Raw genomic sequence first — 115,343 nt, forward strand, 5'->3', positions numbered from 1 at the left:
CTGATTACCGTGCGCGAAGACACCGAGCGTCACCTGTTCCTGCCGCAAATCGAGATCATTGCCCACGGCCTGTCGCACCACTACCCGTTCACCCACGAGTTCTTCCACTCCGGTGAATACAAGGCGATCATGTCCCTGGGGGAGAAGTTGGTTACCCTGATCGAGGACGGCGCCTATATCCAGCGCGGCGAAAAGACCCAGGCCATCAGCAGCTTTGATCAAGGTCTGGAGTGGTTGATGAAGGAATCCCGCAAGGGCTACAACGTCCAGCGCTATAAGGGGCTGGGTGAAATGAACCCCGAGCAGCTGTGGGATACCACCATGAACCCGGAAACCCGGCGTATGCTGCGGGTAACGGTGCAGGATGCCATTGCCGCCGATCAAATCTTTACCACCTTGATGGGCGACCATGTGGAGCCGCGCCGGGAGTTCATTGAATCCAATGCACTGGCCGTGGCGAACCTGGACGTCTAGGAATCAGCCACAATTCCTGGTGGGTGCCATAAAAAACGGCGGGTAGAGTCTCTACCCGCCGTTTTTTTAGAGCCATAGATATAGTTTAATCCGGACTCTCTGATAAGTCTGGCGTGGTCCACTCAACCCAAGGCGCTAAAGCGTCCTCTTCCGCGAGGGTGGAGCGGAAGACCCCGGTGTTTCCGGGCCGGTCGAGAAGAAAGCGATTTACAAACCCCTCCAGAAGGTCGCGTTGATGATCGGGGAGGGCGCAGTGGCGATGACCGCCGTTCTCCGAGTAGACAATATTGGCTTCGACGCCCAGGGCACGATAGATCTCCCTCGCCGCTGAGGTTCCTATATAGGCCGGGATGGGGCCCAACCAGTCGATGTCGTTGTCCAGCACCAGTAGGCCGCGCGGTGCCACCAACCCCATGAGCTGGTGGTGATCGAAGGGCAGACGGGTGACCTTGTTGTTCCCAAATTCACTGCCGAAACCGGCCCGAAACCAGGGCTGTTCACTGGCGGCATGACTCAGGGTCTGAACGTTAACACCTTCCTCCGCCATGGCCTGAGCCACTCGCCAGGCGACCGCACCACCGGCGCCGGATTCCTGGGGAATGGTCAGTGCGACCCGCTCATCCAGTGCTCCGGCCAATAAGGCGCCCTTGCCATTACGAGAGCAGCCGGTAACGGCCAAGCGGTTCGCCGCTATCAATCCCTCATCCGATTCCTGTAGCACGTCGATCAGTCGGCTCACGCCCCAGGCCCAGGCGGTCATTGAACTGGCACTGTGGTCCTTACCGTACAGGTCGTAAAACAGACCATTTCCTCGTGAATTCGCGCCACTCTGGGCGCCCAGCTCATTGTTATCTACACTGATAATTGCCACGCCTTTGTCGGACAATAACTTACTGTCCAGCGTAGCGGGCCCGAGGGTGATGATGGCCGGGTAGGGCGCCTGGCCAGCGTTGGGAAGCGTCACCGAGGCGTTGAATTCTATTGTTTTGCCTTGATGGTGGACAGTCACAGTAACGGACTTCGCGGAGACCCGACCACTGACCTGCTCCGGCTTGCCGGGCTTGATTCCCGATTCATACTGCTGTACCTGCTGCAGGGTTTCCTGGCGACGGCAGCGCCACTGGTCCCGCTCGGTAATGCGGTGTCCATCCAACCCCAGAAACGGATCGGGTAAGGTTTTGATGACCCCCAAGTTGGAGGCGTCGGGCAGTGTAGGTACAGGGCAGCCTTCGCCTGAGTTTTCGGTAGTGACAGGGCGACGCTCACTGGAGCTTTGCATCGTTCCACCGCCCGCACAGGCATTGAGAAGGCTGAACGAGAGTGTCAGGGTGGCGAGGCTGGAAACCATCGACTTTATTTTATGATTCATCAACACATCCTATTGTTATCATCAAAGGGTTTTAGGGAGTGAGTAAATTCGCTCCGCCTCTTGTTGTCAATATGAATATAAAGTTGTCCAAAAGGTGACTACGTCACGTCTTCACCCCGGGGGGTTTAGAGGTGGAGTATGAGCACAGGGTTGTTATAATCAGTACGACTATAACAGCCTGGTTCCTGACGTGTACCGGCGCCACCTTTAATTCAAAGAGAGTTTAATAACGATGAAATACCGGGTTGGAGCATTGATGATGGGGGCGGCGCTCAGTTGTGCCGCCGTTCAGGCCGAAGTCACCCTGCCACGCTTGATCAGCGATGGCATGGTGCTTCAACGAGACACGGAAATCCGGGTATGGGGCTGGGCCGATCCGGACGAGGCAGTGAGTGTTCACTTTCAGGGTTTCACGTGGCAAACCGTTACCGCCGACGACGGGCGCTGGCAGCTGACCTTGCCAGAAATGAAAGCCGGCGGCCCCTATGAGCTGGCGGTCAAAGGTGAGAACACCCTTACCCTGGAGAATGTTCTGGTGGGGGACGTGTGGCTCGCCTCCGGTCAGTCCAATATGGAGCTGACCATGGCCCGGACCAAACCGCTTTACGCCGAGGAAATGGCCGAAGCGAATTATCCCGAGATCCGCTTTTTTGAAGTCCCTGACCGCTATCAATTCAAACACCCCGAGCCGGATCTGGACGGCGGTGAATGGCTGTCGGTGACTCCCGAAACCCTGCCGGGTATTTCCGCGGTGGGGTATTTTTTCGCCAAGGACCTGCATCAGCAATACGACGTGCCGGTGGGTGTGATCAATGCCGCCCTGGGGGGATCACCGTCGGAAGCCTGGTTGAGTGAGTCCGCCCTGAAAGCCTTCCCGCACCACCTGGAAGAGGCCAAGCGCTGGCGGGATGATGACCTGATCGAGCAGGTCAGCTCCGCGGATAACGCTCGGGGTCAACAGTGGCGTGAGCGTCGGGACGAACTGGACCCCGGCTTCAAGAACGGCGAAGCCCTCTGGGCCAAGCCGGACGTTGATGACAGTGACTGGGAAACGGTGACGCTGCCCGGTTTCTGGGGGGAAGAGGGCAAGGCCAACGGTGTCTGGTGGCTGCGTAAAACCATTACCCTACCGGAGGACTGGGCCGGTGAAACGGCCTTTCTGGAAGTGGGCCGCCTGGTGGACGCCGATGTGACCTACCTGAATGGCGAGCGCGTCGGACAAACCGGCTACCAATACCCGCCGCGCTGGTACGAGGTGCCAGAAGGCCTGCTCAAGGCGGGTGAAAACGTATTGACCGTGCGCCTGACCAGTGAGAATGGTCGACCGGGTTTTGTGGAAGACAAGCCCTATGAGCTGCGCCGGGAGGATGAAGTCATCGACCTGACCGGTGAGTGGAAGGTCAAGCAGGGTGCGCAATTGGACAATCTGGATCCGCCCACCTTCATCCGCTGGAAACCCATGGGGTTGTACAACGGCATGATTGCACCGCTGACCGATTATGCCATCAAGGGTGTCATCTGGTATCAGGGCGAATCCAATGTCGGTCGCGAGGCGGAGTACAACGAATCCTTCCCGGCGGTGATCAACGAGTGGCGTCGCCAGTGGGCGCAGCCTGATCAGCCGTTCATCTTTGTGCAGTTGGCCAATTACCTGGAAACCCGGGAGGAGCCGGTGGACAGTGACTGGGCCCGCCTGCGCGAAGCGCAACTGAACACCTTGCGTGTCCCCCACACCGGTATGGCGGTGGCTATCGACGTCGGCGAGTGGAACGATATTCACCCGCTGGATAAGCAGACCGTGGGTGAACGGCTGGCCCTGGCTGCGCAGGCGGTGGCTTATGATGAAGACGTGGTGGCTTTTGGTCCGATCTACACCGGGATGGAAGTGGATGGACGCCACGTCCGCCTGAGCTTTGAGCATACCGGCTTGGGGCTGGCCTCCTGCAACGGTGAACCCTTGGCCGAATTTGCCATCGCCGGCGAAGACCGCGACTTTGTCTGGGCCGATGCACGTATCGAGGGTGATACCGTGGTGGTACAGAGCGCTGAGGTTCGCCGGCCGACGGCGGTACGCTATGCCTGGGCGGACAACCCGGATCAGGCCAACCTGTGCAATCGCGAGGGCCTGCCGGCGACTCCCTTCCGGACCGACGATTGGCCTAGGAAGTGATCACTCACTATCGGTAATCAGTCGACGGGGAGGGCGGTGCTGTTAATCGGACTTTTCAATACGAAGGACGAATGCACACCGCTCACCCCCTCGATCCGGGTCAGCTTCTGCAACAGAAACTGCTGATAGGCATCCATATCCCGCACAATCACCTTGAGCAGGTAGTCGGCAGACTGGCCGGTGATCAGGTGACATTCGAGCACTTCCGGATAAGTCGCAATCGTATCTTCAAAGGCGCTGAACCGGTCCGGGGTGTGCTTGTCCATGCTGATTTCAATAAACGCCATCAGGTTCAGCCCCAGCTTGCGGGCGTTCAACAGCGCCACATAGCCATCGATCAGTCCATCTTCCTCCATCTGTTTCACCCGGCGTAGGCAGGGGGAGGGTGAAAGGCTGATGGCTTCGGCCAGTTCCTGGTTGGTAATCCGCCCCCGATGCTGCAGGGTGTCGAGGATCATGCGGTCGTAACGATCGAGTTTAGTGGTCATGGGGATACAATATTCTGATTACGGTTAAATTGTTGGCATAAATTGCCAATACTGGCGTTATCTGAGTCATCTTAGCAATTTATTGGCGGCCTGTAAGCCATATACTATCCCCAATGCCTGATAACGGATGAGCGGCGGGCCACAAGCCCACCCCGGGGATGTCTCTCACTGCTACCCGCAGCGTTCTGCTCCCCACTGAACAGCCTACCCGGCTGAACGTCACCGCTCTCCTCGGGCAACCTTTTAAACCCATGTTTGTGCCTTAAACCGAAGTTTGCGCCAACGGAGCCGAGCCATGATTGCCCACCCCGCCAAAAAATACCGTCGTTTCGAGCCCATTCAGCTCCCGGACCGTCAGTGGCCCAACAAGGTCATTGATCAGGCGCCGATCTGGATGAGCACCGACCTGCGCGATGGCAATCAGGCCCTGATCGATCCGATGAATGTGGACACCAAGTTGCGCCTGTTCAAAGCCCTGGTGTCGATCGGCTTCAAAGAAATTGAAGTGGGCTTTCCTTCGGCCTCCGACACCGATTTCAACTTTGTACGTCGCCTGATCGAGGAAGATCACATTCCCGATGACGTCACTGTCGAGGTGCTCACCCAGGCGCGCCAGGATCTGATCGCCCGCACCGTGGAATCGCTCAAAGGCGCGCGCCGGGCCATCGTGCATATGTACAACCCCGTGGCGCCGGCGTTCCGCCGGATCGTCTACAAGACCGACAAGGCCGGCGTCAAAGAGATTGCCGAGCGCGGCACCCGCTGGGTGAAAGAGCTCACCGAAGCTCAACCGGGCACCGAATGGGTGTACCAGTATTCGCCGGAAGTGTTCTCCAGCACCGAAGTGGAGTTCGCCAAAGAGGTGTGCGATGCGGTCTCGGCGATCTGGCAGCCGACACCCGAACGCAAGATGATTTTCAACCTGCCGGCGACCGTGGAAATGTCCACGCCCAACACCTACGCCGACCAGATTGAGTGGATGCACCGCAATCTCAACAATCGCGAGAGCATCATTCTGAGTGTGCACCCGCACAACGATCGGGGTACCGCCGTGGCGGCGGCCGAGCTGGCGGTCATGGCCGGCGCCGATCGGGTGGAAGGTTGTCTGTTCGGCAACGGCGAACGCACCGGTAATGTGGACCTGGTGACCCTGGCCATGAACCTCTACTCCCAGGGCATTCACCCGGGCCTGGACTTCACCGACATTGATCAGATCCGCCAGTTGGCCGAAGAGTGCACCCAACTTCCGGTTCATCCGCGCCATCCCTATGCGGGTGAGTTGGTGTTCACCGCCTTTTCCGGCTCACACCAGGATGCGATCAAGAAGGGCTTTGCGGTGCAGGACCCAGAGGGCTATTGGGAAGTCCCTTATCTGCCCATTGACCCGGCCGACCTCAACCGCAGCTACGATGCCGTGGTGCGGGTGAACAGTCAGTCCGGCAAGGGCGGTGTCAGCTTCCTGCTTCAGCAGCAGGCAGGCTATGAATTGCCCCGTCGTCTGCAGATCGAGTTCAGCGGCGTGGTCCAGAAAGTCAGTGACACCTCGGGCAAAGAGGTGGCCAGTGGTGATATCTACAAGCTGTTTGATCAGGAGTACCTGCAGGTCAATGCGCCTTATGTGTACACCAGCAGTCGGGTCAGTGATGGCGAAGACGGCGTGGTGAACACCCTGATCCTGGGCAAGTTCCAGGGCCAGGAAGTGGAGTTGACCGGTACCGGCAATGGCCCGATTGATGCCGCCGCCAAGGCCCTGGGTGAGCACGCCGGTCAGACCATTACGGTGGTGGATTACCACGAGCACGGCCTGGGAGCCGGCTCCGATGTGGCGGCGGTATGCTATGTCGAAGTGAAAGTGGGTGATCACAAGCCGGTGTTTGGCGTCGGGCAGGACAAGAACATTGTCGCGGCCGCCATCAAAGCGTTGATCAATGGTGTGAACCGGGATCTGGGAATGAGCGCCTAAGATCGATCGGTGTTCTTCTTACACCACTAGCAACACCCGTAAAGCCAGGTCGAAATAACGGCCTGGCTTTTTTATGCCTTTGATGTTTATGAAATGCTGTTACATGCGCCAAAGTGCCTTAGTAGCCGTATTTTGTGACTTAACTCAAGTAAAGTCGTCTATTTTGCGTCGAACCCTTTACCCCATGTAACACCTGTGCCATTATTTGATTGCGCAACCATTGGGTTGCCATTCCAATACAAGAACCCTGTTCTAACAATAAACATTGAGGGAGTTTGAGAATGAAAGTATTCCACCTGAGCCCGCTCGCCCTGGCGCTCGCTGCTGCTGCCATGCCCGCTGCCCACGCCCAAGACGAAGGTGCTGGCGCTCTGGAAGAAGTGGTGGTCACCGGCTTCCGCCAGAGTCTGGAACGCGCGCTGGACATCAAACGCGATTCCGCCAACAACGTCGAAACCATTGTCGCTGAAGACATGGGTAAAATGCCCGACCTCAACCTGGCCGAGTCCCTGCAACGGGTCCCCGGTGTGGCCATCACCCGCGAGGGCGGTGAAGGTCGCAGCATCACCGTGCGCGGCCTGAGCCCGGATTTCACCCGCAGTACCCTGAACGGTATGGAAGTACCCGGCAGCGCCGGCGGCCTGGACTCCTCCGGCGGCGTCAACCGCGGCCGCTCCATGGACTTCAACATCTTCGCCTCGGAACTGTTCAACCGCATCGACATTCACAAGTCGCCCAAGGCGTCGGTGGAAGAGGGCGGTCTGGCCAGTACCGTGGAGCTGTTTACCGCCAAGCCATTTGATAACCCCGGCCTGAACGCCAGCGTCAGCGGCCAGTTCACCGTAGATAACGTCGCCGACGAAGCCGACCCGCGCTTCGCCGCGCTGGTGAGCAACACCTTTATGGACGACACCGTCGGGGTGCTGTTCTCGGTGGCTCACTCCACCCGCACCGTGCGTCAGGAAGGTTTCGGCACCGTGCGCTATACCTCGCCGTTTGCCAACGGCCAAAGCTGGGCGGACACCAGTGGTACCACCATCAACGGCACGCCCGACCCGGATACCAACCACCCCGAATACACTCAAGGTGACGATCCGCTCGACTACATGTGGACCCCGCGCCTGCCCCGGATGGACTACTTCGGCAACACCCAGGATCGCACCGGTGTGACCGCCGCCTTCCAGTTCCGCCCCAATGATCGCCTGGAATTGGGTCTGGACATCGTCGGTTCCGAGCTGTCGAACGACCGCGAGTCCTACAACTACTTCGCCCAGTTCCGGAACACCTTCGATGAAATCACACCCACCAGTGTGACCCTGGATGCCGCCGGTCGTCAGATCGTCGCCGGTACCTTCCAGAACGTGACCCCGCGTTCGGAAAGCCGCGGCCAGTTCTCGGAAACCACTTTCCTGCAGACCGTATTCTCCGGTAAGTACGACCTGAGCGATCGCACCGAACTGAGCTTCATGTTGGGTAACGCCAACTCCGAACACGATGAAGAACAGTACCGCTTCAACCTGACCGCCTCGGAAGGTCACGACTTCACTTTCGACTTCGGTGCGGATTCCGACATTGCGGAGATGAGCTACGGGTTCGATATTCTGGAGCCGTCGAACTACTTCTTCTCCGGCCCGACGCTGCGCAAAGACGTGGTGGACCGGGACAACACCACCTTCCGCCTGGATCTGGAAACCGAGCAGGGCGGCGCCGTGTTCAAAACCGGTTTTATCTACAACGACCGGGAAGTGGACTCTCTGCGCTACAACCCGACCGAAGGCACCATCGATGCACCGGATGAAGTGACCTCGGATCTGGCCACCTCACTGACCGGTATCGGTATTGATGACTTTGCCAGCGGCCTGGATGCCCCCGGCGGCTTCCCGCGCGACTTCCTGATCGCCCACTTCGACAACACCATTGAAGCCTACGGCGCGGGTCAATTCACCCCGGTACCGGTGGACGCCTCCTCCTGGAACGTACAGGAAGAGACCATGGGCCTGTACGGTGAAGTGGACTTTGAAACCAGCGTGTTTGACCGTCCCTTCCGGGTGAACACCGGCCTGCGTATCGCCCGGACCTTCATGACCTCCAGCGGTGCCACCGAAGACCCGGTCACCGGCGAGGCGATCCTGCTGTCCGAGGACAACGCCTACACCGACGTGCTGCCCTCGACCAACATCGTGTGGGAAATTGAAGAAGACCTGCTGTTGCGCGCCAACATCTCCCGCAACATCACCCGTCCGGGGCTGGGCAGCCTGTCGCCCACCGTGACCGGTGTGACCCCGATCAACGGCAACATCAGCCGGGGTAACCCGAACCTCGACCCGATGCGCGCCAGCGCCGTGGATCTGGGCCTGGAGTGGTACTTCGACAGCGAAGCGCTGCTGGCGGTGACCCTGTTCCACAAAGACATCGAAAGCTTCATCAGCGGTGACGAAGTGGAAGGACCGCTCACCCCGGAGCTGCGCCAGATCGTGTCCAACTACCCGGCCTACGACCCGGATTCTCCGCTGTTTGAGCCCAACGCGGTGGATATCAACGGCTCGGCCTGGTTTACCTCCCAGCCGGTCAACGGCGATGGCGCCCAGCTCGATGGGGTGGAGATCGCGTATCAGCAGCCGTTCACCTTCCTGCCGGCACCGTTCGACAACCTGGGTATGATTGCCAACTACACCTATGTGAGCTCCGAGGCGAACTTCGGTTCGGTGGTGAGCACGTTGCCGGGCCTGTCGGAAGAAAGCTACAACTTCACGCTGTACTACGAGACCGATCGCTACGGCATCCGTGGCTCCATCAACGGCCGGGATGACTACATCACCAGCCCGAATGGCAGCAACGGCAACGCCCAGGAAGCGACCACCGGTCCAACCCGTCTGGACATGTCGGCGTTCTACAACATCACCGATGACCTGAAGGTGACGTTGGAAGGCATCAACATGACCAACGAGACCGAGCGGTTGTACACCACCGGTCCGCTGGGCGACATGAACCTGGTGCGTGAGTACAACACCACTGGCCGAGAGGTTTACCTCGGCCTGCGTTACAGCTACTGACCCTCGACGGCTCGCGCCTGCGAGCCGGGCTGTAGCTGATGAGCGCCACCCTCTGGGGTGGCGCTTTTTTTTCGCCTATACTCCCGGTATCGGCACTGCGAACCTGGCCCCTGAATGATTACAAACCGTACTACGACAACCGTGGCAACGCTCGGGCTGCGGGCGCTTCTTTTGTGGCTTGTCCTGCTGCTGATCAGCACGGCGACCCACGCTCGGGAGCCTGTGATTGACATTGAGGGGCTGACCCAACAGTCTCTGGTGGATCAGGTCGAATTTCGGCCTGCGGCACCCGATGTGACCCTTGAGGAGGTTCGAGCCGACACGGGTTTCCGGCCGTTGCATCGGGCCGACATCAATCAGGGGATATCGGGCCAGGCCTACTGGTTACGCACCCGGTTGGTTAACACTCACAACAAACCGGTTTCCTGGATACTGGTCCACAAAACATCCTATCTAGATCACATCGAGCTTTATACCCGTGATGCTACCGCCTCAAAGTTTGAACGAGCGCACCTGTCCGACCGGGTCCCCTTCCATGAACGCCCGATTGATTACCGCACCCTGGCATTTCCAGGTCAAACAGGAGGCGATAGTTACACGGATATATATCTGAAGGTCTACTACGACAAGCCGGACTCGGTCAGTCTTCAGTTTACCCTGTATTCTCCGGAAGCATTCACTCAGGCGGTACAGTACGAAAACCTGTGGTTTGGTGCCTATTACGGCGCCCTGGCCGTGATGTTGTTTCTTGCGTTGATCATTGGAACTCTGCTGCGTCGCCCCAGCGTTTTCATCTATGCGGCATTGCTACTGGCCACCGGTTGGAAGTGGACGCTGTTGAACGGATTCGGCTATCAATACCTTTGGCCTGACAGTATTTATGGGCATAACGAAGGCTTCCATATCGCGTTCTTATTATTCGCACTTTGCGCGACCCAGTTCTCCAAGTCATTCCTGAATACCCGCGTTCATTTCCCGCTGGGCCATCGTCTGTTGCAGGTGATCCAGTTTGTGGCACTGGCGGGCATTGCTGTGCGCCTGATGGGCGCCTACGAGCCGGCGTTACACATCGCGTTTATCACCTTGGCAGTGATTGCATTCGTGCTGCCAGTCATCGGTGCTCACGCCTGGTATAGCGGCCTGCGGTACGCGCGCTGGTATTTTCTCGCCTGGCTGTTGTATTGCGTCAGCTTGCTCCTGACGCTGGCCAGTGCTTACCTGAGCATTGTTCCCAATGGCATGTACGCACTGACACTGTTGCAGGTCGGAAGCCTGCTTGAAGCGGTATTTCTGACCGTCGCATTAACAGAGCGCCTGCTGAACCTGGAAACCGAACGGCGCAATGCGTTGGCACTGGCCAATCAGGATCCGCTGACCGGTCTGGGTAACCGACGGTTGTTGCAGAGTGAGTACGAAGGTTTTATCGAAAATGGTTCCGCCCGCCGGAAACCCATGTACCTGATCATGATCGACCTGGATTATTTCAAGCAGATCAACGATCACTACGGCCACGATGCCGGAGACCAAGTACTGAGAGAAGTGGCACGGTTGCTCCGGGCACATTGCCGGGACACCGATGTCTGCATTCGGTACGGCGGTGAGGAGTTCGCTTTGTTGGTGCGAACCGAGGGAGTACAGTCGGCACGCGCTATTGCCGAGCGAATCCGCGAAGAGTTTGCCCGAACGCCGACGCTCTACGAAGGACACTCCATCGCACACACACTCAGTTGCGGTGTGACCCCGGTGCAACGTCACGGCCAGGCGCTGAGCGTCAATGAGATGATGAAACACGCCGATCAGGCGCTGTATGAAGGCAAAGCGGCAGGACGCAATTGCACGGTCATCTATCGTGACAGCCTGTCGAATCCCTCATTACAGACTATTCAATGAGACCCTGAGCCATGACTGACTATCTGCGGAAAACCCCTATGGAGGTTCTTAGTGAGTGATACCGATCTGCGCGACCACCTTGCGGTTGAGCGCACCCACCTGGCCAACGAGCGTACCCTGCTGTCCTACATACGCACGGCGCTGTCCGTCATCATCGGTGGTGGTGTGGTACTGCAGTTCCTACCGGAACAACCGGTTCTGAACGTGCTGGCCTGGATCGCCATTTTCGGCGGATTGGTCATGGCGGGAATTGGCGTCTACCGTTTTCTCAAGGTCCGCCGCGAGATTCCCAGGGTACAGTCCTGACGTTGCCGCTTATCCTCCATTTTTTGAAATATGCAGGACAGGCAGCTAGCCAATGTTCAATTTAGCGATGACCAGATTCATGCAGATCGACTCACTCAGAGGAAGCGCAATAACCCGCTACCAGTAATCACAAAGCAAGATGGTCGCGCATTCAGATCCTGGTCGAGTGTTGGGATTGGCGTTTTAACACATCAAAAATGATTAGGTTGCGTAGCCTAACAAAGGGCCAAATAGCGAAAAATGGCTGGCGCATAGAACCACAATCTATTAGGAAGGCGCTGTTAGTAATAGTTGGCTCTTTAGCCAAAAATCACCTCAGTTGGCCTTGAATTGTGCCACTCCCTGTGCAAAGATCTTTAGGTAATGCTCAAAAAAAGTCTGTAAAACCTACCACAATCAACCTTATAAACAGACGAGTTGAGCGCGATAAAAACCGATAAAGCAGTACAGGACAATCCGTACAGACACGTACACTAAAAATATCAATCGGATTCTAAAGCGGCATCAGTCCGTCTGAATCTCAGAAAAAGCTTCAACCTAAATAAATTAAAAAGTAGTAGTCGAGGGAGACAAAATGTTTCATAAACGTATGCTGTCACTGGCGGTTTCGCTGGTGGCTGGTGGTTCCCTGCCCCTTATTGCCCATGCTCAGGACGATCAGGCTGCCGAGCCCATGCTGGAAGAAATTCTTGTCCAGGGTGTTCGAGCTGCAGAGCTGAACGCTCGAGAAATTGAGCGTAATCGGGACATCTTCAGCTCCGTCATCTCTCAGGATGACGCAGGTAATTTTGCTGATCAGAACGTCGCTGAAGCGCTTCAGCGCCTTCCGGGTGTTACTATTCAGAAAAGTGACGGCCAGGGCGAATTTGTGAACGTCCGGGGTCTGGGTCCGAATTTCGTTGGCGTAAGCCTGAACAATTCTGAATTAGCCTCTTCAAGCACCGATAACCGTTCTGTCGCACTTAATTCGATTCCTGCTGACTTGATGGGGTCCATTGAAGTTTTCAAATCATTGACGCCGGATATGGACCTGAACTCGATTGGTGGCCGCGTCAACGTGAACTCAGTGACCGCGTTCTCCCGCGGTGAGGATAGCCTCAGATTAAGCCTTCAAGGGGCTATGCATGAGCAGCGTGGAGAATTTTCGCCGAAAGCGACTATCCAGGCGACTAAACTTCTCGCTGATGAAACGATTGGTATTGCGGTTTCCCTGTCTCACGAAGAGCGCGCTACCGAAGTTAATCAGATATTTCACGATACCAGCAACGACCTTCGATTCTTGCGCGTTTCTCGGCCACAGCTCGGTGATGACAGCAACAATCGTGAAAATAACGCCAGAAGCTCTCTGGAGTACCTGCAGGAAGGTGTAGTCGATCCTTATATCGATGAGCCGAGAATCCTGGCTCCCTGGGAGTTCGAGGTCCGTCAAGATGAGAGCGTACGCACTACTACGGCGGGTACCTTTAACGTGGAGTGGCGGCCAACCGACAATAGCGAGTACTTTGTTCGCTATGACCACTCAACCTTTACCGATGAAGAGCTGACCCTGCGGGAGTACTTCCGTTTTGGGCAGGGTGATGCACGGTACGTGTCCTATGTGAACCCTGAAAATAACAGCTTTGCCGTATCTGATACGGATTTGCAGCAGCACGTTTTCATCCAGGAGGCTGAAGATAAGACAACCACCTTCGCTCTGGGTGGCGAAAACAATATTGATCTGTGGACGGTGGACTACGAATACCATAATTCAGTGGGCGAGCAAACCAATCCGGATGACAGAAGGGTACAGTTCCGAATTCAGTCGCTCCCAATGTACGCGCGGTCCTTCCAGGACGATATCGAGGCTCAGGTACTTTCGCGCACACAGATTCGCGCCTTGGCTGAACAGTCCGGTGCTGTAATTCCAACCTCCGGTGTTCCCGGAACTGGTGGCTATGCAGGTTTCCCTGGTTATGAGCTTGGAGAGCGTCGACAGGAAGCCTTTGTTTACGACGGGATATATCTGGAGGACGGCTTCCGCGAAGACGACGTTGAGCAGTTCAAACTGAATATCCGTCGTGATTTTGAAGGCGGCTTTGTCAACTACTTCAAGGCTGGTGTTCTCGCCAAAGAGCGTACCCGGAGCCGGGATCGCGCTCGTTGGAGTGTAAACCCGAGTGACTACCCCTTTGCTTGTGAAGGTGACGAAGAATGTCTTACCTGGGCAAACACGGGTATTGGTCGCGGCGATTTCGAAACCTATACACCTAGAAATCCTCGCTTCGATCACGATTTCATAACAACGGCTGATGCCGAAAATCTTCTCGATATTACGCGCCAAATCCCCTTGAACTTGGACCCGAATAGAAGTGGCCAAGCGAGCAAGAGCGATAACTACGCAATCTATGAAGAGAGCAATGAAGCTTATCTGATGGGTGAATTCAACCTGACAGATAACATGTGGTTGATTGCTGGTGCACGGTATGTAGAAACCGAGTTTGGTTCTACAGGTTGGTTCACTTTGCGTCACGATCGCTTCCAGCAGGAAGACGGCGTCGTTCGGGATATCGTAATGCCCCTCGGAGACCCAACAACCGGCGGGTTTGTCGTCAATCAGTACGATGGTGTATATCCCGGTCTGCATTTGCGTTGGGAGCCAAGAGACGACCTGTTGGTGAGAAGCTCCCTTTGGACCAACTACAATCGTCCTGACTACGATGACGCCAGTGCAGACGCCGGATTTGACGGTCGGGTTTTCCTGAGCGCAGCGGACCCGATTGAAGGCCGCGATAACTGCAGTGATAACCTTCAGGACGATTTGGGTGCGCCTAACGATGGTTATGTCGAGTTCATTTCGCAGAACTTCACCCTTTGTGAAGGAAACGCCTTAGAACTGGGCAATACTGATCTGAAAGCCATGGAAGCCACTAACTTCGATGCGTCGGTCAGTTGGTATGGTCCCAACGGTCACTTCGCCGAACTCGCCGTTTTCTATAAGCAAATCGATGACTTTATTGTTGAAGTAAGGGGTATTGATGTTGCGAGAAACGATCTTCCAGGTTCAGTTAAAGTGGCTTTGGATCGCATCGATTCGTCGGATGGAGGTGATCCGTCCATTACCGAGAACGTGTTCCGCATCGACCAGGACCATGTCTTCCAGGATGTAAATACCACGCTCAACGGGGATACGTCGTCAGTGTATGGTGCAGAAATCAGTTACTCCCGTTACTTTGATAACAATTTCTTTGTTAACGGCAACATGACATTGCTTAGCAGTACCGCAGACGCAGGGGAGACGGTCCGTGCAGACGATATCAGACTGCCGAATCAGGCTGACCTGACCGCAAACCTGACCTTGGGTTGGGAAAATGAGATGTTTTCTGCGCGTTTGATTCAAAATTATCGTAGTGAAGTTCTCAAGCAGATTGGTTCCTGCTCTGCCGCAGACATCCAGACTGACCGGGAGTGGGCGGCGCTGAATGATGCCAGTAACCCCGATGCGCTCGAAGGTGCCACGGGTTCAGGCGTTGTTTACCCGGAAAATTGTCGGCGCTGGGCAGATGTGTTCCACGATGAAATCTTTGGCCTAGATTTCAAGGCCACTTACAACCTGAACGAAGACATTAAGTTCTACTTCGATGTCCTGAATGTGACAGAGGATGTAGATGTCTTCTATTTCCGTGGTAACGATTACTCCAACGGACCGGTGATGTATGAATCGGAAGGTTTGGGTCGCACCTTTCAGGTGGGGGCTACCATACGCTTCTGGTAAAAGAACTCATGGTTGATTGCTCTGCTATTGCGTAGAGCAATTAACTGGGGTGTAGAGAGATATCATTAGATAAAAACGTAGGAGATCAACCGATATGAAACTTAAATTATTAGCAGCATTAATGCTGGGTAGCACCCTGGTCGCTTGCGGTGGTAGTAGCGGCGGTGGTGGTGGCGGGGGCGGTAATGACGACCCCGATGACATCCCACAAGATGATCCACCCGAGGAAGGCACTCAGATTGAAATTCAAGCTGAAACCTTGCCTCTGGTAGAGAACTTCGAAGCGACCAGTACGCTTGACTTCTTCAGTGACTCCTACAAAGCACTGAATACTCCAGCATCCAACACTATCGTGGATGAGGATGGCAATGAATCCACGCTGACCGATCCACATCCTTCATTCTATTACCCGACCTGCTGCTTGTGGGCTGAAGACCCCGACACCGGGGAAGTGTCCATCGGCGAAGTTGATCCTGAGTCTACCAGTTGGATGGCGGGTAACGGCTATCTCGCATTGATTGACAGTGCTCGCATGAGCATCGGTCAGATTCTGTCCGATTTGACGGACGAAAACGCCAACGACAGAAAGAGCGATACCAGTGATGGTGCCGAAGGTGCTACCGCTGAGCTGGGCAGCTGGGGTGAGCTGGATCTGAGCGAACCCTACCGCGTTTCTTTCTGCTTGAACGACAACGGCCCCTGGGGCTCTGGTTTCAGTAATCTGGAGCTTTACGTCGACAACAACAGTGGTGGTCGCCAAGCTGACTCACTCTGGAGCACTGCTTCGTTACTGTTGCGAGAAGAAATCGGTACTTTCCAGGCCGGTAATCGCGTAGTCGTTGATGTTCCTGGTGATGCCTACATGATGGATAATGAAGGCAACCGTGTCGGAGATACCATTGCTGTTATCCCGGCACTGGATGGCGATAGCATGCCTGTGGGTACTCCCACTTCTTACTTGCAGCTGCGGGTGAGCAGCGGCGGTTACGCGGTGATCAGTAACCTGGTGGTAGAGCATCAGGCGGGTGATGCCGTGGAATACGCCACCTGTGAAGTCAACGAAGAGTATGTGCAGCCTCCGCAGTTCGAAGGTGTTGCATTCGAAGGTCTGCCGCTGAGCGTTAACCTCGACATGACATTCGAAGAGTTCTTCGGCGAGGAAAACGAAATCTTCCTGGCTTTCCCGGATGATTTGACCAAGCCGTTCTACAACCCGCGCGCTGGTTCTTCCCGCATGTATGTTGCGAATAACGCGATTACCTGGGGCGATGGTCGGTTCTATGTTGGTCATGATGAAGGCACCGGTCTGGAGGCCGTCGGCGGAATCGACTTGAGCCAGCCATATACCGTCAGCTTCACCGTCAACAAGGCGAACGATGCTGGTGGCAATTTCATGATCTACGTGAACAACACTGAGTCTGGCACCGGTAGTGCAGAAGATGGTTGGAATTCAGTGCATGAAGACGCTACTACCATCTACTCCGCTACGCTGGACACCCTCACAGATGGTCAGGAAGTAGTCATTGAGTCCGATGTGGGCACTGCTACTTCTTTCTTCCAGTTCCGCTGTGATTCAGGCTGTGGTCAGCCTGAGGGGCCGGATTCTGAGCTGGGCATCACGCTGAGCGATATTGTAATCCAGTATCAGGACTCTAATGGTGGAGACGCAGGGCTGATCAATGAAGCTTTTGAGGGCATTACATCAGAAGACTTCTACAGCACTGAATATCGCCATGTGTCCACTGACGCTAGTACCTCTTTCTATTATGAGACCGGTGGTACAACTGCTGTGATGGATGGTGTTCTGAGCTTTGATTCTTCTCGGATCACTGCGGGTGACCGGACTCGGGCCGCCACTACGTCCGAAACCACTGAACCCCAAGGTGATATGGATCTGAGTCAGCCGTTCCGCATTCAGTTTGATGTGGTTGCGGTAAACACCGTTCCAGTGGAAGAAGATGCAACTGCGAACTTCTTTGTATATCTGGATAACAATACGACCAGCTCAAGTAACTCTCTGCATGACTTCGATTCTCGCATCGTTAATGTAGATTCTCGTACCTATGAAGCTGGGCAAACCTACGTCTACGAGATTACTGAAAATCTCGGTACGACAGAGTCGTTCCTGCAGTTCCGCTGCGAGTCCGGCTGCGCCATCGACATCGATAACTTGATTGTTGAGCCGATGTAAGAAGGGCGACCCAAGAAAAAGGATTTTCTTGATACCCTAAACAAAAGAAGCCCCGCGTTTGCGGGGCTTCTTTTGTTTGGACAGCCGTTTAAGGTCAGCCTTTGATCGACCGCAACAAATCCCGCGTCAGAATAATCCCTTCCGCTTCCGAGTGCTTATCGCCCTCGTACTCAACGCCCACCCAGCCGCTGTAACCCACGGCCATGACGATATCCATCATCCGGTGAAAGTCGATGCTGGTTTCATTGCCCTGAGCATCAAAGGCATAGCTCTTCGCGCTCACCGCTTTGGCATAGGGCATAAGCTCGCGCACGCCCTGATACTTGTCGTAGCTTTCGCCGGTGTCGCGATTGATGGTGAAGTTGCCGAAGTCGGGCAGGGTGCCCACCCGGGGGTGGTTGGCGGTTTCCATCACCTGGCTCAGCCAACGGGCGTTGGAGGACAGACCACCGTGGTTTTCCACCAGTACGTTCAGGCCCAGGGGTTCGCAGTACTCCGCCAGCTTGACCAGGCCGTCGGCCGCGCGCTCGCGCTGTTCGTCGTAACTGCCCTGGCTCTGGGCGTTTACCCGGATGGAGTGGCAGCCCAGGGCGTGGGCGGCGTCGGCCCATTTTTTGTGGTTGTCCACGGTCTGCTTCCGATCGGCTTCGGTGGGGGCACCCAGGGCGCCTTCGCCGTCGATCATGATCAGCAGGCTGCGCACGCCCTCATTATCCGCCCGCTGACGCAGGTCCTGGACCAGAGCGTCGGAGAGGTTGTCCTTGTAGAACTGATTGACGTACTCGACGCCGCCAATCCCGAATTCCTGCCGGGTGATGGCCGCGAAGTCCATGGGGTTGGCGTCTCCGCTGAAGAAGCGGCGGTGCAGGGACCACTGCGCCAGGGAAATATCGAAGGTATTGCGCTTGCCGATCAGGCTGCCACATCCGGGCAGGGTGGAGGCCGCTGCAACGGCGGCACCGAGGGCGGCGGCGCCTTTCAGGAATTGGCGGCGGCCTGGCTGTATCCGGTCCATAAGTCCTCACTTTATTGTCGATTTTGAATGGTTGGGTCAGTCTAGCGAGCATTTTTTGACCGTGCAACCGGTTTCATTTGTTGCACAGGTGGGTAATAATGGCTCGCCAGTGGGGGCAGTGTACCCCGAAATTGATCAATAACGATAAGGTGTGGTTATGGCGACAACCAAGGTCAGCGCGACCATTCTGGGAGCGGGCAAGCAATCGCATACCTACGATGCCATCGTCATCGGCTCCGGTATTTCCGGGGGCTGGGCGGCCAAGGAACTGTGTGAGCAGGGCCTGCAGACGCTGGTATTGGAGCGGGGCGGGCACATCGAGCACATTGAAGATTACCCCACCGCCCACAAAGAGGCCTGGGATCTGCCCCTGTTCGGGGAGATGTCCGCGGAGTTCAGAGCCGCCAACCCGGTGTTGTCGCGCTGCTACGCGGTCAATCAGGCGACCGCCCATCACTTTGTCAAAGACGCCGAGCACCCCTACCTGCAGAGCAAACCCTTTGACTGGATTCGCGGTTATCAGGTCGGTGGCAAGTCGCTGATGTGGGCGCGCTGGGTGCAGCGCTGGAGCGATTTCGACTTTGAGAGCAACGCCCGCAACAGCGTCGGTGTGGACTGGCCCATCCGCTATCAGGACCTTGCCCCCTGGTACAGCCACGTGGAAAAGTTTGCCGGTATCAGTGGCAACCGCGACGGCCTGCCGCAGATTCCGGATGGTGAATTCCTGCCACCGATGGAAATGAATGCGGTGGAGAAACACTTCAAGCAGTCCATCGAAAGTCAGTTCCCCAATCGTCATCTGGTGATGTCTCGCACCGCGAACCTGTCGCAACATCACAATGGACGCGGGCCCTGCATGTACCGGGCCCGTTGCGCCCGGGGCTGCCCGTTTACCGGGTATTTCAGCAGCAACGGGGTAACCCTGCCGGCCGCTGCGGCCACCGGCAACCTGACCATGCGCCCACACTCGGTGGTGCACTCCATCATCTACGACGAGCAGAAACAGCGTGCCACCGGTGTCCGGGTAATCGACGCCGAAACCAAGGCGGTGACCGAGTACTTCGCACGCATCATTTTCGTCAACGCCAGTACGCTGAACACCACCCTGATTCTGAAGAATTCCACCTCCGAGCGCTTCCCCAACGGTCTGGGTAACGACAGTGGGGTGCTCGGGCACTACCTGATGGATCACAACTACCGCGCCCGGGCGAGTGCCGAAGTGGAGGGACTGGAAGACCGTTACTATTACGGCCGTCGTCCCACCGGCACTTATCTGCCCCGGTTCCGGAATATTTTTGATGATAAGCAGGATCAGTACATCGGCGGTTTCTCATACTCCGTGGGCGCCTACCGGGCGCAGGGTAATGTCCAGGAGGGTGACGCTCCCTTCGGCGCCGAGTTCAAACACAAGATGAGTGAAGTGGGCCCCTGGCGGATCAATATGACCGGCATGGGGGAGTTTCTGCCGCGCTTTGACAACAAAGTGACCCTGAGCAAGGACCAGACCGATGCCTGGGGCATGCCACTGCTGAATATGGACTGCGATTATTCGGACAACGAGCACCATATGACCCGGGACATTCGCGACAGCGCCGCCGAAATGCTGGAAAAAGCCGGCTACAAAAACATCCAGACCGTTGACAGTGAGCAGGCCCCGGGGCTCGCCATTCATGAAATGGGCACCGCCCGCATGGGGCGTGACCCCAAAACCTCCATGCTCAATGGTCACAACCAGCTGCATGCGGTGCCCAACGTGTTTGTGACCGACGGCGCCTGCATGACCTCGTCCGCCTGCCAGAATCCGTCCCTGACCTATATGGCATTGACGGCCCGGGCCGCGCATTACGCGGTGGATCAACTCAATAAACGCAATCTGTAAGGGGGCGAGATGAATCGCAGACAGGCATTACACACGATGATGGGTGCGCTGGGTCTGGTATCGGCCACCCAGGTGTTCGGTGCGTCCGCCTTTTTAAGCGGCGCATTGCCTACGGCCGTTCAACCCGTGCTGGCCGAACCGGAGGTGGCACTGCTCAGTGACGTTGGTGAGACCATTCTGCCCAGCACCGAGGATTCACCCGGTGCCAAAGCCGCCGGTATCGGCGCTTTTATGCAGGCGATGGTCAGCGGTTACTACACGCCGGCGGAACAACAGGTTTTTCTGCGAGGATTGGCCGATCTGCAGCAGCGCAGCCAGGCTCAGTTCAACACCGATGTTCGGTCACTGACACCGGGTCAACGAGAGCAATTGTTATTGGCGCTGGAGCAGGACAGCGACGCCGATTATTACCGGATGATCAAGCAGTTGACCCTCTGGGGCTACTTCGCCTCGGAGGTGGGTGCCAAGCAGGCATTGCGCTTTGCACCCATTCCCGGCCGTCATGAGGGAGATGTAAAAATTGATCCTGGCACCAAGGCCTGGGCCAACTTACTCCCCTGAGGGTTCGTCCGCCCGGGAATGCCCCAACAACCAGCGGTACAGGTCTTCGCTGCGGTACACCCGGGTCCAGGCATCGTGGCCCATGTCCTCGTGGTTGGTAAAGCGCACCGCGGGGTGTCCGAGCTTTTCCAGCTCGTTCAGCCCGGGGTAAAAATGCTCAATGGTGACGACCGGATCACGTCCGGCAGCGAACGCCCATAGGGGGAGCTGGTGTTCCGCGATGGGTGCCATCAGGTCCGGATGGCCCCAGCCCACCACCGGGCTGATGGCCGCAAAGCGCTCCGGGTGCTGGCTGGCCATATACCAGGTACCGAAGCCACCGTAGCTCAGGCCACTGAGATAGACCCGTTGTTGATCCACCCGGTAGTTGGCCTCGATCCGATCGAGCATCATGATCAGGTCGTCTTCAATGCGATCCCAGCCGTTGGGCAGGGTGGGGGGAATGTCGTCCATGGAGGCGGGTGCAGGCACGCCATTCATGGGCTCGGGCGTCGGGAAATCCGCCGGGCGGGGTGGAACCCCATCGGCCAATCGTTGGGGTATTTGAGACGGGTCCCGGTTGCGCAGGTAATCCGCGTGCTCATCCATTCCGAACATGGGGAGCTGGGGCACGATCATGATGAACGGCAGGTCCCGCTTCTGGATCCAGGCTTCGTACAGCGGCCCATGGGCCAGTACATAGTCCAGCTCGTCCCGGCCATTGCCTCGCTCACCGTTGCCGTGCAGAAACAAAAGCACCGGCCAGTCCTTCCCGGTTTGAGTTTCATAGCCTCTGGGCAAATACACGAAAAACTGCCGCTCGCTGCCATCCAGAGCGCTGGTAAAACTCAGGCGTTCCAATTGCGGTTCGGAACCTTCGGATTGGCCGTGGGGTTGGAGGCTGCAGGCCGTCAGCAGCCAAACACAGAAAGACAGAGTTATGAGTCGCATGGTATGACCTCGTTTATGGTTATAACTACCGGCTAACCATAGCAGAATAATCTGATAAATGGCCCGGGAAGTCGCCCAAAGGAGTAGGTTGCTTGCTACAATTGGCGCAATATTCAACAAAAACGGCGCCGCCATGTCTCCCAGTCGCTCCTTGCATTTCTTGCTGGTGGCCATTGCCATTACCTTGCTGGCTGTGGCCGCACACCCGCTGATTCCCGAGCGGCAGCACTCACTGGTGCCCCACGCCGACAGTACCATCATTCTCGCACCCTACGGTGACGCCATGCAGGGCGGGCCGAGCCATTCGGAGTGGGTCGGGCCGGAGAAGGATTACCACTGGCGCTGTCGGGTTGAGCCCGAGGGCGATTACGTGTTCTGCGGCATCAACCTCTTGTTGTCCGAAGACAATCTGCACGGGTTGGATCTGACCGACTTTGAGGCCTTCGAGCTACAGCTGGAAACCCCGGGTCATAACCAGGACGTGCAGTTCTTTATGCGCCATTACGATGAGCGTTACTCCAACCCGGACGATAACAACAGTGCCCAATTCAACAAGTTCGACATCAAGGCCGGAGAGTTGGGGGGAACCCTGAGAATCGGTTTTGATGAGCTGTCTCTGGCAGATTGGTGGAGCAGTGCTCGAGACCTGCCGCGGGATCTGCGACGTCCCGCGTTTCACAACGTGATCGCCGTGGGTATAGGCTACGCCCAGCACCTTGAGCCCGGGAACTACGATGTGATCATCAAGGAAGCGAGTTTTGTCGGTGAGTGGATCTCGGCCGCCACCTGGTACCTGAGCATTCTGCTGATCTGGCTGGTGGGGCTGGGTGCCTGGGGCATCCATCGGTTGGTTCTGCTGTCCCGGATTACCCGGCGCCACCGTCGGCAACTGGATATCCTCTCCAATCGCAATGCGCAGTTGAAAGAGGAAACCGACCGCTACAAGCAACTGTCCACCCGCGACCCGCTTACCGGGGCCTACAATCGTTACGGTTTTGAACAGCGTCTGTCCCAGATGATTCACCAGAACGAATTCCAGCCCATCTCATTGATCCTGCTGGATGTGGACCATTTCAAAACCTTCAACGATACCTACGGTCATGATGCCGGGGACAAGGTTCTGCGCCAGTTGGTGAACCTGTTGGATCAGTACACCCGCAAGCAGGATGTGCTCTGTCGCTGGGGCGGTGAGGAATTTCTGCTCCTGTGCCCCAACACAGATGCCAAAAGTGCGGTGGTTCTGGCGGAAAAGATCCGGCAACTGGTTTCCGAGGCCCGGATTGAAATGGACGAGCAGGTACGTTTGACCGCCAGTTTCGGAGTCTGTCAGATCCGTGCCGGTGAGCCCTATATCGATGCCTTTGTCCGAACCGATCGGGCGCTGTATCAGGCCAAGGACCAGGGGCGTAACCGGGTGATGTTGTGCCCGGAAGCTATGGTGGCTGATACTCGCTGAACCCAACACAGATGTAAACGGTTGCACACAAAATACATAGCCTTTTCCGGGTGCCAGAATTCAGTGTCTGACAGTCCGGCATGCTCCATGAGAATCGGTTACATCCATTGAAATGGCACAACCCACGCGCTTGACGTCCCCCGCTCCGCGTTTCATATTGATCCTATCAGCCCGTATTTCAACAAACGTAAAGCCACTGTAAACCCGCGTTGTTTTGGTGGTATGCTCAAAAAATAGGCGATTGGTGAGAAGGTCGCCGGATAAGTATTTTCAATAATTATTAAACGCAGTAACCGAAGTGAGAGTAATCAACCATGACTATCAACAAGCTTGCCCTTGTTGCGGCCATCAGTGCGCTGCTGTCCGCCTGTGGGGGCTCCGACTCCGACAATCCTCCGTCCTCAAGCTCATCTTCCAGTTCGAGCAGCAGCACCAGCTCATCCTCCTCGTCCAGTGGACCCAACGAATACGACGGTGACTGGGCCTCCTGCGAGCGCCTGAACACACCTCAGGGCTTCGCCACTCTGGGTGACGGAGTAACTGGCGGCGCCGATGTGGGTGCGGGTAACCATGAAGTTGGCGTGGTCACCGGCGCTCAGTTGCAGAATGTTCTGACTGACGAACAGTACGCCGATCTGCCGCTGACGATTTATATTGACGATCTGATCACTTGGGACAATTCCAACGGCGGCATTAAAGTACGCCGTGAGGATGTGACCATTGTCGGTCGCACCGAAAGTGCCGGCTTTGAAGGCGTAGGCCTGGAGCTGAGCCACGGGGCCAGCAACATCATCATCCGCAACCTGGAAATGCGCTACGTTCCGCAAACCAATGGTTCCGGTGACCTGATCAGCATGGATGGTCGCGATGGTGCGGTAACCAATGTCTGGATCGATCACAATGAGCTGTATAACAGCCTTGAAGCGCCGGAAGAGGCGGGTTGTGGTCTGGACGAAAACTGCAACAAGGATTATTACGACGAGTTGGTCAGCGGCCGCGGTGCGGTACAGAACGTGACCATCTCCTATAACTACATGCACGATAGCTGGAAGACCTCGCTCTGGGGCTCGTCAGATGGCCCCGAGGAAGATGCCGGTCGAACCATCACCTTCCACCACAACTACTGGCACAACGTGAACTCGCGCTTACCGCTGTTTCGCTATGGTGAAGGGCATGTGTTCAACAACTACTATCACAACGTGACCGGGTCAGGCATCAACTCCCGTATGGGCGCCGAGATGCGAATTGACGGAAATGTGTTTGAGAATGTGAAAGATCCGATTGTTTCGATTGATAGTTCGGAGGTCGGATTCTGGGATGTTGAGGACAACATTTTTGAAAACATAGACGCCGACGGAAGCTGTCCGAGTACCGGCAGTGAATGTCGGGGTGCTCAAGACGAGTCCACAACGTCCTATATCCCGGGCTACGCGTACGACATCATGCCGGCTTCGCAGGTAAGGGAGTACGTAGTCCCAATATCGAAAGTTGAGGATGAAGCGATGGCTAATGTAGGGGTAGGTGTAATTGACGAGTGTCTTGACCTGCCGGAGCCTGATGGTGGTAATGACGCCCCAGCGTTCAATACCGACCCCCAAGATCCTCCGGGCGCCTGGAGCGTATTTGATGGTGAGCTGGCTCCGGATGCCGATGGTTCCATCGCGCTGGAAGCGGGCGGCAACGCCAGCTTTGAGCTGGGGGGCGATACCGACATGGATTACTTCACCGTCAACGGTGATGGAACCATCGATATCGACACCACCAGTGATGTCAATCTGCGCCATCACGCCACGCTGCGCGGCGTTTTGCCGGAAGGGTATCCCAAGTACTTGACCGTCGTAGCCCGAGTGCAGGGTTATAATGAGGAGAGCCGGCTGCTCGAAATCGAAACCGCCTTTGCCGATGAAGGCGAAGCGGGCAGTCGTTTGAAAACCCTGCTTCGAAATCAGGAAGGCGCGGTGGGTATCCAGTTGGAAGATGCCGATCCGGTCAACGACAATTCGCCGGACTATTACGATCAGTTGGATATGACGGCGTACCACACTTACCAGATCAGCGTGACCATGAACAGTGCAACCCACGGTAACGTGCGTATCTTCGTGGATGGTAACGACGAGCCGGTTATCAGCCTGTTGGATGTTCAGATGCGGGCGGCCAGCAGTGCCGGCGACAACTTTGTGCGCATTGGCGATGGCGGTGGTCATCCCTACAAGAGCAAGATTGATTGGCTGGTTTGGACCACCGAATCTGATTACTTGCCCAGTGACCTGAAAGGCGCTCTGCCTGAAGGGTTGGGAGACATTACCGGCTACGCAGCCGACTAACGTTTACTGAACCCGTTTCGGGCCTGCCTTGCCCGAGACCACAACAGGAACCCCGCTGTACGAGTGTCTGGCACTGCGAAAGTGGGGTTTTTTTATGGCAACAATAAAATAAAAGTGAGAGAACCATGAAAACAACCCATCCATTACTTTATCTGCTGTTGGCACTGACGTTATCCGCCTGCGGCGGCTCGGACAACGACGAAGGCGGCAGCAATCCATCGAGTAGCTTGGCATCGTCGAGTAGCGAGGACAACAATAGCAGTAGTAGCGAGAGCAGCATGCAGAGCTCCAGCACCCTGAGTTCTTCCAGCTCGTCCAATGCCAGCTCTGATGACCTGCCCGATGCCGAACGGCTGTCCTGTGATCAGGCCAATCAGGTCCAGGGTTTCGCTGCGCTTGGTGACGGCACCACGGGCGGTGCCGGAGGCGGTGAAGTGACGGTGAGCACCGGCGCCGAGTTGGCGTCGGCGCTGGACAACAAGGGCAGTCAACCGTTGATCATCTATGTGGACGGCACCATCACGTCGGAGAATTCGCCGGACGATAAATTCAGCATCAAGGATATGAATGATGTGTCGATTATTGGCGTGGGCAGCAATGCGCTGTTTGATGGTATTGGTATCAAAATCTGGCGGGCGAACAATATTATTGTGCGCAATCTGACCATGCGCTACGTCAGTATCGGTGACAAAGACCACATCAGCCTGGAAGGGCCGGCCAGTCATGTCTGGATAGACCACAATACCTTTTACAATGACTTGAATACGAACAAGGATTTTTACGACGAGCTGGTCAGTGGCAAAAAGAACGTGGACAACGTGACGATTTCCTACAACATTCTACGGGACAGCTGGAAAACCTCGCTGTGGGGCAGCAGCGACTCGGACAGTGCGCACCGGAGGGTAACCTTCCATGGTAACCATTGGCTCAATGCCAATTCTCGGTTACCTCTGTTCCGGTTTGGTGAAGGCCATATTTTCAACAATCATTATGAAGGCGTGATCAGTACCGGCATCAATTCGCGAATGGGTGCGACCATCAAGATCGACGGCAATCTATTTGAGGACTCGAAGAACCCGATCGGCTCCTGGTTCAGCGACGAGATAGGTTATTGGGATCTGGGTGAAAACCAATTTGTGAATGTCGAGTGGGTTGCCGCGACGGATGGTGATGTAACGGCCGGGCCGGATCCGGAGTCCACCGTCAGTTATGAGCCGCCTTACGATTACACCCTGGTCCCACTGGAAACGGTGGCGGATCATGTGGCGGTCAACGCCGGTGCCGGAGTCATCGCCGACTGTCTATAAATTTCACTGTGCGTTCAAGGCTGGGCGGGCCGAGTCCCGCTCAACTCATCGCCGCCAGAACATCGGGCTGAACAGCACCAGCAGAGTGAAGACTTCCAGGCGCCCCAGGAGCATGGCAAAAGTCAGAATCCATTTAGCCGGGTCGCTGATGCTGCCAAAGTTGCTGGCAACGGCACCCATACCGGGCCCAAGGTTGGTAATACAGGCGCCCACGGCGGAGAACGAGGTTTCGAGGTCGAGCCCGGTCATCAGTAGCAATAAAAACATCACGATGTACATGACCACGTACATCACGAAAAATCCCCATACCGCTTCAATCACGCGATCGGGAACGCTGATTTTACCCACCTTGATGGGCATGACGGCATTGGGGTGAATCAATCGGTTGATTTCGCGCACCCCCTGCTTGTACAGGAGCAGTACCCGTATCATTTTCATGCCGCCACCGGTTGAGCTGGCACAACCGCCGAGGAAGGCAAGCAGGAACAGCATATAGGGAAGAAAAGATGGCCAGCCGGTGAAATCAGCAGCAAAGCCGGCGGTACTGAGCGTTGAGGCCAGGTTATAAAAACCCAGAACAAAGCTATCCTTGAAGTTCATGGTCTGACTGAAGTAAAGAAAGCCAACCGTGACCGCCGTGCCGGCTATGATCCAGCCGAAGTAAAAACGGAACTCCGCATCGGCCAGGTAATGGCGCAGACTTTTTTCCCGCCATGCCACGAAATGGAGCGCAAAGTTGGCGCCCGCGATCAGCATGAATACAGAACAGATCAATAGAATGGCTGGGCTATCGAAGTGACGCAGACTGGCGTCGTAGCTTGAGAACCCACCGTTGGCCACGGTGGAAAAACTGTGCCCTAGCGATTCAAACCAGGTCATGCCCGCGAGCTTATACGCAAAGAAGCAGGTAATGGTAAAGCCCACGTAAATCAGAAACAGCGCCTTGGCGGTTTCGGTAATACGGGGTGTCAGCTTGTTGTCCTTGACCGGACCGGGCGCCTCGGCCCGATACAGTTGCATCCCGCCAATGCCCAACAGTGGCAGAATTGCCACCGCGATCACAATAATCCCGATGCCGCCCAGCCACTGAAGCTGGTGGCGGTAATACAGAATGGAGGGGGGCAGGGCGTCCAGTCCACTGATGACCGTTGCCCCGGTGGTGGTCAGCCCTGACAGGGATTCAAAAATGGCGTCGGTAACGGACAGATCCAGCCCCATGGAGAAATACAGGGGGATGGCCCCGAAGGAACCCAGCACAAACCAGAACAGCGCGGTAATCAGAAACCCGTCCCGGGTTCTCAGGTCCTGATGCCGGCCGCGCACCGGCAACCAGGTCGCCGCGCCGGCGCCAAAGGTGATGACAAAGCCGATCAGGAAGGTCAGATAATTCTGATCGTGGAACCAGAGCGAGACGCTGATGGGCACCAACAACGTCAGGCTGAACAGCATCAGCAGTACGCCCAGAACCCGTGCGATGGTGGCAAATTGCATGGTCGTCCCGACGCTAGAAGAAAGTAAAACCGACCTGGAAGAGCTTTTCCAGGTCGCGAATATGCTGCTTGTGCAGCAGGAACACAATTACATGATCGCCCGGCTCCACCACCAGGTGGTCGTGGGCGATCAATACTTCACTGGTTTCATCGTCTTTCTCCCGCACGATGGCCCCGATGTTGGCCCCTTCGGGCAGGTCGATGTCTTCCAGTGCCCGCCCCACCACTTTGGACGACTGACTGTCGCCGTGAGCGATCAGCTCAATGGCTTCCGCCGCGCCACGGCGCAGGGAGTGCACGTTGACCATGTCGCCCCGGCGCACGTGGGTGAGCAGGCTGCCGATGGTGGTGGTCTGGGGCGAGATGGCGATATCGATCTCCCCGCCCTGGACCAGGTCCACGTAGGCGGGGTTATTGATCAGCGCCATGACCTTGCGGGCACCGAGGCGTTTGGCCAGCATGGAGGACATGATGTTGGCTTCATCGTCATTGGTCAGGGCGAGAAACACATCGGTGTCTTCAATGTTTTCATCGAGCAGCAGGTCCTGATCCGAGGCATTGCCCTGCAGCACGATGCTGCGCTCGAGCTGTTCGGAGAGCTGGCGGCAGCGCCGCTCATTGTGCTCCACCACCCGAACGCTATAGCGGCCCTCGAGTTTTTTGGCCAGCCGCAAACCGATGTTGCCACCGCCGGCGATCATCACCCGCTTGTAGGCGGTTTCCAGCCGGCGCAGTTCACTCATCACCGCGCGAATGTCATTTTTTCCGGCAATAAAAAAGACTTCGTCATCCGCCTCGATGACGGTGGAGCCGTGGGGCACAATCGCGCGATTGCGTCGATAGATGGCCGCCACCCGGGTGTCCACATTGGGCATGTGCTGACGCAGAAAGCGCAGCTCCTGGCCGACCAGGGGCCCGCCGTGATACGCCTTGACCGCCACCAACTGGGCCTTGCCGTTGGCAAAGTCGAGCACCTGCAGGGCGCCGGGCTGTTCGATCAGGCGGAAGATGTAATCCGAGACCAGTTGCTCCGGGCTGATCAGCACATCGATGGGGATGGCGGTGTCGGTAAAGAGTTTGTCGTAGGTCAGGTAGGCGTTGGAGCGCACCCGGGCAATTTTGGTGGGCGTGCGGAACAGACTGTGAGCCACCTGGCAGGCGACCATATTGATTTCATCATTACTGGTGACCGCCACCAGCAGGTCGGCATCTTCGATACCCGCCTGCACCAGCACGTCCGGGTGAGAGCCTTCACCGGTCACCACGCCGATATCGATCCGGTCGCGCAATTCGCGCAAGCGCACGTCGTTGGTGTCGATCACCGTGATGTCGTTGGCTTCGCTGGCGAGGTGTTCTGCCAGGCTGCCGCCGACCTGTCCGGCGCCGAGAATAATGATTTTCATAGGCTAGCTTGAGTCCCCTGGCGTCGCGCGTCGTGATTCGGCGCGATCACGCGTTCAGGCAGTGTGACCGAAAGCCGTATTCTGCCTTAAACGCTGTGGTTTTTCTCCCCGATCTTGCGCAGTCGGGCGTAATAGAAACCGTCGTGGCCATTGTCCTGTGGTAAAAGCTGGCGACCGCAGGGTTGTGCGAGCCCCCAGTCCACCTCGAACGTATCGCACCGGGCGTCCGGATGTTGCTGTACAAACGCCTCCACGACCTGGGTGTTTTCCTCCGGCAGAATCGAACAGGTGGCATAGACCAGCACGCCGCCGGGCTTCAGGGTGGACCATAGCGCGCTCAGCAGGCGTCCCTGCAAAGCACTCAGTCGGTCGATGTCGGCGGCCGAGCGCAGCACTTTAATATCCGGCTGACGCCGGATGATGCCGGTGGCCGAGCAGGGGGCATCGAGCAGAATGCGGTCGAAGGCGGTGCCGTCCCACCATTGGTCCGGTTGGCCGGCATCGCCGCAGCGCAGGGTGGCCTGCTTGCGGAGGCGGTCGAGATTCTCCTGCACCCGGTTCAACCGGCGCGCGTCGCTGTCCAGGGCGACGACCTCGGCCAGGCCCGGTTCGGTTTCGAGGATGTGTCCGGTTTTTCCGCCGGGGGCGCTGCAGGCGTCCAGCACCCGCTGTCCGGGTGCCAGTTCCAGCAGTTCGGCACTGAGCTGGGCCGCTTCGTCCTGGACGCTGACGCCACCGTCCTCAAAACCGGGTAAGGCCGTTACCTGACAGGGCGTTTGGAGGGTAATCCCGACCGGGCTGAAAGGGGTGAGGCTGGCCTCGATGTCCTGTTCGCGCAGCTGCGACAGGTATTCCTCCCGGGCAGCGTAGGCCGGATTCACCCGAAGGGTCAGGGGCGGGTGACCGTTATTGGCCGCGACCACAGCCTCCGCCTGCTCGGGCCAATGATGGCGCAGGCGTTTCAGCAGCCAGTTGGGATGGGCAGTGATAAAGCGGTCATCGTCCGCGAGTGCACCATCCAGTGCTTCTCGCTCGCGCTGAAAACGCCGCAGGACGCCATTGACCAGGCCTTTGGCCCAGGGCTTTTTCAGCTCGCGGGTGCTCTCCACGGTGGCACCGATCGCCGCATGATCGGGGATGCGGGTGTACAACTGTTGGTAGAGCCCGAGCAGCAGCAGCGCCTGAACGTCCCCGTCTTTGGGTTTGAGCGGCTTGTCCAGCAATTGACCCAGGTAGGCGTTCAGGCGCGGATACCAGCGGCAGGTCCCGTAGGTGAGTTCCTGCAGCAGCGGGGCGTCGCGCTCCGGTACCCGGCTCTGGTAATCCGGCAACAGGCTCGCCAGGGAGCCCTGCTGGCGCAACAGGTCGGCCAGTAACTTGGCGGCCGCCGTGCGCACCTTCATACGCCGGGCTCCGGTCGGGCAAGTACTTCGCCGGGGGTAAACAGATCGGCCCGGCCGCGCAGCAGTTCGGCCACCGGCAGGGCTTTTTTCCCGGGTAATTGCAGGCGGGTCAGCTGCAGTTGGCCTTCCCCGCAGGCCACGCCGATACCGGCTTCGCCTACAGACAACACGGTACCGGGGGCTTCCGGGCCGTCGTGGGCGAGTGCCCTGGCTTCCCAGACCCGAAAGCTGTCGGTCGACTCGGCGCGGCGGGTATGGCAGATCGGGAAGGGGTTGAAGGCGCGCACCTGTCGGGCCAGCTCGGTGGCCGGGCGTGCCCAGTCCAGCGCCGCTTCGGCCTTGGTGATTTTGGGGGCGTAGGTGCTTTGGGCGTCATCCTGTGCTTCGGGCTGGGCACAGCCCTGGGCCAACTGTTCCAGAGCCGTCATCAGGGCGGGGCCGCCGAGCTCGGCCAGCCGGTCGTGCAGCGTGCCGGCGGTGTCATCGGGACCGATGGGGCAGTGGGCTTTGACCAACATGTCGCCGGTATCCAGGCCCACATCCATCTGCATGATGGTGACGCCGGATTCGGCATCGCCGGCCTCAATAGCGCGCTGAATGGGCGCCGCGCCCCGCCAGCGGGGCAACAGCGAGGCGTGCACATTGATACAACCCAGGCGCGGTGTGTCGAGCACGGCTTTCGGCAGTAGCAGGCCGTAGGCCACTACCACCATGATGTCCGCGTTGAGGGCGGCCAGCTCGGCCTGGGCCGGCTCGGATTTCAGGGTTTCCGGCTGGAATACCGGTAAGCGGTGTTCCAGGGCCAGGGCTTTGACCGGGCTGGCCTGCAACTTCTTGCCTCGTCCGGCGGGTCGGTCGGGCTGTGTGTAAACACCCACTAACTGGTGTGGCCCTGCCAGTAGTGTGCGCAGGTGATGAGCGGCAAAATCGGGAGTGCCTGCGAAGACAATCCGCAGGCCGCCGAGGGAATCAGAGTCGGACATGAGGCTCGATGAGGTTGGGGCGGACCGCAATCAGGCCCGCAGACGGTGTTGTTTTTCCAGCTTCTTGCGAATGCGCTGACGCTTGACCGGGGAGATGTAGTCCACGAACAGCTTGCCGTTCAGGTGGTCCAGCTCGTGCTGAATGCACACCGCCAGCAGGCCATCCGGCTCCAGCTCAAACGGCTTGCCATCACGATCGAGCGCGTTGACACGCACTTTTTCCGGGCGCTCCACGGTCTCGTAAAAGCCGGGAATGGACAGACAGCCCTCGTCATAGGGGCGCAGGGTCTCTTCATCCAACACCGTGACTTCCGGGTTGATGAACACCATCGGCTGGCTCTGATCTTCGCTCACATCGATGACCACGACCCGCTCGTGTACGTTCACCTGAGAAGCGGCCAAACCCACGCCGGGCGCGGCATACATGGTCTCGAACATGTCGTCCACCAACTGGCGGATGCGGTCGTCCACCTCGGCGACCGGCTTGGCCACGGTGCGCAGACGAGGATCGGGAAATTCCAGAATCTCGAGTTTCGCCATAATCTTTGTGACAAACCTCTAGTAAAAGAAGAAAAAGCGTTGCTAACATGATGATCGCACAGCGTTTACTTGCTATGCTTCGGGTAGCGCGCGGGTGTTGCGCCGCCAATAATGACGACAGCCGCTACGCGTGTTGTCAGCTCTGTGTCAGGATTATAACCGGTATGGGCCTTTTTACCCTAATTCAATAGGTACCAATACGCCTCGAGGGTCCCCAGGGGATCATTGAAGCGGGCTGAAGGGTTCCAATGCACTCCCGGGCCTAACAATACAGGATCGGTTTCTATGAAAAAGTTGATGCTGGGGCTCCTGCTGGTCCCGCTGTTCGCCATGTTGAGTTGGGCGGACGAGGCCGCGTTCCGGAGTGACCATCCGGACGAATACATTGTCCAGAAGGGCGATACGCTCTGGGATATTTCCAACCGATTCCTCCAGACCCCCTGGTTATGGCCGGAAATATGGCACGTAAACCAGCAGATTCGGAACCCTCACCTGATCTACCCGGGCGATGTCATCTCTCTGGTGTACATCGATGGCGAGCCCCGATTGACCGTGGATCGCCCCGTGAAGCTGGCTCCTGGTGAGACCAAGCTCAGTCCGAGTGTCCGGGTGCTGCCCCGCGACGAGGCAATCAGCACCATCCCGCTCGACCGGATTAACAGCTTCCTCTCGCGCAGCCGGATTGTCTCGGAAGAGGAGCTTGAGGCGGCGCCCTACATGGTGGCCGGCCCCGAGAAGCGGATCATTGTGGGCGAGGGCGATTACGCCTACGCGCGTGGCGACTTCGAAACGGACATGACCAACTACGGGGTGTACCGCAAAGAGGAGCACTTCCGCGACCCGATCACTGGCGAATATCTGGGCACTCACGCGCAGAACATCGGCACGGTTCGCGTGGGGAATACCGACGAGGACATTACCCGTGTCCAGGTGCTGACCTCTCGGGAAGAAATCCGTATGGGAGATCGGTTGCTGCCCAGTGAAGAGCGCACAATCGAATCCAATTTCTATCCCAGTGCGCCCGATGATGAGATCAATGCCCTAATTCTTGCCGTTGAAGGTGGCCTTAGCCAGGTCGGCAAACTGGATGTGGTCATGGTGAACAAGGGCGATCGCGAAGGACTGCTGGTGGGTAACGTGCTGGCGGTGTACAAGCGCGGCGAAGTCACCCGCGACCCCGTGACCGGGGAGCGGATTACCCTGCCGGACGAGCGTGCCGGCCTGGTAATGATTTTCCGCACTTTTGAAAAGATGAGCCTGGCTCTGGTACTGGAAGCCGAGCGCCCGCTGGCCGTAAACGACAAACTGCTTAACCCCTGATTCAATCAGATCTGGGATTGTTAGACCGCGCGGCCCGCCTCCCGGGCCGCGCATCATGGATGACACGAGGACCTCATGGAAGAACACCATTTTTCCCACCTGTTATTGCAACGACTGCCCGGCGCCGGCGCCGCCAAGCGCGCCCGCCTGCTGGAGCACTTCGGCTCCGCCGGAGCGGTCATAGAAGCCTCCCCCGACGTGCTCAAAGGCTGGCTGGACCCGGAAGCCTGCGCGGCGCTGGGCGATTACCAGCGAAACCCCAGTGGTTGTGCCCTGGCCCGAAGTGCGCGAAAGGATCTGGATTGGCTTGCCGAGCATCCCGAAGTCCAGGTGCTCAGCCTGGAGGATGACGATTACCCACCGCTGCTTCGGGAAATTCGCCGGGCACCCCCGCTGCTGTTTGTCCGCGGTTCCGTGACCGCCCTGAGCATGCCGCAGATCGCCATGGTGGGGAGCCGGAATCCATCCACTGGTGGGCGCGATAATGCCCGCCAGTTCGCCGCCTTTCTGGCGGGGCGGGGCTTTGCCATCACCAGCGGCCTCGCCATGGGGGTTGATGGCTTCGCCCATGCCGGCGCCCTGGATGTGGAGGGCGTTACCATCGGTGTGGTCGGCACGGGAATTGATCGCGTCTACCCGGCCCGGCACCGTCAATTGGCGGATGATATTGTCGCCAACGGCGGGGCCATCGTGTCGGAATTTCCCCTTCGGGCCAGTCCCCAGCCCTCGAACTTTCCCCAGCGCAACCGGATCATCAGCGGCCTGAGTGGTGGCACCCTGGTGGTGGAAGCCGCCCTCAAAAGCGGCTCCCTGATCACCGCCCGTTACGCCCTGCAACAGAACCGGGAAGTCTTCGCCATCCCCGGCTCCATCCATAACCCCCTGGCCCGGGGCTGTCACCGCCTGATCCGCGAGGGCGCAACCCTGGTGGAAACCGCGCGGGATATTGTCGAGCAGCTTGGCGGTTACCTGGGGTATCAGAGCGATCTGTTCAGCGCCTCGTCGGAAGCATCTCTGGAGCTGACAGACAAAGAACAACGGGTGCTCGAAGCGCTGGGTCACGATCCTAGAGATCTTGATTCACTGGCGGACGACAGTGACTTGGAGGTGGGGGAGCTCTCGGCACTGCTGATTGGTTTGCAACTGAAGGGTGCAATCACCGAAACTGCGGCGGGCTTTGAGCGTACGGCCTTGGCGAATCTGTGCGATTAGGCGCCTTTTCAGTAAACTACGTCCTTTTATGTCCCCGTTGAGAGGATTCGCCCACGATGAGCACCACTTTTCCCTGGAGCACCAACCCCCGCATTCAGCGGGCGGCCAAGCGAATGCGCGCTGGTGGCGTGGTCGCCTATCCCACCGAGGCGGTCTGGGGCTTGGGTTGTGATCCCAACAATGCCGAAGCGGTGGCGCGGCTATTGGCGCTGAAAAGCCGCCCCTGGGAAAAGGGTCTGATTCTGGTTGCGGCCCGCATCGAACAGTTCGCGCCCTTGGTCGAGCGCCTGGATAGAGGAATGCAACAACAGTTGCGGGAGACCTGGCCGGGGCCCGTGACCTGGTTGGTGCCCACCGCCGGCCTGGTGCCCGAGTGGATCAGCGGACGTTTTGAATCGGTGGCGCTGCGGGTTACCGACCATCCGGTGGCCGCGGGCTTAAGCCTCGCCTTCGGCGGCCCGATCGTCTCCACCTCCGCCAACCCGGCCGGCAAACCCTCCGCCCGCACCGCTCTGGAGGTGCGCCGCTATTTCAAAGACCGGCTGGACGATGTCACCCCCGGGCGTGTCGGCAGACGTAAACAACCCTCCCAGATTCGCGATCTGTTGACCGGGGAAGTTCTCCGTTAATGGAACTTTGCTGTTTTCTGCCGTGCTAGACTGCGCGCTCAGTGCACACTAGATGGCGCTGGTGAAACAATGACCAGGACTGGTTTTATGGAGATCAATATGAAAAAAGTGATTTTGGCTTCGGCCTTGGTATGTGCAGCGGGCGTGGTGCAGGCGGATCAGCGTCCTCAGTGGAATCAGGTGTCAGTCGCCTATCAATCAGCGGACGTTGAGGGTGAAACTGTGACCGGCTTTGGTTTGGGTGGCTCTGCGCTGCTGTCGGAGAATATTTTTGTGGCGGGCGCGTTTTCCCGGCTCTCGGACGATGTTGAATTGTTCGGCGATACTTTGGAAATGGATCTTAATACGGTTTCCTTTGGGCTTGGCTTTCGTCATGGATTGTCAGTGAATACGGATCTGTTTGCTATCGTGAGCTATGAGGATATAGAAGTTGACGCTGCTTACATGGGAGAGTCCGGAAGTGCCAGCGACAACGGTTACGGATTGACAGGCGGCTTTCGCTCAATGCTGTCTGAGTCGTTTGAGATTAGCGGCTCACTGGGTTACGTCAATATTGACGATGAATCAGAAACCTCTGTTGCAGTCGGCGCTGATTACTTTTTTACCGACACGGTGTCGATCGGATTAGGCCACGCGATGGCAGACGATGTAGACACCACCAGCATCAGTCTTTCCGTCTATTTTTGATCGACTCACTCCGGGGCCGAGCGTCGACCCCGGAGTGGTATTTCTCTCTGTCTTAACGGCCATTCGTATTATCTTTTAACTCCAGCACCGCGCAGAACGCTTTCCGTTCTTTCACCCAGCTTGGCGCCTGCATACGTATTCAATCGATTGCAAAAGGTGTATTGTGGTATTTTCGGCCACTTTCCCCGAACTCGGCCCGCTCCCTCCGGGCGTCGCCGATCGATCGAATAACGTAAACGGAGCACCCCATGAAACGCCTTTATACCCTCCATCGCACCGCACTGCTGGCCACGGCACTGGGCAGCCTGCTGCTCAGCCAGGCCTGCCAGAAAACTGAACCGGCGCCTGAATTCCAGGCCGCCAGCCCGGCGACGCTGGAGGGCGACATGATTGCCTTTCGCTCCACACTGGATAACCGGGCTCGCATGCTGACCGTGCGTCAGCCCGATGACATCAAATTGGCGTACGACGTGGAAACCGGCAACCTGCACCAGGCCTGGCGGGGCACGGTGCACTTTACCGGCGCGGTCTTCGATACCCGACACGGCCCCCAGCCCGTCTCCGAGGGCGACCTCTACCTGACCCAGGATGCCCGGTGGCAGACCGAAGGGGCCAGCGTTCAGTATGGCGGTCATCGTTATTCCGGCGATCAGCTGGCACTGCGTTACGACGTTGAAGCGGATGGCTGGAAGGCGACGGTCTGGGAAAAGCCCAGCGCCCGGCTGGAGGAGCAGAGCCTGATCATCACCCGTGAGTTCGCGGTCAATGGTCTGCCCAAAGGGCTGGGCTTGACCCTGACCGGCCTGGCCGAGGCGGCGGACCAGTCATTGGTCGGCAGCGGTGAATGGCAGGGCAGTCAGACCCTGCGGCTGAAAAACGGCGTGACCCGGGTACAGCGCACCTTTACCGATCCGACTCGGGTCGAGCGACCGGATGAAGCGGGCGAAGGCGACCACCCCGGCCAGACCCTGGTTGAAGGCAGTGACTGCGCCGCCTGTCACAACCCGGAAATCAAGACGGTGGGCCCCTCCTACCAGTCAATTGCCGAGCGCTATGACAATACTCCGGACAACCGGGCCATGCTGGCTAAGAAGATCATTCTCGGGGGCGCCGGCAACTGGGGAGATGTGCCCATGAGCCCGCACCCGGACCTCAGCCAGGAAGACGCTGAGCAAATGGTCGACTACATCTTCTCGCTGCAGGAAGAAACGGAGGGAGAAACCCGCTGGAACCTCGATCAGCCGGCCACCGACACGCTGGAACTGGTGGCGGAAACCCCCAGCGATGCCAGTGGTGAGGGAGCACTGGTGTACCGTCACCGCTTCAGTGGCGATCAACCCAATATTGAAAGCCTGCGTGGCACGGCCCCGTCCGAAGTGGCCCGGGTGTCGCGCATTCACTTCCCGGACAAGGCCTCGTTCAAGCCTCTGGATTTGCGCTTCGCCCTGCAGGTAAAAACCCATCTGAAAGTGGACGAGACGCTGGAGACCGAGCTACGCCTGATCAGTGATGATGGCGCGGTGGTGTACCTGAACGAGGAGCTGTTGATCGACAGCTGGGGTTTCCATGGTCCCGAGCCGGAAGATGCCAGCGTTACCCTTGAGCCGGGGCTCCACGCACTGGAGGTGATTCACTTCCAGAGTCACGGCGGCGCGACCCTGTCGATGCAGTGGCGCAATCCCGAAACCGGCGAATTTGAAATCATCCCGGCGGAGATGTTGCAGATCCAGGCCGCTGATCGCCGGGACGTGGTGCCGGTGATTACCGATCCGGAACGGGTCAAAACCATTCCCGGAGACCAGACCAAAGTCGCCGGTGTACATCCGGCCTTCGATCGCTTCCAGGCCCGCCCGGACGAGTTTGAACCCATGGTCGGCGGCATTGATTTTCTGCCCGATGGCCGGATGGTCATCACCACCTGGGATCCGGAAGGCTCGGTGTATATCGTCAGCGATTACGACCAGGGGCCCGAACAGGCCAGCGTCAAGCGTATCGCCCGGGGCCTGGCCGAACCGCTCGGTGTGAAGGTCGTGGACGGTGATATCTACGTGCTGCAGAAACAGGAACTGACCCGCCTTGAAGATGTGAATGGCGATGAGATCATCGACGTTTATCACTCGGTATCCGCGGACTGGTCCGTGACCGACAATTTCCACGAGTTCGCCTTTGGCCTGGAATACCAGGACGGCCATTTCTACGGCACTCTGGCCACCGCGATTCTCTCTGGCGGTGCCAGTGCTGATCCCCAGGCGCCGGATCGTGGCAAGGCCATCAAAATCCGTAAAACTGACGGGCAGGTGGAGTTCGTTGCCCACGGCCTGCGCACGCCGAACGGCATTGGTTTTGGTGTGGACGGCGAGCTTTTCATCGCCGATAACCAGGGCGACTGGTTGCCCGCCAGCAAAATCGTCGAACTGACGCCGGGGGCCTGGTACGGCTCGCGCTCGGTGGACTTCGAAGGCACCGCCGACCTGACCGAAACCAAACCGGTGGTCTGGCTGCCCCAGGACGAAATCGGGAATTCCCCAAGTGAGCCGGCGCCGCTGAATGTCGGCCCTTACCAGAACCAGATGATCCACGGCGAAGTGACCCACGGCGGCATCAAGCGGGTGTATGCCGAGCGGGTGAACGGCCGTCTGCAGGGCGCCGTGTTCCGCTTTATCCAGGGGCTGGAAGCCGGCGTCAACCGCCTCGACTGGGCGCCGGATGGTTCACTGATCGTCGGTGGCGTCGGCAACCCGGGCAACTGGGCCGATGGTGAAAAACAGTGGTACGGACTGGAGCGTCTGGTCTACAACGGCGAGACCGCCTTTGAGATGCTCAGCGTCAGCGCCCGCTCCGACGGCTTTGTGATCGAGTTTACCGAGCCGGTGAAAGCGGGTCAGAACATCGGCCCCGAGGATTTTGAAATTCTTCAGTGGTATTACGAGCCCACCGCCGAGTATGGCGGTCCGAAAAAGAACGTCACCGAGTTGCCGGTGGAAGGTTTTGCCCTGTCGGAGGACCGCAAGCGGGTGAGCTTCAAGCTCGGCGGACTCAAGCCCGACCATGTGGTGTATTTCCGTATCGCCCGGCCCTTTGTCAGTGAGACCGACAACAGCCTGTGGACCACGGAAGCCTGGTACACCCTCAACGCCATTCCGGAAGACCAACCGGTGGCGCTTGAAGGTCGTCAGCCCCAGCACAATCAACTGACCGAGACCGAGCAGTCCGAAGGCTGGGAGCTGCTCTTTGACGGCAAAACCCTCAACGGCTTGCGCAACTACAACGCCGATACCCTGGGTGAGCGCTGGGTGGTGGACGATGGTGCCCTGCACATGCAGGCCAACGATGGTCGCCCCGGTGGGGATGTGGTGATCACCGACGAACCTCTGGCAAGCTTCGAGCTGTACCTGGAGTGGAAGCTGGCGCGCAACGGCAATAGCGGCATCATCTACAGCGTGGATGAGTCGCCGGCGCTGGAGGCGCCCTATATGAGTGGCCCGGAGTACCAACTGCTGGATAACATTGGCCACCCGGACAGTGAAATCTACACCCATCGGGCCGCCGATCTCTATGACCTGATTGCCGCCACGCCGGTCACCGTGAATCCGGCCGGCGAGTGGAACCGCACCCGTCTGGTGGTGGATAATGGGCGGATCGAGCACTGGCTCAATGGCTTTAAAGTCGTGGAAGCCGAGATGGGCACACCGGAGTGGGAGGCGATGATCGCCGAGAGCAAGTTTGCCGATTGGGAGGCCTTTGCGGCGACCCCGGAGGGGCATGTGGTTCTCCAGGATCACGATGACCCGGTGTGGTTCCGTAATATCAAGTTGCGGGAATTGCCGTAGGGTTTGGTAACGGCGGGTGCGGCCTTTGGCCTTACCCGCCCTACGCAACCTATATGGGGCGCGTTAATTGCGAAACACGCGTCACCGCAGGACACGCACGTCGTACCGTTTTGAGGTGGGTCTTAACCTCCGTTCGGCCACATACGACCCACGTTAGAGCGCGTGCAGCCGCTCGCGTAGGGCGGGTAAGCGCGCAGCGCGCACCCGCCGTCACCCAACCTGCCGATTCAGCCGCTACAACTCAATCCGCTTACCATCCTCCCGGGCGGATCTGAAAATTGCCTGGACAATGCGAATATCCCGCAAGCCTTCCTCACCGGGCACCATGACCGGCATGTCCTGCAAAATTGCCCGGGCATCATCGTCCATCTGTGCGGCTTGTTGATTGGCGATGGGTTTGTCCAGCTTTTTCCCATCACTGGTCGCCCCCTGCACCCCGTTGTAATTCGACATGGGCTGTAAATAGTAAGAACCCTCCGCGCAGGTCACCTCCAGCTTATTACCCGGCTTCACAAAACTGGTCATACACTCCGCCACCGCGCCGCCCGGAAACTCCAGCGTAAAGTGGGTGGTGGAATCCACTTCGGTGAAGGCTTCGGGGTGGGTAATTTCATGTCGACCGGACACCGTTACAGGCTCCTCACCGGCTGCATAGCGCGAGCCATTGAGCGGGTACACGCCCATATCGTACATGGCACCACCGCCCATATCAGCACGCATCCGCCAGTTGTCCGGCGAGCGATTTTCGCCACCGGAATAGGCTGCCATCGCCTCAATGCGCTCGATCGCCCCGTAGGGTTTGTCCTTGGCAAACTGCATCACCGTCTGGGTATTCGGCTCATGCTGCATCCGGTAGCCGATGCTCAGCTTCACCTTGTTTTTACGGCAGGCATCAATAATCTCCTGACACTCCGCCTCATCCATCGCCATCGGCTTCTCACACCACACATGCTTCCCCGCATTGGCGCCGATCACCGAAAACTTCTTATGCAGACTCGTGGGCGTCACCACGTAAATCACATCAATATCCGGGTTATCGGCGATGGTGTGCATGTTCTCGTAGTTGTACACATTGGCGTCCTTGATACCGTATTTTTCCTGCCACACCGGAATCTTCTCCGGGCTACCGGTGACAATCCCGCGCAACTCACAGTGTTGGGTCAGTTGCAGTGCCGGCGCGAGCTGGTTGGTGCTGTAGCCACCGAGACCGACCAGGGCGACGCCCAGCTTGCGGGAGGGATTGCCCAATAGGTGGGGGGACCAGCCGGACGAGAGCAGGGCGGTTGAGGCGCCGAGGCCTTGTAGGAAGCGGCGGCGGTTGAAGTTGGGGTGGGGCATTGTGGAAACCTCCGGGTTGGGTTACGGCGGGTGCGGCCTTTGGCCTTACCCGCCCTACGCAAAGTAACGCAGAATGTGGCACTGAGGGGCGCTGCGAGGTGAACCCTTTCAAGACCGTAGAGCGGGGGACCCGCGATCCGAGCCTACAGGGATGTATTTACGGCGTGTCTTGAAAGGGTTCACCTCGCAGCGACCCGGGCTTGAAGCAACAAAAATAGCTGGATACTAAAACGCTTTGTCTCAACGGGACGTCATAATCATTCTGACCATAACCCAGTTTAGATCACTCTGGCCATGAATTTCGCCTCTGTGGGTTCGGGCGCGTACAATACGCCCTCAATCGACAGCGCGAGACTCACCATGCCCACCGAAAACGCCCCCGACAAACAGGCCGTCAAAGACTACCTGCTCGGACTCCAGGACCGCATCTGCGCCGAACTGGAAACCGAAGACGGCGGTGCCCGGTTCATACAGGACGAATGGCAGCGCGAACAGGGCGGCGGTGGCCGCTCCCGGGTGCTGACCGAAGGCAACGCCATCGAAAAAGGCGGCGTCAACTTCTCCCACGTCTTCGGCGACCAGATGCCCGCCTCCGCCACCGCCCACCGGCCCGAACTGGCCGGGCGCTCCTTCGAAGCCATGGGTGTCTCCCTGGTCATCCACCCCAACAACCCTTACGCCCCCACCAGCCACGCCAACGTGCGCTTCTTTATCGCCGAAAAGCCCGGCGCCGAACCCGTCTGGTGGTTTGGGGGCGGCTACGACCTGACCCCCTACTACGGCAGCGACGACGACTGCCGTCACTGGCACCGCACCGCCAAAGACGCCCTGGACCCCCACGGCGACAATCTCTATCCGTTTTTCAAGAAATGGTGCGATGACTACTTTTTCCTGAAACATCGCGACGAACCCCGGGGCGTTGGCGGCCTGTTCTTCGACGACTTCAACGAACTGGGCTTCGAGCGCAGCTTCGCGGTGATGCGCGCCGTGGGCGACAGCTACCTGCCCGCCTACCGCCCGATCCTCGCCCGGCGCAAGGACACCGAATACGGCGAACGCGAGCGCAACTTCCAGCTTTACCGGCGAGGGCGTTATGTGGAATTCAATTTGGTGTATGATCGCGGCACTCTCTTTGGTCTGCAGACCGGGGGGCGCACGGAGTCGATACTGATGTCTCTGCCGCCCCTGGTGCGCTGGGATTACGACTGGCAGCCGGAGCCGGGCAGCGCCGAAGCGGCGCTCACAGAGCACTATCTGCAGGCCAGAGACTGGATCGAATAACAATAGCTGGAAGGTTGTATGACAGACGCTTACGCCGTATTCGGCGATCCCATCGCCCAGAGTAAGTCCCCCTATATCCACCGTCAGTTTGCCGAGCAGACCGGGGAAGATATCGCCTACACCAAACAACAGGTGGCCGAAAAAGACTTCGAGCAGGCCGCCGATGCGTTTTTCGCCAGTGGCGGCAAAGGCCTGAACATCACCGCCCCGGACAAACTGGCCGCCTATGGTTATGCGGCCCGCCTGACACCGCGTGCCCGCCGCGCCGGTGCGGTGAACACCCTGGTAAAGCGAGCGGACGGTACCCTGCTGGGCGACACCACCGATGGGATCGGCATGGTAAACGACATGCACAACCTCGGTTGGGAGATAGCTGGCAAGCGGGTGCTGATCCTGGGTGCCGGGGGGGCGGTGCGCGGCGTACTTCAACCGCTGATGGAGCAGGAGCCCGGCTCGCTGACCATCGCCAACCGCACCGTGCACAAGGCCGAGCAACTGGCCAAAGGGTTTGCCGACCTGGGCGTGATTGAACCGTTGGGGTACGAGGCCTTGAGCGGACGTCAGTTTGACCTGGTGATCAATGGCACCTCCGCCGGCTTCGGCGGCGAACTGCCGCCCCTGCCCGAGGAGCTGCTGGCCGAGGGTGCTGCCTGTTACGACATGATGTACGCCGCCGAACCGACACTGTTTCTGCAGTGGGCCGAAGCCCACGGCGCTGCCCGACTGACCGATGGCCTGGGCATGCTGGTGGGACAGGCGGCGGAGTCCTTCTATCTCTGGCGCCAGGTGCGCCCGGAAGTGGTCCCGGTGATTACCGCGCTGCGCCGGAGCCTGTCTGCCAAAAAAGGGGCGTAAGCCCTGTCGGCTTTGCTGTAAGATAAATAGCATTTATGGTCGGTAAGGCGCGTCGGCGCGTATACCCGGCTTTCCAACCACAGCGAGCAAGGTAATGAGCAGACTAGAGGGCGGCCGCAACCTGACCCATCAGGTGACCTACCAACTGGGCGCAGCCATTGTGCGCGGGGAGTACAGTGTCAATGATCCCCTGCCCACCGAGGCGGACTTGTGCGAGCAGTTTGATATCAGTCGCAGCGTAGTGCGTGAAGCGGTGAAAATGCTCACCGCCAAGGGGCTGATTTCTTCCCGGCCCCGCCAGGGCATTCGGGTGCAACCCAACCATCGCTGGAACATGTTTGATGAGGACGTTCTGGAGTGGACCCTGAGCAGCCGCCCCTCCCTGTCGCTGCTGCGCGAGTTCACTGAGCTGCGCATCGGCATCGAGCCCGAAGCGGCCATTCTCGCCGCCCGGAAGCAGAACCGGGAGCGGATTGCCGATATCGAAAAAGCGCTCTTGCGCATGGAAGCCGCCGAACGGGGCAACGATGACCCCCTGGAGGCGGACATTGCCTTCCACTCGGCTATTCTTTTGGCCAGCGAAAACCGCTTCTTCATTCAGCTGCGCAATTTCATTCAGACCGCGCTGCGCGTCAGTATCGCCTCCACCAATCAGATGAAAGGCGTTACCGTGGCCAGCGAAGCCGACCATCGGACGGTGTACGAGGCGATTGCGCGCGGTGATGTGGAGGGCGCGGGCAAGGCTGCTGTTGCCCTGTTGGAGGAAGCGCTCCACCTGATCGACGCCGCGATTGCGGCTCGCCGCACCGAAACCGCCTGATTTTCATGTCTGCAGGAACCCTCCCCCATGTCTGATTCCGACACGCCGGGCAAGCCCCGGCGCAGCACACAGAGCTACGGCAAACTGGATAAGGACGGTTTTATCCACCGCTCCTGGATGAAAAATCAGGGGCTGCCGGATCATGTGTTCGACGGTCGGCCGGTGATCGGCATCTGCAACACCTGGTCGGAGCTCACCCCCTGTAACAGTGGTCTGCGGGAGCTGGCCGAGTACGTCAAACGCGGCGTCTGGGAAGCCGGCGGGCTGCCCCTGGAGTTTCCCGCCATGAGCCTGGGGGAAACCCAGATGCGCCCGACCGCCATGCTGTTTCGCAATCTGCTGGCCATGGAAGTGGAAGAGTCCATTCGCGGCAACCCCATTGATGGCGTGGTGCTGCTCGGGGGCTGTGACAAAACCACCCCGGCCCAGATCATGGGCGCCGCCAGCGTCAATCTCCCGACCATGGTGGTGTCCTCCGGCCCCATGCTCAACGGCAAATTCCGCGGCCAGGACATTGGCTCGGGCACCGATGTCTGGAAGTACTCCGAGGCGGTACGCGCCGGGCAAATGAGCATTGATGACTTTATTGCCGCCGAGAGCGGCATGTCCCGCAGCCGGGGCGTATGCATGACCATGGGCACCGCCTCCACCGTGTCCAGCCTGACCGAGGCCATGGGGCTGAGCCTGCCCTTGAACGGTACGCTTCCCGCTGTGGATGCCCGCCGTCAGGCGCTGGCGCACCTCACCGGGCGGCGCATGGTCGAGCTGGTGAAGCAGGATGTCCGCCTCGCCGACATCCTGACCCGGGAAGCGCTGGAAAACGCGATTGTGGTCAATGCCGCCATTGGCGGGTCCACCAACGCGGTGGTGCACCTGCTGGCCATTGCCGGGCGGCTGGGGATCGAGCTGGCACTGGATGATTTCGACCGGCTCAGCCGGGACATTCCGCTGCTGGTGGACCTGATGCCCTCGGGGCGTTTCCTGATGGAAGATTTCCACTACGCCGGTGGCCTGCCTGCCGTTATGGCACGTATCAAGAACAGGTTGCACACCAATGCGGTGACCGTCTCGGGTACCGCATTGGGGGACCAGATTGCGGGCGCGCAATGTTACAATGACGACGTCATCCGGCCGCTGGACAACCCGGTGAACCCGGATTCCGGCATCTGGGTGCTCAAGGGAAACCTGTGTCCCAGGGGCGCCATCATCAAGCCCAACGCGGCGACGCCGGCGCTGTTGGAGCACATCGGACGGGCCGTGGTGTTCGAGAGCATCGAGGATTACAAGGCGCGCATCGATGATCCGGATCTGGACGTGGACGAACACTCGGTACTGGTCCTCAAGGGGTGTGGCCCCAAGGGCTACCCCGGTATGCCGGAAGTGGGCAATATGGCCCTGCCGAAAAAGCTGCTCGAAAAAGGCGTGCGGGACATGCTGCGTATCTCGGATGCCCGCATGAGCGGAACCGCGTTCGGCTCGGTGATTCTCCACGTTGCGCCCGAATCCAGTGCCGGCGGCCCCCTGGCGGTGGTGCGCAATGGCGATGAGATTGCATTCAGTGGCAAAAACCGTAGTCTATCGCTCAGGATCAGCGACGCCGAGCTGGCGCAACGGCTGGCCGAGTGGCAGGATAGCCGACCGGAGTCAGATTACACTCGCGGCTATGCCAAGTTATATATTGATACCGTGCTCCAGGCCGATCAGGGCGTCGATCTGGACTTTTTGAGGGGCGCCAGCGGCGACCAGGTGGACCGGGAATCGCATTAATGACTGAATACACCCGTTATGCCAGTCTTGCTCACCGCTCGGTATTCATTACCGGCGGGGCGACCGGAATCGGCGCTTGCCTGGTGGAGGCCTTTGCCGCCCAGGGCAGCAATGTCGCCTTCGTCGACCTCAATGAAGAGGCGGGCAACGAGCTGGCCGAGCGGGTGCGTGCCGAACACGACGCCCAAGTGGTATTCCGCCGCTGCGATGTCACCCGGATTGACGAGCTGCGCGCCGCGATTCGTGCCCTCGCGGACCAGTGTGGCGACTTCACCGTACTGGTGAACAACGTCGCCAATGATCAGCGCTACGACCCCCGTTATCTGTCTGAGCAGGCCTGGTACAACAGCCTGGCGGTCAACCTGCACCCGGCCTTTTTCGCCGCCCAGACGATCCAGCCCCTGATGGCCCGGCAGGGCGGCGGGGTGATCATCAACTTCAGCTCCATCAACGCCCTGTTCGGGCCGAGCAAGCTGCCCAGTTACAACACCGCCAAGGCGGCCCTGCTGGGGCTGACCAAGTCCCTGGCCCGGGATTTCGGCTCGGACAAGATCCGGGTGAATGCGATTGTGCCCGGCTGGGTGATCACCGAGCGCCAGCTCAACAAGTGGCTCACGCCGGAGGCGGAAGCCTGGTGGATGGATCAGGTGTGCCTGAAAGAGCGGATTCTGCCGGAAGATGTCGCCAACTTGACGCTGTTTCTCGCCTCGGACGACGCCCGGATGATCACCGGTCAGAAGTTCGTTATCGATGGTGGGCGGTTGTAGCTGAGTACGCGGCGGATGCGCCTTCGGCTTATCCGCCCTACGCGAGCTGCCGTGGTATCCGCCGTAAACACACCCAATTCCCACTTTTCCCCCTGAAATCCCTACATCGGCACTCGCAGTCGATGCGGATTATCCGCATAATAGCCGCTCGAAAAATTCCGGCGGAATCCGTGCATTCATCGGCAATACTCTTCGGCGTACCTCCCAATAGAACGCAGGGCGGCGAAGCGGGCGTAGGGGCGTCCACACCGCACCCGCCGGACAATAATCACATAATATGGAGTGCAACATGAGCTTGTCACCACTTGATATAACCACCTTTGCCGTTTACTGCGTGCTGCTGGTCGGCATTGCCTGGTGGGTTTCCCGGGAAAAAGCCGGCCACGAAAAAAACTCCACGGACTACTTTCTGGCGGGTAAATCCTTGCCTTGGTGGGCCATTGGCGCCTCGCTGATTGCGGCGAACATTTCCGCCGAGCAGATCATCGGTATGTCCGGCTCCGGCTTCGCCATTGGCCTGGGCATCGCCTCCTACGAGTGGATGGCAGCCGTCACCCTGCTGATCATCGGCAAGTACTTCCTGCCGATCTTCCTGGAGAAAGGCATCAGCACCATGCCCCAGTTTCTGGAGCAGCGCTATGACAGCCGGGTGCGCACGGTCATGGCGATTTTCTGGCTTGCCCTCTATACCTTTGTGAACCTGACCTCCATTCTGTGGTTGGGTGCTCTGGCGATCAATGCCATCACCGGGCTGGATCTGGTCTATGGCCTGAGCTTCCTGGCGGTGTTCTCCATCGGTTACTCCATCTACGGTGGCCTCAAGGCGGTCGCGCTGACCGACATCATCCAGGTGGTGCTGCTGATCATCGGTGGCCTGATGGTGTCCTTCCTGGCGCTGGACCAGATCGCCGAAAACGCCGGCGGTTCCGGTGCTTTCCAGGGCTTCTCCATCATGCTGGCGGAGATTCCCGAGAAGTTCGACATGATTCTGGACCCGAGCAATGAGCACTACATCAGCCTACCGGGCATTTCCGTGCTGGTCGGTGGCCTGTGGATCATGAACCTGTCTTACTGGGGCTTTAACCAGTACATCACCCAGCGCACCCTGGCCGCCAAGAGCCTGGCCGAAGCGCAGAAGGGCATCGCCTTTGCCGCCTACCTGAAAATTCTGATGCCACTGATTGTGGTGCTGCCCGGTATGGCCGCAGCCATGCTCAAGCCGGATCTGGCCCAGCCGGACCAGGCGTACCCGGAAATGATGAAGCTGGTACCGCAAGGCCTGCTCGGCATCACCTTCGCCGCCCTGGTGGCCGCGATTGCCTCGTCCCTGGGTTCCATGGTGAACAGTATTTCCACCATCTTCACGATGGACATCTACAGCAAGATGATCAACCAGAACGCCACCGAGCATAAAAAGGTCATTATTGGCCGCTCCGTCGCCTGCCTGGCGATGTTGATTGCCGTGATCATCGCCCGCCCGCTGCTGGGTAACTTCCCCCAGGCGTTCCAGTTTATTCAGGAATTCACCGGTTTCTTCACTCCGGGTATCGTCACGATCTTCCTGCTGGGCTTTTTCTGGAAGCGCGCAACCGCGACGTCAGCACTGGTCGCGGCCATTGCCTCGGTCGTGCTCTCCGCGCTGTTCTGGAAGTTCATGCCCGGCCTGCCGTTTATTGATCGGGTGGGTATCGTGTTTATCGCCTGTGTGGTGCTGGCCATCGTGATTACCCTGATCAGCGGTGCCAAAGAGCAGAGCAATGCCATTCACCTGGACAACATCGATTTCAGCACCCGTACCAGCTTCAATGTGTTGAGCATCGGTGTGGTTCTGATCCTGGTCGCGCTGTACAGCGTCTGGTGGTAAATCGTGCGACAGCCCGAGTGTATTAAAAGCCTGCCAGTCGGGAATGTTCTGGGAGAAGGGGTGCTCTGGCACCCCGACCAGCAGTCCCTCTGGTGGACCGATATCCTCGGTTGTCGTCTTTACCGCTATCACCCCGACTCGGATTCCCTGACCGAGTGGTCCACACCCGAACGGCTCACCGCCTTCGGGTTTGTGGCGTCTTCGCAAGCTACTTCACAAACTCCCCAGACCCTGATCGCCAGCTTTGACCAGGGCTTTGCTCTGTACACGCCAGAAACCGGCGACTGTCACTGGTTGGCCCACCCCGAAGCGCACAAACCGGGCAATCGGTTCAACGATGGCAAGGTTGATCGGCAGGGCCGTTTCTGGGCCGGCACCATGGTGGAAGCCGGGGACCCGCTGGCGGATGAGGATGGCGCCGCGCTCTACTGCTGGACGGCTGACGGCGATGTGCAGCCGCATTTACGGGGCCTGGGCATCAGCAATGGTTTGTGCTGGAGCCCGGACAGTCGCACCGCTTATCTGTCTGATTCCGCCCGGGGGGTCTATTACGCCTATGACTTCGACGCCCACAGTGGCAGTTTCAGCAACCGTCGAGTGTTTGCCCTGGCCCCTGAGGGCACTGGCCACGATGGCAGTTGTGTGGATGCCGAAGGCAATGTCTGGAACGCCCTGTTCGGCGGCGGCCAAGTGGTGTGTTACTCCCCCGAGGGAGAAGTATTGCTCGAGCTGGATGTACCGGTCAGTCAGCCCACCTGCGTGGCTTTTGGTGGCCCGGATCTGTCCTGGTTGTGTATTACCACCGCGCGGGAAAATTTATCGGAGGCGCAGTTGGCCCGAGAGCCCGAGGCGGGGAATCTGTTGATTTACCGGACCGATGTTAAGGGGTTGCCGGTGGATTTTTTTCGGGGGTAGGTTTGCGGGTATTTACGGCGGATGCGGCCTTCGGCCTTATCCGCCCTACGCAAACGTTTCTACCACCCGTAGGGCGGATAAGGCCGAAGGCCGCATCCGCCGTCACCCAACCCAAAGTTGCCACAACGCTTCATCCCTTCCGCCGATCCAAGGTCCTATACCCCAACGCCTCACTGATATGCACCGTTTCCAGGGACTCACTCCCCGACATGTCGGCCAGCGTCCGCGCCACTTTCAAAACGCGATGATACGCCCGGCTCGATAACCCGAGCTTTTCAATCGCATCCTCCAGCAGGTTTTTATTGGCTGGCGTCAGCGCACACACCCGCTCCAGCTCGGGCACACTCAACTGATGGTTGGCTTTGCCCTGCCGGTCCAGTTGCCGCTGCCGGGCGGCAATCACCCGGTCGCGCACAACGGTACTGCGCTCGCCTTCACCTTTACTCTGCAGCTCCCCGCGTTTCAGTAACCGAACCGGTACGTGCATATCAATGCGATCCAATAGCGGACCGGAAATCTTGTCCCGATAGCGGCGAATCTGATCCGGCGTGCAGGTGCAGTCGCCTTCGGCCGCACCGTGGTAACCGCAGGGGCAGGGGTTCATGGCCGCAACCAACTGGAAGCGGGCCGGGTACACCGCCTGGGCCCGGGCGCGGGAGATACGCACTTCGCCGCTCTCCAGGGGCTCGCGCAAGACTTCCAGCACATGCCGATGAAACTCCGGCAGTTCGTCCAGAAACAACACCCCGCTGTGCGCCAGGGAAATCTCCCCTGGGCGCGGATTGGAGCCGCCGCCCACCAAGGCAATGGCCGAGGCGGTGTGGTGGGGCGACCGGAAAGGCCGCACCCGGTTGCTGTGACTTCCTGCACCGGGGGCCACTGAATATACCGCCGCCACATCCAACCGCTCACGATTTTCCAGCGGAGGCAGTATGCCGGGCAGGCGACTGGCGAGCATGGTTTTGCCAGTCCCCGGCGGCCCATACATCAACAGGTTATGGCCGCCGCTGGCCGCGACCTCAAGAGCCCGCTTGGCCTGTACCTGGCCTTTGACATCACTGAGGTCAAAATCCAGAGTCGGTTCGTCGGTGGCATCGAGCGGCCCTTCGGTCTGGGGCAAGCGCTCACGCTGGTGCAGGTGCGCGCACACCGAAAGCAGGTTTTTCGCAGAGAACACGGGTGTGGAATCACACAGCGCGGCTTCCTGGGCGTTGTCGGCGGCGACCACCAGATGCCGTTTGGCATCGCTGGCAGCCAACGCCGCAGGCAGGGCACCGGTGACCGGACGCAGCTCGCCGGACAGGGCCAGCTCACCCATAAATTCACAACCGCTCAGGCTGTCTTCGGGAATCTGACCGGAGGCGGCCAGAATGCCCAGGGCAATCGGCAAGTCAAACCGCCCGCCTTCTTTGGGCAAATCGGCGGGCGCGAGGTTGACGGTAATCCGTCGGGCGGGAAATTCCAGGTGGCTGTTGAGAATGGCACTGCGCACCCGATCCTTGCTTTCTTTCACGGCGGTTTCCGGCAGGCCCACCATATTGAGTGCGGGAAGGCCGTTGGACAGGTGAACTTCGACGGTAACCAGTGGGGCCTGGACCCCGAGTTTTGCGCGTGAATAGACTACGGCGAGCGACATGAGCAATCCTTGCGTGTGTGAGTGTATTGCGAGAAGAAATATACCTTACCGAGCCCTATTGAAAAAGGAACCGTGTTCCGTTTTTTGGATCGCTATACCCTGTAGCGTTACACCACGCCTCCGGTCCAGTGCGGTTCGGGTAAGTTGTCGACGCCCATCAGCCGCGCAACATCGCCAAACAGGTCGTGGGTGCCGAAGCGGCGGTAGCCGTTGTTGATGCCGTCGCCGCAGTTGATCACCCTGCCCATGGACAGCGCCCCGCCGGCGCCGCCCGCGAGAGTCACCGCACCGGCGCCGCCGCCGTGTTTGGAGCCGTCGCCCACTTCTGAGAACATCACCACCAGGGTATCGCTCAGCAAACCGGCCGCATCCAGTTGTTCCAATGTGTAGGCCAGCAGGGAGTGGTACCAGCGCACCTGGGCGGTGTGGGGCACATCGCCGGGGCGGTGGGAGGCGCTGTGGCTGGAAAACTCGTTGTACCAGCGGGTAATGGGGGTGACCTCGCCGCCGTTCTCGGTGGCCTTGATGCCCTGGTCCATGGCCTGCTGGGCCATCTGCCAACACTCATCGAAGGAATAGTTGACCAGGTTGCCGTTTTCATCGCCCTTCGACAGTTGCAGGGTGGCGACCCGGTGCAGGCCACAGGAGAAGGCGCCCACCACATTGTCGATCTGGGCCCGGCACAGGGTTGGAAACTGTTGCCACTCGTCCGCTGACAATTGCTGTTCCGCCATGGCGTAGGGATCGGCGGGTTTGTCGGTGCTGAGGGCGCAGTCGCCCAGTTGCGTTCCCGCGAGGTTTTTCAGGCGCACCAGCGCTTCCCGGTGGCGAGTAAGTTTATCCTGCCGCGCCTGGGACAGGGTGGCGTCTTCCAACTGGTCAAAATCCGACAGCAGGGTGTCGTACATGGCCTGCAGTTGCGGGTCCGGTTCGCCGCCACCGCCGTCCCCCACCCGCAGTGCCAGTTTCTCGGCGACGTCTTTCGGGTCGTTGTTGGGGATAGGCCTTTGCGTGGTTGTGTAACCCCGAGGCTTGGAGATCATGATGTCGGATTTTGGACCGGTGCGCACACCCAGGCTCAGGACGCCTTCATCGCCGAGCTGTTCGGCAATCAGGTGGTCGATGCTGGCACTGTCGGTGCCGATCTGGTTGTTGCCGGTGAGGATGCCGCGCATGTCATTGTAGTGAGCCCCGGCGCCCTGACCGATGTCCAGGGTCATATTTTGCAGCACGGTCAGGTTCTGGTGCCAGGGCGAAAGTGGTCCCAGGCCAAAGCTCAGTTCCTGGGAGCCGGCGATACTGCCCTCGCCCTGGGTCGGGCGCCAGTTGTAAGGCACCACGCCGTTGGGATAGTAGAGAAACAGTACCCGCTGTGCCAAGCCCGAGGCGGCAAGGACTTTCTGTCCGAACAGTTGGCTGGCAAAGGGTAACAACAATCCGCCCTTGGCCAGGGACATCAGAAACCGGCGACGCGATCGATTGGTCAGTGTGTTCATGGTGGTCACTCTCTCTTATCGACGCTGAATGAAACTGTCGGACAGCACCAGGTCGCGCAGCATGTCGCGCATGCCACCGCCGTTGCGCAGGTCCTGACTGAAAGTCTGGATATTGAGCTCATCGCTATCGCCGGACTCTTCCCGGCCCACCACATAGCGGTAGAACTGCCGGGCAAAACAGGCCTCACCCTGACCACTTTCGGCAATCAGTTGGGCCAGCTCGGGGATCGAGTGGTAGGTTACCGCCTCGCTGTCTGGGTCAAGGGTCGTCTCGGGCGAGTAGAGGCTTTTGATGGAGCCGGAGGCATCGATCTCTTCGGTCTCACCATTGCCCAGAGTCTCCATGGCCCGGTACAGGCCCTGGCTGTCGAAGCGCTCAAAGCCAAAACCCACCCCGTCGATAAACTGGTGGCAGGCGGCGCAGGCCGGGTCATTGGTGTGCCGCTCGGTGGCGTCCCGATTGCTGTCGGAGTCTTCAAATTCGACATTGAAGTCCGCCGCGGCCGGTGGCGGAAACTCCTGGCACATCAAACTTTCCCGCACATAAACGCCGCGCTTGATGGGAGAGGGATTGACGGTGTTGGTGCGTGAGGCCAGGAAGCTGGCGTGGCCGAGCAGGCCAGCACCCAGGCGAGGATCCGAGCCGTCGTAGGCGCGCTCGGACCAGCCGCCGCTGGTGGTGTCCGGAAGACCGTAGTGCTCGGCCACCAGATCATTGGCCTGGGTGTAGGGCGCGAGCAGCAGTTCGGCGTAGGGGGCGTTGGACTCAATGTTGGCGAGTACAAAGCGCACGGTTTCCTCTTTCAGCGCTTCGACCAGATCCGGGTTGTTGATGCCCGGGAAGCCGTACTGATTGTTGATCAGCCAGCCGCTGATAAAGCGGCGCAGGCCGCGCTCCGAGCGCGGATCGCTCAGTACGTGATTGACCGCCTCGGACCGGCTGAAGTCCTCATCCGCGGCCATGGCGAGTAAGGTGTCATCCGGAGTGGTGGCCCAGAAAATGTAGGCCAGAGAGGTCACCGTTTCGTAGGCATCCAGTGCAAAGAGTCCGGTTTCACCGTCCAGCTCGCCCAGCTCGGAGCGGTACATGAAGTGCGGTGACATCAACAGCGCCTGCAGGGCCCGACGACCGCCGTCGTCGTTGTCGTACAGGGCGGCGTAGTTGTCCACTTCGGTCTGGGTTAGCGGACGACGGAACAGTCGCTTGCCGAACGCCTCGACGGCGCAGGCCGCGTCGTCACACTGTTCGGCCAGTCCCATAAAGGTGTAGCGGGTGATCGCCTGCTCGGCGATCTCACTGGCCACCAATTGATAGCCCAGGGTTCGGTCGTAGCCCGCCGAGAGATAGGAGGCGGTGGTGAAATTGCGGTAGCGACCATCGGCGGGGACGGTATCCATCAGCGCCGCCGAGAAGTTGATGTTGAATAAATCGCGCACGCTGTTGAGGTATTCCTCTTTGGTGAGCAGGCGAAGGTTTCGGCTATCCAGAGTGCCCTCGCCGCAGTTGCCGTCGGTGCACAGAGAGGGCTGCCAGGCGTCGGCGAGCACCAGGCGGGCGATTTCGAAGGCGCAGTCACCGCTCTGTTCGCCGTCGCAGGCGCCGGGATTGTCCATGGGCATAAAGTCGGCGATGTAGCTGGCCAGAAGATTCTGGTTCCAGGTGTCGTCCAGGGCATTGATGGCACCGGCCACGCCGCCTTCACCGTTGTCGCCATGACAGCTCTGGCAGTGTTGGCCATAGAAATCCCGGCCTGCCTGGTAGTCGTCTTCCTGACCGGCAAACAGCGCCTGGATCGAGACGTTGTGAGCCGGCATTACCAGCTCGATAGTGGCCGCGGCGGGGTTGCCGACTACATAGGCGCGGCCTTCGCCCTGCCACCCGGAAAACTCGGTCCCGAGAGGCGCCTCGTGGGCGGCGATGGAAACCACCGTGCCGGGGGTGAAATCGCGCTCGGCGTTCTCGGTGCTGCCACCAATTACCGACAGGCGATAGGTTTCGCCGCCGGTGTCGCCGTGGGCATTCCAGGGTTCCCATTGGCCGTCGCTGTAGCTGGAAGATTCCTGGATGTCGTTGAGGTCATCGGTCTGGGCGCCGGCGCCGTTGTTGAAAATCACGTTCAACTGGCCCTCGGGGAGGGCGTCCGGGTCCTGGTGGTAGAACCACCAGCCGCCGTCATCCGGTCCGTCCATTGGCGCGCCCGGCCATTCGTGCAAAGGCTGGTCCCCGCCGGCTTCGCTGGTCCAAAGGTAGATATTGACAGTCTCCCAGTTGTTGGGGTTGTCGTAGCGCAGGGACAGGGCGGCGTCTGCCTCGGTGAGGGTGGTTTGCGCACTGAATTCGTCCAGAGTGGCGCGCACGGTGGCCTCACCCGGGGCCAGACGTTGCACCAGGCCGGTGTCCGATACCGACACGACGTCGCCGCCGCTGATCACTTGCCATTGAACCTCCGAATGAACATGAATTTTGGTGTTGTTGGGACCCAGACCGTAGGCCACCAGTTGTTGCTGATCGGTGAGTGCGGTGGTCTCCGGGGAGATGGCCAGCCCGGTCAGGGAGGTGTCGATAGACACCACCTCGATCTCCAGACTGGTCGATTGCCCGTTGCTGCTGAGGGTGACGTTGGCGGCACCGGCACTGAGGGCGTTAAGGGTGACCTGGTTGCCTTCGATGGCTTCTACCGAAAGCACCGATTCGTCACTGCTATTGACGCTGTCGATGCTCGACACCGGTGCGGTGAAGCCATTGTCGTAGCGTGCCTCGACGCTGAGCGTAAACGTATCATCCGGGTTGACCCGGGTGTCGCCAAGCAGGCGCAAATCGGTCGGTTGAGCGTCGACGGCGTCGATCCATTCGGCGAACAGGGTGTCTGCTGCGGGGTTGGTGTAACGGGTGCCTTTGGGCATGCGGTTGCCGTCGGTAACCTGGTACAGATGGATCAGGCTTTCGCCGTGATCAAAGGGCTTGATCCGGTATTTCCCGCCGGTGGTCTGAACGTTGAGCAGGCGCATGTCCTCCAGCGGCTGGTCGTAGCGCAGGTTCATGAAATCGCTGTTGTGGCAGTGCGCGCAGTTGGTATCCAGATAGGCTCTGGCACGCGCCTCAAGCGATGTGTTCTCGTCTTCAAGAGACGCAAAGGCGGTGTACTGCTCGGCGGCACCAATGTTGTTATCGAACAGCCCGATCCGGTTGAAAATATCCAACTGGTTCTCACCTTGCTCACTGAACGAACGGTTTAACTGGCGGGAGTGCAACGCCAGGGGTTCGCGACTGCCATTGCCCACATGACAGGAGCCGCAATCGGCCGAGGATCGTACCGTGCGGGTGCGTCCTTCGGCATCGGTATTGTCGAGGGTCAGGGTTTTGGTCACTCGTGTGGCCTCAGTGCCCTCGGCGTTCCAGTGGTAATTCACCGCCTGCCAGGTTCCGTTCGCCTGGCGGAAGAGAATTGCCGTGGTAAAGTGACGTTCTTCGCCATCAGCGTCGGTGATGCATTTATGTTTGATCAGCACCGAACCGGTGGGCAGATCCCACTGTTCGGTGTCGGCAAAGGCGATGGTTTCGTCGTTGGGGATGTGTAAGAAGTGTTGTACCGTCGCGCCGTCGAACCAGCCTTCGGTGTTGACCTTATAGGGGATGACGCCACTTTCTGGTACCAGGGGCGAAAGACTCTGAAACAACCCGGTGGCTGATAAGGTGTCCGGCAAGGCGGCGCTGTCAGCGTCATCGTCCACCAGTCGGTAGATGGTGGAGTTGCCTCCGAACTCGACACCGTAGGTGGATACCAACAATTCGTCGCCGGACAGGTCGGTGCCGAAGGAGGCGATGTTTTCCGGGAAGGCGTCGCTGACCAGGGTTTTCTCTTCGTCTTCGGCCATGGCCCAGATTTTCTTGGTGACGTAGTCACCGAACACAAATCGTCCATTGAGGCCCGGTAACTGGTTACCCCGATAAACCAGACCCCCAATGATGGAGTAACCGGTTGGGTGTTCGTACCCTTCGATGGGCGGTTCAAAATCCGTGGCGCACTCCTTGAGTGGATCGCCCCCGAGTTCGCCCCGGTTGTTCAACCCTTCGCACACCGGCCAACCGTAATTCTTGCCGGGCTCCACGCGGTTGACCTCTTCGTAACCGGATTGGCCGACTTCGGTTTCCCACAAGGTGTAGGGCGCTTCGGTGTCAAACGCCCAACGCCAGGGGTTGCGGTGCCCGTAGGACCAGATTTCCGGGCGGTAACCGGATTGATCCACAAATGGATTGTCATCGGGTACGCGATAGTATTTTCCGTTTTCAGCTTCGGTCAATGGCTCGATCCGAATGAACGTGCCGAGCAGGTTGCTGGTGACCTGAGCATTGTTGTTGGTACGCGGATCTTCGTCGAACGAGGTGGTGGCGCTATGTCCGTAAGCGCCGTCGCCGATGCCCAAATACAGATAGCCTTCTTCGGGATGAAACTGCATCATGCCGCCCTTGTGATCTGGACCGGGTTGTTCAACGCGCAGTAGTACCCGGGCGGAGTCATCCAGCACGGCAGCGGGGTTGGCTGGATTGTCGATGGTCCAGCGCTCAAGCACGGCATCGCCGTACTGACCGTCGGGGGTACGTTCGTTATCGTCGGCGCCCTGAATGTAATACAGGTAGATAAAACCGTTGCTGGCGTAATCCGGATCCAGAGCCATGCTGAGCAGACCCTGTTCGTGATAATTCTTGACCTGATCTTCAATGTCGATCAGAGAGCGAACCTGATCGGGCGTTACCTCGGGATCGTCGGGAAAAGCGTAGACCTGCCCGGCCTTGTCGACCACCATCATCAGGCCACTGACCGGGTCGGGCAGGGTCATCACCGGCGAGGCAAACTGATCGATCAATCCGGGGTAGGCGATCTCAAAACGATAGTTGCCCTCGGACACATTACCTTCCACTGGCAGAGCGTGGGGCTCGTTCAGCGTGGGGCGTTGATCAAGATCATCGGGGGTTTGCCCGATGGGCGGCGGGGCGTCGTCCGGATGCTCATCAAGTCCACAATCGGTCAGGCTATGCCATTGATCGCCGGCGTAGCAGGGCGCTCCGTCAAACAGCAGGTCGGCGGTTTGTGCCGCACCGTTATCGTTGAAAATAACGTTGAGAGAGCCTGGCAACTGATCGCTGTTCAATCGATTGACAAGGTCGACACAATAAAAGCCCTTCTCTTTGTTCATTGCCAGACCAGGCCAATCGGTGCCCTCGTTCAGCGCATCGGCAGGGGATGCATTCCAGTAGTACAGATGCGGTTCGCTGTATCCCTGGGCATTCTCGAAACAGAGTCGGGTATTTTCGGAGCTGGTATCGTCGGACGTGGTGTCGGCAATGCTGACCTCAATGGAATGATCGGTATCGTCGAACGCGATATCGTAGGTGCCCGCGCCATCGACGATCGGATAGTCCTCGGCTGGGTAGGCTTGGCTCCAGTTGTCGTAACGGCTGATTTTGAAGCGGGGATTGTCATCGTCGAAGGTCTGGGTGGTTTCCCAGTGGCCGCTGTCCGGATTGTAGGTCATGGGGGTGAGCCCCCAGTCATTGGGCGTGCCGCGAAAATAGGCTTCGGGCCACTGCTGGGCGGTAGTGGTGTGCGTCAGGGCAAGTAGCAGGGCAGCCGTACAGAACGCCATGGCCTTGCGGACAGCAAGTCTCTGGATGCGGAGCATAATGATTTTCCGTTTTTTACGGTGAACAATTATTATCGTTAGCGTTTTTTCATCCGTGGCTGGCCGATGTTGGTGCTCGACTTGAGCATCCACTAGGCCAGAGAACAGCACCCGTCACAGGGGTGGTACGTCAGTGTTTATTGTTGCTGTGTGAGCGTTCAGCTCGGAGCCGATACCACGTTTGGAGGGAGCAGCAAGCTGCTATCAGGGACTACAACATTCGGCGCGTTGTGCGGGAATTCTAGTGACGGAATTGTGACGGTGGCAATATGAATACGTATGCAACACCCTCAAACTGTCATAGTGTTTGAGGGTTGAATGGCAGGATTCACGGCAGGCGGTTAGGTGGGAAGTGTCGGGTTACGCCTTCGGCTAACCCGACCTACGGGAGGAGCTTTCCAGCTCGGCGAGTTGTTTCTCCAGTTGTTCCAGACGCTCGCGGGTGCGTTGGAGTACAGCGCTCTGGGCGTCAAACTCTTCGCGGGTGACCAGATCCATCTTTCCGAGCGCGGACTGCACGGCGGCTTTGATTTCCTGCTTGGGAAGCATGTCCTGCAAGCCCGGCAATTTGCGGTCAATTTCCTGAAAGAACTTCTGGGCAAAGTCGTTAATCATAGGGGCGCTCGATCATGCTGGGGAAAACCCCAGTGTAGCGTGTCGGCTAGCGGCTGTCAGTGCTTGCGATGGTACAGGCGCATGGCCAAGGGGCCAAAAGTGAGGGTCAGTAGCGCGGGCGTGAGCAGGGCTATGCCCAGTGAAAACGCCACCAGCTCACCAACCATGGCGCCGCGCATCGCGGAGACCAGATGGGATACCGGGTTCAGTGCCACCAGAGTCTGGAGTAGTTCGGGCATGGTGGCCGGGTCCACATAGATATTGGACACAAAGGTCAGAGGCATCAGCACCAGCCAGCTCAGGGTCATGACCGCGCCGGGGGTGCGCAGCAGTAGGCCCAGGACGGTGAAAATCCAGCCCAGTCCAAAACCAAAAATGTTCAGTAGCACAAGCGACAGGAGCACGCCGACAATACCCTGTTGCGGGCGATAGCCAAGCAGCAGTCCAATCAGAACCACAATCAGCGAGGCGCCGGTGTAGCGCAGGATATCGCCGAGCATCGCACCGACCAGAGGCGCGGGTGCCCAGATGGGCAGGGACTTGAATCGGTCGTACACGCCCTTGGACAGATCCCCGTTGAGGGTGACGCCGGTGTAAATGGACGTAAACACCACGGTCTGAGCCAGAATGCCGGGCAACAGGTACTGGAGGTAGTCACCGGTGGAACCGGCCAGGGCACCGCCAAAGAGGTAGGTAAACATGACCGTGAACATGATGGGCGTGACCAGCACATCAAACATCTGCTCCGGGACATACTTGATCTTGAGCAGCGCGCGCCAGCCGAACGCAATGGTACAGGCGATGGGTCCGGCGGGGGCCGGGCGATCGAGTGCACGGATACCCCGGATGAGCGCGCGGGCGGAGGAAGATCCACTCATTGGGAGGCTTCCTCTGGATCGTTCTGTGGGCTTACGGTGTGCCCGGTCAGGGAGAGAAAGACTTCATCAAGGCTGGGCTGGCCCATGGAAAAGCTATTCAACCCGATGCCCGCCTGGGGCAATTCGGCCAGCGCCCGGGTGGCCTCGGAGCTGTCCGAAAGTTGCACCGTCAGGCTGGCCGGATCGGCTTCCAGATGCACCAGGCTGTCGAGATGACCGGCCAGGATCAGCTGTGCCTGTTCCCGCTGGGCCGGGTCGGTCAGTTGCAGATGCAGTACGTTGCTACCGACCGAGGCTTTGAGCTCCCGACTGGTGCCTTCGGCAATGACGGCCCCCTGGTCGATGACGGCGATGCGCTCGGCGAGTTGGTCGGCTTCCTCCAGATACTGAGTCGTGAGCAGCACGGTAGTGCCATCGTCCACCAACCCGCGCACAATGTCCCACACCTGATTGCGGGAGCGCGGATCCAGGCCGGTGGTGGGTTCATCCAGAAACAGCAGGTCTGGTGTGATGATCAGAGAGGCGGCAATATCCAGACGGCGACGCATGCCCCCGGAATAGGTTTTTACCTGGCGCCGCGCGGCCTCCTGAAGATCGAACGCCTTGAGTAATGTGTCTGCGCGCACGCGGCCGCCGAGCCAACTGAAGCCCTGCAGCCGGGCGAGCAGGGTCAGGTTTTCCCGGCCGGAGAGATCCTCGTCCACCGAGGCGAACTGTCCGGTCAGACTGATGCGGGCGCGGACCTGCTCTGCCTGATGGACCAGATCGTGCCCCAGTACCCGGGCTTCGCCACCGCTGGGTGGCAGTAAGGTCGAGAGCATGCGCACGGTGGTGGTTTTGCCGGCGCCGTTGGGGCCGAGTAGGCCATAGACACTGCCGCGCTTTACCTGGAGGTCGATCCCACGTACGGCGAGGGTGCTACCAAAGGCCTTGCGCAGCCCTCGGGTTTCGATGGCAAAGTCGGGTGTCGAATCCATGAAGTCGGGTCCTTCGATGACGCTGTTGCTCAAAGGGGCAAAGCTAGCATGATCGTCGGTAGCAAACTGTGAGAAATTGTTACGCGATACTGTGCCATTGCTTGACCGTGCGGCACACCTTGTCCACCGGTTGGGGGGCGCAGAACAGATAGCCCTGCATCTGATCGCAGCCGGCGGCCTGCAGCCAATCTCTCTGTTCCTGGGTTTCCACGCTTTCGGCGATCACCACTTTGCCCAGATTATGTGCGAGGTTGATCATGGCGGTGACCAGGCGTTGGTCGTCAACGCTGTGGTTCAGGGCGGCCAAAAAGCGGGAATCAATTTTTACCGCCCGGATGGGCAGACGTTGCAGGTGCAGGAAAGAGCAACTGCCGCTGCCAAACTGGTCCAGGGAGAACTCCAGGCCCAGGTGCGATAGGGGCCGCATGCACAGGCTGACCAGATCGAGGTTGTCCATCAGGCTGGCTTCGGTGAGCTCAAACTCCAGATTCCGGCCGGGCACATCAAGCTGATTCAGGGTCCCCGCCAGCCGGTGTACCAGCTGTTCATCCCGGAACTGGCGCACCGAGAGGTTGACCGCCATGCGCAAGTCCAGCTGACATTCGCGCTGCAGCAGGCGCAGGTCCTGGCAGGCACGGTCGACAATCCAGTAGCCAATGTCGTTGATCAGGCCGGTATCTTCAGCAACATTGATGAATTCTTTGGCATCGAGCAGGCCGCGCTCCGGGTGCTGCCAGCGCAGCAGTGCCTCCATGGCGACAATGTCCCCGGTATTGAGGTCGATGCGGGGCTGGTATTCCAGACTGAGCTGATTCAGTCGCAGGGCGGCCCGCAGGTCGGACTCCATCCGCAGTTGCAGGCGCACGGCCTTGTTCATGGCCTCGGTAAAAAAGCGGTAGCTGCTGTCGTCCTGTTGCTTGGCCTGATACATCGCCATATCGGCGTTCTTGAGCAGACTTTCGGCATCGCGGCCGCCGTCCGGGTAGACCGCGATGCCGATGCTGCAGCCGATGCGCATTTCGTAGCCGCCAATATGATAGGGCGCACCGATACGTTCGATGATTTTCTCGGCAATATGGGCGATGTTTGCGCCATTATCGGTGTTTTCCAACAGCAGGGTAAATTCGTCGCCGCCCATGCGGGCAACCGAGTCGCTGCGGCGCATGCATTCCTTGAGGCGGTCCGCGCACACCCGGATCATGGTGTCGCCGGTGTCGTGGCCGAAACTGTCATTCACCTGTTTGAAGCCGTTCAGGTCTATGAACATCAGTGCGAACTGGCCCTGATCCCGGTCCGCCAGGCGGATGGCGTGTTCGAGCCGGTCGCGGAAGAGGATGCGGTTGGGGATGTCGGTGAGGGTGTCGTAGTGGGCCAGGCGACTCAGGTGTTGCTCGGTGCGCTTGCGCTCGATGGCGTAGCGCAGGGTGCGCTCCAACAGCTGGGTATCGATATGGCCTTTGATCAGATAATCGGCGGCGCCGGCGCGAATGGCTTCCCGGTCCACCTCGGTTTCCATCTCGCTGGTCATGACCACGATCGGGGTGGTGCAGGCCTGGGTTTTGGCGGCGGTCAGCAGGTCCTGAGCGGTGTGGCCACTACCCCAGTAATAGTCCAGCAGTACCAGGTCGTAGTCATCGCCAAAAATGGCGGGCAAAGCGCCATCAAGCCGGTCGTGCCAGACCAGCTGATAGTCGGTGTGGTGAATCTTTGACAACAGGTCGGCCAGTAACAGGTACTCGCCTTCCTCGCCGTCAATAAAGAGGATCTTTACGATTCTGTCCATTGCCCGATTCCATGGTTCCTTTGGTATCGTTGGGGGCATCGCAGGGCTTCAGTGCGCTCAACCTTGACGCCGCCGACCCGGCCGCGCGAGGCGATCCGGTTCTCGTTGTTTATGACCCAATACTCATCAACCTTGACGGACCACACAGCATGAAGAAATCCGCGCCAGTTGAGGACTTTACACCACCTATACCGCATAATAAACCACTTTCGCGGGGTGCCAATGGCCGCTGGTCGGGCAGTGACACGTGCGTCTCTGCGGGTGCTTGCGTGCCCTTGGCGCCCTGCTACAATGCCGGCCCCCCGTGTCAGCCACGCCTGATGACGCCACGCACTGAATTGGTGAGGTACTGTGCCCAAGCTCAATCCCCGTCAGCGAGAAGCCGTACACTATATTGATGGCCCCTGCCTGGTGCTGGCCGGGGCGGGCAGTGGCAAAACCAGTGTGATCACCCGCAAGATTGCCTATCTGATTGAGCAGTGCGACCTGCCGGCTCGCCATATCGCCGCCCTGACCTTTACCAACAAGGCCGCCCGGGAGATGAAGGAGCGGGTCAGCTCGCTGGTCAAAGGCAGTGCCGCCAAGGGGCTGACGGTCTCGACCTTTCACAATCTGGGCCTGAATATCATACGTCGGGAGTATAAAGCCCTGGGCTTCAAACCCGGATTTTCGATATTTGACGCCGAAGATGCCCGGGCCCTGCTCAAGGAGCTGTTGCTCAAAGACGGCGAGCTGGACAGCGACCACCTCAACCGGGTGCAGCATCAGATCTCCAACTGGAAGAACGACCTGACCGATCCGGCCGAGGTATTGGCTATGGCCCAGAGCCCGGGCGAGCAGACCATCGCCCGGGTGTACGAGCGCTACAACCAGGCGCTCAAGGCCTACAATGCGGTGGATTTCGACGACCTGATCCTGATTCCGGTACGCCTTTTCCAGGACCACCCGGACATCCTCGCCCGCTGGCAGCGCAAAATCCGCTACCTGCTGGTGGACGAGTACCAGGACACCAACTCCAGCCAGTACCTGCTGGTCAAGCTGATCGTGGGCGTGCGCGGCTCGCTTACCGTGGTGGGGGATGACGACCAGTCGATCTACGCCTGGCGCGGCGCCCGGCCGGAGAACATGAGCCTGCTCAAGCAGGACTTCCCGGCCCTGAATGTGATCAAGCTGGAGCAGAACTACCGCTCCACCAGCCGCATTCTGAAAGTGGCCAACCACCTGATTGCCCACAACCCCCACGAATTCGACAAGGCATTGTGGAGTGAAATGGGCCTGGGCGACCCGATCCGGGTGATCCGCTGCGCCAATGAAGAGGCTGAGGCCGAGCGGGTGGCCACGGAAATTCTCACCAGCCGGCTGCGCTACCAGCGTAAGTTCCGCGACTACGCCGTGCTGTACCGGGGTAACCACCAGGCCCGGCTGCTGGAAATCAAACTGCAGCAACACCAGATTCCCTACAAAATCAGCGGCGGCTCGTCCTTCTTCTCCAAAACCGAAATCAAGGATGTGATGGCGTATTTACGCCTGCTGGTAAACCCGGACGACGACAACGCCTTTTTGCGGGTGATCAACACCCCGCGCCGGCAGATCGGCACCAGTACCCTGGAAGCCCTCGGGCGGTACGCCACTGAGCGACACATCGGGCTGTTCAGCGCGGTGAATGAACTTGGGCTGGAGAGCCAGCTCAACGACAAGGCGCTCGAACGCCTGCGCCGGTTTGTGCACTGGATGGAGGGTGTGCATCAGCGCTCCCACGGCGACAACCCGATCGGCGCGATTCGGGAAATGCTCGAAGACATGGATTACGAGGCCTGGCTGCACCAGAACGCCAGTACGCCCAAGGCCGCCGAGCGGCGCTGGGAAAACGTTCAGTACCTGGTGGACTCCCTGGGCAAGACTCTGGCGCCGGGGGATGACGACGATGAGACCACCATCAAGGAAGCCATTGCCAAGCTGGTGTTGCGGGACTTGCTCGAGCGTCAGGAAGAGGAGGACGAGCTGGACCAGGTGCAGCTGCTTACCCTCCACGCGTCCAAGGGGCTGGAGTTTCCTCACGTGTTTATGGTGGGCCTGGAAGAAGACCTGTTGCCCCACCGGAACAGTATCGAAGATGGCAATATCGAGGAAGAGCGGCGCCTGACCTACGTGGGTATCACCCGCGCCCAGAAAACCCTGACCATGACCCTGGCCCACAAGCGCAAGCAGTTTGGGGAAATCTTTGAAACCACGCCCAGTCGGTTTCTGGAGGAGTTACCGCCGGAGGATGTGGAGAGCGAAGGATTCGGAGAGCTCAGCCCGGAGAAGAATGTCGCCAAGGGCGAGGAGACGCTGAGCAGTCTGCTGGGGATGTTTGATTAGATCGCCCTAGTGGCGCGAAGGGCGGATAAGGCCGCAGGCCGCATCCGCCGTAAACTTCCGCTAAACGATTAACTGCTCTCTTCAACCATATAATCGACGGTCGCCTGAATCTCTTCATCAGAGCAGTCGCTGCACAAGCCCATGGCCGGCATGGCATTGAAACCGTTGATGGCGTGGTCGTACAGTGTCTCGGAGCCCTTCTCAATGCGGCTTGCCCAGTCGTCCACGGAACCGAGCATCGGCGCACCGGACACGCCAGCATCGTGGCAGGTGGAGCAGGCCGAACCGTAAATTTCTTCACCGGAGCGCGGTTCACCGCTGCTGGCACTGGCCACGGGCGCTGCCGCGCAATCGTCACCGGCCATGCACACCTTGCCTACCGGGGCCAGGCGGTTTTCGATTTCTTTGGACACGTTACTGGACTGAGCCACCGCCAGAGCGGAGAGCAGACCCAGACTGGCAGCCAACAACAGGCCGATGCGTTTCTTGACTAGACTCACGGTGCTTCATCCTCGTTGTGAGAGGCAGTGCCTCTTTGGACTATTTGGGGCGATCACCGGGCGTAGCCCGCCAACCGCGAGGGCGCATTATAGCCACAAACCGTCGCTCAGGTGAACCAAAGCCCGTCATTCGGCGGGCTCGGGCACGGCCCCGGCAATCAGCAGGTAAACGGACAGGTTGCGGGTCCAGCGGTCCATCAGGCGACTGAAGTGGCGGTAGTTGGTGACCCGGTTGGTCCATTCCATGGCCTGTCCGGTCAGGTTCTGGGTTTCCCGGTGGTCGATGAACTGCGCCAGTACCTTGCCGTTAGGGTCTTCCAGTACCAGGTCAAAGGTGGCGTTTCCGGCTTCGCGCGTGTAGTGGCGGGTGATCCCCGGCCGGCTCAGGTCCGGTGCGTAGATGTTCAGGTCGCGCAGAGTGGGGCGGAAAATCATGTCCGCCTCTTCGCGGTTCTCGGTGAGGGTAACCCCGGTTTGCTCACTCAGCCCCTCACGGAGCGCTTCGTCGAGGAAGCGACCGTAATCCTCGTAGATGCGATCCAGGTCCCGCTGGGTGTAATCAGCCCTTCGGTCGCGCAGCCAGTAATCGCTCAGGGCGACCTGGGCCGGTTCGATATAGAGGGTAGTGATCCGGGGCAGGCGCTCGCCTGGGGGGAGAAACACATGATCAAAGTTGCCGGGCTGAGCCGGGCGCAATGAGTCATCTGCCAGTGGCAGGGGCGATTGCTGGGCGCAGGCCGCCAGCCAGAATGTCGCGACGGCCAGCAGGGCGGCCCTCGACCAGAAGCGGAGTGAGATAACGCGCCGATGTGTCATACAGACCTCCCCAATCACACAACAGTGAATACGCCATACTATGTCGGTTAGACGTCGCCCGGGTGGTATTGTTGCGTAAAAAACCGTTATGAATTTGTAGAAGCCGGTTTATGGTCGCCGTTGCGATGCCGGGCGAAGTAATCCCGGGCGGCCCGGTTCACCCGGGGGGCGAGCAACAGGGCGGAGACCATGGTGGGAATGGCCATGGTGGCATAGAGCCCGTCCACCAAACCCACCACCGCGCGGAGGCTCACCACGCTACCGAGCACCACCAGAGTGGCGTAAATCCAGATGTAGTGATGTTGATGTTGAGCCCCGATCAGAAAGCCCAGGCATTTGCTGCCGTAATACCAGAAGGTGAACACGGTACTCAGCGAGAGCAGGGCCACCACCAGTACCAACAGATAGGCGCCGACGTTGGGGAAGGCGGTTTCGAAGGCCCGGGCGGTGAGGGTCACTCCGTCGATACTTCCGTCTACCTGCCAAGCGTCGGTCACCAGTATGGCCAGTGCCGTGCAGGTACAGACCAGAAGGGTATCGATCACCGGGCCCATCATGGCCACCAGTCCCTCTCGAATCGGCTCTTTGGTTTTGGCGGCGCCGTGGGCCATTGATTCGGTGCCGATGCCCGCCTCATTGGAGAAGGCGCCCCGGCGCACGCCCATCAGAATGACGGTACCGATGGCGCCACCGGCGGCGGCCTGGCCGCTGAAGGCGTCGGTGACGATCAGGTGCAGTGCGGCCGGAATTTCGCCCAGGTACTGGATCAGCAACAGGAGGGTCATCCCCAAATAGAGCAGGACCATGACCGGCACCATTCTCAAAGTCACTTTACCAACGCGCTGGACGTGTCCGGTAATGACCAGCAGCACCAGGGCGGCGATGATCAGCCCGAGCGTGAGGTCAAAGGCGAAGTGGTTGCTTTCGCTGGCGAGCCCGGCGGGGATGGCCACCACATCACGCACAATCTGTACGAGTTGGTTGACCTGAAAGGCGGGCATGGTGCCCATCAAACCGGCGACGGCGAACAATGCGGCGAGCGGCCACCAGCGTTTTCCCAGGCCTTCGCGAACGACGTACATGGGGCCGCCCTGCAGCCGACCGATGCTGTCTTTGCCCCGGAACATGACGGCGAGGGAGCAGGTATAGAATTTGGTGGCGACGCCGATGACGGCGGTGACCCACATCCAGAAGATGGCGCCGGGCCCGCCCATGGTGAGCGCCAGGGCGACGCCGGCGATGTTGCCGAGGCCCAGGGTGCCGGAGAGGGCGGTGCTCAGTGCCTGGGCGTGGGGAATGTCGCCTTCGTCGTCGTGGTGGTCGTAGCGGCCACTGAGGATCTGCAGGGCGTGTTTGAAGTGTCGGTAGGGGAGGCCACGGGAGTAGGCGACGAAGAAGATGCCACCTCCCACCAGCAGTATCACCAGGGGCATGCCCCACATAAAATTCGCAAACGCTGTAAATGCCGCTTCCATCATTCCGCCGCAAACTCCCCCGCCTCATACCGCGCCAAAACCCGCTTGGCGTCTTCAAACTGCGCTTCGTGCACCCACAACGACACCGTGCTTCCCGCCGGCAACTCCCCCGCGGCTCCGGGCAAATATTCACCGCGGATTTCGCAATCAATCCCCTCGGATTCGAGCAACCCCTGTACCAGGTGCGCCTCAATGTTGTTTTCCGGCAAATAGACTTCTTGCATGGCGGAGTGCCTCGTGGGTGTTGGTGGTTGGGCGATCAGCTTTGTTGTTCTTGGAGGTACTGGTCTTTCAGCGCCACGTAGTTGCTGGCGGAGTATTTGAAGAATTCGCGCTCGCTGTCTTTGAGTGGGCGGGCCTGTTTGCAGGGTGAGCCCATATAGAGGTAGCCGCTTTCCAGGCGTTTGCCCGGCGGTACGAGGGTGCCGGCGCCGATGACCACGTCGTCTTCGACCACGGCGCCGTCCAGTATGTTGGAGCCGATGCCCACCAGGATGCGGTTGCCCAGGGTGCAGCCGTGCAGGGTGACCGAGTGGCCTACGGTGACGTCGTCGCCGATGGTCAGCGGGTAGCCGTCCGGGTTGAAGGGGCCGGCGTGGGTGATATGCAGGCAGCTGTTGTCTTGAATACTGGTCCTTTCGCCTATACGTATACGGTGCATGTCGCCGCGAATGACCGCACAGGGCCAGACGGACGTATCACTGCCCAGGGTCACGTCGCCGATTACCACGGCGGCCGGGTCGACGTAGACGCGCTCGCCCAACGTCGGGGCGACGCCCTGGTAGCGGCGCAGAGCGGGCGAAGAGGGAGCAGATGCGGTCATGGGTTACCTCATACAGTGCATCGGACACGGAGCGTCGGCTGGAGCGGGCGTCTACCCGCCGCCGCGTAACGATGTATCATGGTAGCGTCCCGGGCCGCCGAGCGCGAATGTTCAACGCGATCAACCCGTTTTTTGAGTCACCGACACAGAGTTTTGGAGCGATAACCTTATGGCCAACCCCCTGCTGGAAACCCACGAATTGCCCCCGTTTTCAGCCATCAAGCCGGAGCACGTGGAGCCGGCCATTCGCCAGTTGATCGACGAAAACCGCGCCCATCGCGAGCGGCTGCTGGACGGGCTGGATCAACCGACCTGGGACAACTTCGTCGCGCCGCTGGAAGCCGAAGAGGATCGCCTGGAGCAGGCCTGGTCCCCGGTCAGCCACCTGAACGCCGTGGTCAACAGCGAGGCCCTGCGCGAGGCGTACAACGCCAGCGTGGCGCTGCTGACCGAATACAACACCGAAGTGAGCCAGGACAAGCGCTTGTATGAAGCTTTCCAGGCCATTGCCGACAGTCCGGAGTACGACCAGCTGAGCCAGGCCCAACGCCAGTCCATCGACTACGCCCTGCGGGACTTCCGCCTTGGGGGTGTGGCCCTGGAGGGCGAGGCCAAAAAACGCTACGGCCAGATCAAAAAACGCCTGAGTGAGCTCTCTACCCAGTTTGCCAACAACGTGCTCGACGCTACCCAGGCCTGGTACAAACACTTTACCGACCCGCAGGATCTGGCCGGCCTGCCCGACTCCGCCCTGGAACAGGCCGCTCAGGCCGCCAAGCAGAAAAACCTGGAAGGCTATGTCACCACCCTGGACATCCCCTCCTTCCTGGCGGTCATGACCTACGCCGAAGACCGGGCCCTGCGCCGGGAAACCTACACCGCCTTTGTGACTCGTGCGTCCGCGGAAGGTCAGAAGGCCGATGGCAGCAGTGCCGCCGAGTGGGACAACACCGCGATCATCGATGAGACCCTCGCGTTGCGCCATGAGCTTGCGCAACTGCTGGGCTTTAACAATTACGCCGAGCGCTCCCTCGCCACCAAGATGGCGGACAGCACCGAACAGGTCATCAACTTCCTGACCGAGCTGGCGGAGAAGTCCAAACCCCTGGCGGAGCAGGACGTTCAGCAACTGAAAGCCTTTGCAGAAAAAGAAGGCTGCACCGACCTGCAAGCCTGGGACCTGGCCTACTTCAGCGAAAAACTCCGGCAGGCGGACTATGCCCTGTCCCAGGAAGAGCTACGCCCCTACTTCCCGGCCGAGCGGGTGATCAGCGGCCTGTTCGAGGTGGTCAAACGCCTCTACAACATCGACATTGTGCCGGTGGCGAGCTTTGATAGTTGGCACCCCGACGTGCGTTTCTATCAGATCTACAAAGACGGTGAACACATCGCAGGCTTCTACTTCGACATCTTCGCGCGGGAAAACAAACGCGGCGGTGCCTGGATGGCGGACTGTCGTGTGCGCCGCCAGACCGCCAGTGGCGTACAGCGGCCGGTCGCGTTTCTGACCTGCAACTTCACCCCACCGGTGGGCGAGACGCCGTCACTGCTTACCCACGATGAAGTGACCACCCTGTTCCATGAATTCGGGCACGGCCTGCATCACATGCTTACCCAGATCGACGTCGCCACCGTCAGTGGCATCAACGGCGTGGCCTGGGATGCGGTGGAGCTGCCCAGTCAGTTCCTGGAGAACTGGTGTTGGGAGCCGGACGTAGTGCCGTTGATCTCCGGCCACTACAAAACCGGTGAGCCGCTGCCCAAAGACCTGCTCGACAAACTGCTGGCGGCGAAAAACTTCCAGTCCGGCATGCAGATGGTGCGGCAGCTGGAGTTCTCCCTGTTCGACTTCCGCCTGCACGCGGAGTACGACCCCAATAACCCGAAAGCGCCCCAGCAACTGCTGGATGAAGTGCGCGATCAGGTGGCCGTGATCAAGCCACCGGCGTTCAACAAATTCCAGAACAGCTTCAGCCACATATTCGCCGGCGGCTACGCGGCGGGTTACTACAGCTACAAGTGGGCCGAAGTGCTCTCCGCCGATGCCTTCTCCCGATTTGAGGAAGAGGGCATCTTCAATCGGGACACCGGGGAAAGCTTCCTGAAAGAAATCCTCCAGCAGGGCGGCAGCCGCCCGCCCATGGAGTTGTTCGTCAACTTCCGCGGCCGCGAGCCCAGCATCGCCCCGTTGTTGCGCCACAGCGGCATCGACGAGGAGGCTGCCTGATATGGCCTTCAGCAAAACGCCCCGGTTTATCGCCGGGGCCGTCTGCCCCCGCTGCTCCGCCATGGACCGCCTTCGCGTGTACAACGAAGACGGCACCGACTACCGCGAATGCGTCGACTGCGGCTTCAAACAGGAACAGCACATCCAACCCCAGGTGCGGGAAATCGAAACCCGCGTCAACACCAGCCAAGAAGAGCGCAAAGCCCAGGAGCAAGTGGTCAAAATACTCCCTCTAGACGACGATAACTAAACCGCCCCTATAGTAGTACCCGTAGGGCGGATCGGTCCGACGTTTCGGAGCGCAAAGCGCGCATCCGCCGTAATAGTCCTTACAACCAAAAACTTGCAATCCCCACCCCGCCTGCTACCTTACCCAAACAACCAAACACGCCCCGTTGCCACATGCTCTCTGAAATACTTTCTACCAAGAGAATATGTCGCACTACGGGCGGTAGCGTGCCTAAACGCCGGTCTGGCACATTAATCCGCAAGTGCATCCAAGGGGCTGCGCGTTCCCGCATAATGCTGCCCCAACACATGGGTATAAATCTGCGTCGTCTTCACATCGTTGTGGCCCAATAGCTCCTGCACACTGCGTATGTCATAGCCACTTTGCAGCAAGTGCGTGGCGAATGAATGGCGAAAGGTGTGGCAGTTCACTTTCTTCCCGGTGACCCCCGCCGCCTTTACGGCACGCACGGTAAGCGACAGCCGGTCGAAGCGGACATCCTGAACGCGCAGACGCAAGCACTCCGTAATTCGTAACCCACTGCCGTATAGCAGGGAAATGATAAGTCGGTCTCTCTCTGGCAGTTGGCGCAAAATCTGGCTTACTTCACGCTTTGTCAGTGTGGTGGGCAGGTGACGCTGCTTGGTTGCCAGCTTGAAATCGAGTTCGCCCAGCTCTACTTTGAGAACCTTATGGTAGAGAAACACCAACGCATTCAATGCAACTTTCTGCGTATTGACGGCGACTTCTTTTTTAACGGCAAGCCAGGTAAGAAACTCTTTGACTTCATTGGCGCCCATCTTTGTGGGATGCTCTTTACCATGGAATATGATGTAGCGGTAAATCCAGAACAGATAGGTCTTCTCGGTTCTAAGACTGTATCCGCGCAGACGGATCTCGCCGCGAACCATTTCCAAAAAGGGGCTTTTTCGCGCCATATGTATGTCCTCCTTGAATAGAGCATGATATCTGTATATATGTACAGTATATTTTGCCGGTGCGCAAATATAATGCTCATATTGTCTTTCTTCTATGCTCGTTTTTCGCGGAGATAAGTTAAAAAATCTAATTAAAACAGTTGGTTACGTTTTCGGCTTGGAAGATTATCGCGCATGCGCCAGAATGATATTGCGCATGCGCGAATTTCTCCTAAATGAGAAGTTCTGATTTATTAAAAACCATTTGAGAATCAATAATCTATCCTTTGTTTTTAATGTACTATCTTGGGATAAATAGCGCGCATGCGCGATATACAAATGTTAGCGAGACTAGCAAGTGGAAGAAATAACATTTGGGGAAAACGGAAGGCAAGCGGATTGGTGGGGGTACGGAGACTACTCCTGTACTGCTCCAGAAACCGGTCGTAGGATTCAACTTCCGTATGCCGGCGAGCCTCCACACGGAGACTCGTATCACAATTTATTCATCGAGTCCAAGACGATCAGAGGGTACGTTTGGTCCGGCTACCTCTTGTGGTCGACCTGTGGAAGGTATTTTACATGTGACTGGCTTGAGGGGATGGCCGGTCATTTTCAAGGTAAGGTGTGGTACTCCACACAAGTTACTAGGGCCACTGTCGTTATAGACACGGCGTTGCTTTGTTTTAAAGTATTGCTCACCCCATCTTATCGGGAGTTGCGTGAAGTACTACGGAACGAGGGTGAAGAACAATTGTGGAAAATTCTCTTTGGTACGAGTGGTACCGGATGGGAGGAATTTCGCTAACAAAGCAATTATGTACGCCACAGCAAGCTGTGGCCGGACCTCCGTTACGGCGCCTTGCGCCTTCACTTCGGCCGCATATTGCGGCGTTAGCTGAAACGTGATATCGACCATGAGAATACTCATAGCGTTACTTTTGTACATTCCGTCAATAGTGTTTGCATGTTACTGCGGAAGCGCAACGATTGAAGAAAAAGTTGCTGAGTCAGACTTCATATACGTTGGCATAGTTGTTAAATCGTACATGGACAACGAAAAGTTGATACACAACACTTTAGTTGTAGATGAGAAAATTAAGGGTGACCCTGAATCTCTCTCTTTTACCAATGAAACGCTGGAAACTAGCCTTTGCGCTCAATCAACGTCTGTTGGTGTTCGTTACCTGGTTTTTGGCAATTACGGCTCGCCAGTTCATTTGTCCTCTTGCAGCTATACCCAGTCGTTGCATATATACGGGTCTGAAGGGCTTGCATCCGTCAGAAAAGCAGCTAACAAACGCGTCAATTAGGACGCTCGCAAGCTCGCGCCTATTACGCGGGCGTTATGTGTGAAAGCGAGTATGACAATGGAAATCGCCGTTATCAGAGCTCTTCAGGTAATAGGGGTAGCGCTAGTTCTTTATAGCTGCTATCTGCTAATCGTGGAAAAAGTCCAGCTCTCGGCTTCGGGTATAGAGTATGGTTTAATACTTTTTGGTGTTGGTTGCTCTGCTAGCGCAATCCGGTCCAGAAGAGCTCATAAGAAGCAACGCAATGTTTAAGAAAAAGGGGATAATCCGAACCTTATGATGATCATCCCACATAACCAAGCGTACCAGTTCGCCACCGCAAGCGGCGGCAGGACGCTCGCAAGCTCGCGCCTCTGTACGTGGCGTTATGCGCCATGAAGAATATGCGACTACTAATTGTTTTAATGTTTCTGGGGTCAGTTTCAACTCAAGCGATAGATGCTTGCGGTGAACACAATTATTGCCCTCCACAGGGGCTGGTACACGTTATGGTTTCCCCAACCATTTCAAGCGAGAACCAGGGATTATGTGATGGCGCATCGTTTAATGTTCAGTTTTCCCTTAAAGAGGGGCGCCCTATTGATGTCATCCTCGAGTCTGGCCCAGTCGCTTTGAGGGCCGCAATAAGACAGAGTTTTAAAGAATGGCGTTTTGGCGCCACCGAAGAAATTGAGAATGTAGTGGAAAACATTAGTTTAAACTCAGACTGCTCTCTAAGAGTCGCGGAGATACCATGGTAGTTTCGCATAACAATCGTATTATGGCGCCACTTCGTGGCTGGGACGGCTTACACTTCGCTCGTTCCTCGCTACGTTGCAGCCGCCCCATATACGGGCGTTAGGCAGAGACTCGCATGAGTATTGGGTACATATACGTTTTGAGCAATCCAGCGATAAAAGGGATGGTGAAAATCGGCTTTACTCGCGGTGATGTCGACACGCGAGCTAAGGAGCTTTCCGTGGGCACTGGAGTTCCTGCCCCATATGAGGTAGAACATTTTCATTTAACAAAGGATGTAGAGCTACTTGAGCGAGCCGTGCACGCAAAGCTTGCTAGTCACCGAGTGAACGATAATCGGGAGTTCTTTTCTATTTCAGTCACGGAGGCAATAAGCGTAATCTCAGAGCTCGTAGTGGAGCCTGTAGTCCGCTATACGTGTGATAAAAAGCAACGTACGTGTAAGAGGTGTGGCCACAGCTTCCTGTATCGAGGTGAATATTTATTGTGCCCTTCGTGCGGGTTCTAGCTTTGCCTAACAAAGCCATCAAATTCGCTCCCTTCGGTCGCCGGACCTCGTTTCACTCGGCCGTTTATGGCGGGCGTTAGTGGGTCTAAGCGTGACGTTGGCTATATGAGGAAAATCAAGTTACGGCGACGTAATTTCAAAGCAGAGAAAGAAGACTTTTACCGTAGGAACGGTGAAAAGATAGATGAGTTGTTGGCGATTTGTAAGCGCTACCAAGGGGAGTACATTCCGGTCTTTCATGGGCCAGGAAGTTGGGCAACTACATACTCAAATGAGTTCGTAATGGCTGCTTCGGAGCTCTACCAGCTGTTTCTTCATAGTGGCCTTGGGCCTCCTGAAGCACTGCTTTCTGAGGCATTTCGTAGCGCTGAAGTATGCTCATGTAGGGGCAAACGTATGACAGCGGATAGAGTTGAATACCTATATGAGAACCACATTAAGAGCCGTATCCACAAAGACCACTAACCAAGCCATTAAGTTCGCGCACTTTGTGCGCCGGACCTCGTTTCACTCGGCCGCTTATGGCGGGCGTTACGCATGGAGTAGCATGTGAAGTACATTTACCTATTTATACTTTTGGCGTTCCCTTTTGAATCAGTTTTCGGTGAGAATTCAGAGTTTGAAGAACTCAGGGCGGCGTCTGAAGCTCATTTAAGTCAACTTGATGGTGAATGGCTAGGAGAAATATCTGGACTCGAGCTTCAGGGGGACTATCCCGATCAGCCTTACAAAAGCGAAATTATTATTAGAATAGACGGAGATGAGGTTCTAGTCGGAGCTAAAAGGGGAGACAATTGGTACGAGATGCCTTACGATTTTAAGATCATCCGACATAAAACCCATGCCATTGTCTACGCGTTTGCGGCAAAAGACGCGTGGGTAGAGGCTTTCAACTTTACTATTACCTTGAATAGCGTCAATGAAATGGCCTTAGTATGGTCACGAGTAGTAAATAACTATGTGCTGCCGGTAGATGACTGGGAAAGCAGAGGTTACTTCCAAGGATTCTCGCTTCTTGAACGCCAATAAGCGTAACAATGCCATCAAATTCGCTCCCTTCGGTCGCCGGACCTCGTTTCACTCGGCCGTTTATGGCGGGCGTTAAATGCTTATGAAAACATTCCTGCTAAATGGCGATGAAGGCCAGCTCATTGGGTTCGAGATTTCAAATTCGTTCCTCTCGTCTAGCGGTATCGCAAAGTACATTCGTCGAATCAAGGGATGTGAGGTTGTTGGCACGCGTCGATGGTTCTCTGCTGATGAAGTTCATGTTCACTTTTTATTCTCTGGAAAACGTTTTATCGTCTGGGAGCCCTTTGGAGATAATAGTCGTTTATGGGTTGGCCCGGAAGACGGGGAGGTGACTCCGCCAGAAATTATTTATGAACTGAAGGCGAATTTTGAGGGCACAAGCAGAGTGAGTATTTCACGTTGATTCGGGTCGCATTTAACCAAGCCAATCACGGCGACAGCTTTTTCGTTGCGGCTTCGCCTCCACTACAAAGCTGCGCGTGTTGGCGGCGTTATGGGTGCTCGGCTATTTGCTTTTAGGTGGGTTTCGGTCGAGTCCAGCGGCTTCGTACCAAGCCAGGGTAACCGGCATTAGAGCTTTCCGGTTCATCGCAGGCTTGGCAGTTTCGCTCTCGGTGGAGCTCGGAAATTAAGAGGTAAGCGGCTGCATCATCGCTACTGGCGTGGTGTGCCAATAAGAAAAATTCGGGCGGCGGAAAGTGCTCAGCTCTCTCCCCGCATTGTTCGGGCTGTGGCTCCGCTAGCGCTATGCAAAGTGCTAATAGTAGGTTGGGAGCGTCGCAGCCATAACCAAGCGCATCACTACACGGCCTGTCGGCCGTCGGATGCGCGCAAGCTCGCACCGGTGTGCGCGGCGTTATACGCAAAAAGGAAATCACACATTGCACCTAAAAAAAGTATTTTTAATTTTAATCACGATAATATCTATTTCTAATCACTCCTATGGAAACGAAAAACTTATGGAAGCTAAAGGAACATTCGAAGTAAAGCTTGACCCTCAAAGCGATTTAGAAGCCCCGGCAGGCCGAATGATCATAAACAAATCTTATAGTGGTGACTTTGTCGGCACTGGAAAGGGCCAAATGTTAAGTAAGCGAACTCCCTCTGGATCAGCAGTATATTCAGCTATTGAAGAAGTAGAGGGTAAAATCTCTGATTTAAGTGGTAGCTTTACTCTTATTCACTTAGGGTCTATGTCCAGCGAAGGTCAAAGTCTAGAAGTCAAAATCGTAAATGGATCAGGCACAGGTGATTTCGAGAATATCAGTGGTACTTTAGATATCATTCAAGCTGATGGTAATCACTCATATGTGCTTAATTACAGCCTATAAATCGTATAACCATACGTGTCAGTCGGACAGTTTGTTCCGCGGCTCTTTTTTTGCTGGCCGCTACGCTAGCAAAAAACGCCACTCCACAAACTGCCGCTGCACTCTGCGTTATTTTGCCTTGGTCTAGAGCAGAGGAAAAATTGAAGGTTAAGAATACTATCTCAAGAGTCGCTTACGCATTGGCAGCCCTAGTTCTTCTCATTGGAACGGGTTTTTCTTGCGCACTCAGGGATGGACTTGGACCAGATGCAGTAGAGTCACATGGCCTATTGGCGGTGGAGCGAACCATAGAAGGAGCGTGGCCAGTATTAATAGTATCTGCAGCAATAGCTTTTTTTGCATATAGGTGGGGCCGTGAAGCAAAGGCCAAATAACCATGCGTACCAGTTCGCCTCCGCAAGCGGCGGCAGGACGCTCGCAAGCTCGCGCCTCTGTACGCGACGTTAGAGGAAACCATGATTCGGAAATTTGTATTCGGAATGGCTTTAGTGGGGGCGGTGTCTGGTTGTGCTCCTATGGTCGTAGAGGGAGTATGTGCTATTGATGCAGCCATTGAGCTGCCAGACCTTGATAAACGAAATTTCCAGTACACTATTAGCCTTACAAGTGGTGCTGGTAGTAAATCTTTGCAGAGAGAATTTACTTGTGAGGGCATTAAACGTGTATGCCTTGGCGGAAACTGGGCCGTTAAATACGAGATGACCAAAGGAGCAGGCAATATGGATCATGAATTTTCCTCTCACAAATCAATTAGATTTAAACCTCCAACATGCTATTCAGCCACCCGAAATACAAGTGTTCCAGATGAACCCGTACTTCCATATAGCACTGAGTTAGTTGTTGGAGGTGATACCTTCAATCTTAAGTTTAAAGATTTGACTAGCCCGAATTCTGTCAGTGCCGTTGGTGTTCAGGTAATAGGTTATGAGCTTCAAGAAAAATAAATCCTCTAACAATAAGCATCAGTTCGTGCCTTCGGCACCGGACGGCCTTACGGCCGCCGCTGTGCTTAGACGTTATGCATACAGGAGACCGTCATGAAGGAAACGGGAAAAATCAACTATGTTGAGATCCCCTCAAGGGATCTTGAGGCAACGAAGGCATTCTTTACTTCGGCTTTTGGATGGTCATTCGTCGACTATGGACCCGAGTATGTGGCTATTGAGAATGCCGGAATTGATGGTGGTTTTTACAAATCCGACAAAGTATCTTCACCCGAGAGCGGTAGTGTACTGGTCGTTCTTTATAGTTCGGAACTTGAGGAAACGCTCACAAAGGTCACATCGTCAGGCGGCAAGGTGGTTCAGCATATATTCGATTTCCCAGGCGGCCGGAGATTTCACTTCACTGATCCAAATGGAAATGAGTATGCTGTTTGGTCTGAGCCCGATGCATAACCAAGCCATCAAATACGCTCCCTGCGGTCGCCGGACCTCGTTTCACTCGGCCGTTTATGGCGGGCGTTAAAGCTCAATTATGAATAAACTACTTGCCATTTTGATCCTATTATTTATAGCTGGGTACGCACCAATACCTCATGCTGCGAAGGTTAAGCCAGAAATGCGTGGAACCATTCTATATAACGGCATGCCGGCTAAAGGAGCAGAAGTTCGACAATGTAGAATTTTCCAGGATGGAAAATGCCAGACGTTTACAGCAGTAACCACTGACGAAAATGGAAATTTCAAGTTAAAAGCAAGAAGAGAATTTAGGTGGTATGTAACCCTTTTTGGGGACGAGATGTTTGGGTATGGCTTCACCGTTTACTACAAAGGTAACTCTTATCCTGGTTGCACCGGTAACGATTTGGGTGTTTTGTCTGATGTTAGTCATATAACCTACGAACTTACCTCAAAAGAAGAATGCAATTTACATCCAGGCGGGTAAGCTTTAACAAAGCAAGGCACGGCGACGGCTTTTCCGTTACGGATGCGCCTCCACTACAAAGCCGCGCGTGATTGCGGCGTTATTTTGCCTTGGTCTAGAGCAGAGGAAAAATTGAAGGTTAAGAATACTATCTCAAGAGTCGCTTACGCATTGGCAGCCCTAGTTCTTCTCATTGGAACGGGTTTTTCTTGCGCACTCAGGGATGGACTTGGACCAGATGCAGTAGAGTCACATGGCCTATTGGCGGTGGAGCGAACCATAGAAGGAGCGTGGCCAGTATTAATAGTATCTGCAGCAATAGCTTTTTTTGCATATAGGTGGGGCCGTGAAGCAAAGGCCAAATAACCATGCGTACCAGTTCGCCGCCGCAAGCGGCGGCAGGACGCTCGCAAGCTCGCGCCTCTGTACGCGACGTTAACTGATATGAGTGATTATTCACGAATAGCCATACTAATCGTGCTTACGGCGGTTGGATGTACGATGAAAGGAACTCCGCGTATCGTGGAGAATGGATGTAAGTATCAGATAACAGCAGAAAATTACAAAGAAATACGCGCAAATTGCTCAGGGTTCATTAAATCCGAGCACGCAGAAGAGGTCATGCGGCTTCGTAATGAAGATGCGCTCCGAATCGCCAAATCTTTACCCGTCTCGTACGAGGCTGTCGCGCTGGGGGCTTTACTAAATAATGAAAGAGAAAGGTATTGCTTAAAGATATTTGGTACGTCACCCTCAAGTTCGCTGGCGGATTCGATAAGAGAAGAGGATGAACTTTTAGATTGCGAAGAAAGAAAGATACCCCGTGTCACCATAGACAGAATCGAGAAAGCTGATAATGGCGGGTATCGTACTTATATTACTTTCGATTGCGGATTGACTGGAAGGTGTCAGTCTGGGTGGTGGCTTTACTTGGAAGAGGTTTCACCGGGAATGTTTGAGGTGATCAACGAAGAGTTAGATTGGATTACTTAAAATGGCAGTTAACAATAGCGTGAAAGGCGATGCTCGTACCTCGCGCGATTTACGCAGGCGTTAACTGGATATAGCATGAAGCAATCTATTGCGATACTTATAGTTGTTTTTAGTTCTCCTGCCTGGGCGTGCTCATTCGCTAGGACGACTGAACCTTTCGAGGTAAATGGTCCTGGATCAATAGAGCCTCGGCGTACCGAATTTGAAGTGGCGGAAATTGTTCGGGGTAGCGATGATGGAAATCCGCACTCCTGCTCTGATGCGGGTGTCATCACCTTGAAAGCCTTAGATCCTCCAGCGGAGACGGGGTTCATATTTGAAGTAGTTAAAGGCGAATTTGAAGACCGTCTTTTTACAGAGGAGCCAATAACACCTGCGGACTTCAAAGAACCCGGTGAGTTTACGTTTATCTGGCTTGATGGCTCTAGCTATGAGCAGGGGCCCTTTGACATCGTAGTGCAAGTAACACCGATTTCAAGAACCGGTAATGTTGGTGAGCCTACAACATTGAACGTTTCCCATCCAGGCACCAAAAAGCCGTGGTGGCGGTTCTGGTAATCCCAGTTAACAATCCAAGGCAGTGAGACATATTTTTGCTTCGCTGCGCTCAAAACGCAAAAATATGCCCCTGCTTGGGGGCGTTAACCTCATGGAGTACTGCGGATGAAGTGTAAAATGTGTGGACTAGAGAAACCGTTGGTTGATGCACACATCATCCCTAGAAGCTTCTATGAGCCCCTACAGGAGAATGGTCAGACTCCGAGAATCGTTACCGATATCGCGGGAGAGTACCCTAAAAGGTCCCCTACTGGAGTCTACGACAAGGAGATCGTGTGCCAAAAGTGCGAACAGCTGTTTTCTCCGTGGGACGATTACGGAAATAGTTTCCTGAATCAAGAAATGAAGGACGGGCATTATATAATAAGCGAAGGCGAAAGGGTCGCTTACAATTTTGGAGGGTGTGATTATCAGAAACTGAAGCTCTTTTTTCTATCAGTCTTGTGGCGGGCCTCAGTGTCAAACCAAAAAATCTTTCACAACGTCCGGCTTGGACCTTTTGAGGGTAAGTTGAGGAGTATGTTGCAATCAAAAGATCCCGGTGACAATAGGGAGTTTGCCGTTGCCCTCTCTAAATTTGATGTTCCAGCGAACCAGACAGGAATACTTGATCCAGACAAAACTCGATACAATGGTGTAATTCATTATCGGCTCTACATGGCTGGGTATATGGCAATCCTCAAAGTTTCAAGGCAAGTAGGAAGCACGTTTGGAAAATTATACATTTCTCCAAATAGTGATGTTCTGTGCATAATTAGGAACTTTGAACAGAGTAAAGAGTTGCATGCTCTTCAGCACGTGGTGAAGAATGCAAAAAGACCTAAAGAAGGCTAACAAGCCATTAAATACGCTCCCTTCGGTCACCGGACCTCGTTTCACTCGGGCGTTTATGGCAGGCGTTAGAGGAGTAGATTTGAGATACTTATTGATTGCCATTCTTCCGTTCGTGCTGTCTAGTTGTGTAACTCAATCAGATAGCGAGTTCACTGAGGAAGATATTGCTGACTACGAAAAAGCGGTTGCTGAGTATGAAAAATACTCTTCTATGGAAACTCCGGCCTCTTGGGGAACCGGGAAGAAGTGGATATTAATATATGTCAGAGACGATGAAATAGTCAATCGTTTAATCGTTGAACCCACCAGCGAAAGTGTGAAATCTTGGGTATCTGGCGACTGGAAAAAGCTTAGTGTGTTGTTTGAAGAGGAGCCTATGGAGTTCAAGCACTTTTCAAATATCATCTCCGCATATGAAGTAAATGGTAAGCTGTTATCCATAATGATGGCAGCTAATATTACTCATACAAAAAGCGTCGAAGGCCGATTTGAGGAAGATAGTTTTGTTGGAAGTGTCGAAACCAACAACCCATATTGCTTCGATCCTCGGGGTTGCAAGCACGAGCCAGTCAAAGTTTATGGGGTACCGTTGTTGTGAGTTGCAAGACCATCTTGAATTCCCTAGTGTCAAGTTTGAAGTGCGACAGAAGTAGCTAAGCATAGTATAACTCCGAGGGTGAACGATATTGATGACGTTTGCGGGGACGGGAGTTCAACTCGTTGGCAATATGATCGCATTGTTGTTGAGTTAAGTGCTCCATGGACGTTCCTTTAGGGATATATTGTCGAATCAGACCATTGACGTTTTCGTTGCTTCCCCTTTCCCAGGAGTGGTAAGGATTCGCAAAGTAGAACTTGACCGAGCTGTGCGCCTCAATGTTCTTGTACTGATGAAACTCGGTGCCGTTGTCGGCGGTGATAGTCTTGAAAAGCAGGGGGTCTCGACTGATCAACCGCTTGGTCTTTTTATTCAAGGAACGTGTAGACCGATCTTGAAGCTTTCCAATCATGAGAAATCCGGTTTTACGTTCCACCAAGGTGACAATACAGTCGGTTGACCCTTTACCCATGACGGTGTCGATCTCCCAGTGACCCTTATAGCGGCGGGTTTCTACAGTTCTAGGTCGTTCTGTAATGTGACGCTTGTCAGCCAGTCGACCCCTGCTGTCGTAGGCTTTGTAGCGCTTTCGACGAACCTTGGGAGATTGACGAAGATGTGTCCAAAGGTTGCCGCCGTTGGCCTTGTCACGCCAGATGTACAGGTAAATTGTTTCATGGGAGAAGCAGGGCTGGTTCAAGCGACGAAGATAACCCGTAATCTGCTCGGGACTGTACTTCTTCCTAAGTAGCTTGCGGACCACTTTGAAGTCGTCGTCAGAGTAGTGACTGTTTCGTCTTGAACGCCTCCTCCTGGCGATTGTGCGGCGCTGAGCCTTGCTGGGCCGGTAGGCCCCATCAATATGAAAGCAACGGTTTCGGTCCAGCTCGCGATAAAGAGTGCTTCGGTGCCGACCCATGTGATCGGCAATCTTTTGCATGGAGAGGCCTTGTAATTTCAGTGTGGAAAGGACTACCCTTTCCTCTGAGGTAAGCTGTTGGTATTTCATAGGCTTTTTCAACTTCTTGGCGGGAGTGAAAAAAGACTGATACTACAGCTTGCCTCTCTTATTTTGTAGATTGTCGCACTTAGTATATGAATTCGGGTTCTCTAACAAACCAAGGCAGCGGGACATGATTTTGCTTCTCTGTGCTCAAAACGCAAAAATATGCCCCTGCTTGGAGACGTTATGTGTATGAATAGATATACCTCATTACTATTGCGCTACGTGTTCGTCTACCCGTTGTATCAAGTGGCGGCTATGGCGGTAGCGACTGTCATTCTCAGTTTTCTATTGGGCTGGAGTTTTGAGCAAGCAAAGAACGTCTTTATAGTGCTGGGCATTACAATGTGGTTGGCGTCATTTATCATGCATTGGCGAATAGGCGCTTATGCTTTAGGTGGGCTGTTAAATCGCAATGAATAAGCAGGGTGAATCAACACATAACCAAGCGTACCAGTTCGCCGCCGCAAGCGGCGGCAGGACGCTCGCGAGCTCGCGCCTCTGTACGCGGCGTTATGTGATTTGAGCGACAGAAATGTACAAACGTCAATTCATACAGGTATTGCTTCGTACTCTGACGTTTCCATTCGTTGGCTCTCCTATTTATGGTATTAGCATGGGAATAAAGTACGAAAGTTATTGGGTTGCATTGGAGAGTCTCCTGTACTGCTTCATTTTTCTGGCCATCATTTACATATGGATAAATAGAGCGCCCCTTAAATCGCTGGCTAAAGGCGACAGGTTATAGATGAAAACAAAATCCATAACCATGCCATTAAATTCGCTCCCTTCGGTCGCCGGACGCTCGCAAGCTTGCGCCGTTTATGGCGGGCGTTATGCATAAGGTACAAAAAGACATGAGCTTTGAATTTTCGTCATCCCTATATAAAAGGTTCCTGTGGGTGGCCGTGTGCGGAATACTGATATGGGATGCAATAAACTACCCATTCCTGTTTATGGATAAATACAGAGTTCCTACCGTAATGCTAGTAATTGTCTCGCTCGGTATAGCTCTAAAAGTATCCATATTAGTCACTTTAATTAGAAAAAAGGGACCAATTAAGCCCTTGGTTGGGGTGTGGGGTGCTCTTATGATTGCAGGTGGTCTATTTGGTTTCGTTTCTATTCTTGCGGCTACAGAACAGCAATCAACTATCCTCATTTTAGAGAAATCGCTTCTGCTAATGTTCGGCTTGGCACTTGTATTGCCTTTGGCCAAATTTATTCGTACATCGGTCAATGCATAACCAAACCATTAAGTTCGCGCACTTCGTGCGCCGGACCTCGTTTCACTCGGCCGCTTATGGCGGGCGTTATGCAAAGAGTGATCATGACTGAATACCAGGAAGAAATACTCGCTTACTTTGGTTATTGGCCAGTGTTTTGCGATGGACAAGTAGTTTCTTTTGAACGAAATGCAGATGATATCGCATTGAAAATCAATTACATCGACACAGACAAGGCACTTGGGGCGCTTGTAAAAATGACATTCCACGGTGTTTCTGATGTTGATCTGTCGGAACATTTACCGGGCAGTGTCGTAGACACATTGAAAATACTGAGCGGAAATCTGCACCGTGTTAGCATCGAACCGTGCTATGGATTGGGTGGCAGCTTCAAATGCAAGAAAATACGGGCGAGTATCGTAAATGCATAACCAAGCCATTAAGTACGCGCACTTCGTGCGCCGGACCTCGTTTCACTCGGCCGCTTATGGCGGGCGTTATGCCTCACCAAGCCTTATGAAATATTTATCGTTATTTTTATTTATAGTGTTGCTTTCCGGGTGTGCAGGCGGCCATTACTATGTGCAGGATGATGATCCTAATCGTACATTGAAAGTTTTGTACAAAGACGAGCATCTTTGGATAGCGATCCATGCGATGAATGGTAGCACTTCATCCCTAATGTTTGCAGCTAGAACTGACAATAACGACGTCTCCCTCACAGTGGAATCAGTTACCCTATCAATTCAAGCTGACGAAAATCATGTAACGCCAACCACCTCCACGTTTGCTCCGAGATCAGTAGCCCTTACTAAAGGGGAAATGTACTCTATGACGGCAACTTACGAATTTTTAGCCCCGCCCGAGGAGATTAGGGCTCACATACAGCTTAGAGCAGTATCGGATGGCCAGGAAATATCAATTGATGAGATAATTACGCTAAATATTGTTGAGTACGGTTTTTGGGGGGCCCTAATGAGCATCTAGGCATAACAAAAAGCTGCACCTGACAAATATTGCTACGCTCGTTTTTGTGTATGTCGCGTAGCTCCATTTTACACAAAAACGCTCTCCGCAATATTCGCAGGTGAGCTTGGCGTTAGGCATCCGAGTTCCCCAAGAAAAGTAGACACCTAATCCCCACTTAACGGAGGGTGTCATTATGACCAAGAAGACGAAGAACAAGTACAATCACTACACCGAGGATTTCCGGCGTGAGGCGGTTCGCCGCGCCGATGATCCCAACACCAGTGCCGCCGAGGTAGCGAAAGAGCTCGGTATTCACCCCGGCCAGATCTATAACTGGCGTCGGCAGTATAAACGCCTGTCCGATAAGCAGTTCAATAGCGTCCAGGGGGTGGATTACTCCATGAAAGAGAGCGAAGAGGTTCGCAAGTTAAAGCGACAAGTGGCGGATCTGAAAGAGGAGAACGAGTTCCTAAAAAAGGCGACGGCGTACTTCTCCAAAGACAAGTGGTGAGGTACGCTTTCATTGAGTCGCTTCGAGGGCAGCACACGGTCCAGAAGATGTGTCGTTGGGCGCGTGTTAGCCGCTCTGGCTACTACAAGTGGCGCTCTCGGGCGCCCAGCGCGCGCGAGCTGAGACGATTGAACGCGGAGCGAATGCTCACCGCCTTGTTCAACCGCTTTAAAGCGCGCTACGGCTCGCCGAGAATGACGGTGGAGCTTAACGAGAGCGGCTTTCCCATCAGTGAGAACACGGTGGCTAAATTGATGGAAAAACAAGGGCTTAAAGCAAGGAACGGAAAGGGCTACAAGTACTTTCCTGATGTGCTGGCCAGGAACCACGTCAGTGACAACCTGCTCAGGCGCAATTTCTCCGCCAGCAAGCCTAATGAGAAATGGGTGTCGGATATCACTTACATCAAAGTCGAAAAAGGCTTCGTGTACTTGGCGGTTATCATGGACCTGTTCTCGCGCAAGATTATCGGCTGGTCACTCGATACCACCATGACCAATCAGCTCATCATGGATGCCTTTAGAATGGCCGTAGCCTCACGAAAGGTCGAACCTGGGCTGATATTGCACTCCGACAGAGGGGTTCAGTACCGGTCAGGCGAATACCAGGCGCTCTTGCTGAACGAGGGTATTCGCCCTAGCATGAGTCGCAAAGGCAACTGCTGGGACAACGCCGCAATGGAGTCGTTCTTCGCTCGGTTCAAAGTTGAAGCGCTATACGCCGAAGATATCAGCACTAAACAGGAGGCGTATTCCTGCGTTTTTGATTACATTGAGCTATTCTACAATAGCCACCGGCGACACAGCTCATTGGGCTACAGAAGCCCAAGGGCTTATGAGAATGAGTATGCACAGATGTGCGCTTAAATCAGTGTCCACTTTTGGTGGGGAAGATCAGCATCCGAGTTCCCCAAGAAAAGTAGACACCTTCTACAGTTAGAGTGGAATCCCCCAATGAGGTGGACACGCATGTATAACCCCGAAGAGGAAAAGGAGCGATACCTGTAATAAACACGGGGAATAAGATGCAAAGGTACTAGGAAAGGTAAACAGCCCGCCTCCAGGTGCACAACAGGGCACATTAAGGATTGCCCCTTTTCAACCTGCTTAACATTCCGCCAAGACGCGTCAAATAGCCTCGTCTACATACTGCATGTGAACCTTCTTTGAGTCTCTCCAGCGAACAATGCGTTCCACCGCCCTTTCGGTCATCTGAGTTTTATAATTCAGAGGAAGATCAACATATCCGAGTTTATGGTCCTCGGAGGAAAGGTCGACCAGTTTGTGCACGAAAACGCGAAGGTAGGGATCCTCCATACGGCTGCCTTTCTTCCCGATGTAGTTTGCGTGCCCCTCGATGATAACGTAAAAGCCGTCAAGATCATCTTCAAAGCCCGTAACCCGGAACTCGTTATCTTCGACAGTCACTTCAAGGCCATCGAGCGGCGTCATTAGAGCTCCAAGGTAGCTTACAGGCTCAACAGTAACATCATCGTCTTTTGCTATGAGTCGCTTCGCCTTGGTTACATCACTGACGCCATAAGCCAGGTAGACCTCCCCTTTCTCAAGTTCCGGAAAAATGTCGTTGTGCTGCCTCAGCTTGGAAGCTGCATGGGCCCCGATCACTTTAGGTTTTCCCCACTGGGAGTAGTGAGCTGTAAGGTTTAATTCATCCACCACTTGCTGATGAAACATCACTACGCCGCTAGCAGAAATAACCACCGTAGAGAGCAATCCGGCCGCTAGCGATCTGAGCCTGCCACTCCGTGCCACCAGATAGATTATGCCTATTAGGACATCAGCAACGACCATCGGTACAAACAAAACTAGAAAAGAAGTGTCGATCTTGAACTGGTGTTTCAGCACCATCGCGATAACAGCGAAGAGCAGGGGCATACCGCCGACATACATAAAAGGGAGAATCTGGCGGGTAAACACCATATACGTAAACATACGATTTTCCTTCAGCTTTTGGAGGCGCTAGATAGTACGGTAAAATTGTGAATAATGCATCGCTTAGGGCAGCATTCTTTGTAATTTGGTTGAGTGCGTCGCGAAAATCATGGATTACATTGAGTTCTATAGTGAAGATGGTCTATCCTGATCCTTGAACTATCTATCGCCCAACGAACATCAACCATTGAGCCCAAAGTGTCCGTGAAGGTGGTTCAGGTTCCTTTTCCGGACGTCGTTTAACTCGGCCGGTTATGGCGGTCGATATGTGTTCTTCACCTTCAGGTCATACAAGGAAATCCTATGAATAAGCATAAAGGGTCGTGTCTGTGTGGCACAGTGAGGTTTGAGGTGCAAGGGGACTTCGACAGCTTTTACCTGTGTCATTGTAAGCACTGCCAAAAGGATACTGGATCAGCTCATGCGGCAAACTTGTTTTCGCTGTCAGCCAGCCTGACCTGGTTATCGGGTTCAGACTCCGTGACGGCCTTTAGACTTCAGGGTACTCGCCATAGCAAAAGTTTCTGTCAGCTTTGCGGTTCAGCACTGCCCATAAGTGATGGCACAGGGCTACTCGTTGTTCCCGCCGGGTGCTTAGATACAGAAGTGTCTATACTACCAACCGCTCACATCTTTACATCCAGCAAAGCGGTTTGGGATAGAGAGCTGGAGGTACTGCCAACGTTCGAGTCGCTGCCTGGTTGAGGCGCCACCATGTAGGATTATAGAAGCTGCACCTCGGTTAGTGTTTAGGGGCATTTAGAGGGGAGACAACGTGGACGATTTTCTAGCAGATGTAGCGGCCTGGTGTGCAGTGGTCATTGAGGCGATAGGCATTGGAACGATTGCCTTGTTTGCGCTATACGCATTGTTCAATGTGGTACTCAGATTGCTCAAGCGAGAGAGCCTGGATCTTATTTTCCTAGAGCTTCGTCAACTATTGGGTCGGGGTATACTGCTTGGACTTGAGTTTCTGATCGCCTCAGACATCATTTATACGGTGGCGGTAGAGCTTACCTTTGAGACCATTGGTGTACTGGCCATCGTGGTGTTGATCCGTACGTTCCTCAGTTTTACGCTTGAAGTGGAAATGTATGGTAAATGGCCCTGGCAGAATAAGCGCGAGTAACAGCTGCGCCGTTTACAGAGCGCTTATTCTGCGCCTGCCGGGCGGTTATCAGTGTCTGAGTCTGGCTCTTCCTTCTCTTCATTTAACCAGGTGCCGCAGTGTTTGCAGTACTTGGCGTCACGCTCATGTTGGTTTTTTCCGCATCCCGGGCATGCTTCATCGGAATAGCGGTCCTCGCGCAGTGACCGAATGACTTCTGCGGAAAATACACCGGCGGGCAGTGCGATAATTGAGTAGCCCGCGAGCATGATCATGACCGAGATGAACTGCCCCAAGGGGGTGACCGGTGAGATATCGCCGTAGCCGACGGTGGTCAGGGTGACGATACCCCAATAAATGGAGGTGGGGATGCTGGTAAACCCGGCCTCATGGGGTTCGATCAGGTAAAGAAAGGTGGAAAAAATAGTCACCAACATCAAGATGGTGAACAGGAACAGCATTATCTGGCCACGGCTTCGCTTCAGTGCGTCCAGCAGTAAGCGCCCCTGACCCACCAGGGCCATCATTTCCAGAACCCGGAATAACCGTAGTGTTCGTAGCAATCGAATGACCACCAGTGTCTGAGCCCCGGGGAGAATCAGCATCAGCCAGGTTGGCAGAACGGCCAGCACGTCGATGATGCCATAGAAGCTCTTCAGGTAAAGCAGGGGTTTATGCAGGCAATAGATGCGCAGCCCAAGCTCCAGAGTGAACAGTAAGGTGATCACCCATTCGGTGTAATAAAACAGGGTGCCGAACCGTTCGTGATATTCCTGAACACTGTCCAGCAGGATAACGCCGACACTCATGAAGATGAGAATCGCCAGTAAGATATCGAAGCCTTTGGCTATCGGGGTATCGGATTCAAATATGATCTGAAAAAGGCGTGTTCTGATTCCGACATCGGCGGGCTGCAATGACGACATGGGCTGATTATCCTGTAAACGGGCTCCGTAGCGTGAAGGGCAGCATAGCACTACCCGCGGCGGTGCCCAAAGGTATGTAGGGTTGGTTCCGTGTCTGCGCTCACTTGACAATGCGTCTATACTGTATCCGGTTGCGTACTCATTTTACCTGTTCGGCGCTGTTTCTGCCGAAGTAGTCACTTACCGTACGATAAGGACAAACCCATGACTCAAGACGCGTCAAAGGCTGGTGTTGGCTCCACGGTTCTGATACCGGTTTTCATTCCCGCCGTCATTGTAATCCTCCTGCTGGTGGTGGGCACCATCAGTAACCCGGAATTGGCCGGTAAGGCCTTTGCCACCACCCTGAGCTATATCACGGAAACCTTCGGTTGGTTCTATATGCTCTCCGTGGCGTTTTTCCTGGTGTTCATCGTCAGTATGGCGGTTACCAAGTGGGGACACATCAAACTGGGTCCGGATCACGCCGACCCCCAGTACAGCTTTCCGGCCTGGTTCGCCATGCTGTTTTCGGCCGGTTATGGCATTGCGCTGCTGTTCTTCGGTGTGGCGGAGCCGGTGCTGCATTTCGCCTCCCCACCAGATGGCGCGGCGGAGACGGTGAACTCCGCCAAACAGGCGATGCAGATTGCGTTTTTCCACTGGGGTTTTCATATCTGGGCGATCTATGGTCTGGTTGGCCTTGTCCTGGCGTACTTCGCATTTCGCCACGGCCTGCCACTGTCGATTCGATCGGCACTTTATCCACTGATCGGTGACCGGATTTATGGGCCGATTGGTCACGCCGTGGATGTGTTCGCCATTCTCGGTACCATGTTCGGTATTGCGACCACGCTTGGCTTATCGGTGGCGCAAATCAATGCCGGTATGAACTATTTATGGCCAGAGATTCCGATAAGCGTAACTGTTCAGATTATTGCGATTGCGGTAATTACCTGCCTTGCCATATTTTCAGTGGTTGCGGGGATGGATAAAGGCGTAAAACGCCTGTCTATCCTGAATATGCTTCTAGCCGTGTCGCTGATGATCTTTGTGTTTATCGTCGGGCCGAGCGTACACATTCTGGAAACCTTTCTGCAGAACACCGGCAGTTACCTGAATAACATTGTCGAGAGGACGTTCAATCTGCAGGCCTATTCCCGTAGTGACTGGATTGGTAACTGGACGCTGTTCATTTTCGGCTGGACCATCGCCTGGGCGCCGTTTGTGGGTCTTTTTATCGCCAAAATCAGCCGGGGGCGCACCATCCGTCAGTTTGTGGTCGGGGTGATGCTGGTGCCGTCGGTGTTTACCTTCATGTGGTTCTCGGTCTTCGGGGATACCGCGTTGAACCTGATCATGAATGAAGGCTATACCACGCTGATTGGCGATGTGCAGGCGGACCATGCCACGGCGCTGTTCAAGTTATACGAGGCGCTGCCTCTGAGCTCGATTGTGTCCTTTATTACCGTGATCTTGATCATCACGTTCTTTGTCACATCGTCGGACTCGGGTTCGCTGGTTATTGATTCATTGGCGTCGGGCGGTGCCATTCATACCCCGGTCTGGCAAAGAGTGTTCTGGGCGACGTCGGAAGGGTTGGTGGCGTCGGCGTTGTTGTTGGCGGGTGGTCTGAGTGCCTTGCAGACCATGACCATCGCCAGTGCCCTGCCGTTTTCCATCATCATGATCATTGCGGCGGTGGGCATGTGGCGCGCGCTGGTCATTGAGGGGCACCACCATCGCAGTCTCAAGACGGATGTACAGCAGCGCTTCTCCGGCACCTCGGGTAAAGGGCTCTGGCGCCGTCGCCTCGCCGGCCTGGTGAACTTTCCGGATGAGGCAAAAGTCTGGGAGTTTATGACCACCACGGTCAATAAAGCCATGCACCGGGTTGAGCGCGAGCTGACCAAGCAGGGCTGGTCCGCCGAGACCCATGTGGACGAAGAGCATCATCGCCTGTACCTGGAAGTGGTCAAAGAGGATCAGGTGGATTTCATTTACGAAATCCGGATGCTGGAGCACCTGCTTCCGGATTACGCCTACCCGGAAATGCCGGACGAGGAGACTCAGCGACATTACTATCGCGCGGAAGTGTTCTTGCGTCGCGGTGGGCAGCTCTACGACATTTACGGTTTTGATCAGCAGGACATCATTACCGACATTCTCGATCAGTTTGAGAAGCATCTGCACTTCCTGCACATTTCTCCGGGAAGCCTGCCCTGGCGGATGGAGGAGCACGACGACCTGCTCAGCACCCCGCCGGAGCCGCCGGAAGAGGAGCCCGGTGTTCAGAACACTGAACGGGCGGCCAACCCTGAGTCCCGTCAGGACGGATAAGGAGTGCGTATGTCGATGACTGCAAAACCGTTTGTACGCGGCACGCTGTGTGCCGCCTTGTCCTTCAGCGGCGCGGCTCACGCACAGAGCGATCCTGAAGTGGAGGCGCTGATCGAGGAGATCGATCGGCTCAAGGAGCGGGTAGAACAGCTTGAGGAGGAGTCGGTCCGCAGCGACTCGGTTCGCGATCTGGGGGACACCTCCGGTGGCTCTGGGGAGCAGGCAAGTGCGCCTGAACCGGCGGTGCATGTCGGGGGCGCCCTGCGCTTTAACATGGTGCACCGGGACTTTGTGGACAGCTCCGATGGAAAGCGCGGCGAGAGCGGGCTGGATGTGTTTCGCCTGAACGTGGACGGGGAGATCGACAACATCCTGATCTCCGCCGAGTACCGCTATTACTCCTATATGCACACCCTGCACCACGGCTGGATTGGCTACGAATTTGAAGACGAGAGCCAGCTTCAGTTTGGTGTCCATCGGGTGCCCTTCGGTCTGCTGCCATACCCGGCCCACAACGCCTGGTTCGGCGTTCCCTATTATGTGGGGCTTGGGGATGATTACGACATGGGCGTGAAATACCAGCGCTCCGATGGCCCCTGGAGCTGGCATCTCGCGTTCTACAAAAACGAAGAGCTCAATGATGCGAGCAACCCGAACCGCTATTCCTTCGACCTGATCCGCGCTGATGATCAGCAGAATGAGGAAATCAACCAGTTCAATGGTCGTGCCGCCTATACCTTTGGCCTGGGCACCGCCTGCGAAACGGAACTGGGCGGGTCCGTACAGGCCGGCGAAGTGTACAACGCCACCACCGACCGGCGTGGCGATCAGTGGGCGGCGGCGGCGCATATGGACAGCCGCTGCGGGCGCTGGAACCTTCAACTCAAAGGGATGAGCTACCAGTATGATCCGGTCAATCCGGCCGGCGTGGACAACAGCGTAGTGACCCTCGGGGCCTTTGCCGGTACCTACGACATTGCCAGCGAGGCGGATATACTGGTAGCGAACCTGGCCTACAATGTGCCGTCGCCGTGGGAGAGCGTCGACAGCATTACCTGTTACAACGACTACTCCCGACTTTACAAAGGCCAGGCCGGCGTTCTGGATTCGCAGATCAACACCACCGGCTGTGCCATCGGCAGTGGCCCCCTGTTCACTTATGTGGACTATATTCTCGCCAACAATATGGCCTACTTCGATAACGGTTCTCTGGCCGGTGGCGGTGAAGACGAATGGCATGGCCGTTTTAACGTTAATATCGGTTTTTACTGGTGAGCTTTATGAGACAGCGATTCAAGATAACGTCCGTCATGGCGCTGACCCTGTCCCTGTTTGCGTTTGAGACGGCGGCCCAGGATGAGCTGAATGTGGTGTCCTGGGACGGCGCCTATGTAAAAAGTCAGATCCTCGGTTTCATTCGCCCTTACGAGGATGAGACCGGTATCCGGGTCAATGTGATTCAGTACACAGGGGGTATCGAGGAAATCCGTCGTCAGGTGCGCGCCTGGAATGTGAAGTGGGATGTGGTGGATCTGGAACTGTTCGATGCCATCCGTGCCTGTGAAGAGGGCCTGCTTGAGCCCATTGACCCGGAGAGCCTACCGGCCGCGCCGGATGGTACGCCGGCGAGTGAGGATTTCATCAATGTCAGTCTGATGCCCTGTGGCGTGGGTAACGTGGTGGGCTCTACGGTGGTCAGCTACGATCGGGAGCAGTTTGAAAAAGGCCCCGAAACCCTGGAAGACTTTTTTGACCTGAAACAATTTCCCGGTAGACGCGGCCTGCGCCGCAGCCCTCAGGGGAACCTGGAATGGGCACTGGTTGCAGACGGCGTTCCCCGGGGCAAAGTGTATGAGGTGCTGTCCACCGAAGCCGGTGTCGACCGAGCGTTCACGGTACTGAACCGGATCAAACCCTACATCGAGTGGTGGGAGGAAGGTGAAGAGGCGATACGGCTGCTGGAAACCGGGCAGGTGGTCATGTCCTCGGTCTACAGCGGTCGGGTGGATGACGCTGTGCAACGGGGCGAGCCGCTGGAGATCCTCTGGGATCATCAGGTCTGGTTTTACGACGTCTGGGGCATACCCCGCCACGGTCGCAATACCGAGCAGGCCATGGACTTTCTGAAGTACGCAACGTCCACGGAAAGTCTCGCCGCCCAGGCCCGCTATATTCCCTACGGGCCGGTTCGTCAGTCCTCGCTGGCCTTGCTGGAGCCCGAGTTGCGCAAACGGTTGCCCACCTCGGAGCAGAACCTGAAAACCGCGATCGAGCTTGATGCCCACTGGTGGTCGGACAACCTGGACCGCATTGCCCCGCGCTTTGAACGCTGGGCGGAGCGCCCGGTGATGGTGCCCAAGTCCCTCCCTCGATAGAGCCCCGCTAGTGGCACCTTACGGGGTGCCACTTTCCCCGCCACACCTGCACCGAAATAAACCATCTGTCGTCAAAAACATCCCTTTGATCAATATTTAATCTTTTCGCGTTTTATTTGTGATCCTGAAAAAAACTCCCCCCGTATAGCGCAATGTAGTTCAACAGTAATGCTAACAATCAGGAGCTAACACCATGAACGCGCTATTGAAATATACAGGAATATTGGGCCTGTCTATGAGCTTGATAGCTTGTGGCAGTGATAATGATGATCCGCTTCCGATCCCGGAGCCAGAGCCCGAACCGGAAGTGAATACCGTCGTTGACGTTGCCGTCGACAACGGTAATTTTACCACGCTGGTCGCCGCCCTTGAGGCAACCGGTCTGGACGAAACCCTCGACGATCCAGAAGGCGAGTTCACGGTGTTTGCCCCCACCGATGATGCCTTTGCTTTGCTCGGTGAAGAAACCATCAGCGCTTTGTTGGAAGACACCGACACCCTCTCGGACATTCTCCTCTACCACGTAATTTCCGGTGCTGAAGTGGATTCGACCGGTGCCGTGGCCGCCGCGGGAACCACCGTGGAAATGGCCAACGGTGATAGCGTCGGTCTGTCCCTCTGGGGCGAAGACCTGCTGGTCAATCTGTCGCTGGTGACCATGGTGGATGTGGAAGCCGACAATGGCGTGATTCATGTCATTGACGCGGTGCTGATGCCACCGGAAGAAAACGGTGATCGCGAGCAGACCATTGCCGACCTGGCGGTCGCTACCGAAAGTCTGTCAACTCTGGTAACGGCTCTTGATACCGCCGGTCTGGTCCCCACCTTCGACGACCCGGATGCAACCTTCACGGTATTTGCTCCCACCAATGCGGCGTTTGAAGCCGTCGGTGAAGAGAACCTTCAGGCCCTGCTGAATGACGAAGAAGCGCTCACCGCGGTTCTGAGTCAGCACGTCGTGTCTGGCGCCGAAGTGAATAACGTGGGCGCATACGCCGCAAACGGCACCAGTGTGGAAACACTGGGTGGAGCGGAAATACCCGTTGCCATTAACGACAGCCGTATGCTGACCGTCGGTGGTTCCGTGGTGTCTATGACCAACATTTACGCCAGCAACGGTGTGATTCACGTAATCGATTCTGTGATCGTCGGCGACGTTGAATTGCCGGCTCCGCCCATGTCCATTGTTGATGTGGCCAGTGACGCGGGTAACTTCGAAACGCTGATCGCGGCTTTGGAGGCGACAGGTCTGGATACCACTTTGGCCGACCTGGATTCGTCTTTCACCGTGTTTGCGCCGACCGATGCCGCCTTTGCCGAGCTGGGTGACGACACCATCAATGCCCTGTTGGCAGACACCGACACTCTGTCTGACATCCTGCTGTACCACGTGATTGCCGGCGATCCGATTCTGGCTGATGCCGCCATCAGCGTCGCTCAAAGCAATGACTCCGTGGTAGAGATGGCCAATGGTGATGGCGCCGGTCTGTCCTTGTCAGGAGAGAGTCTGCTGATCAACACTTCTACCGTGTCTACCGCCAACGTTCTGGCCGACAACGGTGTGATTCACGTGATCGATAAAGTGATGATGCCGCCGGCGCCTCAGACTGTCGATGCAACCATTGCAGGGGCTGCAGTCGCACAGGATCGCTTCTCCACGTTGGTGACTGCACTTCAGCAGGCAAACCTGGTAGCGACTTTGGACGACCCGGATGCGACTTTTACCGTGTTCGCACCGACCAACGCTGCATTCGACAAAATTCCGGAAGAAGACCTGAATGCGCTGTTGGCCGATCAGGAGGCGCTTACTGAAGTATTGCTGTCTCATGTGGTCAGTGGCGCTGCAGTAGATTCCGTAACGGCCTACACTCTCAACGGTGCTACCGTGGAGACAGCGGCAAGCAACAACATTAGCGTGGAAATCGTGGATGGTATGTTGCAGGTCGGCGGTGCCAATGTCACCGAAGCGGATATCAACACCACCAACGGTGTGATCCATGTTATTGACACCGTGATTATGCCTCCGGCTCAGTAATGCTGGAAGATGCCCGCCTGAGAGGGCGGGCGTCGGAAACGTGCTTGGCCCCGGTATCGAGAGATACCGGGGTTTTTTTATGGTCCCTGCTGACGATTGGACGATACCGCGGCCCAGGGCGTATAATGTCGTACAAATAAAAACGTAAACGCTGTATTGATGATTGATTTCTTTGGGAGAACGAGTGATATGAAAATTGCATTGATGAACGAATTCAGCCAGGCGGGCAAGAACCCGATTGTGCTGGAGCAACTGAATGCCGTGGCCGATGACCTGGGCCATCAGGTGTTCAACGTGGGTATGAACGGCGACAATGACCACCGCCTGACCTATATCCACCTGGGTATCATGGCCGGCCTGCTGCTGAACTCCAAAGCCGTGGACTTCGTGATCAGCGGTTGCGGCACCGGGCAGGGCGCCCTGATGTCCCTGAATGCGCACCCGGGCGTGGTCTGCGGCTACTGCATTGACCCCTCTGATGCCTACCTGTTTGCCCAGATCAACAACGGCAACGCGCTGGCACTGCCGTTTGCCAAGGGCTTTGGCTGGGGCGCGGAGCTGAACTGCCGCTACATTTTCGAAAAGGCCTTCACCGGCGAGAAAGGCCAGGGCTACCCGCCCGAGCGCAAAGAGAGCCAGGTGCAGAATGCCCACATTCTGGATGGCGTAAAAGATGCCATGTCCAAGGATTACCTGGACGGCCTCAAGGCCCTGGATCAGGAGCTGGTCAAAACCGCCGTGACCGGTGAGCGCTTCCAGGCGTGCTTCTTCGAGCACTGTCAGGATCAGGCGCTGGCCGATTACGTGCGCAGTGTGCTCGATGCCTGATTGAAACATCCGGCTCGCTGAACCAAAAAACCCCACCACTGAGTGGGGTTTTTTGTGCCTATCGCCAAAATCAACGAGACCTGCCCCTGTGTCTCTGCTATAACTAAGGCTGATCGCATAGCGTCGCCCGGGGTTCCGGGCGACCTCATTCATCGGCGGTAAGGACTCCTCGTTTGCGACTAGGTAACGTTGGTTTGGCGATGCCCCGGCGGTGGGGCAGGCGGGCAGGGCTGCTCCTATTGGCCTGCATTGTTGCCTTGCCGGTGATGGCCGCGGAGTCCCGCAGTGAGCCAGAAGCGCCACACCTGCGGGTTGGCGTGTACGAAAATCCCCCCAAAATTTTCCTCAGTGAAACCGGTGAGCCCTCGGGCATTCTCGGCGATCTGCTGCTTCATATCGCCGAGCAGGAGGGCTGGCAACTCGAGCCGGTGGCCTGTCTCTGGCAGGCTTGCCTGAGCGCCCTGGCCAACGGTGAAATCGACCTGATGCCGGATGTGGCTCTGACCCCCTCGCGGGCCACGCGGTTTGATTTCCATGAGATTCCCGCGCTCCTGAGCTGGTCCCAGATCTATGTCGCGGCCGGGACGGAGCAACCCACCAGTTTGCTGGAGTTACAGGGGCGGAGGCTGGCGGTGCTCCAGGGCTCGGTGCAGCACGATTATCTGATGACGTTCTTCTCCGGCATGGAGCTGCCGGTCCAGTGGGTGCTGGTGGACAGCCTGGAGGCGGGCTTTCAGGCGGTGCTGGACCAGCAAGCCGATGCGGTGGCGGCGAATCAGTTCTACGGCGATCAGCGAGCCCAGGGAACCGACCTGGTGCGGGCGCCGGTGGTGTTTTTGCCCAGCCGGCTGTATTACGCGGTGACCCCCGGGCGACTGCCGAAGGTGTTGACCACCATCGATGACTATCTGGACCTATGGCGCAATGATCCGGGGTCCCTGTATTTCGAAACGCTGCGTCGCTGGGAGCCCCGGCGGGAGTCCGGGCCTCTGCCGACCTGGCTTTGGTGGAGCCTGGCCGGTCTCAGTGCCATGCTGTTGGCCGCGCTGCTGTTCAGTGCGCTGTTGCGCCGCCAGGTGCAGCGCCAGACGCAGCAACTGCAGAAAAGCGAACAGAAGCTGAGCACCATTCTCAACAGTGTGCAGGCGCATATCTATATCAAGGGAACCGATTTTCGCTACCAGTATGTCAACCAGAAAGTCGCCGACCTGCTGGGCGCTGCACCGGAGACCATTATCGGCCGCCGCGATGAAGACTTCTTTGATGCCGACACCTGTCGTCTGCTGAAGGAAAACGACTGTCGCGTGTTGCTCCGGGGAGAACGCTTTTCCAATGAAGAGGTGAACCGGATCAAGGGCCAGGAAGCGGCCCATGTCTTTCTCTCGGAAAAGTTGCCCCTGCGTACCCCGGCGGGGGAGATTTACGCGCTCTGCGGTATTTCCACCGATATTACCGAACACCGCCAGATTCAGGAGCAGCTTCACCAGCTGTCGTTCTTTGATGCCCTGACGGGCCTGCCCAACCGGCGGTTGCTGCTTGATCGGGTCCGGCACGGGCTGTTCAGCAGTACCTGCACCGGCTACGACGGGGCCCTGGTCCTGCTGGATCTGGACAACTTCAAAAGTGTGAATGACTCTCTGGGACACGATGCCGGCGACCAGCTGCTGTGCGCAGTGGCCGAACGCATTCAGCGCAAGCTGCGCGCCACCGACACCCTGGCGCGCTTCGGCGCCGATGAATTTGTGGTGCTGCTGGAGGACCTGGCGCTGCAGCCGGACCGGGCCGTTGTGGCGGTGCGTAACCTGGCCGATGAGTGGCTGACCGCCCTGGCCGAGCCCTTTGAGCTTGGCGGCGCCCCCTATGTGATCAGCGTGAGTCTCGGGGTTGCCCTGTTTTCCGATGCCGGTGAGGACACCGATACTCTGCTCAAGGGCGCCGATCTGGCGCTGCAGGCCTCGAAACGACTGGGTCACAACCGGCTGCAGTTTTTCAATCCGGCGATGCAGGTGGCGATCAATCGGCGTACTCAGTTGGAAGGGGCGCTGCGTCAGGCCATCGAGTCGCGCCGCCTGGCGTTGCATCTGCAACCGCAGGTCAACACGCGCGGCGAGGTGGTGGCCATGGAAGCACTCGCCCGCTGGGAGCATCCCACGCTGGGGATGATCTCCCCGGCCGAGTTCATCCCCCTAGCCGAGAGCACCGGTCTGATTGTGCCTCTGGGGGAGTGGGTGCTGGAGCAGGCCTGTGCCTACCTGGCGGATTGGCAGGGGGATGAGCTGCTCAAAGGCGTGGTCCTGGCGGTCAATATCAGCCCGGCGCAGTTCCGCCATCCGAACTTTGTGGATCACCTGGAAAACACCCTGGACGCCTCGGGGTGCCCCCCGGAGCGGTTGGAGCTGGAGGTGACCGAGAGCCTGTTGATCGATGAACTGGACCAGGTGATCGAGCGGATGGAAAGCCTGCGGGCCCACGGCATCCGGTTTGCGCTGGATGATTTCGGGACCGGCTATGCCTCCCTGAGTTACCTCAAGCGATTGCCACTGCAGTTGCTCAAAGTGGACCAGTCGTTCGTCCGGGATCTGCTGACCGATCCAAACGACGAGGCCATTGTCCGCACCATCATTGCCCTCGGCCAGAGCCTGGATCTGGAAGTGCTCGCCGAGGGGGTGGAAACCGAGGCCCAGGCCAGACGTCTGGAAGCCCTCGGCTGTACCTTCCTGCAGGGTTATCTCTACGGCAAGCCCGCACCGCTGGAGCAGTGGCGCAAAGACCAGCGACTGGCCGTCACCCCACTCAATTAACACCGCTGTCATTGGATTGTCATGCTAGTGCGGTTGCATAGGCGCCATGCACCTGATGATGGCCTGGATGAGATTGGGTGGGCACCTGCTCCGAGCACTGCCCACCAACGGTTGGCGCGCCTGCTGGTGGCGCTGGCCCCTACTGTTGCTGCTCTGGTTGGGCAGCGGCCTGCTGTTTCTCTGCCACGCCCTCGGTTTCCTGCTCGATGAACTGCTGTTTCGCGGCTACCGCCGTGTCGCCGTGCGCGCACCGGTGTTTATCGTGGGCGTACCGCGCAGCGGCACCACCTTTCTGCAGCGCCGCCTGGCGGACGATCCGGCGTTCACGACCCTGACGCTGTGGGAGTGCCTGCTTGCGCCGTCGATTTCCGAGCGCTATTTTTGGCGCTTTGTCGGTTGGTGTCTGGCGCCGCTGCAGCGCTGGATCGGGCGCTGGCGCTGGGCGGCCATGGATCGGGTGCACCGGTTGGCCTGGCAGGAGCCGGAGGAAGATTTCCTGCTGCTGTTGTACCGGGGGGGCTGTTTTCTGCCGGCGTTGCTGTGCCCTGGGGCGGAGCGCTATTGGCGCCTGGCCTTTTTTGATGACGCGGTGCCGGCCCCGGAGCGCCGCGCAATGCTGGCGTTCTATCGGCGCTGCCTGCAGCGGCACCTGTACTTTCACGGCCGTGACAAGCGACTGCTGAGTAAAAACCCATCCTTTACGCCCTGGATTCAGGATTTGCGCGCCGCGTTTCCCGACGCCCGCTTTATTGCCTGTGTGCGTCGCCCGGAAGAGGCGGTGCCCTCCCAGTTAAGTGCCTTGCGCCCGGTGCTGCGTCTGTGGGGCGGTGATTCCGTCGCACCGGAGCTGAGCGAACGGATGATCACCGTGCTGCACGGCTATTACCGACGGGTTCTGGCGCTGCGCGGGGCGCCCTGGGTGCAGGTTCTGCCGCTGGCCGAGCTCTCGCGGCTGGATACCCGGGGGTGGTTCCGGCTCTACGCGTTTCTCGGCCAGCCTTTGCCCTCGGGGGGCGCCGTCGCGTTCCGTGACGAATCGCGCCGCGATGCCGGTCCGGGTCACCGCTATGATCTGGCGGAGTTCGGCCTGAGTGAGGCCGGCATTCGTCAACGTTTTGTGTCTGTCTGGCCTCACCCATGAGCGGAGTCGTCCTATGAGCCCTGAACCGCGCCACCCTTTGCTGTTGCCCGAGGCCCTGCGGGTGGCGGTCGTATCCGACGCCGCGCCCGGCCGAAACGGAGTGGGTGCTTACTATCAGGATTTGATGGAGCAACTGGCACCGGAGCTGGAGCGCATTGTGCTGTTTTCGCCCCGGGTGGAAGGGGGCCGCTGGCGCGCGGGGCTGGCCTTGCCGTTGCCCGGTGACCGTACCCAGAAGCTGTGCATTCCCAACCCTTGGGCGCTCCGGCAGGCGCTCCGGGAGCTCGCGCCTCAGGTGATGATTGTGGCCACGCCGGGGCCCTACGGGCTGCTGGGGGCGCGCCTGGCGAAATCCCTGGGGATTCCCGTACTCGCGGGCTTTCACACCGCCTTTGAGCAATTGACCGAACTCTACTGGCGGGGCTCATGGCGGGGCCGATTGGTCCACCGGTTGTTCGATCGCTCCCACCGCTACCTGTTTGCCCGGTCCCGCTCGGTGCTGGGCAATTCCCGGGATATGCTGGAACTGGCCCAGCGGATGGGGGCGCCCTCCACCGGGTTGATCGGCACGCCGATTTCGGCCGAGTTTGCCTGCACGCCCCGGCGCCCCTACGGCGGTCAGTTGCGTCGCGTCCTGTTTGCCGGCCGGTTGGCTGCGGAGAAAAACCTCACCGCGGTCATCGAGGCCGCCCGGGTGCACCGGGATATGGTGTTCAGTATTGCCGGCGACGGGCCGCTGCGTCGCGAGCTGACGGACGCCGCCCGTGCCTGCCCGAACCTGCGCTTATTGGGTTGGCTCGATCGCGAGGCGCTGCGGGCGGAAGTGGATGACCACGACCTGCTGCTGTTGCCCTCACACTTTGAATCCTTTGGCACCATCGCGTTGGAGGCCATGGTGCGGGAGCGGTTGGTCATGGTGTCCTCCGGCTGTGGTATCACCCAGTGGCCCGAGCTGTGCCCCGGCCTGACCATCATCGACCCGTCACAGAGTGCGGCCGAGGCGCTGACCCAACTGCGCGCCCGCACGCCCGCCGAGCGCCGGGAGCGGGCCTGCACCGCCGCGCAGGTGGCCAGTGCGCTCAATGAACGCTGCCTTGCGCACTGGTGTGAGCTGCTGACCCATACCGTGGCCCAGCGCTCGACGCTACCGTCCGTCCCGCCGCCCGCAGTCGCCTCGGTGCTGGATTGACGGCCATGGAAGCGTTGCTGTCCATCCACGATGTGATGCCGGAGACGCTGGATCGGGTGGAGGCACTGCTGTCCATGGTGCCGGTGTCGGCCCGGCCCGGCACTGTGTTACTGGTGGTACCGGGCCGGGATTGGCGCCCCGGAGATCTGGCCCGCCTGGGTTGCTGGCAGTCCCGGGGGCTGGAGCTGGCGGGTCACGGCTGGTTTCACCGGGCCGAACGGGTCCGGGGCTGGTATCACCGCTGTCACGCCCGTCTGATTTCCCGCCAGGCGGCGGAGCATCTAAGTCAGCCGCGCGCCGCGCTCAGGGCACTGTTGGTCGACAACCACCGTTGGTTTGCCCGCCATCGTCTGGCATCCCCGGAGCTGTATGTTCCGCCAGCCTGGGCGTTGGGAGATCTGCAGGGTCAGGATCTGGCCGAGTCGCCCTTTACCTATGTGGAAACCACCTCGGGACTCCTTCACACCGCCAGCGGCGTCCGGCGGCGGTTACCGCTGGTGGGGTTCGAGGCCGATACCCCGCTGCGGGCCCTGGGGCTGCGATTCTGGAATCGCTGCAACCGGGGGTTCGCCAGTGAACGCCATCCCCTGCGCATTGCGTTGCACCCGGGCGATGCCGAGCTGCACCTGGCCGGGGATCTGCGCCAGACGCTTGCGCCCCTGACCCGATGTATCGATTACCGGACGCTGTTCTGATCCGCTTCGCTCATAGTGCGCCGACGAGCGTCACAGAGTCGTAACAAATGATCTCTATGCTGGCGCGCCTGTATCCAAAGGGAGTCCGTGTATGAGACTGCGTTGTTTGACCTGGGTCGTGTCAGTCTGGTTGTTGTCGTGCGGTGCCATGGCGACGATCACGCCGTTTGCCTCCGGAGAAAGTGGCCTGCTGTTCAGCCTGCACGGGTCCAATACCATTGGCGCCAGCCTGGCCCCCAGGCTCGCGAAAGATTATCTGGTTGCCAAGGGCGCAACCGAGGTCAGCGTTCGAGCTCGCACCGAGCCCAACGAATACCGGATTGAGGGCCGGGTGGCTGGCCAGACCGTCTATATCGACGTGGCCGCCCATGGCTCCGGTACCGGCATGCGCGGTCTTGCGTCCGGTGAGGCACAGATCGCCATGGCGTCCCGCCCCATCAAAACGTCGGAACAGACACTGCTCGCGGACTTTGGTCCGATGCGTCACTTTGACGCCGAGCATGTGGTGGCGATCGACGGGCTGGCGGTCATTATCCACCCCAGCAACCCGCTGGAGGCGCTGACAGTCACCGAAATAGCCCGCCTGTTTTCGGGCAAGATTCGTAACTGGGCGGAGTTGGGTGGACCGAATCGGCCGGTCAGCCTCTATGCCCGGGACAACAAATCGGGTACTTGGGACAGCTTCAAGAGTATGGTGCTCAAGGGCGATTACTCGCTGGATGCCCAGGCGCGCCGCTTTGAGTCCAATGACCGATTGTCCGATTCGGTCTCGGCGGACCCGGGGGCCATCGGCTTTGTGGGGCTGGCCTCGGTCCGTCAGGCCAAAGCGGTCAGCGTCTCCCAGGATGGCATCAGCCCCCTGGGCCCGGAGCCGCTGTACGTGGCCACTGAAGACTACGCGTTGTCCCGGCGCCTGTTTCTGTACACCCTCCCGGGCCAGACTCCGCCCCTGGTGCGGGAGTTTATCGGGTTTGCCCAGAGTGAGGCCGGCCAGCGTCGGGTCGCGCAGGTGGGCTTTGTGTCCCAGAACCCGGTGAGCCTGAAGCCGACCCTTCATCCCGATGCACCGCCGGCCTACAGTGAGCTGGTTCGCCACGGCGAGCGACTGTCCATCAACTTTCGCTTTGATGCGGGCAGTTCACGCCTGGACAACAAGGCCCAGTGGGATGTGGAGCGGCTGCGCCAGTTTATGAGCCGGCCGGAAAATCGCGACCTGCAGCTGCAGTTGATTGGTTTCGGGGATGGCCAGCAGTCGGAGGAGCGGGCGCTGATTCTGTCCCGGATGCGTGCCTTACGGGTGAAGTCGGCGCTGCGGGCCCACGACATTCACGCCGCCTCGGTGGTGGGTTTTGGCGATGACCTGCCGGTGGCCGATAGTCAGGAGGCCGGGCGAATCAAAAACCAGCGGGTGGAAGTCTGGTTGTTTGATCCCGCGGTCTCGACGGTGGTGAACGGCGCCAAATCGAGCTTGCTGGAGCAGCGGGCTTCGCCTGATTCCGAGGCGGTGTCCAGCGTCTGGCCCGGGCGCGCCCAGTAACCGACACTTCACGGCGGGCGGCCACCCGATGGTAGAATCCTGATTCATCCATCGGGAGATGTTTATGCCCAGGCCAACTCACTGGCTTTTGTCGCTTATTGTCGTATTTCTGGCCACGCCCGCGCTTGCGGGAGAGGTGAAAGTGGCGGTGGCAAGCAACTTTGCCGGGGTCATGGAGCCACTGGCCACGGCTTTCTCTGAACGCACCGGCCATCAACTGCGCCTGTCCTACGGCAGCACCGGCAAGCACTACGCCCAGATTCGCCAGGGCGCGCCTTTCGATGTGTTTCTCGCCGCCGATGAGGCACGCCCAGAGCGACTGGAGGCCGAGGGTGTCGGCGTACCCGGTACCCGATTTACCTATGCCACCGGCGTCCTGGTGCTCTGGAACCCCACCGGCGAGATTGCCGATCCAGTGCAGTCCCTGCAGCAGGCGCGCCGTATTGCCCTGGCCAACCCGCGCCTGGCGCCCTATGGCCGGGCGGCTCAGGAGACCCTGCAGGCAATGGGGCTATGGGAATCCGTGGGCACCGGGGCGGTGCGGGGTGAGAATATTGCCCAGGCCTATCAGTTTGTGGCGACGGGCAATGTGGGCCTGGGGTTTATTGCCTTGTCCCAGTGGCAAACCCGTCCGCAGGGCGACTATTGGCTCGTGCCCGAAACCCACTACCAGCCCATCGCGCAGCAGGCGATCCTGCTGCGTGATACGCCGCCGGCCCGCGCCTTTCTCCGGTTTCTGCGCAGCGATAGCGCCCAGACCCTCATTCGCGACGGCGGGTATCGCTAAGCCACCCGGTTGCGCCCGGCCTTTTTGGCGTTGTAGAGCTGCTCATCCGCATATTCCACGGTGGCGCTCAGCTCACCAGATTGGTGGCAGACCGCCGTGCCGAAGCTGGCGGTCACCCGGTGGGGAGCGCCTTTGATGGGGAAAACGGTGTTCGCCAGTTTGGCCCGTACCTTCTCGGCCACAATGCGCACATCCGTCAGCTCGGTTCGGGGCAGGAAGATCAGAAACTCCTCACCTCCGGTGCGGCAGGCGACGTCCTGTCGGCGCAAGGTCTTGCGGAACAGGCGGGCCACCTCTTTGAGCACATCGTCTCCGGCCTGATGACCAAACTGGTCATTGAGCTGCTTGAAATGATCGATATCGCACATCACCACACCCAGAGGCAGAAACTCGTCGGGAGTCTGATTCAACCGAGGTTCCAGGCTGGCATCGATAAAGCGCCGGTTGGGGAGCCGGGTGAGCGGATCGGTGTTGGCCTGCTGCTCGCGGGAGAGTTGCAGTGCGCTCATTTTGTGATGACTGCGTTCGCGGAAAAAATCATTGATTCCGGCGGCGATCACCATGATCACCAGCGAGGCAAAAAACCGGGTGGTTTCCTCGGGCCGGTACTCCGCGTGAATCCAGTCCGGCATGAACAGCATCACCGCAATGGCAAGCAGGACCAGAGTATTGCCGATCAGGGCATTGCGTACCCCCAGCAGCCCGAACAGTATTACCGGGAAAGGAAATATCCAGTACAGGGCAGTATTCTCATGACCACCGTGGTAGATCAGCGCCAGCACAAAACCGACCACCAGCACGGCTTCAATCTTACAGGCAAGGTCAATGTCGCCGGTGCGATGGTAGTAGGCGACGGTGAGCAGAAACGTCAGCGAGGTGCCGAGCAGCAGGGACGCCAGTGCCACATTGCCGGACATCAGGTGGGGCAGGCCGTAGAGCAGAATCACCGTGCCCGAGATATAACTCACAAACGACAGGATGTATTGCCGCCGGTCCTTGTCGACGTTCTGGGCCTGGGCCTGACTTTCAAATACGTTCATCAAGTGCAACCGGGTTGAGGTGGCGCGATTATCATCAGTTTGCTGAGCTCCAATATCAAGCCTAGCTCAGCGAATGAGTCCTGTCATGCCTGTCTGCACGGGCTTTGCAAACGCCCGGTCCGTGCTAAAGTGGCCGTCATCAATAGACAGACAGAGCTGCTGCATGATTCAAAGCGCCGACTGGGTGGCCCTGGGGATAACCCTCAAACTCGCTGCCATCACCACTGTTATTCTGCTGATCGTCGGGACACCCCTGGCCTGGTGGCTGGCGCGCAGCCGTTGGCGCTTCCGGTTTCTGGTGGAGGCCATGGTGGCCCTGCCGCTGGTGCTGCCTCCGACGGTACTGGGTTTCTATTTATTGTTGCTGTTGGGGCCTTCTGGCCCCTTGGGGCAGGTGGCCCAATGGTTTGGCGGTTACTCACTGGCGTTTACCTTCACCGGGCTGGTGATTGGCTCGGTGGTGTATTCGCTGCCCTTCGTGGTGCAGCCGCTGGCCGGCGCGTTTCAGTCGTTGGGGCAACGTCCTCTGGAAGTGGCGGCCACCTTGCGCGCCGGATTCTGGGACCGCTTTTTCAGCGTGGTGGTGCCGCTCACGCGCTCCGGATTTCTGACCGCGGCCGTACTCGGCTTCGCTCACACTCTGGGGGAGTTCGGTGTGGTGTTGATGATCGGCGGTAACATCCCCGGGGAGACCCAGGTGGTGTCCATCGCCATTTATGACCACGTGGAGAGCCTGGACTACGCCCGTGCCCATGTCCTTTCCGGCGGGCTGTTGCTCCTGTCGTTTGTGCTGTTGCTGACGGTGTACGGTTTCAATCGACACTTGAGCCTGGTGAATCGAGGATGACGACAACATCGGATACCCAAGGGTTGGCCCTGCACTTTCAGGTCCGTCGGGGTGACTTCGAGCTGGCCGTGGACCTGCGCCTGCCGGGGCGGGGCGTAACCGGCATTGTTGGTCCCTCCGGGTGTGGGAAAACCACCTTGCTGCGGGCGGTGGCGGGGCTCGACAAAACGCCGGGTGGACGCCTCCATCTGGGCGAGCGTTGCTGGCAGGACGGGGCGCAGTTCCTGCCCACCCATCGGCGACGTCTGGGCTATGTGTTTCAGGAACCGAGCCTTTTCGAGCACCTGTCGGTGCGGGGCAATCTGAATTATGGCTGGCGGCGCACCCCGGCGGCTGAGCGGCACTTGTCGCAGGAAGAGCTGATCGAGTGGCTCGGCTTGGCCCCCCTGATCGATCGGCCGGTCAGCGGCCTGTCCGGCGGGGAGCGTCAGCGGGTGGCCATCGCCCGGGCCCTGGCCACCAGCCCCGAGCTACTGCTGATGGATGAGCCTCTGGCGGCCCTTGATCCGACCAGCAAGCAGGCGATCATGCCCTATCTGGAAACACTGCACGATCGCCTTGAGATTCCGGTGCTGTACGTCAGCCATGCCCCGGAAGAAGTGGCTCGCCTGGCGGACCACCTGGTGTTGATGGAGCGGGGACGGGTGTTGGCGGCGGGGCCGCTGGCGGAGCTGATGACCCGGGCGGATCTGCCCCTGGCCCGGGCCGACGATGCCGCGTCGGTGTTGTCCGGCACGGTGGCGGCGCATGATGACCACTACGCGTTGACCCGCGTCGCGCTCAATGGCGGCACCCTCACGCTGGCCCGGCAGCCCCGTTTGGAAGGGCAGAGTGTGCGCCTTCGGGTGGCGGCCCGGGATGTGAGCCTGACCCTGAGTCAGGCCCGGGACACCAGTATTCTCAATTGCCTGCCGGTGCAGGTGGTGAACATCGAGCCTTACGATAACACCCGCGTAACCGTGCATCTGGACTGCTCAGGCCAGCCACTGCTCGCCCGAATCACCCGCAAGTCCGCCGATGATCTCGCGCTCTCTGGGGGCCAGACGGTGTACGCCCAGATCAAAACAGCCGCCTTGTTGTAAATTTTTTTTGAACCGCTATGGAGTGAGGTGCAACTACCTCTTCGGAAGCGCCTTGTGTTGATTACGGTGCGCTAATAACCGAAGAGGACATCACCATGACCACACTCCAATCCAAAACCCAATCCTGCCTGAAAGCGTGTTCAGTTGCGTTGCTGGCGGGCAGCCTGTTTGCCTGCGGTGGAAGCAATAACAACTCCGCGCCAGATCCCGTTGTGCCGGACCCAGAACCGACCCCGGAAACCATTGATCTCAGTTTTATGATTCAGACGCACACCGGTGCACGTCTGTCGGATGTCACCGTGACCCTGGATGAGCAGAGCGCACAGAGCGATGTTTCCGGTCGCGTCGAGTTCAGTCCGGAGAGCCAGACATCCTATCGGGTGCGAGCCGAAGCTGATGGTTTTGTACCGCAGGTGCTGCGAGTCAGTGGTGAGCAGGATGGCATCATGCCCATTCGGATGGTGCCGGTAAAACAGACGCTGCCGGTGGATGACATTGAAGCGGCCCGCACTTTGAGCGCTGTGGATCTTGGCGCCCGGGTGACCTTCCCGGCCAACGCCTTTGTCACTCCCGATGGCGAACCCGCCTCCGGTGAAGCCAGGGTTCAGATTACTCCCTGGGATATCACCAGCGATGAGCTCAATGCCATGCCCGCCAATGGTCAAGCGACCGATGCCGGCGGTGAGTCGGTCGAGCTGATCAGCGCCGGTATGATTACCGTGGACGTGCACAACGCCGAGGGTGATTACCTGCAGATCGCACCCAACACCACCGCCGAGATCCAGATGGATCTACCGGTGGCGAGTATCAACAATGAGCCATTGTCGATCGGCAGCACCATTCCCATGTGGCACTTTGACGAAGACCAGGGCCTGTGGATTGAAGACGATTCCATTATTGGCACCGTGGTCGCCTCGGCCACCTCACCGGTGGGGCTGGCGGTCTACGCTGAAGTGAGTCACTTCTCCACCTGGAACTGGGACTTCAAATTCGAAAACGGCGGCAGCATCAATGTCGAGTGTCGGTTGAGTGACAGTACGGCCATTCCCTGCGGTATCAGTGCCGGCGTAACGCTGGATGACGGCTCAGTGTTTACCCGCAACGGTTACCTGCCCGAAGGTGGCTCTACCATTGTCAATATGCCCAACAGTGCCACCATTGACTGGTACGCGACTTCCGACACCGGTCTGATTGGCGAGAAAACCACCGATATGTCCGCCGATGTGATTATCGAGTTGGAAGACCCGAGCAGTGAAAATGTGGTGCGCTGTGAATTGCCGGACGGCACCGGCGTGGGCTGCTCGGTGACCCTGACCGATGGTACTGAAACCCTGACTCAATCTGTTCCGGCGGGAGGTGCCACCATTGTTACCGGTTGGGACAATCTGGATGAGAACAGCGAGTTGACCTGGACCGCGGAAACCCCCTTTCCGATCAGCGTGGGTGGTCAACAAGTCATCGCCGAAGGTACGGCAACATCCGGCATAACCGGAGACGTTGATGTGGCCCTCGCAATCACGCCGATTGATGAAGTAGAGGTTCAGTGTCTGGGCGAGTCCGGTGTGTCGATTCCCTGCACCGTTGATATCACCGCGACCTTGTCCGATGGCACGGTGTTCACCGATACCGATATTCTGATTCAGGACAGCCTGGCAGTAGCGGTTCCCGCTGAGGCGACTCTGCTCCAGTGGACAGCCGAATCCAACGGCGCCTTCAGCCAGAATGGTCAGTTCGTCACCATGGCCGGCAGCATGGAAACCAGCCTGGTCAGTAGCGTAGCGCTGGTGCTGGATGAAACCGTGGTGCAGGGTCCCGCAGCGCAGAGCATCGAAATTTCCTGCATCAACGGTCCGGAGACCTCGGCGACCAGCTGTGATATCGATGCTTTCCTGGAAGGCAACCGCGCGGGTTATGTCGAGCTGGGTGAGTACGAAGCGGTAGCGCTGAGTGATTCGGTCACTCTGGAGTTCCCGGAAGGTCTGGCCGACGAAAACGAGTGGGTACAGGTGATGGTCACCGGCGATGATGGGTCCACGGCTTACACCTTCTCCCAGTATGGTTCCCTGACCGACGATGAGATGATTGAACTGGAGCTGCAATGTTCGGATGCCGTCGGTGGCGTAAACTGCCCCCAGTAACCCTAAACCACAACCTTTGATCTTCAGGCCGGCTGCTCGCAGCCGGCTTTTTTATGGAAGAGCGTGTCTACATCAATGGCGCGTCAGTTACACCAGGTTCCCACCTGCACCAACCCCCGGCCAAAACGATCATCCCGCCCCGTGGGCCCCAGGTCTTTGACCGCTGCCATTAGATCCGCACCTTGCTGTCGGGCCAAAAGAGAGGCGGCTGTGACCAGCGGCGCGGCGAAGGAAGTGCCGGTGTGGTAGCGTCCGCCCGTCTCGCCATCGGCGGCCCAGATATCCATGCCCGGTGCGGCCAGATCGATGTAGTCGCCCCGGTTGGCATCGGGGTACAGGCGCTCGGCGGCGTCCACGGCGGTTACGGCGATCACACCGGGCTGGGCGGCGGGAAAGCTTGGCGGTGCCTCCGGCCCCTGATTACCAGCGGCGGCAATCAGCAGGATCTGGCTGCCCAGCAATTTTCCCAGGGCCAGTTCAAACACCCGGTTGCGCTCACCGCCCAGGCTCAGGTTGATGGCCTGTACCTCCTGGCTGACCAACCAGTCCAGCGCGGATAGCAGAATTTCGGTGCTGGTGTCGGTACGCTCTCCTCGCTGGCGGAACACTTCGGCGGCCCACAAGGTGCTGCCGGGCAGCAGACCCGGGGTTTCCGAGTTGACGCTTCCCACCAACAGACTGGCAACCGCGGTACCGTGCAGTGCTTCGGCCGAGGTGCCGCGCACAAAGTTGCGTCGGTTCAGTTGGCTGTCCGTCAGGGCAGGGTGCTGGTCATTGACGGGGGTATCGAGCATGCCAATACGGAATTGACCGCTGCAGGCGCTGGTATCTTCTGGCCAGGCGATCATCTGCTGGGCGTAGCGGCGCCGGGCGTTGAGTAACTGGTAGCGCTGGTTGGTGTCCAGGTCCAGATCCGGCAGGTCCTCTTGCACCTGAGCGACCAAATCGGGTGTGTCGGTCCCCGGAGGCAGACGGAAAACGCTGATCACCAGGCCCAGGTTGTCCAGGCGCTGACGGGATTTGACCCGCAGTTGGTAGCTTTGAAGTTGCCGGGCTGCCGATTGCGCCTCGGCCATATCCGCACTCACCAAAAGTAATTCGCCCGGCTCGTAGGGTAGCGAGTCCGGGGCCGGGGGGACGGGATCGTTTGATGGTGCTGGGGGTGGCACCGGCGGCGGTGGCGGCGGTGCGCGCCCGAGGAGACTGCCACCGCGCTGGATTGGCGGTCGAGTGGGCTCCGGTTCGGCGGCTTCCGGTTCCTCGCGATCGCTTGACGTTGACTCTGCCTTTTCGGTCACACTGACTTCGGGTTCGGGTTCGGGTTCGGGTTCGGGTTCGGGTTCGGGTTCGGGTTCGGGTTCGGGTTCGGGTTCGGGTTCGGGTTCGGGTTCCCGCTCGATCACCTCTGCTTCCCGGGGCTTCGCCGGAACCGGCCGGGTGAGTTGTGGTTGAGCCTCTGCCTCTTCTATCGGACGCTCCTGTTCTACTTCTGAAGTCTCGGTTGTCCGATCGAGCGTCTGTACGGCGGTTTTGCGCTCTGTGTCTTGCACCGCTTCCCCGCGCCTGAGTTCAGCGGCGCGTTCGCGGTCGATGGTGATACTTTCCCTTGCTTTTTCCCGGTCCTGATCGTCCTGGGCCAGCAGTGTCACCGGGCAGAGCGCCAGGCTCCCGAGACAAAAGCAGGATGCCAGCCGTAGCGCTGCCCTCATGGTGCGATCACCTCATCCACAAAATCGTAGGCTCTCAGTGCATCCACCGCCGCCTCGATTGAGGCATCTTCCGGTAGCCCCAACTGGATAATGCCAAGGGCGCTGGGTCCGGAGACAATACTACCGTTCACGCTCAATACCGCCGTCTGCACATCTGCCATGGTGGCGGCCGGGTCGAAGACCATCTGGACCCGTGGCCCCTTGGGCGCTTCTTCGCCGGAGGCGGGCACCATGTCCACCGCTGAGCCGTCGTCCCAGGGTTCCGGCCCCAGCAGCAGGGCGGCCTGCACGGCCACAATCACGCTGGCGGCGATGGCTACCGGGCGCCAGAAATTCTTCCGGGGCAAAACGGCGGGTACTTGGGGTTGTTTGGCGTCCTGTTCGGCCCGAATGGCTTTCTGTAAACGTGCCAGTCCCAATTCGCCAGGGCCGTTCGCCGGTTCGCTCTGAACCGTGCTTCTCAGCGCTTTCAGGAACTCGGCTTCCCGGGCCAGGGCAGGATCGTCCGCCATTTTCTGTTCGAGTACGCGGCGTTCCGCCTCCGGCAGTCGGCCGTTGGCCCACAGGTTCAGTTGTTCATCTATGTCTTTCACGATGACCTCATGGCTCTGGCCAGTTGTTTCTTCAGTAAGTTTTTGGCGTGGTAGACGCGGGACTTTACCGTTCCTTCCGGTACGCTCAGGATACGGCCAATCTCCGCGTAATCCAGTTCTTCAAAAAACACCAGGTGCAACACCTCCCGGTGTGGGGGCGACAAAGTCTGCATGCCGGCGCGTACCCGTTCCGCGTCTTTGACCGCCGAGAGAGCCTGCTCCAGATCGGCCGTCGGGGTCTCATCCGCCAGGGTGTCATCCACCTCGATAAATTCCCGGACGCCCAACTTGCGCCAGTGGGTCAGCACCTTGTTGTGGGCGATGCCGAACATCCAGGTGGTGACCTTGGAGCGTCCCGCAAAACGGGCCGCCGAGCGCCAGACTTCCAGCATCACCTCATTGAGTAGGTCGGCGGCCACGAAGGAATCGTTCAACTTGGCCATCAGGAAGCGGTACAGCCGGGTTTCATGGCGGCGGTAGAAGGCGCTCATGGCCTCCATCTCGCCGCCGGCCATCGCCAGTAAAAGTTGTTCGTCGGTATCCTGTTCCGATAGGGCCATAGTGATTGTCCGTGATTATTCTTCTTCGGTGCGCAGGGTCTGTAGGGGGCTGGCGGCCAATACGCGGCCGCTGGCATCCACCGCCACCACACGCCAGGAATAGGGTGTTCCCGATTCCAACCGATGCAGCACCGCCGATGACAACCGGGTGCTTCGGGTGTTGCCCGTCAGTACCATGCCGGTGGTCGGTTTCTGGGTGAAGCGTCCGGGTACCCGGTCCGGTCCGGGTCGCTCGTCGGCGGCATCGGGCTCGGGCGGCTGGGCGTAAAATTCCAGCTGATAGGCGTGGGTGGTGGCGATCGCCGGCCAGGTAAATTCGGTATCGGCCCCCAGGGTGGCTGCCCCTGCCCGGGCGCCGTTCAGGTGCGGTACCCACTCGGCTTCATGGGTCGAGCGGCTGCTGACCTGGTAGCGCAGCACTATGTCGTTTGGCTCCCGCGTGCCGTTCTGTTCCAGAGTGGGGTGTACCAGATGCAGGCGCAACAGGTACAGGCCGGGCTGATCGGTGGGCAATCTCGGGCTGCGCAGGCTCGACTGCTGACCGGCTCCAAGATATTCGCGCACATTGTCCAGGCGCCGAAACACCGGTTGGCCACGGGTGGTGGCGGGCGTCGCGACCTCCCACACCGCCTCCAGCAAGCCGGCCCGGTCGTAATGGATGATCGCTTCGGCGTGCAGCGCCTCATCCCGTGAGACCGAGGCCACTGGCGCGCCATCGTCAAAGCGCAGGGCGAGCCGGCGGAGGATCAGGCCGCTGGCGGTCACCTCTGAATTTTCCGGTAAGGAGCGCGCGGTATTGGGCAGCGGAGCGGCAGGGTCGGCCAGGCGCAGTGTCTGCACACCGGTGACCGGAATGCCGTTGACGCTGAACGGGCGCACGTAGGACAGCTCGCGTGCGCCCTGAGCGGCGGCCTGGGTACTGATAGCGGCGGGGACGGTCAGGGTTTCACTGAAGCTGAACGCGGTCGGCTGACCATCGGCAGAGCCGGAAATGCGCTCCATCAAGGGCCGGCGAACCATCCCCAGCGGCTCGCTTGAGGCCGGGTCACCGAGCGTAAAATAACCCACATCCGAGCTGACATCGCCAATGCGATCAAAAAAGGCGCGCCCCCGCCAGACCACTGACAGGGTGGTATCGGTGCCGATCACCACCGGGCGGGCGACCGAGCAGGGTTGCATGGAAGAGCACAGCTCCACCTCCTGGGCGGAGGAGGGTAGTGCGTATCCCAGCGCGAGGAGACAGAGGAGCGCGAGGCGATAGCCGATCTTGGCTGAACGCTTGAGAGCGGGTCGGTTCATGGTTGAATCCCCGGATAGGTCACCGGTAAATGGGTGCGCAGTTCAATAAACGCCTGATAGCTGTTCACCGAGTTGGGCAGCACGAGCTGATCCCGGTAATCATTGCGGGCAATGGACAGAATCAGCTCCACCCCCGGGCGATGACCTTCGGCTTCGCGTAGACGCCAGTTGAGGTTGGCGTTGAGGTAGGTGGTCTGGTCCCACTGGGCATAGAAGGGGTCGTCCCGGGCACTGGTCTGGTTGAGCCCCATGCTGA

General features: G+C 57.7%; 92 protein-coding genes (2 of these 92 running past the window's edge). 60 read left to right on the top strand and 32 right to left on the bottom strand.

Annotated features, from left to right (window positions below; genetic code table 11):
* Window positions 1-474 carry the 3' end of a DNA topoisomerase (ATP-hydrolyzing) subunit B gene (gene gyrB / locus N645_RS0112135; RefSeq protein WP_024461786.1) on the top strand. 1,947 nt of this gene lie to the left of the window's left edge, so the window shows 474 of its 2,421 coding nt (coding positions 1,948-2,421); its start codon lies beyond the left edge, outside the window; its stop codon occupies window positions 472-474.
* Window positions 475-559: 85 nt separating this feature from the next.
* Here the strand turns inward: gyrB and N645_RS0112140 are convergent, their stop codons facing one another.
* Complete coding sequence (locus tag N645_RS0112140; RefSeq protein WP_024461787.1) at window positions 560-1,843, bottom strand: hypothetical protein; 1,284 nt, start codon at window positions 1,841-1,843, stop codon at window positions 560-562.
* A 232-nt stretch (window positions 1,844-2,075) separates the two neighbouring features.
* On the opposite strand from N645_RS0112140, the gene N645_RS0112145 reads away from it, so the two are divergent.
* The gene (locus N645_RS0112145) at window positions 2,076-4,013 is read left to right on the top strand and encodes a sialate O-acetylesterase (RefSeq protein WP_024461788.1); all 1,938 of its coding nucleotides are present in this window, start codon (window positions 2,076-2,078) and stop codon (window positions 4,011-4,013) included.
* Window positions 4,014-4,030: 17 nt separating this feature from the next.
* Here N645_RS0112145 and N645_RS0112150 read toward each other — a convergent pair whose 3' ends face one another.
* Window positions 4,031-4,501: an Lrp/AsnC family transcriptional regulator gene (locus tag N645_RS0112150; protein ID WP_024461789.1), complete on the bottom strand. Its 471-nt coding sequence runs from the start codon at window positions 4,499-4,501 to the stop codon at window positions 4,031-4,033.
* Between the two features lie 295 nt (window positions 4,502-4,796).
* Here N645_RS0112150 and leuA point away from each other — a divergent pair, with 295 nt between their 5' ends.
* The 6 genes from leuA (at window position 4,797) to N645_RS0112180 (ending at window position 17,655) form a co-directional block, all read left to right on the top strand.
* A complete protein-coding gene (gene leuA, locus N645_RS0112155; RefSeq protein WP_024461790.1) occupies window positions 4,797-6,464 on the top strand; it encodes a 2-isopropylmalate synthase in 1,668 nt (555 codons plus the stop codon).
* A 281-nt stretch (window positions 6,465-6,745) separates the two neighbouring features.
* Entirely contained in the window at window positions 6,746-9,517 is a 2,772-nt protein-coding gene (locus N645_RS0112160; RefSeq protein ID WP_024461791.1) for a TonB-dependent receptor, read from the top strand.
* A gap of 114 nt (window positions 9,518-9,631) precedes the next feature.
* A complete protein-coding gene (locus N645_RS0112165; protein WP_081666105.1) occupies window positions 9,632-11,407 on the top strand; it encodes a diguanylate cyclase in 1,776 nt (591 codons plus the stop codon).
* A gap of 51 nt (window positions 11,408-11,458) precedes the next feature.
* Window positions 11,459-11,713, top strand: coding sequence for a YidH family protein (locus N645_RS0112170; protein WP_024461793.1), 255 nt, complete (start codon window positions 11,459-11,461; stop codon window positions 11,711-11,713).
* A gap of 574 nt (window positions 11,714-12,287) precedes the next feature.
* Window positions 12,288-15,464: a TonB-dependent receptor gene (locus N645_RS0112175; RefSeq protein ID WP_024461794.1), complete on the top strand. Its 3,177-nt coding sequence runs from the start codon at window positions 12,288-12,290 to the stop codon at window positions 15,462-15,464.
* A gap of 94 nt (window positions 15,465-15,558) precedes the next feature.
* Window positions 15,559-17,655, top strand: coding sequence for a hypothetical protein (locus tag N645_RS0112180; protein WP_152521699.1), 2,097 nt, complete (start codon window positions 15,559-15,561; stop codon window positions 17,653-17,655).
* Between the two features lie 94 nt (window positions 17,656-17,749).
* On the opposite strand, the gene N645_RS0112185 is transcribed toward N645_RS0112180, so the two are convergent.
* Window positions 17,750-18,670 carry a sugar phosphate isomerase/epimerase gene (locus N645_RS0112185; RefSeq protein ID WP_036161329.1) on the bottom strand — a complete coding sequence of 307 codons (921 nt, stop codon included), beginning with the start codon at window positions 18,668-18,670 and terminating at the stop codon, window positions 17,750-17,752.
* 157 nt (window positions 18,671-18,827) lie between these two features.
* Between N645_RS0112185 and N645_RS0112190 the strand changes: the two genes are divergently transcribed.
* Complete coding sequence (locus N645_RS0112190) at window positions 18,828-20,549, top strand: GMC oxidoreductase (protein WP_024461797.1); 1,722 nt, start codon at window positions 18,828-18,830, stop codon at window positions 20,547-20,549.
* Between the two features lie 9 nt (window positions 20,550-20,558).
* Window positions 20,559-21,110, top strand: coding sequence for a gluconate 2-dehydrogenase subunit 3 family protein (locus tag N645_RS0112195; protein ID WP_024461798.1), 552 nt, complete (start codon window positions 20,559-20,561; stop codon window positions 21,108-21,110).
* Here the strand turns inward: N645_RS0112195 and N645_RS0112200 are convergent.
* On the bottom strand, window positions 21,099-22,040 hold the full coding sequence (locus N645_RS0112200) for an alpha/beta hydrolase-fold protein (RefSeq protein ID WP_024461799.1): 942 nt from the start codon (window positions 22,038-22,040) through the stop codon (window positions 21,099-21,101). The two genes, N645_RS0112195 and N645_RS0112200, sit on opposite strands and share 12 nt — an antisense overlap.
* Window positions 22,041-22,173: 133 nt before the next feature.
* On the opposite strand from N645_RS0112200, the gene N645_RS0112205 reads away from it, so the two are divergent.
* The 3 genes from N645_RS0112205 to N645_RS0112220 all read left to right on the top strand — a co-directional run bounded on the left by N645_RS0112205 (window position 22,174) and on the right by N645_RS0112220 (window position 27,127).
* A complete protein-coding gene (locus tag N645_RS0112205) occupies window positions 22,174-23,496 on the top strand; it encodes a GGDEF domain-containing protein (RefSeq protein ID WP_024461800.1) in 1,323 nt (440 codons plus the stop codon).
* Window positions 23,497-23,810: 314 nt separating this feature from the next.
* Window positions 23,811-25,820, top strand: coding sequence for a polysaccharide lyase family 1 protein (locus N645_RS17835; RefSeq protein WP_024461801.1), 2,010 nt, complete (start codon window positions 23,811-23,813; stop codon window positions 25,818-25,820).
* Between the two features lie 125 nt (window positions 25,821-25,945).
* A complete protein-coding gene (locus N645_RS0112220) occupies window positions 25,946-27,127 on the top strand; it encodes a polysaccharide lyase family 1 protein (protein ID WP_036161331.1) in 1,182 nt (393 codons plus the stop codon).
* A 45-nt stretch (window positions 27,128-27,172) separates the two neighbouring features.
* Here the strand turns inward: N645_RS0112220 and N645_RS0112225 are convergent, their stop codons facing one another.
* The 5 genes from N645_RS0112225 to def all read right to left on the bottom strand — a co-directional run bounded on the left by N645_RS0112225 (window position 27,173) and on the right by def (window position 32,946).
* Window positions 27,173-28,618: a TrkH family potassium uptake protein gene (locus N645_RS0112225; RefSeq protein WP_024461803.1), complete on the bottom strand. Its 1,446-nt coding sequence runs from the start codon at window positions 28,616-28,618 to the stop codon at window positions 27,173-27,175.
* A 13-nt stretch (window positions 28,619-28,631) separates the two neighbouring features.
* Entirely contained in the window at window positions 28,632-30,020 is a 1,389-nt protein-coding gene (gene trkA / locus N645_RS0112230; RefSeq protein WP_024461804.1) for a Trk system potassium transporter TrkA, read from the bottom strand.
* Between the two features lie 86 nt (window positions 30,021-30,106).
* The gene (gene rsmB, locus N645_RS0112235) at window positions 30,107-31,423 is read right to left on the bottom strand and encodes a 16S rRNA (cytosine(967)-C(5))-methyltransferase RsmB (RefSeq protein ID WP_024461805.1); all 1,317 of its coding nucleotides are present in this window, start codon (window positions 31,421-31,423) and stop codon (window positions 30,107-30,109) included.
* On the bottom strand, window positions 31,420-32,406 hold the full coding sequence (fmt, locus tag N645_RS0112240) for a methionyl-tRNA formyltransferase (RefSeq protein ID WP_024461806.1): 987 nt from the start codon (window positions 32,404-32,406) through the stop codon (window positions 31,420-31,422). Before fmt ends, rsmB begins: the two co-directional genes overlap by 4 nt.
* A 30-nt stretch (window positions 32,407-32,436) precedes the next feature.
* Window positions 32,437-32,946 carry a peptide deformylase gene (gene def / locus N645_RS0112245; RefSeq protein ID WP_024461807.1) on the bottom strand — a complete coding sequence of 170 codons (510 nt, stop codon included), beginning with the start codon at window positions 32,944-32,946 and terminating at the stop codon, window positions 32,437-32,439.
* A gap of 285 nt (window positions 32,947-33,231) precedes the next feature.
* On the opposite strand from def, the gene N645_RS0112250 reads away from it, so the two are divergent.
* From N645_RS0112250 to N645_RS0112270, 5 genes are all read left to right on the top strand, one after another.
* Window positions 33,232-34,266 carry a LysM peptidoglycan-binding domain-containing protein gene (locus N645_RS0112250; protein ID WP_024461808.1) on the top strand — a complete coding sequence of 345 codons (1,035 nt, stop codon included), beginning with the start codon at window positions 33,232-33,234 and terminating at the stop codon, window positions 34,264-34,266.
* 75 nt (window positions 34,267-34,341) lie between these two features.
* A complete protein-coding gene (dprA, locus tag N645_RS0112255) occupies window positions 34,342-35,478 on the top strand; it encodes a DNA-processing protein DprA (protein ID WP_024461809.1) in 1,137 nt (378 codons plus the stop codon).
* Window positions 35,479-35,534: 56 nt separating this feature from the next.
* Window positions 35,535-36,107, top strand: coding sequence for an L-threonylcarbamoyladenylate synthase (locus tag N645_RS0112260; protein ID WP_024461810.1), 573 nt, complete (start codon window positions 35,535-35,537; stop codon window positions 36,105-36,107).
* Window positions 36,108-36,194: 87 nt separating this feature from the next.
* Complete coding sequence (locus tag N645_RS0112265) at window positions 36,195-36,794, top strand: outer membrane beta-barrel protein (RefSeq protein WP_051174459.1); 600 nt, start codon at window positions 36,195-36,197, stop codon at window positions 36,792-36,794.
* A 248-nt stretch (window positions 36,795-37,042) separates the two neighbouring features.
* A complete protein-coding gene (locus N645_RS0112270; RefSeq protein ID WP_024461812.1) occupies window positions 37,043-40,624 on the top strand; it encodes a family 16 glycoside hydrolase in 3,582 nt (1,193 codons plus the stop codon).
* Between the two features lie 234 nt (window positions 40,625-40,858).
* Here the strand turns inward: N645_RS0112270 and N645_RS0112275 are convergent, their stop codons facing one another.
* Window positions 40,859-41,962: a Gfo/Idh/MocA family protein gene (locus N645_RS0112275; protein WP_024461813.1), complete on the bottom strand. Its 1,104-nt coding sequence runs from the start codon at window positions 41,960-41,962 to the stop codon at window positions 40,859-40,861.
* A 360-nt stretch (window positions 41,963-42,322) separates the two neighbouring features.
* Between N645_RS0112275 and hemF the strand changes: the two genes are divergently transcribed.
* From hemF to N645_RS0112310, 7 genes are all read left to right on the top strand, one after another.
* On the top strand, window positions 42,323-43,243 hold the full coding sequence (hemF, locus tag N645_RS0112280; protein WP_024461814.1) for an oxygen-dependent coproporphyrinogen oxidase: 921 nt from the start codon (window positions 42,323-42,325) through the stop codon (window positions 43,241-43,243).
* 18 nt (window positions 43,244-43,261) lie between these two features.
* Complete coding sequence (gene aroE / locus N645_RS0112285) at window positions 43,262-44,098, top strand: shikimate dehydrogenase (RefSeq protein ID WP_024461815.1); 837 nt, start codon at window positions 43,262-43,264, stop codon at window positions 44,096-44,098.
* 94 nt (window positions 44,099-44,192) lie between these two features.
* Complete coding sequence (locus N645_RS0112290; protein WP_024461816.1) at window positions 44,193-44,918, top strand: FadR/GntR family transcriptional regulator; 726 nt, start codon at window positions 44,193-44,195, stop codon at window positions 44,916-44,918.
* 27 nt (window positions 44,919-44,945) lie between these two features.
* Window positions 44,946-46,685, top strand: coding sequence for an IlvD/Edd family dehydratase (locus tag N645_RS0112295; RefSeq protein WP_024461817.1), 1,740 nt, complete (start codon window positions 44,946-44,948; stop codon window positions 46,683-46,685).
* Window positions 46,685-47,452 (top strand): SDR family NAD(P)-dependent oxidoreductase, encoded by a 768-nt coding sequence (locus N645_RS0112300; protein ID WP_024461818.1) that lies wholly within the window; start codon window positions 46,685-46,687, stop codon window positions 47,450-47,452. The genes N645_RS0112295 and N645_RS0112300 overlap by 1 nt, the downstream gene beginning before the upstream one ends.
* Before the next feature lie 289 nt (window positions 47,453-47,741).
* Window positions 47,742-49,316, top strand: a complete 1,575-nt coding sequence (locus tag N645_RS0112305) for a sodium/sugar symporter (RefSeq protein WP_024461819.1) — start codon at window positions 47,742-47,744, stop codon at window positions 49,314-49,316.
* Window positions 49,317-49,319: 3 nt separating this feature from the next.
* The gene (locus N645_RS0112310) at window positions 49,320-50,231 is read left to right on the top strand and encodes an SMP-30/gluconolactonase/LRE family protein (protein ID WP_238559250.1); all 912 of its coding nucleotides are present in this window, start codon (window positions 49,320-49,322) and stop codon (window positions 50,229-50,231) included.
* Between the two features lie 130 nt (window positions 50,232-50,361).
* Here the strand turns inward: N645_RS0112310 and N645_RS0112315 are convergent, their stop codons facing one another.
* From N645_RS0112315 to N645_RS0112345, 7 genes are all read right to left on the bottom strand, one after another.
* Window positions 50,362-51,867, bottom strand: coding sequence for a YifB family Mg chelatase-like AAA ATPase (locus N645_RS0112315; protein ID WP_024461821.1), 1,506 nt, complete (start codon window positions 51,865-51,867; stop codon window positions 50,362-50,364).
* 107 nt (window positions 51,868-51,974) lie between these two features.
* Window positions 51,975-53,363 carry a DUF1552 domain-containing protein gene (locus N645_RS0112320; protein WP_024461822.1) on the bottom strand — a complete coding sequence of 463 codons (1,389 nt, stop codon included), beginning with the start codon at window positions 53,361-53,363 and terminating at the stop codon, window positions 51,975-51,977.
* Window positions 53,364-53,378: 15 nt separating this feature from the next.
* The gene (locus N645_RS0112325) at window positions 53,379-59,045 is read right to left on the bottom strand and encodes a PQQ-dependent sugar dehydrogenase (RefSeq protein ID WP_024461823.1); all 5,667 of its coding nucleotides are present in this window, start codon (window positions 59,043-59,045) and stop codon (window positions 53,379-53,381) included.
* Window positions 59,046-59,417: 372 nt separating this feature from the next.
* The gene (locus N645_RS0112330; protein WP_024461824.1) at window positions 59,418-59,660 is read right to left on the bottom strand and encodes an accessory factor UbiK family protein; all 243 of its coding nucleotides are present in this window, start codon (window positions 59,658-59,660) and stop codon (window positions 59,418-59,420) included.
* A 56-nt stretch (window positions 59,661-59,716) separates the two neighbouring features.
* Complete coding sequence (locus N645_RS0112335) at window positions 59,717-60,538, bottom strand: ABC transporter permease (RefSeq protein ID WP_024461825.1); 822 nt, start codon at window positions 60,536-60,538, stop codon at window positions 59,717-59,719.
* Window positions 60,535-61,515 carry a daunorubicin resistance protein DrrA family ABC transporter ATP-binding protein gene (locus N645_RS0112340; RefSeq protein ID WP_024461826.1) on the bottom strand — a complete coding sequence of 327 codons (981 nt, stop codon included), beginning with the start codon at window positions 61,513-61,515 and terminating at the stop codon, window positions 60,535-60,537. The genes N645_RS0112335 and N645_RS0112340 overlap by 4 nt, the downstream gene beginning before the upstream one ends.
* A 79-nt stretch (window positions 61,516-61,594) precedes the next feature.
* Window positions 61,595-63,298 carry an EAL domain-containing protein gene (locus N645_RS0112345; protein ID WP_024461827.1) on the bottom strand — a complete coding sequence of 568 codons (1,704 nt, stop codon included), beginning with the start codon at window positions 63,296-63,298 and terminating at the stop codon, window positions 61,595-61,597.
* A gap of 351 nt (window positions 63,299-63,649) precedes the next feature.
* On the opposite strand from N645_RS0112345, the gene rep reads away from it, so the two are divergent.
* Window positions 63,650-65,659, top strand: a complete 2,010-nt coding sequence (rep, locus tag N645_RS0112350) for a DNA helicase Rep (protein ID WP_024461828.1) — start codon at window positions 63,650-63,652, stop codon at window positions 65,657-65,659.
* Between the two features lie 68 nt (window positions 65,660-65,727).
* On the opposite strand, the gene N645_RS0112355 is transcribed toward rep, so the two are convergent.
* From N645_RS0112355 to N645_RS0112375, 5 genes are all read right to left on the bottom strand, one after another.
* Window positions 65,728-66,159: a cytochrome c5 family protein gene (locus N645_RS0112355; RefSeq protein WP_024461829.1), complete on the bottom strand. Its 432-nt coding sequence runs from the start codon at window positions 66,157-66,159 to the stop codon at window positions 65,728-65,730.
* A 126-nt stretch (window positions 66,160-66,285) separates the two neighbouring features.
* Window positions 66,286-66,975, bottom strand: coding sequence for a lipoprotein (locus tag N645_RS0112360; RefSeq protein WP_024461830.1), 690 nt, complete (start codon window positions 66,973-66,975; stop codon window positions 66,286-66,288).
* Window positions 66,976-67,061: 86 nt separating this feature from the next.
* Window positions 67,062-68,450, bottom strand: a complete 1,389-nt coding sequence (locus tag N645_RS0112365; protein WP_036161580.1) for a sodium:alanine symporter family protein — start codon at window positions 68,448-68,450, stop codon at window positions 67,062-67,064.
* Window positions 68,450-68,674 carry a DUF2007 domain-containing protein gene (locus N645_RS0112370; protein ID WP_024461832.1) on the bottom strand — a complete coding sequence of 75 codons (225 nt, stop codon included), beginning with the start codon at window positions 68,672-68,674 and terminating at the stop codon, window positions 68,450-68,452. The genes N645_RS0112365 and N645_RS0112370 overlap by 1 nt, the downstream gene beginning before the upstream one ends.
* Window positions 68,675-68,709: 35 nt before the next feature.
* Window positions 68,710-69,273, bottom strand: coding sequence for a gamma carbonic anhydrase family protein (locus N645_RS0112375; RefSeq protein ID WP_024461833.1), 564 nt, complete (start codon window positions 69,271-69,273; stop codon window positions 68,710-68,712).
* A gap of 169 nt (window positions 69,274-69,442) precedes the next feature.
* On the opposite strand from N645_RS0112375, the gene prlC reads away from it, so the two are divergent.
* The gene (gene prlC, locus N645_RS0112380) at window positions 69,443-71,500 is read left to right on the top strand and encodes an oligopeptidase A (RefSeq protein ID WP_024461834.1); all 2,058 of its coding nucleotides are present in this window, start codon (window positions 69,443-69,445) and stop codon (window positions 71,498-71,500) included.
* A 1-nt stretch (window position 71,501) separates the two neighbouring features.
* Window positions 71,502-71,750, top strand: a complete 249-nt coding sequence (locus N645_RS0112385; RefSeq protein ID WP_024461835.1) for a YheV family putative zinc ribbon protein — start codon at window positions 71,502-71,504, stop codon at window positions 71,748-71,750.
* Window positions 71,751-71,980: 230 nt separating this feature from the next.
* Here N645_RS0112385 and N645_RS0112390 read toward each other — a convergent pair whose 3' ends face one another.
* The gene (locus tag N645_RS0112390; protein WP_024461836.1) at window positions 71,981-72,667 is read right to left on the bottom strand and encodes a tyrosine-type recombinase/integrase; all 687 of its coding nucleotides are present in this window, start codon (window positions 72,665-72,667) and stop codon (window positions 71,981-71,983) included.
* A gap of 2,145 nt (window positions 72,668-74,812) precedes the next feature.
* On the opposite strand from N645_RS0112390, the gene N645_RS18550 reads away from it, so the two are divergent.
* The 11 genes from N645_RS18550 to N645_RS0112425 all read left to right on the top strand — a co-directional run bounded on the left by N645_RS18550 (window position 74,813) and on the right by N645_RS0112425 (window position 82,417).
* A complete protein-coding gene (locus N645_RS18550) occupies window positions 74,813-75,205 on the top strand; it encodes a GIY-YIG nuclease family protein (protein WP_024461838.1) in 393 nt (130 codons plus the stop codon).
* A gap of 549 nt (window positions 75,206-75,754) precedes the next feature.
* On the top strand, window positions 75,755-76,234 hold the full coding sequence (locus N645_RS0112410; protein ID WP_024461840.1) for a hypothetical protein: 480 nt from the start codon (window positions 75,755-75,757) through the stop codon (window positions 76,232-76,234).
* An 82-nt stretch (window positions 76,235-76,316) separates the two neighbouring features.
* Window positions 76,317-76,640, top strand: a complete 324-nt coding sequence (locus tag N645_RS18040; RefSeq protein ID WP_152521700.1) for a hypothetical protein — start codon at window positions 76,317-76,319, stop codon at window positions 76,638-76,640.
* Window positions 76,641-77,196: 556 nt separating this feature from the next.
* The gene (locus tag N645_RS17850) at window positions 77,197-77,568 is read left to right on the top strand and encodes a DUF3224 domain-containing protein (RefSeq protein ID WP_081666114.1); all 372 of its coding nucleotides are present in this window, start codon (window positions 77,197-77,199) and stop codon (window positions 77,566-77,568) included.
* 455 nt (window positions 77,569-78,023) lie between these two features.
* On the top strand, window positions 78,024-78,512 hold the full coding sequence (locus tag N645_RS18045) for a hypothetical protein (RefSeq protein ID WP_152521701.1): 489 nt from the start codon (window positions 78,024-78,026) through the stop codon (window positions 78,510-78,512).
* A gap of 93 nt (window positions 78,513-78,605) precedes the next feature.
* Entirely contained in the window at window positions 78,606-78,965 is a 360-nt protein-coding gene (locus tag N645_RS0112415) for a VOC family protein (RefSeq protein WP_024461841.1), read from the top strand.
* Between the two features lie 79 nt (window positions 78,966-79,044).
* Window positions 79,045-79,455, top strand: coding sequence for a DUF6795 domain-containing protein (locus tag N645_RS18050; protein ID WP_152521702.1), 411 nt, complete (start codon window positions 79,045-79,047; stop codon window positions 79,453-79,455).
* 423 nt (window positions 79,456-79,878) lie between these two features.
* Complete coding sequence (locus tag N645_RS18055) at window positions 79,879-80,427, top strand: hypothetical protein (protein ID WP_152521703.1); 549 nt, start codon at window positions 79,879-79,881, stop codon at window positions 80,425-80,427.
* Between the two features lie 75 nt (window positions 80,428-80,502).
* The gene (locus N645_RS18060; RefSeq protein WP_152521704.1) at window positions 80,503-80,985 is read left to right on the top strand and encodes a hypothetical protein; all 483 of its coding nucleotides are present in this window, start codon (window positions 80,503-80,505) and stop codon (window positions 80,983-80,985) included.
* A gap of 105 nt (window positions 80,986-81,090) precedes the next feature.
* The gene (locus tag N645_RS0112420) at window positions 81,091-81,819 is read left to right on the top strand and encodes a hypothetical protein (RefSeq protein WP_024461842.1); all 729 of its coding nucleotides are present in this window, start codon (window positions 81,091-81,093) and stop codon (window positions 81,817-81,819) included.
* Window positions 81,794-82,417, top strand: coding sequence for a hypothetical protein (locus tag N645_RS0112425; protein WP_152521705.1), 624 nt, complete (start codon window positions 81,794-81,796; stop codon window positions 82,415-82,417). Before N645_RS0112420 ends, N645_RS0112425 begins: the two co-directional genes overlap by 26 nt.
* Window positions 82,418-82,472: 55 nt before the next feature.
* Here the strand turns inward: N645_RS0112425 and N645_RS17060 are convergent, their stop codons facing one another.
* Window positions 82,473-83,426: an IS30 family transposase gene (locus N645_RS17060; protein WP_036161342.1), complete on the bottom strand. Its 954-nt coding sequence runs from the start codon at window positions 83,424-83,426 to the stop codon at window positions 82,473-82,475.
* A gap of 851 nt (window positions 83,427-84,277) precedes the next feature.
* On the opposite strand from N645_RS17060, the gene N645_RS0112445 reads away from it, so the two are divergent.
* The 5 genes from N645_RS0112445 (at window position 84,278) to N645_RS0112465 (ending at window position 86,992) form a co-directional block, all read left to right on the top strand.
* Entirely contained in the window at window positions 84,278-84,667 is a 390-nt protein-coding gene (locus N645_RS0112445) for a hypothetical protein (RefSeq protein ID WP_123639256.1), read from the top strand.
* Window positions 84,668-84,750: 83 nt separating this feature from the next.
* The gene (locus N645_RS0112450; RefSeq protein WP_193744978.1) at window positions 84,751-85,077 is read left to right on the top strand and encodes an Imm50 family immunity protein; all 327 of its coding nucleotides are present in this window, start codon (window positions 84,751-84,753) and stop codon (window positions 85,075-85,077) included.
* On the top strand, window positions 85,070-85,633 hold the full coding sequence (locus N645_RS0112455) for a hypothetical protein (protein WP_024461848.1): 564 nt from the start codon (window positions 85,070-85,072) through the stop codon (window positions 85,631-85,633). The genes N645_RS0112450 and N645_RS0112455 overlap by 8 nt, the downstream gene beginning before the upstream one ends.
* A gap of 175 nt (window positions 85,634-85,808) precedes the next feature.
* Window positions 85,809-86,126: a transposase gene (locus N645_RS0112460; RefSeq protein ID WP_024461506.1), complete on the top strand. Its 318-nt coding sequence runs from the start codon at window positions 85,809-85,811 to the stop codon at window positions 86,124-86,126.
* Window positions 86,123-86,992 carry an IS3 family transposase gene (locus N645_RS0112465; protein WP_024461507.1) on the top strand — a complete coding sequence of 290 codons (870 nt, stop codon included), beginning with the start codon at window positions 86,123-86,125 and terminating at the stop codon, window positions 86,990-86,992. Before N645_RS0112460 ends, N645_RS0112465 begins: the two co-directional genes overlap by 4 nt.
* A 261-nt stretch (window positions 86,993-87,253) precedes the next feature.
* Here N645_RS0112465 and N645_RS0112470 read toward each other — a convergent pair whose 3' ends face one another.
* Window positions 87,254-88,078, bottom strand: a complete 825-nt coding sequence (locus tag N645_RS0112470) for a hypothetical protein (protein ID WP_024461849.1) — start codon at window positions 88,076-88,078, stop codon at window positions 87,254-87,256.
* 303 nt (window positions 88,079-88,381) lie between these two features.
* Between N645_RS0112470 and N645_RS17855 the strand changes: the two genes are divergently transcribed.
* On the top strand, window positions 88,382-88,783 hold the full coding sequence (locus tag N645_RS17855; protein WP_081666116.1) for a GFA family protein: 402 nt from the start codon (window positions 88,382-88,384) through the stop codon (window positions 88,781-88,783).
* A gap of 70 nt (window positions 88,784-88,853) precedes the next feature.
* The gene (locus N645_RS0112475; protein WP_024461850.1) at window positions 88,854-89,207 is read left to right on the top strand and encodes a DUF1622 domain-containing protein; all 354 of its coding nucleotides are present in this window, start codon (window positions 88,854-88,856) and stop codon (window positions 89,205-89,207) included.
* Between the two features lie 23 nt (window positions 89,208-89,230).
* On the opposite strand, the gene N645_RS0112480 is transcribed toward N645_RS0112475, so the two are convergent.
* Window positions 89,231-90,112: an ion transporter gene (locus N645_RS0112480; protein WP_024461851.1), complete on the bottom strand. Its 882-nt coding sequence runs from the start codon at window positions 90,110-90,112 to the stop codon at window positions 89,231-89,233.
* 204 nt (window positions 90,113-90,316) lie between these two features.
* Here N645_RS0112480 and N645_RS0112485 point away from each other — a divergent pair, with 204 nt between their 5' ends.
* From N645_RS0112485 to modA, 11 genes are all read left to right on the top strand, one after another.
* Window positions 90,317-92,431 carry a BCCT family transporter gene (locus N645_RS0112485; RefSeq protein ID WP_024461852.1) on the top strand — a complete coding sequence of 705 codons (2,115 nt, stop codon included), beginning with the start codon at window positions 90,317-90,319 and terminating at the stop codon, window positions 92,429-92,431.
* Window positions 92,432-92,440: 9 nt separating this feature from the next.
* A complete protein-coding gene (locus N645_RS0112490; protein WP_024461853.1) occupies window positions 92,441-93,706 on the top strand; it encodes a hypothetical protein in 1,266 nt (421 codons plus the stop codon).
* A 5-nt stretch (window positions 93,707-93,711) separates the two neighbouring features.
* On the top strand, window positions 93,712-94,806 hold the full coding sequence (locus tag N645_RS0112495; RefSeq protein ID WP_024461854.1) for an ABC transporter substrate-binding protein: 1,095 nt from the start codon (window positions 93,712-93,714) through the stop codon (window positions 94,804-94,806).
* A 235-nt stretch (window positions 94,807-95,041) separates the two neighbouring features.
* Complete coding sequence (locus tag N645_RS18485; RefSeq protein ID WP_193744979.1) at window positions 95,042-96,841, top strand: fasciclin domain-containing protein; 1,800 nt, start codon at window positions 95,042-95,044, stop codon at window positions 96,839-96,841.
* A 189-nt stretch (window positions 96,842-97,030) separates the two neighbouring features.
* Window positions 97,031-97,669 (top strand): RpiB/LacA/LacB family sugar-phosphate isomerase, encoded by a 639-nt coding sequence (locus N645_RS0112505; protein WP_024461856.1) that lies wholly within the window; start codon window positions 97,031-97,033, stop codon window positions 97,667-97,669.
* Between the two features lie 239 nt (window positions 97,670-97,908).
* Window positions 97,909-100,470, top strand: a complete 2,562-nt coding sequence (locus N645_RS0112510; RefSeq protein WP_024461857.1) for an EAL domain-containing protein — start codon at window positions 97,909-97,911, stop codon at window positions 100,468-100,470.
* A gap of 46 nt (window positions 100,471-100,516) precedes the next feature.
* Window positions 100,517-101,611 carry a sulfotransferase gene (locus N645_RS0112515; RefSeq protein ID WP_024461858.1) on the top strand — a complete coding sequence of 365 codons (1,095 nt, stop codon included), beginning with the start codon at window positions 100,517-100,519 and terminating at the stop codon, window positions 101,609-101,611.
* A 13-nt stretch (window positions 101,612-101,624) separates the two neighbouring features.
* Window positions 101,625-102,800, top strand: coding sequence for a glycosyltransferase (locus N645_RS0112520; RefSeq protein WP_024461859.1), 1,176 nt, complete (start codon window positions 101,625-101,627; stop codon window positions 102,798-102,800).
* A gap of 5 nt (window positions 102,801-102,805) precedes the next feature.
* Window positions 102,806-103,495, top strand: coding sequence for a polysaccharide deacetylase family protein (locus tag N645_RS0112525; protein ID WP_024461860.1), 690 nt, complete (start codon window positions 102,806-102,808; stop codon window positions 103,493-103,495).
* Window positions 103,496-103,586: 91 nt separating this feature from the next.
* Window positions 103,587-105,032 (top strand): substrate-binding domain-containing protein, encoded by a 1,446-nt coding sequence (locus tag N645_RS0112530; protein ID WP_024461861.1) that lies wholly within the window; start codon window positions 103,587-103,589, stop codon window positions 105,030-105,032.
* A gap of 64 nt (window positions 105,033-105,096) precedes the next feature.
* A complete protein-coding gene (gene modA / locus N645_RS0112535) occupies window positions 105,097-105,819 on the top strand; it encodes a molybdate ABC transporter substrate-binding protein (RefSeq protein ID WP_024461862.1) in 723 nt (240 codons plus the stop codon).
* On the opposite strand, the gene N645_RS0112540 is transcribed toward modA, so the two are convergent.
* Complete coding sequence (locus tag N645_RS0112540) at window positions 105,816-106,859, bottom strand: diguanylate cyclase (RefSeq protein ID WP_024461863.1); 1,044 nt, start codon at window positions 106,857-106,859, stop codon at window positions 105,816-105,818. The genes modA and N645_RS0112540 overlap by 4 nt on opposite strands.
* A gap of 163 nt (window positions 106,860-107,022) precedes the next feature.
* Between N645_RS0112540 and modB the strand changes: the two genes are divergently transcribed.
* The 3 genes from modB (at window position 107,023) to N645_RS17065 (ending at window position 110,926) form a co-directional block, all read left to right on the top strand.
* The gene (modB, locus tag N645_RS0112545; protein ID WP_024461864.1) at window positions 107,023-107,706 is read left to right on the top strand and encodes a molybdate ABC transporter permease subunit; all 684 of its coding nucleotides are present in this window, start codon (window positions 107,023-107,025) and stop codon (window positions 107,704-107,706) included.
* On the top strand, window positions 107,703-108,788 hold the full coding sequence (gene modC / locus N645_RS0112550; protein ID WP_024461865.1) for a molybdenum ABC transporter ATP-binding protein: 1,086 nt from the start codon (window positions 107,703-107,705) through the stop codon (window positions 108,786-108,788). Before modB ends, modC begins: the two co-directional genes overlap by 4 nt.
* 95 nt (window positions 108,789-108,883) lie before the next feature.
* Complete coding sequence (locus N645_RS17065) at window positions 108,884-110,926, top strand: hypothetical protein (RefSeq protein WP_024461866.1); 2,043 nt, start codon at window positions 108,884-108,886, stop codon at window positions 110,924-110,926.
* Window positions 110,927-111,009: 83 nt separating this feature from the next.
* On the opposite strand, the gene N645_RS17540 is transcribed toward N645_RS17065, so the two are convergent.
* The 5 genes in view from N645_RS17540 to N645_RS0112580 are tightly spaced (at most 15 nt apart) and all read right to left on the bottom strand, a layout consistent with a single transcriptional unit that may run on beyond the window.
* Entirely contained in the window at window positions 111,010-112,635 is a 1,626-nt protein-coding gene (locus N645_RS17540; RefSeq protein WP_152521708.1) for a S8 family serine peptidase, read from the bottom strand.
* Window positions 112,632-113,228 carry an anti-sigma factor gene (locus tag N645_RS0112565; protein ID WP_024461868.1) on the bottom strand — a complete coding sequence of 199 codons (597 nt, stop codon included), beginning with the start codon at window positions 113,226-113,228 and terminating at the stop codon, window positions 112,632-112,634. Before N645_RS0112565 ends, N645_RS17540 begins: the two co-directional genes overlap by 4 nt.
* On the bottom strand, window positions 113,225-113,788 hold the full coding sequence (locus tag N645_RS0112570) for an RNA polymerase sigma factor (RefSeq protein WP_024461869.1): 564 nt from the start codon (window positions 113,786-113,788) through the stop codon (window positions 113,225-113,227). Before N645_RS0112570 ends, N645_RS0112565 begins: the two co-directional genes overlap by 4 nt.
* Before the next feature lie 15 nt (window positions 113,789-113,803).
* Window positions 113,804-115,087 carry a hypothetical protein gene (locus N645_RS0112575; protein WP_152521709.1) on the bottom strand — a complete coding sequence of 428 codons (1,284 nt, stop codon included), beginning with the start codon at window positions 115,085-115,087 and terminating at the stop codon, window positions 113,804-113,806.
* Window positions 115,084-115,343, bottom strand: the 3' portion of a protein-coding gene (locus N645_RS0112580; protein ID WP_152521710.1) for a hypothetical protein. Its footprint extends 1,798 nt past the window's final position; 260 of the gene's 2,058 nt are visible here — the last part of the coding sequence; its start codon lies beyond the right edge, outside the window; its stop codon occupies window positions 115,084-115,086. Before N645_RS0112580 ends, N645_RS0112575 begins: the two co-directional genes overlap by 4 nt.

The organism is Marinimicrobium sp. LS-A18, from assembly GCF_000463525.1.
Classification (GTDB): domain Bacteria; phylum Pseudomonadota; class Gammaproteobacteria; order Pseudomonadales; family Cellvibrionaceae; genus Marinimicrobium; species Marinimicrobium koreense.

Bases quoted from the DNA above. Each gene is read 5' to 3' on its own strand.
- N645_RS0112225 (WP_024461803.1), bottom strand. From the start codon at position 28,618: ATGCAATTTGCCACCATCGCACGGGTTCTGGGCGTACTGCTGATGCTG.
- N645_RS0112330 (WP_024461824.1), bottom strand. From the start codon at position 59,660: ATGATTAACGACTTTGCCCAGAAGTTCTTTCAGGAAATTGACCGCAAA.
- N645_RS0112160 (WP_024461791.1), top strand. From the start codon at position 6,746: ATGAAAGTATTCCACCTGAGCCCGCTCGCCCTGGCGCTCGCTGCTGCT.
- N645_RS0112490 (WP_024461853.1), top strand. From the start codon at position 92,441: ATGTCGATGACTGCAAAACCGTTTGTACGCGGCACGCTGTGTGCCGCC.
- N645_RS0112295 (WP_024461817.1), top strand. From the start codon at position 44,946: ATGTCTGATTCCGACACGCCGGGCAAGCCCCGGCGCAGCACACAGAGC.
- N645_RS18055 (WP_152521703.1), top strand. From the start codon at position 79,879: ATGAGTGATTATTCACGAATAGCCATACTAATCGTGCTTACGGCGGTT.
- hemF (WP_024461814.1), top strand. From the start codon at position 42,323: ATGCCCACCGAAAACGCCCCCGACAAACAGGCCGTCAAAGACTACCTG.
- N645_RS0112180 (WP_152521699.1), top strand. From the start codon at position 15,559: ATGAAACTTAAATTATTAGCAGCATTAATGCTGGGTAGCACCCTGGTC.
- N645_RS0112290 (WP_024461816.1), top strand. From the start codon at position 44,193: ATGAGCAGACTAGAGGGCGGCCGCAACCTGACCCATCAGGTGACCTAC.
- N645_RS17850 (WP_081666114.1), top strand. From the start codon at position 77,197: ATGGAAGCTAAAGGAACATTCGAAGTAAAGCTTGACCCTCAAAGCGAT.
- N645_RS0112150 (WP_024461789.1), bottom strand. From the start codon at position 4,501: ATGACCACTAAACTCGATCGTTACGACCGCATGATCCTCGACACCCTG.
- N645_RS18485 (WP_193744979.1), top strand. From the start codon at position 95,042: ATGAGCTTGATAGCTTGTGGCAGTGATAATGATGATCCGCTTCCGATC.
- N645_RS18040 (WP_152521700.1), top strand. From the start codon at position 76,317: ATGAAAACATTCCTGCTAAATGGCGATGAAGGCCAGCTCATTGGGTTC.
- N645_RS0112300 (WP_024461818.1), top strand. From the start codon at position 46,685: ATGACTGAATACACCCGTTATGCCAGTCTTGCTCACCGCTCGGTATTC.
- N645_RS0112485 (WP_024461852.1), top strand. From the start codon at position 90,317: ATGACTCAAGACGCGTCAAAGGCTGGTGTTGGCTCCACGGTTCTGATA.
- N645_RS0112460 (WP_024461506.1), top strand. From the start codon at position 85,809: ATGACCAAGAAGACGAAGAACAAGTACAATCACTACACCGAGGATTTC.
- dprA (WP_024461809.1), top strand. From the start codon at position 34,342: ATGGAAGAACACCATTTTTCCCACCTGTTATTGCAACGACTGCCCGGC.
- N645_RS0112470 (WP_024461849.1), bottom strand. From the start codon at position 88,078: ATGTTTACGTATATGGTGTTTACCCGCCAGATTCTCCCTTTTATGTAT.
- N645_RS18060 (WP_152521704.1), top strand. From the start codon at position 80,503: ATGAAGCAATCTATTGCGATACTTATAGTTGTTTTTAGTTCTCCTGCC.
- aroE (WP_024461815.1), top strand. From the start codon at position 43,262: ATGACAGACGCTTACGCCGTATTCGGCGATCCCATCGCCCAGAGTAAG.
- N645_RS0112205 (WP_024461800.1), top strand. From the start codon at position 22,174: ATGTCTCCCAGTCGCTCCTTGCATTTCTTGCTGGTGGCCATTGCCATT.
- rsmB (WP_024461805.1), bottom strand. From the start codon at position 31,423: ATGAAGGTGCGCACGGCGGCCGCCAAGTTACTGGCCGACCTGTTGCGC.
- modA (WP_024461862.1), top strand. From the start codon at position 105,097: ATGCCCAGGCCAACTCACTGGCTTTTGTCGCTTATTGTCGTATTTCTG.
- N645_RS0112495 (WP_024461854.1), top strand. From the start codon at position 93,712: ATGAGACAGCGATTCAAGATAACGTCCGTCATGGCGCTGACCCTGTCC.
- N645_RS0112375 (WP_024461833.1), bottom strand. From the start codon at position 69,273: ATGACCGCATCTGCTCCCTCTTCGCCCGCTCTGCGCCGCTACCAGGGC.
- N645_RS0112420 (WP_024461842.1), top strand. From the start codon at position 81,091: ATGAAGTGTAAAATGTGTGGACTAGAGAAACCGTTGGTTGATGCACAC.
- N645_RS0112200 (WP_024461799.1), bottom strand. From the start codon at position 22,040: ATGCGACTCATAACTCTGTCTTTCTGTGTTTGGCTGCTGACGGCCTGC.
- N645_RS0112525 (WP_024461860.1), top strand. From the start codon at position 102,806: ATGGAAGCGTTGCTGTCCATCCACGATGTGATGCCGGAGACGCTGGAT.
- leuA (WP_024461790.1), top strand. From the start codon at position 4,797: ATGATTGCCCACCCCGCCAAAAAATACCGTCGTTTCGAGCCCATTCAG.
- N645_RS0112385 (WP_024461835.1), top strand. From the start codon at position 71,502: ATGGCCTTCAGCAAAACGCCCCGGTTTATCGCCGGGGCCGTCTGCCCC.
- N645_RS0112575 (WP_152521709.1), bottom strand. From the start codon at position 115,087: ATGAACCGACCCGCTCTCAAGCGTTCAGCCAAGATCGGCTATCGCCTC.
- N645_RS0112145 (WP_024461788.1), top strand. From the start codon at position 2,076: ATGAAATACCGGGTTGGAGCATTGATGATGGGGGCGGCGCTCAGTTGT.
- N645_RS0112250 (WP_024461808.1), top strand. From the start codon at position 33,232: ATGAAAAAGTTGATGCTGGGGCTCCTGCTGGTCCCGCTGTTCGCCATG.
- N645_RS0112360 (WP_024461830.1), bottom strand. From the start codon at position 66,975: ATGACACATCGGCGCGTTATCTCACTCCGCTTCTGGTCGAGGGCCGCC.
- N645_RS18045 (WP_152521701.1), top strand. From the start codon at position 78,024: ATGATTCGGAAATTTGTATTCGGAATGGCTTTAGTGGGGGCGGTGTCT.
- N645_RS0112260 (WP_024461810.1), top strand. From the start codon at position 35,535: ATGAGCACCACTTTTCCCTGGAGCACCAACCCCCGCATTCAGCGGGCG.
- N645_RS0112370 (WP_024461832.1), bottom strand. From the start codon at position 68,674: ATGCAAGAAGTCTATTTGCCGGAAAACAACATTGAGGCGCACCTGGTA.
- N645_RS0112570 (WP_024461869.1), bottom strand. From the start codon at position 113,788: ATGGCCCTATCGGAACAGGATACCGACGAACAACTTTTACTGGCGATG.
- N645_RS0112275 (WP_024461813.1), bottom strand. From the start codon at position 41,962: ATGCCCCACCCCAACTTCAACCGCCGCCGCTTCCTACAAGGCCTCGGC.
- N645_RS0112480 (WP_024461851.1), bottom strand. From the start codon at position 90,112: ATGTCGTCATTGCAGCCCGCCGATGTCGGAATCAGAACACGCCTTTTT.
- N645_RS0112515 (WP_024461858.1), top strand. From the start codon at position 100,517: ATGCACCTGATGATGGCCTGGATGAGATTGGGTGGGCACCTGCTCCGA.
- fmt (WP_024461806.1), bottom strand. From the start codon at position 32,406: ATGTCCGACTCTGATTCCCTCGGCGGCCTGCGGATTGTCTTCGCAGGC.
- N645_RS17540 (WP_152521708.1), bottom strand. From the start codon at position 112,635: ATGAGGGCAGCGCTACGGCTGGCATCCTGCTTTTGTCTCGGGAGCCTG.
- N645_RS18050 (WP_152521702.1), top strand. From the start codon at position 79,045: ATGAATAAACTACTTGCCATTTTGATCCTATTATTTATAGCTGGGTAC.
- N645_RS0112325 (WP_024461823.1), bottom strand. From the start codon at position 59,045: ATGCTCCGCATCCAGAGACTTGCTGTCCGCAAGGCCATGGCGTTCTGT.
- N645_RS17855 (WP_081666116.1), top strand. From the start codon at position 88,382: ATGAATAAGCATAAAGGGTCGTGTCTGTGTGGCACAGTGAGGTTTGAG.
- N645_RS0112220 (WP_036161331.1), top strand. From the start codon at position 25,946: ATGAAAACAACCCATCCATTACTTTATCTGCTGTTGGCACTGACGTTA.
- N645_RS0112270 (WP_024461812.1), top strand. From the start codon at position 37,043: ATGAAACGCCTTTATACCCTCCATCGCACCGCACTGCTGGCCACGGCA.
- def (WP_024461807.1), bottom strand. From the start codon at position 32,946: ATGGCGAAACTCGAGATTCTGGAATTTCCCGATCCTCGTCTGCGCACC.
- N645_RS17835 (WP_024461801.1), top strand. From the start codon at position 23,811: ATGACTATCAACAAGCTTGCCCTTGTTGCGGCCATCAGTGCGCTGCTG.
- N645_RS0112185 (WP_036161329.1), bottom strand. From the start codon at position 18,670: ATGGACCGGATACAGCCAGGCCGCCGCCAATTCCTGAAAGGCGCCGCC.
- N645_RS0112165 (WP_081666105.1), top strand. From the start codon at position 9,632: ATGATTACAAACCGTACTACGACAACCGTGGCAACGCTCGGGCTGCGG.
- prlC (WP_024461834.1), top strand. From the start codon at position 69,443: ATGGCCAACCCCCTGCTGGAAACCCACGAATTGCCCCCGTTTTCAGCC.
- N645_RS0112340 (WP_024461826.1), bottom strand. From the start codon at position 61,515: ATGGATTCGACACCCGACTTTGCCATCGAAACCCGAGGGCTGCGCAAG.
- N645_RS0112365 (WP_036161580.1), bottom strand. From the start codon at position 68,450: ATGGAAGCGGCATTTACAGCGTTTGCGAATTTTATGTGGGGCATGCCC.
- N645_RS0112265 (WP_051174459.1), top strand. From the start codon at position 36,195: ATGGAGATCAATATGAAAAAAGTGATTTTGGCTTCGGCCTTGGTATGT.
- N645_RS18550 (WP_024461838.1), top strand. From the start codon at position 74,813: ATGAGTATTGGGTACATATACGTTTTGAGCAATCCAGCGATAAAAGGG.
- N645_RS0112540 (WP_024461863.1), bottom strand. From the start codon at position 106,859: ATGAACGTATTTGAAAGTCAGGCCCAGGCCCAGAACGTCGACAAGGAC.
- N645_RS17060 (WP_036161342.1), bottom strand. From the start codon at position 83,426: ATGAAATACCAACAGCTTACCTCAGAGGAAAGGGTAGTCCTTTCCACA.
- N645_RS0112390 (WP_024461836.1), bottom strand. From the start codon at position 72,667: ATGGCGCGAAAAAGCCCCTTTTTGGAAATGGTTCGCGGCGAGATCCGT.
- N645_RS0112175 (WP_024461794.1), top strand. From the start codon at position 12,288: ATGTTTCATAAACGTATGCTGTCACTGGCGGTTTCGCTGGTGGCTGGT.
- N645_RS0112195 (WP_024461798.1), top strand. From the start codon at position 20,559: ATGAATCGCAGACAGGCATTACACACGATGATGGGTGCGCTGGGTCTG.
- N645_RS0112530 (WP_024461861.1), top strand. From the start codon at position 103,587: ATGAGACTGCGTTGTTTGACCTGGGTCGTGTCAGTCTGGTTGTTGTCG.
- N645_RS0112520 (WP_024461859.1), top strand. From the start codon at position 101,625: ATGAGCCCTGAACCGCGCCACCCTTTGCTGTTGCCCGAGGCCCTGCGG.
- N645_RS0112315 (WP_024461821.1), bottom strand. From the start codon at position 51,867: ATGTCGCTCGCCGTAGTCTATTCACGCGCAAAACTCGGGGTCCAGGCC.
- trkA (WP_024461804.1), bottom strand. From the start codon at position 30,020: ATGAAAATCATTATTCTCGGCGCCGGACAGGTCGGCGGCAGCCTGGCA.
- N645_RS0112305 (WP_024461819.1), top strand. From the start codon at position 47,742: ATGAGCTTGTCACCACTTGATATAACCACCTTTGCCGTTTACTGCGTG.
- N645_RS0112140 (WP_024461787.1), bottom strand. From the start codon at position 1,843: ATGAATCATAAAATAAAGTCGATGGTTTCCAGCCTCGCCACCCTGACA.
- N645_RS0112425 (WP_152521705.1), top strand. From the start codon at position 81,794: ATGCAAAAAGACCTAAAGAAGGCTAACAAGCCATTAAATACGCTCCCT.
- N645_RS0112455 (WP_024461848.1), top strand. From the start codon at position 85,070: ATGCATAACCAAGCCATTAAGTACGCGCACTTCGTGCGCCGGACCTCG.
- N645_RS0112190 (WP_024461797.1), top strand. From the start codon at position 18,828: ATGGCGACAACCAAGGTCAGCGCGACCATTCTGGGAGCGGGCAAGCAA.
- N645_RS0112445 (WP_123639256.1), top strand. From the start codon at position 84,278: ATGAGCTTTGAATTTTCGTCATCCCTATATAAAAGGTTCCTGTGGGTG.
- N645_RS0112415 (WP_024461841.1), top strand. From the start codon at position 78,606: ATGAAGGAAACGGGAAAAATCAACTATGTTGAGATCCCCTCAAGGGAT.
- N645_RS0112450 (WP_193744978.1), top strand. From the start codon at position 84,751: ATGACTGAATACCAGGAAGAAATACTCGCTTACTTTGGTTATTGGCCA.
- N645_RS0112320 (WP_024461822.1), bottom strand. From the start codon at position 53,363: ATGAACACACTGACCAATCGATCGCGTCGCCGGTTTCTGATGTCCCTG.
- N645_RS0112345 (WP_024461827.1), bottom strand. From the start codon at position 63,298: ATGGACAGAATCGTAAAGATCCTCTTTATTGACGGCGAGGAAGGCGAG.
- N645_RS0112335 (WP_024461825.1), bottom strand. From the start codon at position 60,538: ATGAGTGGATCTTCCTCCGCCCGCGCGCTCATCCGGGGTATCCGTGCA.
- modC (WP_024461865.1), top strand. From the start codon at position 107,703: ATGACGACAACATCGGATACCCAAGGGTTGGCCCTGCACTTTCAGGTC.
- N645_RS17065 (WP_024461866.1), top strand. From the start codon at position 108,884: ATGACCACACTCCAATCCAAAACCCAATCCTGCCTGAAAGCGTGTTCA.
- modB (WP_024461864.1), top strand. From the start codon at position 107,023: ATGATTCAAAGCGCCGACTGGGTGGCCCTGGGGATAACCCTCAAACTC.
- N645_RS0112505 (WP_024461856.1), top strand. From the start codon at position 97,031: ATGAAAATTGCATTGATGAACGAATTCAGCCAGGCGGGCAAGAACCCG.